The organism is Lactiplantibacillus plantarum (assembly GCF_014131735.1).
Classification (GTDB): domain Bacteria; phylum Bacillota; class Bacilli; order Lactobacillales; family Lactobacillaceae; genus Lactiplantibacillus; species Lactiplantibacillus plantarum.
This window is the reverse complement of sequence record NZ_CP039121.1, coordinates 3,056,585-3,171,927: the sequence shown is the minus strand read 5'-3', so window position 1 is coordinate 3,171,927 and position 115,343 is coordinate 3,056,585. Positions and strand designations below refer to the sequence as shown.

Sequence of the window (115,343 nt, the reverse complement as noted above, 5' to 3'; positions counted from 1 at the left end):
TCACACCAAGCTAATTTACAATATAAAGACATTAATTTAACACTCTTGGATACCCCGGGCCACGTCGATTTTGCGACCCAGACTGAACAAGTACTGTCGGTTTTGGACGTCGCAATTTTAGTCGTTTCAGCGACTGATGGTGTGCAGGGGTACACGCGGACGTTATGGCGATTATTAGCCCGTTATGACGTTCCTACCATTCTGTTTGTAAATAAGATGGATGCGCCGGGGACGGATAGCGACCAATTGATACAACAAATTCAACAGACATTATCGCCTGGTTGTGTGGCGTTTAACACGCCGGGAGCCGGGGACACGTTGGAAGATCGGCCAGTCATACCGACTGCGGCAGTTGAAGATATTGCGATGCAAAATGACGAAGTGTTAACGGATTACTTAGAAACAGGGACGTTAAGTGATGCCACGATTCGGCAGATGATTCAACGGCGGGAAGTTTTTCCGTGTTATTTTGGCGCGGCACTTAAGCTGGACGGGGTTGATGCGCTAATGGCTGGTCTTGATTATTGGACGACGCCACAATTAACGCGTCCTGAATTTGGCGCGCGGGTGTTCAAGATTACGCATGATGATCAAGGTGAACGGCTTACTTGGATTCGGATGACCGGTGGCACCTTACGACCTAAAGATATCGTGTATGATGACCAAAAAGTCAATCAGTTACGGGTTTACAACGGGACTAAGTATGCGACCACGTCCGCGCTGACGGCAGGATCCGTTGGTGCCATTACCGGTCTAACGGGAACGCGGCCGGGGCAAGGATTGGGACAGGCAGCAACTAGTCTACAACCCGTCATGCAGCCCGTACTGACTTACGCACTTGATCCTCAGCGTGAGGAGTTACACACCTGCTTAGCAGTCTTGCGTCAACTTGAAGATGAGGATCCACAATTACACGTGACTTGGTCAGAACCACTTCAGGAATTGCGAGTACAGGTCATGGGAACGATTCAACTGGAAGTTTTGCAACAAATCTTGCAGGATCGTTTTCAACTGACTGTAAAGTTTGGAACGGGGAGTATCTTGTATCAAGAGACGATTACCCAAGCTGTTGAAGGTGTTGGGCATTTTGAACCGTTACGACACTACGCGGAAGTACATTTGTTGCTGACGCCCGCACCGCGGGGAAGTGGGCTTCAATTTACGACCGATTGTTCATTGGAAGTGCTTGGCCGAAATTGGCAACACCAAGTCGTGTCAAACCTACAAGCCAAAACACAAGCGGGTGTCCTGATTGGCGCACCACTAACGGATGTTAAGGTAACACTGGTTAGTGGTCGGGCTAGCAATGTTCATTCGGTTGGTGGTGACTTTCGTGAAGCGACGTGGCGCGCGTTGCGTCAAGGCTTGATGATGTTAAAACAACGTGGTGATTGTCAGTTGTTGGAGCCGTGGTATCGGTTCCGTCTAGAAGTTGGTCAGGAACAAGTTGGCCGGGCGATGACTGATATTCAGCGGATGAATGGTCAGTTTGACGCACCAGTCGCTAATACAAGCGTAGCCACGGACGGGACTGACTTGACGACAATTACGGGAACGGCGCCAGTAGCAGCGATGCAGGACTATTCACAGACGGTTCGAGCTTACACGCATGGGCAGGGGCAATTGGAATGTATCGTGGATGGCTATCGGCCGTGTCATAACGAGATGGCTGTTGTCGATAAGGCCAAATATGTCCCCACAGCAGATTTAGAAAATACACCGGACTCGGTCTTTTGCGCACATGGTGCGGGTTATCCGGTAGCTTGGAATCAAGTGCCAGAGATGGCGCACGTCCCGTACGTTTATTCGAATACGGAATTGGCACATTTTAAGGCGCCATCAAAATAGAAATTGAGGAAAGTCAGATGATGGATGTGACGTTTAATTCGACGTTCGCGGTAACCTTGCAACATGAGTTGCACCAGCCAGTATTGAGTTTGCCATTGTCGTTACAAATCGGTGATTTAACTCGATTGACAACTGATGATCCAGCACAGCTTGCTATCATGTCACACAGTACCGATGCCACGGTTGTCAAGCAAGCGTTGGTAATATTAAAGTCTCAAGTTGAGCAGGGGGGCGTGCTACGAGTATGGTGGTCTACCATGCCCGATGATTCGACTGGTTGTGTCAGCAGTTAGCAGACACAGACGCGCAATTGAGACAAGTGATGGTACCGCTAAGTCAAGTGATAACTCGGCCAGGTCTAGCTTTACAGACTTTGTCGGATTTATCGGAAGTATTGCCAGCGGATATTGCGCATTACTTACAGTTGGCACAAGACGTTTCTGAGGACGAACAGCGTGCTCATAGTTATGAATGGCAAGCGCTCGTGGTAGAAAATGAGCCGTTACGGGTCAATCTTAACGGGCACTTAGTCAGTGCCCCAGAGGACTTTTATGACAGCTTGTTAGAACGCCAAATACAACCGGGACGCCCAATTGTGCAAATTATTGGTGAGATGCTGATGCGCTACTCACTGGGCTTGCCAGACTGGTGGTATCGTGCCCGGCTCCAACATATCTTGTCAACGAGAGGATGATTAATGTGAAGAAAATTGCGCCCCTGTTCGTTGGCTTAGGGGCCATTAGTTTTGGAATTCCGGCGTCACTATTTAAAATTGCGCGTCGGCAGGGGGTTGTCAATGGCCCATTGCTATTCTGGTCCTTTCTGAGTGCGGTTGTGATTTTAGGTGTGATTCAAATTTTACGCCGTGCACGTTTGCGTAATCAGCAAACGAATTGGAAGCAAATCGGACTGGTAATTTCGGCTGGAACGGCTTCGGGATTTACTAACACCTTTTACATACAGGCGTTAAAGCTTATCCCAGTTGCTGTGGCCGCGGTAATGTTGATGCAGGCGGTCTGGTTATCAACATTACTAGGAGCAGTGATTCATCATCGGCGTCCCTCCCGACTGCAAGTGGTTAGCATTATTTTGGTATTGATAGGCACGATTTTAGCTGCTGGTCTGTTTCCAATTACGCAGGCGCTCTCGCCGTGGGGCTTGATATTAAGTTTTTTAGCGGCATGCTCGTATGCTTGCACGATGCAGTTTACGGCTAGCTTAGGCAATAACTTAGACCCGTTATCGAAAACATGGTTACTGTGTTTGGGCGCTTTCATACTCATTGCTATCGTGTGGTCACCGCAATTAGTTACGGCACCCACCACGCCAGCAACAGTCGGCTGGGGAGTACTGATTGCACTATTCTCAATGGTTTTCCCACTGGTTATGTATTCATTGTTTATGCCGTACTTAGAGCTTGGCATTGGCCCAATCCTTTCTTCTTTAGAATTACCAGCCTCGATTGTTGTTGCATTTGTACTGCTTGATGAAACTATTGATTGGGTGCAAATGGTTGGCGTGGTCATTATTATTACGGCCGTAATTCTGCCAAACGTGTTAAATATGCGACGAGTTCGGCCATAGTTCAGGTCAATACCAAACTCAAAATGAACATGTTGTACTGGATTCATTTTTGTACTGTGTTTTTTGTTTCACGTGAAACATTCATCTAATTGATGCTCTTTATGAATAGTTGGTGGGTACCTTATTTATATAAATGATAAAATGTGCCTCACTTAGGGACAACTTGAATTGAAAGGTGGTCAGGCTGATGGCACTAACCTATCGGATCGTCCGCGCTGAAGCAGACAGTGATTTTGGAAAAATTCGACAGTTATATTATGAGACCTGGCAATCAGCATATCGTGATTTGATGCCTGCAAGTTATTTACAGCAATTGACGCCAGCAACTTGGCGGCCGGAACGGCGGTGGCAAAATATGTTGCTGGCAATGACGGCTGATGGTGAAGTTGTGGGTGTTTGCACATTTGGTCCGGCCAGACATGCGAACTATGAGGGGTGGGGCGAACTGTATTCGCTATATGTTCACCCGAACTATCATCATCATGGCATTGGTCAGCAATTAATAATCCAGGCCCACCGTCGCTTAAAGGCGGTCTATCCACAGAATTATCTACTTGTTCTGGCAAATAATGCTGTGGCCCAGCGTTTTTATCAACGTAATGGATTTCACGACACTGGTCAGATTTATGTCGATCATGCGCCGTTTGGTGTTTTGCATGAGCGGATTTTTGAAGATTAACGCAAAAAAACGAGCCTTGTGCTCGTTTTTTTATAGTTTAGCAATCAATTGGCGTGCGACCGCGCGTGCTGAGAACGGATTTTGACCAGTGATCAATTGGCCGTCAGTAATTGCATATTCGCGATAAAATCGATGCTGACTAAAGATAGCACCGTGAGCAGTAGCTCGTTCACGGTTAAGGAACGGGACGATCCGTTTTTTGCCGGCAATCAGCTCTTCAGTTGCGATAAAGCCCGTAATGGTTTTGCCAGCAATCAAGTATTGGCCCGTTTGGTCTTTGATGTTTAGGAGGCCAGCAATTCCGTGACAAACGGAGGTCACATATCCACCATGTTGATAAATGGCCAGTGCGATGGCTTGTAACTCAGGGTTGTCCGGAAAGTCCCACATCACACCGTGGCCCCCGGTATAGTAAATAGCAGTGTAATCATCGGGATCGACCTGACTAGGCTTGAGCGTGTTCTTAAGGGCCCGATTAATGAAGTCAGAATCTTCATACACGGCCATTGTGGCGGCATCGGTATATTTCATACTACGCGGGTCAAGGGGCACGAAGCCACCATTAGGACTAACATAGTCAACGGCAATTTGGGCTTGCTGCATTTCATCGACGAACTCAGCGGCTTCACCTAACCAAAGACCAGTCGGCTCATTAGTTCCTTGGTAACGAGTGATATTGGTTTCGACAATTAAAACTTTTTTCATTGATCATGACTCCTTAAAAAGATTGATTTGAAGTTAGCTAATTAGGTTGAATACTGATAATGATTTTACCGGTAGCATGACCGGAATGCGAGTATTCTAACGCGTCGTTGATGTCGGTGAGGGGGATAATCCGATCAATAACTGGCTTAATAACGTCCTGTTCAATTAGTTGTCGCAGGCGTACAAGTTGCTGGCCACTAGGTTGCATGAACAGAAACGAATAGGTAGCTTGGGCTTGTTGTTCCAGTTGACTCAGTTTCCGCGTTGCTAGACCCAATAACCATTGTTTCCATATTGGCAGTCCGTAATCCTTACCAAAACGCGCGTTTGGCAGTCCGGCAATGCTGACAATCTGACCGCCTGGTTTGATAATCTGAAAAGCGGCCTCGAGGGATTGCCCGCCACGAGTATCTAATACGGCATCGTAATGGGATAATACATCAGTAAAGTCTTGCTGATGATAGTCAATGATTTTATCAGCACCTAGTGATTGAACGAGGTCAAAATGTTTCGCACTGGTAGTGGTTGCGACGTAAGCGCCGAGATATTTGGCCAGTTGAATGGCAATAATCCCAATACCACCCGAACCGCCGGGAATGAAAACCTTCTGTCCCGGCTGGATGTTCATTATATCGTGTAGTGCTTGGTAACTGGTTAAACCTACTAATGGAATTGCAGCGGCTTCTTCAAAATTGAGATTGGCTGGTTTCAGTGCGATGGCTTGATGATCAATGGCGATAAATTCAGCAAAGGTTCCAATTCGATCTTTGGGTGCGCGACCGTAAACAGCATCACCAACTTTAAAGCCCGGTACTTGGTCGCCAACGGCAGTAATTACACCGGCAAAGTCACTGCCCATAATTAGTGGCATGGTGTATTGTAGTAACAATCTTAGATCGCCATCTTTGGTTTTCAAATCGATTGGGTTGACACTGGCGGCAACGATTTTGACGAGAACATCGGTGGGAGCTATTGTCGGAACAGGGACTTCTGTCACCATGGGGGTTATTTGCTTGTATTTAGTAATAATGGCAGCTTTCATAGTGGACTCCTAACATATTGGTTTAAATGTTTAACATCTTGAACAAACCATGCTGTTGATTCTAGTCGCTTACTTACAAAAAGTCAACGATTAATTCTTGACTTTCAATTTTAGCAAGCGTTAAATGGTTTAAGAATACGAACCGTAATTGGAAAGGTGTGATTTTTTGGCAGAACGAACGATGGCAATATTTAAGAAGGGTGTTCCGATTTTTACAATTCTTCAAGACGAAAATCGGCAACGGATTTTGGTGATGCTGTGCCGGACTGATCAGATGACGGTTAACCAAATTACAGCGCAAATCGCCTTATCACGGCCGGCCGTATCGCACCATTTGAAGTTGATGCTGGATGCCGGCATTTTAGCGGTTAGCAAAACAGGTACTGAACGTTATTACCGCGCTAACATGACGGCGACTCTAAAACTATTGAAGGCACTCACTGCGTCATTAGAAGCCGATTTAGCCCATACTCAGTCTGTAGACGAATAAAAAAATGAATCAGAGTGAAAAAAGCTGGTACTTTTGGAATGACGCCTCTCATTCCAAAAGTACCAGCTTTTAGTTCACTTATGCATTTCAGCGCACTGAATCACCAGTACTTGAAATGGATGGCGCCATTTAATGATTATCAGTGAGCTAACGACATGATATCGTTATTATTAATTTGAGGATGGCACTTGAATATCTTTGAAGGTGTGCCGATAAAGTAACCAGCCAAGTAAGCACGTTAAGACATCAGCGACCGCTTGAGCCCAAATAATACCAGTTAGTCCAAAGAACTGTGCCAGAATAACGATGGCGATACCTAGTAAGATTGCTTGCCGCGAAAGAGCCATGGCTAGGGCACTCAAACCCGCACCGACTGATTGAAAGACGGTCGTGAACACGAGGATGAAACCCACTAATGGTGTCGTAATCAACATCGCTCGCAACATCTGTGTACCCATAGTGACAATGGCTGGTTGATTCATAAATAGTTTAATAAGTTGAGGCGCAAAAATCATTAGAATAATCGCACAAATGGTTGCGTAGCCACCCTCGACTTTTAAATCGAAGCGCAACGTTGCCCGTAGTCTTTGCCAATTTTTAGCACCGTACGTGTAACCAACTAAAGGCTGGGCCCCAAAAGCAAAGCCGACCATGACCATCATAACGACCATGTAAACTTTTTGAACGATTCCCATGGCCGCCACGGCTTGGGCGCCGTATGCGGCTAAGTAGCTGTTTAAGATCATCATGCCAAAACTCTGGGTTAGGTTAGTCAGTGAGGCTGGGATTCCAACTGCGACAACGGCTTTAAGGGTCGGTCGCGAGATATGGGCTAACTTTGGTGCTAAGGAAAGCGTTTTGGCTCGGCGCATAAAAAAGACTAACAGACTGGTGTTGACCGCGTACCCCAAAACGTTGGCAAAAGCAACGCCCGAAGCACCCCAGTGAAAGCCAAATAAGAATAAGGGATCGAGAATAATGGTCAGAACCGTCCCACTGATGGTCGCAATCATGGAAAGTTGTGCCAGGCCCTCCGTTCGGATAATGTTACCGGGAACCAGTGAAACGATGATAAAGGTTGATCCTAATACCAATATACGATAGAAGTCCGCAATGTAGGGACGGGTAGCTGCAGTAGCACCTAGCAAGCCTAAAATTGGTTGTTCGAATAGTAATAATAAGGCTGTCAGTACTAAGCTAAGCGCGATCGCAATGTAAAAACAAAAGCTACTGATACGTGCACTTTGGTGATAATCATGACGGCCAAGGACTCTTGAAATAACGGCACTCCCACCGAGGCCAAAAATATCACCAACTGCTAACATAAACGAAAATAGCGGACTGCCGAGGGCAATACCAGCAACTAAATCAGCATTACCAGTTTGAGCAACAAAAAATGTATCTGCTAAGTTATAAATCATGCTGGCAACCATGCCAAGAACCACAGGAAAGGCTAAATGGAAATACGCTTTGGGAATCGGGGCCTTCTCAAATAAATCATTCATAAAAATAAGTCACTCCTTCTCTGAACGGTCGGTCGAAGCGTGACTAGACGAACAGAAAGATAATATAAGTTAATGATACGCTTGACTGTCAAGCTGCTCAATGCACCAAACTGATAAGGACGGTCAGCTAAAGGAACGACAAAAAAAGCATTGCCCAGTGTTTCAGCGGCAATGCTAAAAATTAACGTGAATTTTTAAGAGATTAACGTAAGTCGATTTGGTGAAGGTTAGCCGGCATCTGACCAACATGATGGCCGACCGTTCCTGCGTGCATCGCTTGTGCGCCATTGATAAAGTGCACACCAGTGGCTGCAATTAATCCCATTCCTAATACTGTAATAATACTTAATACCATCATTATTCACCCGTTTCTGATTATTTCTGCACTTCTATTGTAGCGCTTACATCACCATTGTCATTTGAGTTGTATTAGAATGGAATTAAGTTTTTCACTTTTTCAGGTGGACATTAGTATTGGAATGGAATAAGTACGCATTGTGCGAGTTAATTTGTCATCGATTATGATTAAAACGTGCCATTTTTTAAATTCAAAAGCAGCCAGCTTAGGTTCGCTGGGAACAGTTCGAGTTAGCGTAAACTTGCTTAGAGTGCGCGTCCTACACCGACCTCCAGGCATTTCTGCCAATTGCCGGAACGTGGTGGGCACAGATTTGAGCCGAAAACCCACGTCTCAAATACTGGCCTTTCACTAACCAAGCACAGGACGCTTGCTAAGTGAAATTTCACCACTGGGCATTGTCAGAAACGCCTTCCAGTCGGGACAGTATTCGAATGGCAGACAGTAAGGGACCTAACTTTTGTTGGACTCATCATTGTTCTTCATAAACAGCAATTTTGTCGAGCAGCTGTCAGGTAGAAAATGACATTGTGATAGCTCACTATTTCGGAATCGCCATAGTAATAATCGAACGTCTCAACAAAGTGGTTAATGTAACCCTAACGTTTCTTTTAAGGTTCCATCATCAAAATAGTCAGCGACCAATTGTACCAAGTTAAGTGGCTGTTCATCAGCCATTCGAGCGGCTTACCGACTGGAGGAGCTGGGTGACAATGCTCAGTAGCCAAATTATTCTTAGTCGGAAGTGGGTTGCTTCCGGCTTAGAATAAGACTCGTATTTGAGACTGGGCGGGTTGTGCACGGGCTCTAATCGACGTCGGCTTACGTTCCAGCAATTGTCACCCAGCCCCGGAGGTCGGAATCGGACGCGCATTGCTGACGAACAGGAATCCATCTGTTTGGCACGTTTTAATCAAGGCTAATGCTAAATAGCGGCTAGCATAACGCATAACGCATAACGCGTAACAAGTAAAAAATTAGTAACGAAAGTGAGTGATATTTTGGACGTGCAAGAAGGATACATGCCATTTAATGGTTATCAGACGTATTATCGAATCGTAGGGGATCGGCAATCAAATAAGACACCGTTAGTTTTGCTACATGGTGGTCCAGGATCAACGCATAATTACTTTGAAGGATTTGATGACCTGGCCGTTCAAACGGGACGACCAATCGTCATGTATGATCAATTAGGCTGTGGGCGTTCATCGATACCTGATGACGATCAATTATGGCAAGCCGCAACGTGGGTGGCAGAGTTACAGGCGTTACGTACGTATTTAGACTTACCCGAGATTCACTTACTAGGGCAGTCCTGGGGTGGTATGCTAGCTATTATTTATGGTTGTGACTATCGACCACAGGGGATTAAAAGTTTGATTTTAGCCAGTACCTTGTCTTCAGCCCGACTGTGGGCTCAGGAACAGCATCGGATGATTCGGTTAATGTCCCCAGCGGATCAGTCGGCTATTGCGACAGCAGAACGGTTACAGGATTTCACAGGTGCTGCCTACCTGACTGCTAATCAACATTTTATGACGCAACATGCGTCGGGCCCGATTACTGCTGATGATCCTGAATTCCTACGGCGATCAAAACGGGTGGGGACCACGGCTTATAATGTAGCGTGGGGTCCCAATGAATATAATCCGACTGGTACGTTGGCGGATTATGAGTATACCGACCGATTACAGTATTTGCAGATGCCAACTTTAGTCACCAGTGGAACGGATGATTTGTGTACGCCATTAGTCGCTAAGACCATGGTCGACCAGTTACCTCATGCGACTTGGACGTTATTTCCCCGTAGCCGTCACATGGCGTTTATCGATGAAAACACGACCTATATGACGCGATTGCGTCACTGGCTAGCAGCCCATGATTAGAGAAATGAGCGTAATCATTTCCCGGGAAATAATTTGCTGAATAGCTAGATTGAGAAGTTTATCGGCGTGATCTGATTTTGTTTGGCTGTCACTATAATGATTATTAAAAGGTTTAAAGTAGACCAAAGCGCCTGTGGAAGTTAGCCTTCTGCGGGCGCTTTGGTGATTGCTGTGATGATGTTTAATGTTGATAGATAAAGACGAATCGATTGGCCGTCGAGCGCTTCTCGTCAAATTGATAATCGGGATGGTCAAATGTGCGAATGGCCGTCACATCATCGATTTGATGTTCAGCCAAAAAACGGACCATGGCCCCACGTGCCATCTTAGCTAATGTGGCTTTAGTCTTGAGTTTGCCGTCGATAAGGCTTGCAAAGACAATATCAATCATTGATTGATGCGGAGCCAGATAAGGTGCAATGGTCTTAGCATATTCTTGAGAAGCAAGATTGATAATTGGTTCTGGCCGCGGAGTCAGTGCCTGATAGAGGCGGTCGCCCCAAAACGCATAGAGGTTCTTGGCTTGACCAACAGCCAACCGTGCTTGCATTTCTAACCGATAAGGAACGATACCATCAAACGGTCGGAGAATGCCATAAAAACCTGACAAGATTCGTAAGTTTGCCTGAATATAGTCAAGGGCTGGTTGGGTAAAGACGTCCGGGGCCATGTAACGGTACTGAATACCGCTGTAACTGAGAATAGCGGGAGTCAGATTGCGGGTCAGGTCAATTTTTTGAAGCCAATCATAATTAGGTTGGGCTAGTTTGTCACTGCAATGCCATAAGGTCTTGGCCTCAGGATAGGTGAGGTGTTGCAGTTGAGCCAGTAATTGTTGCGTCTGATCAAGATAGATTGGTTCAGTTAGGGCTGGAAAGGCATCTTGGTCGATAATCATTTTTTTCGCAGGTGCAATGATGATTTTCATAAGGTCACTACTTTCGAAGCGTTCAGTTTATAAATAATGTTGATAGCATTTAAAGCAAAAACTAAGCTATAGAAATATGATAGCACATTAGACAAACGTACGTTCCTAAAACTATCAATTGCGGTATAATGAAATTATGATACTAATTGAGTAAAAGGAGTTTGTCGGTATGGATATTTCACTATTAAAACAAGTGGTTCAATCAACTAATAAGATTGCCCTCAGCACGGCCGTCAATAATGAAGCAGATGTTAAAATTGTTAACTTTGTCTGGTACGAAGCACAACCAGATACGCTATACTTCTCATCAGTTAAGACAAGTCCCGCTTTGAAGGTTTATGACCAGAATCCGGATATTGCATTCATTACGATTCCTAATGATGGAACAGCGGGCAATCCATATCTACGAGCCCAACACGTTAAGTTACAACGGTCAACTAAGACGATGACTGACTTGCTACCCCAATATTTAGAAACAGTTCCGAATTATCAACAAGTCTGGGATGCTATTGGATCGACACTCGTTGTTTTTGAATTAAAACTAACTGATCTTTTTGTTGACGCGGGTGTTGGTGGCGAGAAGCAAACACTGACTTTTAATTAACACTGGATTCCTATACTAAAAGCGTTTCAAGGCCGGCTTAGGTTAAGCTACGGTCTTGAAACGCTTTTTGGTCGGGTAATTTTAGGAGCAACATATGAGGTGTTACTTCACATATGCGGTCCGATAATTGGCGGCACCGCTGAAATTATTATAGATGACGCCCTTTAAGTGCGACTTAACGAGCAGATGGGAACGGCCTTCATAGAGTGGGGTCACGGCCTGATCAGTTAGCGCCGTTTTAGCGGCTTGAACTAAGTCTTGATAGCGCTTGGTCGCGTTCAAAGCATCTGGACCATCAGCGGCTTGCATTGCCTGGTCGTAAGCCTTGCTTTGATAGTGGCCCATGTTGGAGTTGCTGTCGCCAGTCAAAATTGTTAATGATTGTGAAGGGTCGGCAAAATCCATACTCCAGCTAGTTAAATTAAGCTGGAAGGCTCCCTTGGACACTTTACCTAGCATTGCGGTAAATGGCATTGCCTTGATTGTTACCTTTAGTCCGGGGAGGTGACTGGTCAATTGTCCCTGGATGAATTCAGCGACCTGATGTGAGTTGTCATCATCACCACAAGTAATCGTTAACGTTAGCGATTTTTTGCCCAATTGTTGTTGTGCTTTATGATAAGCGGCTCGAGCCTGGTTGAGATTATAATTAACAGTACCATCAACGGTCGCATCATTGACAAAATCGGTACCAGTTTTAGGATTCTTAGCCATATTGCGCACACCAAAGCTTTTGGCTGGAAGCGAACCATTTTCTAGAACTTTGTTGGTCAGTTGCGACCGGTTGATTGCTAAGGATAAAGCGGTGCGGAGTTCACGGTTGGCTGCTACATGGTCATGGTGATTGTATTGAATAAAGCTGATTTGACCACCTGCAAGTGTTTTGAGTTCTTGATTATTTTTATTCTGGACACTCTGCTCGCCATTAAGTGTCACACTATCTAACTTATTAGATTGATATAAATTATAGGCAGTCGTATTGGACTTAATAACCTGATAATTGATTTGGTGCAGTTTCACCAGTTTGTGATCGTAATAAGCTGAATTTTTCTTTAAGGTCCACGTATTATTAGTCCCGGTCCAGCCAGTAAGCGTAAATGGCCCGTTGTAGACGGTCGTCGCGGCTGAAGTCCCGTACTTCTTCCCGTATTTGTTAACAGCAGGTTGATTGACCGGATAAAAGGTCGAAACAGCTAAAATCTTTTTAAAGTAGGCGACGGGTTTGCTTAACGTGATTGTTAATTGATAGTCACCATTAGCTTTGACACCAAGGGTTGATGGCTTTTTCTTGCCGGCTGCAATGGCGTCAGCATTTTTAATGTTCGTGAAGACATAGGTGAATTCAGATTTACTTTTTGGATCAAGAGTTCGTCTCCATGAATAGACAAAATCGTGAGCGGTCACCCTGTTACCGTTACTCCAGCGCGCATCGTGGCGTAATTGAATGATATAGGTATGACCACCATTGGTAACAGTTGTCTTAGTAGCCAAAGCGTTGACGGGTTGGCTCTGACTGTTCAGCCGATAGAGCCCCTCGTCAACTTGGGTGACTTGGCTATTAGAAACGCTGTCCGTCATTTTAGCGGGATCTAAGCTCATAATTTCTGAGCCAGCTGATAGGTTGATAACTTGTGATTGTTTAGTCGTAGCTGGGTGTGAGTGGGCGTTGACGGTAAAGCCGATGCCGCCAATAATGACCACGCTGCCGATTGTTAAAATTAATTTGTGTGTTCCGGATAAACTCATAATTAAATCCTCCAAAAGTATAATTGTATTTGGTTAGTTTGATCCATGAGTTTTGCCATCGTTTCGTGACCATTTATTTCACCCCGTTTTTATCGTCAAAAAAACCGTCCTTATCCAGCCAATGCTGTGTTAAGGACGGTTTGATAACCGCGGTGCCACCTTAATTGAGTGTTCGCCAATTTAGTGATTAAATCACGCGTACACTCCTACTCCATAGGAAACTAACATTTCCCTGACAACTGACGTATGTCGCACGTCTTTCCGTACTCTCAACTGACGTTAATTTCGGCAAAGCCCTCGGTGGTCCATTTAATTACCTGCGTTCGGCCATACTCTCAGCAACGATGACTCTCTGTGCGGGCACGATAATCTTGATCTCCACCTCATTGGTTTATAAGGACGATATTTTGTTGAAGTGAGTATACCGCTTTTGAAAATTAGTTGTCAAGAGCTGGGAAAATATTGTTCAACTATAAATTTAGTCAAACAGAAAACGATGTTCGTAAATAAACCGAGGATTAATATAGTGTCGAGTGGCATTGATTGCGTGGTTTTTAATAACGGCTGCAAGCATTAATTACTTTCATTATGCGCGAATAAAAATTATAATGACATCAATAATGTAAACGGATTCAATATTGCGGTGACAAGATTAAGGAGGGCTAAACATGAGCTTTAGAGTTGTAGCCGGTTATTTCGGTGAATTTAGTGATGAAGCGAAGCGGGCCAATCAAGACTTAGGTGTAATCGGCATGTCGTTTCAGTATCAATGTAATCTCGTTTATCCAGAAGGGGCGGGGCCAAACTTTGGTTTTCGAACCGACGCGCAAGCGATTGATGTGTTCGATGCGTTAAAAGTTAGTTACGATGGTTTCAAAGTGCAAGCTGGCCTGATTAAGGCGATGGGACTAGTTGATTATCAATTGGTTGGTGGTCGTTACGAACTAGTCGGCCATGATTTCCGAGAATTACCTTTAGCTGAGATCAATGCGAACTTGGAAACGATGCCCGGACTCTTGGCTCAGGGACCGATGCCAGTTCGATATGTGACTTATCGTCGGACGGATGACCCTATTGACGCGGTTGGCTTTAGTGGCAACTGGGCACTAGGAGATAGCGGTGGCTTTCGACAGTTAAGTGAGACGTTGGCAGAACCAATGCAAGCACCAGTGGCGGCGCTAATTAAGGCAATTGATCAACTTGGTTTAACGTTACAACAAATTAATCTACCCACACCGCAAAGTTCAACGGCTTTGCCGACACATTTGAGTGATGATGTTCATCAAGCGAACGTTGACGTGTGGGTGGTGTTAACACAGCCACAAGGTGACGAGCAGCAAGTTTTGCAGACCATTCATAACGCTCAAGAGTGTAATGAAAAATTGTGCGAAGCGCTGACTCGTGTTTATTTGAAGTAGGATGTTTCACGTGAAACAACTGGCACTTGGCAGTCCGTTATTTTCTTTAGTGCGTTGCATGATATGATACGCACGAACCGTAACACATCTTCACGGGAGAAAATATGTTATTAGAAACTTATCAGCATCGCTCATTTATCAAACAAACTGGCAATATTTCTATCGAACGTGATTGGGAAAAGCTTTTCGATGAAGCGTGGTTGATTAAGCATCTTCGTGGCTATCGCTAAGCTCAAGACTTAGAGGGGAGTGGTTTGATGATGACATCGACACCACGGTTATTACAAGCCATTCAACAAACGACCACCGCAATTTTAAAAACAAACCTTGTTGGTATTTACCTGCATGGATCCTATGTTTTAGGCTCATATAACGAACAGGTGAGCGATTTAGACTATCTGATCGTTGTTCGGCGTTCGTTAACATTAGCTGAAAAACGGCAGTTAATGACAGCTACCATAACGCAATTGTGGCCATTAGCGCCACACAAGGGATTGGAGTTTCACGTGCTGTTACTTAGTGCAACTCAGCATTTTGCGCATCCTTGCCCATTCGATTTTCATTTTTCAAAATACCATTATGAGCATTATCAACAGGCACCGCTGGCCTACCTAAAGACGATGCACGGTACTGATCCTGATCTTGCTGCCCACTTAACAATTCTCCAAGCAGCGGGACAAGTCTTGCTTGGACCAGCCATTACAACGGTCTTTGGCCCCATTCCTGCGGTGGCCTACTGGGACAGTATCAAGTCTGATATCGCGAATGCTGAAACGGCGATCGTTCAGTTACCAATGTATACGGTATTAAACCTTTGTCGAGTTCGCGCTTACCAGCAAGATCAGTTAATTATTTCTAAGCAGGCCGGGGGTGAATGGGGGACAGCTGCCAACACAGTGGCATCCGTTGATCAGGCAGGCGTCAGCAGCCTATGCTGGTCAACAGGACGAACAGGTTATACGATGGTCACGTCCAAACTTAGTGGCGTTTGCACGAATCATGTTAGCCGAGTTGGGCTTAAAATCAGAATAGTTTGTGAGTTTAACAAAAAATGCTTACTGGCGATCATCCACCAATAAGCATTTTTGTCACCACCAACTTAAAGTCGGCTGTTATAAATCAAGAAACTAATGTAGCAGTTATCGCCATCAGGTAAATCATAGCCAGTGTTTTCGTTGCTACCGTCATTTTCGTGTAAAACAACGAATTCACCAGAACCATAATCTTGGTCGTTTAAATACTTTACTAAACGTTCATCACATTCAGCTAAAGTCTTACCGGTCACAACGCGCCGGTTCCAACCACGATGGATCTCAGTATTTGGATTAAGCATCTCTTCTCAACTCCTCTTAATTATAAAGTCATCAATTGCGCTTGCCAAGCGGGTTGCTGATCAAGATCAGCGCGCGTTAGGTCAGCGTTGACTTGGTGGGTACTGTTAAAAATAATGAAACGTTCACCAACGGCTTGGACTTGCTGGTAGTTATGGCTTGCCATGATGATAGTTTTGCCGGCAGCTTGTAGCCGTTGCAGTAGGGTTAGCATTTGCTGCTGAGCGGCAATTGTTAAGCCGTTCAGCGGTTCATCTAACAATAAAATTTCAGGGTTCAAGGCGAGAACGCTGGCTAGTGCCACGCGCTTCTTTTCACCACCTGAAAGTTGGTAAGGGACCCGGTCTGCTAAGTTAGCACAGTCCGTTAATTGTAAGCAGTCGGCGACGCGTTGCGCAACCATGGCTGCTGATAAACCGAGTTGTCGGGGACCGAAAGCGACTTCCTCAGTGACCGACGTGTTGAATAGTTGAACATCAGTATTTTGAAAGACCATGCCGATCCGCTGATGAAGTTGTTGTCGATTTTGGGCATCAGCGAGATAAGTGGTCGTAATCGGCTGATCGTGAAACTGATAAGTGCCACTAGTTGGACTAGCTAATCCACTCAATAGTCGTAAAAGGGTCGATTTACCAGATCCATTGGGCCCCATTAGACAGACAAAGTCGCCTGAGTTGACCGTTAAGCTGAGGTCCTTCAAGCCACACGTATCAGGATAATCATAGCAAATATTCACCAATTTAATCAATACCACGTTAATGCCTCCAAAAAATAAATAATATCCAGACAATAATCGCTGGGCTCAGGGCAAGATAATCGCGCCAATGGGTACGACGCCCGGTTGAGCGCGCGTAATGACCATTGAACCCGCGTGCTTCCATGGCAGCGTATAGTTCTAGCGCATAAGTGTAACTTTTAAGATATAAATTACCAAATAATGCGCCGATTAAACGGTATGGATGAGCCGTTGGGGCGACCGTCCGCAATTCTAGTGCTTCCATCGTCAGCAATAGATGTTGGCCGAGCATTCGTAAGTACGTGATGGCAATGGCCAAAGTCATAATTAATAGATCAGGGCAATGGAGTGCCTTCAAGCCAGCCAATAAATCTTGAAACGGCGTGGTTAGACGGTAATATTGAGCGTTTGCCAGCATTAGACTGGTTTTAAGGCCAAAGAATAATAGCGTGGTGGGACCGGCTAACCAGTAGCTCGGTAATACGAACAGCATGGCCATCCCAACACTGATTAGCCAGCTTCCCATAAAACGGCGCAGTTGGCGTGGAGGTAACCATAATAATTGGCACCCAACTAATAGTGCTAGGCCCCATAACAGAATGAGATTATTACTTAAAGCAATTAAAATGACGAGCAACAGGAGCTGAATTAATTTGAATTGCGGTGCAACGCGCCAATGAGACGTTGCCGTGACTGGCGCTGGCTGTGCTAGTCGACTGAGTAATTGGCGTAGGTGACGCTGATTACGTTGCCAAAATTTCGCTTTAATAGCAGGTGTTGGCGTGGTGGTCGTAGTTTGCAGCCAAGCTGGAATATCAGTGTTGGGACGTGTCGGTTTCATGTTGAAGACCTCGAATCAAAAGTAAGAAAATCAAAACAGCGGTAATGGCCGATAAAATATAACCCACACTGACCGGTAAGCCCGCGATGGCGTAATCACTGAACAGGGCCTGAAAATGGAACCCGTGGACCATTCCTTGAGGCGCGTGAGTACTGATATGTTGTTGCGCTAGCCGTTGCTGTAATTCTTGGGGGCTCCATTCGCCCCAAGCCGTATTGCTAGCCAACAAGCCTAATGGTGATAACACCGCTAATCCGAGTAGCAGTGCGATCCACGGCCGCTGATTGCGCCGAGTGGGTGTCTGATAGAGGTTAGTCGGTGCGACTCGTTTTACAAATTGAAAGACAAGCAGTGTGAAGACGACTTCGACCCAGCCGGCGACTAATAAGTGAGCCGTCAACATTGCGGGTATCGTAATGTTGAGGCCGTATGGGCAGTAGAGCGGCGCACCACTTGCCGTATGAGCCAGTATGGGTTGTAACCCGAGCTCGATACCAGCAACTAGCGCCGCCATATTAATGCCCAAGTAAGCACCAATTGCGAGCCCCAACTTTTCATGGTGCCATTTTTGACCTAGGCGATAGCAGGCGTAGCCGACAAACGGCATAATGACCGCCATATTCAACGCGTTAGCGCCAAAGGCTAGGATACCGCCATCACCGAATAATAAGGCTTGTAGTAGTAACGTCACGGTCAGCGCAAGACACGCCGCCCATGGGCCAATCAAGACAGCTAACAGGGTTCCCCCGACAGCGTGAGCCGTGGTCCCACCTGGAATCGGCAAGTTGAACATCATAATTAAAAAAGCCAATGAAGCGGCGATGCCGAGCATTGGCAGGGTTTCATGATGTTTTTTGATTTGAACTTTAACTTTTAAAACGGCGACGGTCCAGACGGGAGCCATCGCGGTGACCAACGTTCCGCAAGTTGCGGGACTTAAATAATTATCCGGAATATGCACGGATGAGCACCTCACTAATTTGCAATTTGATCTAAGAGGTAACTAACATCTTGAATAATAAATTTGTGATTTTTGACCGTAATGACGCCGTCTGTTCGTAATTCCTTGAGCATCCGGTTGACACTGCTCCGGGAGCTGATACCACAGAAACCGGCAATGTCGTCATTGGTGACCACAAAGTCAATCAGAATCCCTTCGTTAACTTTTCGTCCGAACAAATCAACAAGACTATAGATAAAGGCACAAATGGCCCCTTTTTTACCGTTCATGACCATCCGTTGCAGTCGAAGAATGTTTTCGGACAACTTTTTACGGTAATAATTTTTAACGTAGTTTTGCAGTTCAGGCGTGCTGTTGACGTACTTCCAAAAAGCGACCCGGTTGACCTGATAAAAAGTGGCGTATTCGGACTCAATACGGACGTTAAACGGTTGATCCGTAGAACGAGAAACTTCATCACGCAGCAGGGAGATCACGTCGGGCTTGGCAATATAAGATAAATTATATTCGCGACCGTCTTGTAAAATAATGCTGTTTTTGATGATGCCGTCCTTTAAGACGTACGTATAGTGTTCGGCTAAACCATGATAGGTCAGGTAAGTATGCCGCTTTTTTTTGATTGTCGGCACGTGATGGGCTTCCAAATAACTTAGTAAATATTCAATATCAGTTAATACCATCTTAGTTTTTCAGTTCTTTCGTGAATAATTTTTAAGGTTGAGGTCAGTAAAAATAGCGATTCTCAACAGTAATCACGACGATAACGCTACTTAAGCATAGCGGTTTTCATGATTGTGACAATCGCATTTAAAGTATACATTTGTTAACTATTTTTGAAAACTTAAAATGTAACGGACAAGTTATCCGTCTTCTAGTATAACAAAACGTGCATGTAAAAATTAGTTTTTAGAGAAAGAGGATGGCTAAAAGTCATGGTTGCAATTGATTTACCATATGACAAGCGCACAATTACGGCTCAGATTGATGATGAAAATTACGCCGGTAAGTTAGTGTCGCAAGCTGCAACATATCATAACAAATTATCAGAACAGGAAACGGTCGAGAAGTCGCTGGATAATCCAATCGGCTCCGATAAGCTGGAGGAACTTGCTCGTGGGAAGCATAATATTGTGATTATTAGTTCCGATCACACGCGCCCAGTTCCTTCACATATTATCACCCCGATCCTATTGCGGCGGTTACGGTCAGTGGCGCCCGATGCACGGATTCGGATCCTCGTAGCTACTGGTTTCCATCGGCCATCAACCCACGAAGAATTGGTGAATAAGTATGGTGAAGACATCGTCAATAACGAAGAAATCGTGATGCATGTCTCAACCGATGACAGTAGTATGGTCAAGATTGGCCAATTACCATCTGGCGGCGATTGCATTATTAATAAGGTCGCTGCTGAAGCAGATTTGCTAATCTCCGAAGGCTTTATCGAATCACATTTCTTTGCTGGTTTTTCAGGTGGTCGGAAGTCCGTTTTACCTGGGATTGCTTCATACAAGACGATTATGGCGAACCATTCCGGCGAATTTATTAACTCACCGAAGGCCCGGACCGGTAATTTAATGCATAATCCGATTCATAAGGATATGGTGTACGCTGCTCGGACCGCTAAACTTGCCTTTATTATCAATGTTGTTTTAGACGAAGATAAAAAAATCATTGGGTCATTTGCCGGTGACATGGAAGCCGCCCATAAAGTGGGCTGTGACTTTGTCAAAGAACTTTCTAGTGTACCAGCCATTGATTGTGACATTGCGATTTCGACGAATGGTGGTTATCCGCTTGATCAAAATATTTATCAGGCCGTTAAAGGAATGACCGCTGCTGAAGCAACAAACAAAGAAGGCGGCACGATTATTATGGTTGCCGGTGCTCGTGATGGTCACGGTGGTGAAGGGTTTTATCACAACTTAGCTGACGTTGATGATCCTAAGGAATTCCTGGACCAAGCAATCAACACGCCACGGCTTAAAACTATTCCTGACCAATGGACGGCCCAAATCTTTGCTCGAATCTTAGTTCATCATCACGTGATTTTTGTGTCAGACCTCGTTGATCCTGATTTGATTACGAATATGCATATGGAACTGGCCAAGACGTTAGATGAAGCCATGGAAAAGGCCTATGCGCGCGAGGGTCAAGCCGCTAAAGTGACGGTTATTCCTGATGGTTTAGGCGTTATTGTGAAGTAGTATGGCAACCACAGCAGAAATATTACAACAAGTGGCGGCAGGGCAATTAAGTCCGACGGCGGCTGCCCAACAGTTAGAAGCGGGCAAAACAGCGGCATTAGGTTTTGCCAATGTCGATTTAGATCGTCAACGCCGCAATGGCTTTCCTGAGGTCATCTACGGTGCTGGTAAGACGGCAACCCAAATTGTGGGTATCGTGCAAGCCTTGTCCCAACAGACGTTGCCGATTTTAACGACCCGGTTATCCGCAGAAAAATTCGCGGCACTCCAACCAGCGTTACCAACGGCTGTCTATCATGCCACTGCGCAGTGTATGACGGTCGGGGAACAACCCGCACCGAAAACACCAGGGTACATTGCTGTGGTGACGGCGGGGACCTCCGATCAACCGGTTGCTGAAGAAGCAGCAGTAACCGCGGAAACTTTTGGCAATCGTGTTGAACGAGTCTATGACGTGGGTGTTGCGGGAATCCACCGACTGTTTGCCAAGTTGGATGTGATTCGTGGTGCCCGGGTGGTCATTGTGATTGCGGGCATGGAAGGTGCGCTGGCCAGTGTCGTTGGTGGACTAGTTGATAAGCCCGTGATTGCAGTGCCGACCAGCGTTGGTTATGGTACTAGTTTTCAAGGTATGACCGCGCTATTGACCATGCTCAATAGCTGTGCGTCGGGGATTACCGTTGTCAACATTGATAACGGCTTTGGTGCCGCCTACTCAGCTAGTATGATCAATCAAATGTAAGATTCAGTTAACTGAACAAGGAGAAGATAAATGCAAACACTTTATTTAGACGCTTTTTCGGGGATTAGCGGTGATATGTTTCTGGGCGCGTTACTCGATTTAGGACTTGATTTTGAGCAATTAAAAACCGAATTGGCTAAGTTACACGTGCACGGTTATGAATTAACGCAGCAACGGGAAGCCCAGAGTAGCATCTATGGCACGAGCTTTGATGTTCAGGTTGCGGGTGGTAAGGACCATGGTTTTGTGGAACATCACCATCATCAGCATGAAGCTGGGCATCATCATGATCATGAAGCGCGTCATTTAGCTGATATTGAGGCGTTAATTGACGGCAGTGACTTATCAGATACCGTGAAACACCACGCGAAAGCGATCTTTATGGAAATTGCGCAAGCGGAAGCAGCGGTTCATCACATGCCACTAGCTGAAGTTCATTTCCATGAAGTGGGCGCGTTGGATTCGATTGTTGATATTGTGGGCTGCTGTATTGGGTTGGAATTGATGCAGATTGATACCATCATGGCTTCACCGTTAAGTGATGGTAGTGGTTTTATTAACGTTGCCCATGGTCAGATGCCAGTTCCCGTACCAGCCGTGATGCAGATGCGAGTTGGTAGTGCCATTCCGATTCAACAACGGTTGGATGTGCATACTGAATTGATTACCCCCACTGGGATGGGCTTGGTCAAGACGCTCGTACGTGAATTCGGACCGTTACCGGAAAATGCCGTGCCAACTAGAGTTGGTTATGGGTTTGGTAAACGGGACACGGGTGGTTTCAATGCACTGCGAGCCGTATTATTCGAAAAAAAAAACTAAGTCAGCAAATCGTTAACCGGACGGCTGATGCTGTCTTAATGATTGAAGCTAATCTGGATGATCAGACGGGTGAAGGACTGGGGTACGTGATGAACCAGTTATTAACGGCGGGCGCATACGATGTGTTTTTCACGCCCATTCAGATGAAGAAAGATCGGCCGGCGACAAAGTTAACGGTTTTGGGAAACGTTAACGATAAGGACTTACTGACTAAGTTGATTTTACAAGAAACGACGACGATTGGTGTACGTTACCAGACGTGGCAACGTACTATTATGCAACGGCACTTCCTGACGGTCGCAACGCCGTACGGTGACGTTCAAGTTAAAGTGGCGACATATCAAGATATTGAGAAGAAGATGCCGGAATATGCGGATTGTGCCCAGCTGGCGCAGCAATTTCATATTCCGTTTAGAACGGTCTACCAGGCAGCCTTAGTGGCGGTAGATCAATTAGATGAGGAGGCGTAATTTTTTGGTACATCAGTTGATTGCTGAATTTATGGGCACAGCCCTAATGATTATTTTTGGGGTGGGTGTTCATTGTAGTTCCGTATTAAAGGGAACCAAGTATCGGGGTTCCGGTCATATTTTTGCCATTACAACTTGGGGTTTTGGGATTAGCGTTGCCTTATTCATTTTTGGCAATGTTTGCATTAACCCGGCAATGGTTTTGGCGCAGTGTCTATTAGGAAATATCGCATGGTCTTTATTTATTCCGTATTCCGTTGCGGAAGTGCTTGGTGGGGTCGTGGGCTCAGTGATCGTTTGGATCATGTATGCTGATCATTTTAAAGCCTCAACAGATGAGATTTCACCCATTACAATTCGGAACTTATTCTGTACGGCACCAGCCGTTCGTAACTTACCGCGGAATTTCTTTGTGGAATTATTTGATACATTTATTTTTATTTCGGGTATTTTAGCGATTTCTGAGATTAAAACGCCGGGAATCGTGCCAATTGGCGTTGGCCTACTTGTATGGGCCATTGGGATGGGACTTGGTGGTCCAACTGGGTTCGCAATGAACTTAGCTCGAGATATGGGGCCCCGGATTGCCCACGCCATCTTACCAATTGCCAATAAAGCCGATAGTGATTGGCAATACGGTATCATTGTGCCAGGAATTGCGCCCTTTGTCGGGGCAGCAATTGCCGCTTGGTTTATGCATGGCTTTTTTGGAATTAATTAAATTAAATAGAAGAAGGGTTTTATTATGGCAACATTAGCAACAAAAAAAGCAACGTTAGTAGCAGCATTAAAGGATTTACAACGGGTCACCGTGGCCTTTTCTGGTGGGATCGACAGTACCTTAGTTTTGAAGATGGCCCTCGATGTTTTAGGCCGTGACAATGTGACCGCTGTGGTTGCGAACTCTGAATTATTTACGGATGAAGAATTCGATAAAGCGATGAGCTTAGCCGAAGAACTAGGTGCTAACGTTCAAGGAACTACGCTAGACTACTTGAGCGATGACCACATCAAGAACAACACGCCTGATAGCTGGTACTATGCGAAGAAGATGTTCTACAGCCGGTTGAATGACATTGCGGCTAATAACGGTAGTGCCGCTGTCTTAGACGGTATGATCAAGAATGATGAAAATGATTATCGTCCTGGTTTGAAGGCCCGTAGTGAAGCGGGGGCCCGGAGCTTGTTACAAGAAGCTGATTTCTTCAAGACTGACGTTCGGGCCTTGGCACAAGAACTCGGTTTGACGAACTGGAATAAAGTGGCGTCATGCTCTGTATCTTCACGGTTCCCATACGGGACGACGTTGACACATGACAATATTGCTCAAGTAATGGCCGCCGAAAAATATTTGCGTAGTTTAGGTTTTCCAACGGTCCGGGTTCGTTTCCACAATGATATTGCGCGGATCGAATTACCAGAAGCACGAATTGGTGATTTCTTAGTCTTTAACGACCGCGTTAACCGTCAATTACAATCACTTGGATTCCGCTACGTTACCCTTGATTTAGGTGGCTTCCGTAGTGGTCGGATGAATGATACGTTGACCAAGGCACAATTGGCCACTTTCGCCTAGGCCTAATCAAATTAATGATAGTGGTGTCGGGATTAATCGGAGATGGGCGGCTGAACGGCGGTGATCATGGTTCATTCGCCCACCCGATGATAATCGTAACCCCAGCCGATACGCACATGTTGCGATTATCGCCTGACACCCCAAAAAGCGCAGTTCAAGGCCGCCCTTGAGCTGCGTTTTTCGTATCTTCATTTTTAGATCAACAGGCGTCAAAAGTCACGACGAGTTTACCAACGACTTGACCAGCTTGGAGTTGTTGTAAACCACTTACAAGTTGGTCACGGTGCAAGACCTGAGTAATTAGTGGGTCGACCTTGCCAGTTTGGACCAAAGCTAATAAGGCGGCGGTCATTTGCCCAAGATCGGCAACTTGCGCTGGGTTACCGCTACGGTGGGCACCACCGAGGTCCAATTTACTGATAGTTACAACTTGATTACTTGGAAAGTGGTCCGGAGTTGCTAATACACAGACAAGCTGGCCATTGTAAGCTAAGCGCGGTAAGTCCGCATCAGCATGACCAATGGTATTAATGATCAGATCAACACCGTGCTGCTGCGTTAGGTCTTGAATGCATGTGGTCACATCTTCATGATGGTAATCGATTTGGGCATCGGGATGCAGCGGTGCCACGAAGGCTTGCTTGGCCTGTGAAACGGTCGTGAAGACGGTCTTGCCAGCAGCCTTAGCGAGTTGAATAGCCATACTGCCTACACCGCCCGCACCTGCATGGATCAGCACAGTTTGCGCGGCATTTAAATTGGCTTTGCGCAGGAGGGCCTGATAAGCCGTCAATCCAGCGCAGAGACTAGCGGCGGCTGCTTCAAAGCTCACAGTCGTTGGAATCTTAGCTAGCACGGCTGCTGGTAAACTCACGTATTCGGCAAACGTCCCATTATTGGCGAGATTAGCGTGCCCACAAACTCGTTCGCCAGGCCGAAAATTAGTGACCTCAGCGCCAACCGCTTCCACGATTCCAGCTGTGTCTAGTCCTAGTGTGTGTGGATATTGCCAGGCGGCGTTACCCGCCGTAACTAATTTAAAATCTACCGGATTGAGCCCGACTGCTTGGGTCTTGATCAACACCTCAGTTGGCCCGAGGTTGGGCATGGGCCGTTCTTGCCATTGAAGCTGTTTCATAGTTTGAGCGGATGGATCTGGCACAACAAGTGCTTGCATCTTCAATCACTCTTTTCTTAAAGGCATATTTGCTTTTTATTATAACCGGTCGCGGCGGTGAATTTAAACTTTAATGCCTAATTAATTAAGTAGCAATGAGGGTGATTCGGCTAACGGAAAGATTGACGTTAGCGGTTACAATCGTTAGACTAAGGTTAGTAATTGAATATTTTTAAACACTAGGGGTGTCCAAAAATGGGCTGAGATGGTGCTGTAAGTGCCGATCCCTCTGAACCTGTAAGCTCAAACTTGCGTAGGAAAGTGTCACAGCTAATGTTAGCGGCCACTGGATCAATGCATGTTGATTGGTGGTCGTTTTTGATTGGTGTGACGGTCAATGAGGAGGAGAATTGCTATGGAATTACAATTATTGAATACTTTACGGGATCACAATCCGATTGTTTTTAACATTGCCAATTTTGTTACGGTTCAAGACGTTGCCAATGGGCTAAACGCGTTAGGGGCCTCGCCAATTATGTCAGCTGAAGTCCAAGAAGCAGAGACGATGGTCCAAATTGCCGGGGCAGTTTGCATTAATTTAGGAACCTTGACCACCACCCAGATTGATCAAATGCGAGTGGTTGGTAAGCTTGCTAATCAGTATCATAAGCCAGTCGTTCTTGATCCGGTGGCCGTCGGGGCGGTCCCTTATCGAAAAGAAGTCGCGCTAGCATTACTATCTGATTTTCAAGTCGATGTTATTCGGGGCAATGCTGGTGAAATTGCGGCATTGGCTGGCATGGATTGGCAAGCGAAAGGCATTGATGCGGGGAGCGGTCAGGGCGACCTGGTTGAAATTGCTCAAGCTTGTGCACAGCAATTTCAATGCTGTGTCATATTGTCGGGACCTACTGATGTTATTACGGATGGTCGGCGCGTTGTTAAAGTCGCTAATGGTACCCCGCTTTTCCAACGTCACGTGGGCTCGGGCGATTTACTTTCTAGTATCGTCGCGGCTTTTACAGCCGTTAGTCCAACCGATATTTACCAGGCGGCGCAAATGGCTTGCTTAGTCTTAGCGGGAGCGGGGGAACTTGTCGCCAGTCAGCTGACGGCCGATCGTCCCGCCACATTTGCCATTGATTTGATTGACCGGCTGAGCTTAGTGACAGTGTCAGAAATTCAAACAATTGCTAAAGTTGATTAAATATAATGAAGGGTCGCGAGATTTAATGAATGAATTTCCACAAGTGGCAACGATTGCTGGTACGGACAGTGGTGGCGGTGCCGGTGTCATGGCCGATTTAAAAACGATGCAGGCACGTCACGTTTTTGGTACCGCGGTAGTCGTTGCCGTGACAGCTCAAAATACATTGGGGGTCCAAGATTTTATGGCAATGCCGACGAAGCTCATTGACGAACAATTTGCTTCGTTAGCAGCTGACTTAGACATTCGCGCTTGTAAAACGGGGATGCTTGCAGATGCTGAACATGTCCATGCCGTCGTTGAGAACTTGAAACGAGTTGATTTTGGGCCGCTGACAGTTGATCCAGTCATGATTGCGAAAGGCGGGGCGGCGTTATTAGCCGCGGATGCGATTAAAACGGTTCGCGACGAACTGATCCCGTTAGCGACTGTTGTGACACCGAATTTACCGGAAGCAGAACGATTAACCGGTCAGGCAATCACTAGTAATCAAGCGATGGTTACAGCTGGACATGCGCTACAGGGGTTAGGTGCTGACAATGTCATTATTAAAGGTGGGCATGGTGATAATCCTGATTTAGCTAATGACTTCGTATTGTTGGCTGACGGGACCGCCTTTTGGCTTTCGGCTCCACGGATTGATACGGTGCGGACCCACGGCACGGGAGATACTCTATCGGCATGTATTACCGCCGAATTAGCAAAAGGACGGTCAATGGCTGCGGCCATTAAAACGGCTAAGGCGTACGTTGCTGGGACGATTCAGGATGGTATCCAGGTCGGGCATGGTCATGGCCCGTTGAATCATTGGGCAACCCCAAGTGAGCAGGTGATCGTTCATGACGCTTAAATTTGAACCCACACAATTACGTGCTTATTTTGTGTGCGGGACACAAGACGTGCCGGGACAGGATCTGAATGTGGTCGTCCAAACGGCCTTGGATGCAGGCATCACGGCATTTCAATACCGAGATAAAGGCAATAGCCAGTTGACTACGGCTGAGCGTTTTGCATTGGGGCAGCAGCTGCGGGAACGCTGTGCGCAAGCGCATGTTCCCTTTATCGTCGATGATGATGTCGAGCTGGCACTCGCACTGCAAGCAGATGGGATTCACGTTGGTCAAAAGGACGACCGGGTGACACAAGTTATTCAACGGGTCGCTAATCAAATGTTTGTCGGTTTGTCTTGTTCAACCTTAGCTGAAGTGCAGATTGCTAACCAATTGGAAGGCATTGCCTATCTTGGTAGTGGTCCCATCTTTCCAACGACATCTAAGGCCGATGCGGATCCAGTAGTCGGTCTGACGGGCTTGCGACAATTAGTCGTGACTGCAACCTGTCCCGTTGTCGCCATTGGCGGAATTACTGTCGCGCAATTGCCAGCTATTGCGGCTACTGGTGCGGCTGGCGCTGCGGTGATCTCAATGTTAACGCGTAGTCCCGATATGGCTGCCACGGTCAAGGCGATGCTAACGGCTACGGAGGGTCACTGATGAAACATGACGGGATTTTTCGGAGCCAATTTTTACTGTGGCTCGGTGCGGCTATCTCAATTGCCGAAATCTTAACAGGTACGCTGATGGCACCACTGGGGCTGACACGCGGATTGGCTGCGATTGTATTGGGGCACTTGATCGGCTGTGGCCTGTTCTTGGTTCCAGCCGGCTATTTGGGGGCTAAATTACACCAGTCCGCGTTAGCGTCAGCCCAACTGGCTTTTGGTCGCGGCGGGGTGTTACTAGCGTCAGGACTCAACGCCTTGCAACTCGTTGGCTGGACGGCGGTGATGATCGTCAATGCTCAGTTAGCCATGAACAGTATTAGTGGAAAGCTATTTGGCTTTCGAAGTCCGCTATTAATGGCAACCATCGTGGCGATTTTGATTATTGCGTGGTTGCTCATGGGTAGTCAGTTACTGTTCAAAATCAACAATGCCGTTGTGGGCTTGTTGGTGCTCGGGACGGTGTTAATGCTCGTAATGGTATTTATGGCACCGACAACTAGTCAGTCGGTATCAACGACTAGTATGACGTTTGGGCAAGCAGTGGAATTGAACGTTACGATGGCACTCTCATGGTTGCCACTAATTGGTGATTATACCCAGCGTGTTGATCGTCCTTTACCAGTCGCACTAGTCAGCGCGGGTGGCTATATGTTAGGCAGTTTAGTGATGTTTGTGACGGGGCTATTAGTTGTGTTACGGACAGGGCAAACTGATATCACGGCATTGCTGACGCGGTCCGGTTTAGGATTGGTTGCATTGCTGATTATTGTTTTCTCAACGGTGACGACGACATTTTTAGATACTTATTCGGCCGCCACGAGTTTGGCTAATCTGACCGATAGCCGCTATGTTAATCGATTAGCCGTTGGTGTGACGGTAGTTGGGCTATTGATTGCGCTGACGGTTGCCATGACGTATTATCAGAACTTCCTGTATTTGATTGGTTCGGTCTTCACACCGCTATATGCTATTATCTTCGTCACGTACTTTGTGCGGCACGCTACGTTACCATACTGGTTGAACTTTTGCTGGTGGGTTGTGGGGATTGTCGCCTATTATCAGTTACAGGCCATTGATTTCATTGGTGGCACGACGCTATTAGTATTGGTTGGGCTGAGCATCGCCGTCTGGTTGACGGGAATTATCGTCAAACCAACCGAGCTCGAATATCGCGAGCTTAGTCATTGACAATTAGATGTAAAAAGTAAATGATAATCCCATTGGTAATACGCATGTTACCGTGGGATTTTTTTGAGAGAGGGCGACAGAATGGTTAAACCGATAATTGGAATCGCACCAGGCGTTGTGACAGTGAACAGCCAGATGTTCCCGGGGCGGGTCCGTGATTATGTGAATCGTGATTATTTGAAATCAGTAACGGATAATGGCGGTGTGCCATTGGTATTACCGGTAACGACCGACGCAACGACGATTGAACGATACGTTGGAATGATCGATGGTCTACTACTTTGTGGTGGTGCAGATGTGGCCCCATTGACGTATGGGGAGGAACCCCAGCCTAAATTGGGTGGGGTAGATCCGGAACGGGATCAGTATGAAATTGCGCTGATTCGTGCCACCCACGCCGTTGGTAAACCGGTGCTCGGTATCTGTCGGGGCTTACAAATCTTAAACGTGTGCTATGGTGGCAATCTTTATCAGGATATGAGTGAACTACCAGCTGGTCAGGGTACCTTAAAACATATGCAAGGACAATTGGCCGCTTACGGCATGCATCACGTGAAGGTCGTACCAGGTACGACCTTGGCTGAATATTTAGGCACCACTAGTGACGCAATCACGGTCAATTCATTTCATCATCAGGCCGTGAAACAAGTGGCAACGGGCTTTCAGGTGGTGGCCCAAAGTGCGGATCAGGTTGTTGAAGCAATTGAGGCGACAGCTGGTGGTCTACAGTTGGGTGTCCAGTGGCATCCAGAAATGATGCAACAAGTAAACTCCGTGCAGGCGCGGTTGTTTGCGGCGTTTATGCGGGCTTGTGTGGCGTAGATAGCATTGACTAGCAAATTGATAAAATTGGGCGTGGTTATTCTGAATTGTAGGATAACCACGTTTTTAATGTGCAGCCGCAAAACTAATGAATGTTTCGCGTGAAACATCTGAAATGGTGTTGGCAACTAGATAACTAATCCAAGATATTGTAAGCTGACGTGTAAAACAATTCGTAAAGCTGTTAATACTGGCAACGCTTTCGTATAATGGAATAAAGTTATTGTTAAGGGGGTGACCGCTATGGAACGAATTGAAGCTGGCATGAGCGTAATGACGTTGAAGAAGCAGACCTATCGGGTTATCGCTGTGATTAATCAGGGGCAAGAACTGTTAGTTCGCGCCCACGAACCAGAAACAGCTGACATTGAAATAATTCCAGTGACCACAGTTGTTCAAGTAACTGAACAAAATTCAACAGGCGATGCAGCCGTCTCATTGGATACAGTCACGGTCGTTGGCGAACGGTATGTCGATGATATTGTGGCAACGTTAACGACGCTCAGAGTGGATATGGCGGTGTTGCTCCAGCGAGAAAGTGGCAATCAATACGATGATAATGCCATCTCAGTGTGGACGTTGCAACATGCTAAGTTAGGCTACATTGCCCGGTATCAGAATCAGCCGTACGCGGCACTGATGGATCAGGGACAACGATTGTACGGCATCGTGACGGTATTAGATCAACAAAAACAGCATCTTGAATTGATGCTATGGCGGACTACTGCAGTCCCAAGTCCGATTGAGGCGTTGCAAATCCGCCAACGATTGGCTAAGCCGAGGACAAATTTAGGGGCGGTGCCAACGCATTCGTTACAGACACCGTTAGGAACAATTGTCATGATGTGCAATGGTCACCCGATTAAGTATCAGCAGGTTCCGTTATCGCCATGGTTGACGCCCGCTGATGAATTACACGTCACCAAACGTTATCTATTAACGCCTGATTGGTCACAAGTGCCGCCGGACAGCCTCATTACTTGTCAAGTGACGGCGAAGGCCGACGTGGTTCAGCGGTGGCAAAATGAACACATTTCAGCAGCGGTCTTAACGAACGCTAGTAGCTTTTATGTGGTTGGTATCAGTGCTCAAACCAAGACGGGGCTGAATGATAACTTGGTCGATGATGCTGCGCAACCCGCGGTTATTTACCGAGTTGGCCAGGTTAGTGCACATATGCAGGCCGGCTTCATGGTCAGCTGGGCGCCGTTTGGTGATCCGCGCGTACAACCAGCACTGAAATTAGCATTGCACTTCTCCTCACAACCGCTAGTTCCTTACCATCCAGTAACACCTAGTCGCACCAACGCGACGTTTACGCAGCAAGAGTTGGCAGCCTTGTTAGTCTCCGCATTACCAAATTATCAGGGTGGTCAACGCTTAGAACCAAGTGTGACAGCGATAACGGTAGAAAAATTGCGGCAGACGTTAGGTGATCAGACGTATCATGCGCTGGCGAATTATCAGCGTCATGTTCAGCTAGTTGCGGGTAGTACGGAAGGTGTCAACGAGACCTTGTTACAGGCGTTGATTCATGCAGTCACGTATCATGAGTTGACGACCATGCACTACTACCAGCCGACTGTAGGGATGGTCGACCAGGTTATTTATCCGATTCAATTATTTAGCACCACGACTAAGGATGAGGATGATGCGCAATTAGTGGGTTGCTTAGCGCTTTACAATTACGAAACATTTGAAATCCAACAGGTGCCGCTGACGGCAATTGCTCGTATCGCGATTATTGCCGATCCGGAGCATCCCAAGACAACACCGGAGACGGAAAGTCCGGATTGGTTACGCATATTTTTACATGGGTGGAATGACGATTTTTGAACGAACAGTCAAAAATTAATTTGCTTACGACTTATAAGTATTCGTGATACAAGCCAGATTGAATTCGATAAAAAATCCCGCTGAGGCTTTAAACTCAGTGGGATTTTTGGTTAGGTTATTTGGTTGCCGAATGGGTCTGTAAATATTCCTGGGCGGCGTGAATCATATCTGCATTTTGTTGATTTAACAATGGCGGCAAGTTGTCGAAGTCAAAGTAGTCGAGTTTGAGTGTTTCATCAGTGGCTTGGGTCAGAACGTGGCCGCCAATGGGTTTTACAAGAAAGAGTGCACTGATTGTTTGAGCTACATCGCCGTTAGGATAGGCCGTCTCGCCTTTATCAAAGATGCCGATGCGATCAACAACTTCGACATCAATGCCACTATCTTCCTTATATTCCCGCACGCAGGCCGTGGCATACGTCTCACCGTATTCTAGATAGCCACCGGGTAAACTCCAGTTATGCGTATCGGTACGAAGGTTCAGCAAGACTTGTTGCTGATCGTTGACTAAAATACCAGCAGCCGTATTCAAAATGATTGGTTTGTGACCAACCAAAGCCCGAATTTCTTTAATGTAATTTGCCATGATGAAACCTCGTTTCTAGTTTAATTACCCTTATTATACCGATAATTCTGACTGAAAGCTGTTTGTTGATAAATTTATACGAAGCATGCTCGAACCGCGTTAGAGCAAGTACATACTGACTATGTGTCACTAAATCCGTTTGCGTCGGTGCACTTTTTTAGCTAAGATAAAAGCTATATACTGTCAGCCGTGATAGTGTGAGTTCTTTGATTTTATGAAAAGAGAGTAATTTATGCAGAGAAAATTAAGTACGGGCCAGATGCAAATGATTGCACTGGGCGGCACGATCGGAGTGGGCCTATTTATGGGATCCAGCTCAACGATCAAGTGGACCGGGCCGTCAGTGCTAATTGCGTACATCGTATCAGGGGCCTTTCTATACCTGATTATGCGGGCACTAGGTGAGATGCTGTATGTCGATCCGAATACCGGTTCGTTTGCCAAGTTTGCTTCTGAATATATTCACCCCGTTTTTGGATACTTGACGGCTTGGAGCAACATTTTTCAGTTCGTCGTTGTTGGGATGAGTGAGATGATTGCACTAGGCGGCTACTGCCGGTATTGGTGGCCGAACTTGCCAGATTGGATTCCGGGCCTAATTGCCATTGTATTCTTATGCGCGGCCAACCTTATCTCGGTTAAAATGTTTGGGACGCTGGAAACCTGGTTCTCACTTATTAAAGTGGTGACGATTATTCTGATGATTATTGCCGGTTTAGGTCTGATTATTTTTGGTATTGGTAACGGCGGTCATCCAATTGGAATCAGTAACCTGTGGACCCATGGTGGTTTCTTCACTGGTGGGGTGAAGGGCTTTGTCTTCGCACTAGCAATTGTGTTGGCGTCGTATCAAGGGATTGAATTGATTGGAGTCACAGCTGGTGAAGCTGAAAATCCACAAAGCACGATCGTTAAAGCGATTCGTTCAACGGTTGCCCGGATTTTAATCTTTTACGTGGGGGCCATCTTCGTAATTGTCAGCATTTACCCCTGGGATAAGTTAAGCCAGATTGGTTCACCGTTTGTACAGACATTTGCCAAAATTGGGATTACCGCTGCGGCTTCGATTATCAACTTCGTGGTTATTACGGCTTCCTTATCGGGAACAAATTCTGGAATTTATAGTGCGAGTCGAATGACTTACACGTTGGCGGAAAGTCACCAGTTACCAAGGAAGATGACTTTATTAAATCGTCATGGAGTACCATTTTATTCCGTTATTGCGATTGCGACCGGGATTCTAATTGGAGTCGTCTTGAATGTTGTATTACCAATGTTTTTCAAGGACGCTAGCGAGATTTTCGTGATGGTTTACAGTTCGAGTGTCTTGCCCGGTATGGTACCGTGGTTTGTTATTCTAGTGAGTCAAATTGCGTTCCGTAAGCAAAACGCGGCCAAGATGGCGAACCATCCTTTTAAAATGCCATTATCACCCTATTCAAATTATTTAACGTTGGCCTTCCTCGCGTTAACACTGGTCTTCATGTTTATTAATCCGGAAACGCGCTACTCAATTTTAGTCGGTGTTGTATTTCTGGTCATCATGACATTGATTTATTTCCGTAAATACGCCGGTAACAAGGAAGAAACGTTGTAATCAAGAGTACTTGCCAGTAAATGGTAAGTGCTTTTATTTTGGGCTTTTATTGCGTTAAAATTAGGTGTCAATATAATTATCAGGAAAAGTGGTGGCACGATGGTCAAGCAAGGACATTATGCAAAAGTCAGTAAACAGAAACGGTTACGACAATTAAAGCAACGACGTCAGGCCCAGGAGAAGCGGGCGATTATGCCAGAAATGGTTAGCGAATTTTTGCAAGTGCGTTACCACCTGACGCAAGCGGCAAAACAGCGGCCGGCGATGCGACAGATGATGCAACGTTTTATGGCACAGTGGTTAGCCGCAGGGCAAGCAGAATTGAGCGACAATGGTCAGACAACGTGGTCAGTAGTGGCATTGACGAAGCAAACGTTACAGACCTTTAATCGGCAGTTACCGTGGCAGGGGTATGCCTTAGTTGACCAGGAAATGGCACGCTGGACGGCTTTTCTGAACAAGGAAGTGCCGGCTGTGCCGTTAAGTGAGCGGATTACGTTAACTGAGGCACTGTCCCCAGCGACGTGGCAGGCCTGCCTATCAGAGCAATTAGCAATCAATGCCCTATTAGCATTAACTGGTGATTCACGACAATTGGGCCAAATAACGACTGAGCAAGTACGACAGCTACAAAACAGTATTCAAACAGCAACGGGGATTGATTGGGAAAAGGTTGCTCAGTTGCTTGATTCGACAGTAATTGCCCAGAATACACTTTCCGAAGCTGGGTTGGATGACAAAACGCGCCAATGGCTAGAAAAATTACAGAAGCTAACGCCACAAGATTTTAACAGCCATGTTGAATGAACAGTCAAAAAGGAGGATGGTGAAATGCATTTTATCACGTCAGATCACGTTCAGTTAGATTATACGGATGAAGGCCAGGGGCAGCCAATCGTTATTTTGACGGGATTTGGTGGCGCTAAGGATATTTGGCGCGCTCAAATCCCGGTACTGATTCAGGCGGGCTACCGGGTCATTAATTTAGATGGGCGGTGCCAAGGTTTATCCGAGCACACGGCGAAAGGCTTACGTATGAGTCGTCGCGCGGTGGATGCGCATGAATTGATTGAAAAATTACAACTCGAACAACCAATTTTACTCGGTAATTCGATGGGGGCCGCGACTTGGTTTGCGTACGTGTCATTGTATGGTGATACAGGAATTAAGGCCCTGATCGACGTGGATCAAACGCCGCGGATGATCAATACACCGCACTGGCAATATGGGTTCAAACAGGTTCAATGGCAGGATATTCCGGACTATTTTAGAATGCCGCTGGGACACTCGACGTTTAAGCACATCGATGATGCGACGTATGCGCGCGTCAAGGCAGTAGAAGCGCAGGCACCGTTCGATGCGAAATTAATGTTTCCATTGTTGGTTAACCACGCGGTTCAGGATTGGCGGGATGTGATCCGCCAATTGACCGTACCGTTCTTGATCATTGCGGGCGCCAAGTCACCGTTCTTCAATCCCGACTTTGCGGCAGTGACTGCTCAAATGGCACTACGAGGACAGAGTGTGGTCATTCCGGAAGCTGGTCATATCGTGATGGCGGAACAGTCGGCAGCATTTAATAAGGCGTTGTTGGAATTTTTGGCGACGTGCTAAACGCAAAACACTTTTAACACCTGTATTAAAGGTGATATTACAGTCTTGAATAGTAGTCATATCAAGCAGGTTTAGAATAACATAATGTATTATGTTGTCTTGAATAACGGCCACATCAAAAACAGTTTCACAATACTAAAAAAGGCTCACCAACTAAAACAGGTTGGTGAGCCTTTTCGATTTATTGACTAATTACTAATCAATCACGCCATCTTTTCCCATCCATCGGAACCGAATAAACTTCCCGACCTCGGTCACAATCAAGACGACGATCCCACAGATAATCGGGATGCCCCAACCATACCAGAAGTTGATGCTAGTCGTATGGAAGACGGATTGCATGAATGGTAGGTAAATGATTCCCAGTTGTAAGAGAATCAGAATACCAATGATGTAGAACGCCATCTTATTTTGGAAGAAGTACTTGGAAATGACGGGGTGGTCATTCCGCAAGTTGAAGAGGTAGAAAATCTTACCAAAGATGATGATGTTCAGTGACATGGTACTACCGACGACATTTGGTAATCCAAGTGCGGTCAAGTAGTTGTAGGCGAAGATCCCCAAGCCAGAAATTAGGAAGGAGACATAGCCGATTTCAAAGTAATCTAATTTTGACAACAACCCAGACTTAACATTCCGGGGACCCCGGGCCATGATGCCGGCCTCGGGTGGCTCAAAGATGAACGCAAACTGGATGGTCAGCGCGGACACCATATTGATCCACAGTAATTGCGTCGGGTACAGCGGAAGTTCGTGGCCCATTAAAATACTAATGATGACAACGAGGCCTTCCGCGAAACTAGTTGGGAGTAAGAAGCGAATCGTCTTACGAATGTTATCGAAGACGTGGCGCCCTTCACGAACGGCGGCGACGATATCAGCAAAGTCATCATCGGCCAGGACCATATCGGCGGATTCCTTAGCAACTTCGGTCCCCTTGATTCCCATAGCAACCCCAATATCGGCTTGCTTGAGGGCCGGGGCGTCGTTGACCCCATCGCCAGTCATCGAAACGACGTGATTATTGGCCTGTTGGGCACGAACAATCCGTAATTTGTTATTCGGTGTTGCCCGTGCGAAGACGTTATAATCATCGATGTGTGCTTGTAACTGCTGATCGTCCATCGCGTCGATTTCGGGACCAGTAATCGCTTTGACATTGGCGGCCAAGTTCAACTTGTTGGCAATTGCCATCGCCGTATCAGGGTGGTCCCCCGTAATCATTTTAACTTGCACGCCCGCTTGCCGTAATTCGGCGATCGCGGTAGCCGCTTCTTCACGAGGCGGGTCAATGATTCCGACTAAGCCAGCTAAATGCAGCCCACCAATGGCTTGTGCATCAATGGTAGTCACGTCATCATCGACTTCTTGGTAAGCCAGCGCCACCACGCGCAAACCATCGGCGGTTAAGTCGTCCATGGCGTCATCCCAGTATGCCGTTTGGGTAGCTTGGTCAGTTAAACGCAGGACAGTCGCGGGTGAGCCCTTGACCATTAGTAAGCGTTGACCATCTAAGTCGGCCAGGCGAGCAGAAAAACGGAAGGCGGAATCGAATGGTAGCGAGTCGACTTCTTCAACCTCAGGATCATGACCAGTCATTTTACGATACAGCGTCGTCAAGGCACCATCGGTTGGTTCACCAGTCAGTTCCCAGCGATTATTTTCGAAGTGTAGCTCGGCGTCGGTCGTTTGGCCGGCAATCTTAACGAGCCATTCCATCGCGTTATCTTGGTGCCAGTCGACTTTGTTGCCATTGAGCTTGAGATGGCCATCGAAGTTAACGCCACCATTATCATCATAACCGACCCCCGTCACATCAAACGTATGCTCAGGCGTCACGACCTTAGTGACCGTCATTTCATTTTTCGTCAACGTCCCAGTCTTATCGGTGTTAACGATATCTACGGCACCTAAAGTTTCCACGGCGGGTAGTGACTTGACAATGACGTTTTTCTTCGTCATCTGCCGGGTTCCCATGGCTAAGACCACCGAGGTACTAGCGGGCAGTCCTTCTGGCATAGAACCAACGACCATCGTAATAACCGCAATTAGTAAAGTTGGCAAACTATAGGTATCCATGACCATTCCTAATAGGAATAATAGGACGGCTGCCACCACGATGGCGATGGATAAGCCAACCCCCAGTGAGTTCAGATTACGCATCAGTGGGGTAGTGGTTTGTTTGACGTCGCTAACAGACTGCTGGATATGACCGATTTCGGTATCTTCGGCGGTAGCCGTTACGATTCCGACGGCCGAACCGCTAGTCACCGCGGTTGACGCGTAAACCATATTCTTACGGTCAGCCAAAGCTGGCGTGGTCTCAGTCATCGGTTCTTCTTGTTTCTCCACGGGATTAGTCTCCCCTGTCAGCACGGATTCTTGGACGTTAAAGTTATCCGCTGAAATCAAGCGCATATCGGCAGGAACCGCGTCACCGGCTTCTAAGTTGACTAAGTCACCAACGACTAATTCGCGGGCGTCAATTTCCAGTTTTTTTCCATCACGGATGACGAAATTCTTGGAAATCAGCATTTCACGAATCCGTTCTAGCGCGTTGCCAGCTTGGCGTTCTTGGACATAACCAATGATGGCATTGGCAATAATAACCAGTCCAATAACGATAGAATCGGAATAGTGGTGCATGAAGAACGTTAAGACCGCTGCTGCGGCTAAAATGTAGATAATACTGTTATTAAACTGCTTGATGAATTGAACGAACCGAGACGTACGCTTGGTCTCCAGTTCGTTGCGACCGTTATGTTGTAAACGTTCGGCAGCTTCAGCAGTGCTCAATCCATTCTCAGGATCGGTGGCGTACTTTGCGGCTAAGGCTGATTCATCAAGCTGCCATAAGTTATCCGCATCGGGAGGGTTCTGGGTGTCGTTTTGCTCTTCATTAGAGGTTAACGACTGATTGTCATCTTTTATCATTCAATTCGCTCCTTAAAAATAAAGTTATTACCGGTGAGGTTCTGTAAAATCACGACGTTTATTGCGTGTTAAATAGGCCAATTTCGCCACATCCTTTCTTAATTAGCGTTATTATAAATAATATTATATACGAACAATCTAGGTGAACGCCATTAAAATATTTGACAAATTCATGACAAATTATTGCGTTAGTTGCAATAATATATCAGATTTTGGCTAGTTTGTCGCTGAAAATGACTGGTTTTCCTCGAATTGTTGGGTAAATTGAACTAGAGCACTATGATCCGCAACATTGGGGTGCGGGCGGTGTTCTTGCTGCCATTGGACTAGCTGTGGAAAGTTTGGCCGCATATTAGCGAATAAAAAACGAGCAGTCGATGACTGTTCGTTAATAGTGGCTAATCCTTGATGGGGTCCTTCATTAATAACCAGAGAATCAGGTAAGCGATGATACCAGGGAACATGGGTGTAATTGCTAAAACAACAAATAATAGCCGGGTAACGTTAGTATTCCAGTTAAAATGTTCGGCAATTCCACCAATGACACCGGCAATCACCCGGTCCGTTGCGGAACGATGAATATCGATCTTCATAAGTTAATTCCCCCTTAATAATGCTAACTATAATGTAGCAGGTTTGATTCAATAACGCTACTAATTTAATCGGTTGGAAACGGCGTAGTGGTAAGAACCGTGGTATAGTAGGTGATTTCAGTCAAAGCTTGGTGAAGTGTATGATCGTAGCGTTTGCTCAGGGGCGCGTTATCGATAAAGTGACCGTTACTTTGAAGGGTTTGTGGTACGTTACCAATGGGCGTTGGTTTAGGGAGGACGACTATTCCTAATCGTTGGAGAACTGGAACTAGTGCGGCCGCCCCAAATTGACCGCCGCGCATATTGTCAGAATATGAGATAATCTTAGCCGGTTTACGGGCGCCTTCGAATGCCAAAAAATCGAAGGCGTTTTTCAATCCAGCTGGCATTGCGTGATTGTATTCGGGTGTCAGGATAATGTAACCGTCCGCACTAGCCATATCGGTGAGCCATTGCTGCTGGTTAGCAGGTAGCTCGCGGTGCGGGTTCGCCATCGGTGGCTCGGGTTCGTCGAAAAGGGGAAGTTGATAGTTGGCCAAATCTAAAAATTGGTAGTGAATCGTAGAATGAGTCGGTAATTGGTCAATGATTAATTTTAGATGGTTAAATAAAGCGCGGCCGTTAGCCTGTGACCGGGTACTCCCTAAGATGATTGCAATTTTAAACATAGTGAGGCCTCCAGATATTTTTATTGATTCCAATGAATACAAAATGATAGTATAGACTTAATAATATTAGTATGCAAGTATTTATTCACTTGAATTAAAAAGGAGCTATTTAAATGACAACACCATTAGTTAGTCAGTTGATGACGGAACTAAATCAATTTTTGACGCAGGATAGCGTTGATGATCAAGAAAAACGCTGGGCCATGCAACAAACGACTGATCCGCAATTACAAGCGGCATTAAAACAACTATCGACGACGGATATTAAAATTATGGCGTATCTGGGACAGCACGGGCCAAGTCGAGCTAAGACACTGCCGGTACCAACGGGTCTCTCACAAGCAACGATTTCTCGCGGCTTGACCAAATTAGCCCGGTTAGAATTGGCGACTAAGTATCGTGATTTGACCAATAATAAAGAAGTTCTCGTACGATTGACGGCGCTGGGTGAAGCGGGTGCCGAGCTGCATACTCAGTTGGATGCGGCGATTGCAGCCAAGGCACAAGCGATTGTCGATGACTACTCTGACGCGGAACTGACACGCTTTGTTAGCCTCATGCGCCGGATTCGTGAAATTAAGCTTTAGCACTTGATGTTACCGAGTGCTAAATTGTTGCATTCCCACAAAATGGTGTTAGTATATATATCGAAGGTCAGGAAAGGTCAAACAAGGATTTGAATTACTGACCAGTATTAATAGCCAAGTGAAATTTTGAAAGGGGATTGTTAGTATGGCTAATACTTTAATGAATCGGAACGATTTCGGCATGTTGGATCCGTTTGAACGGATGGCACGCTCCTTCTGGGCACCATTAGAAAACATGGATCAAGTATTGAAGACCGACATTAACGAAACTGATGATCAGTATCAAGTGAAGGTTGATGTCCCTGGTATTGATAAGCAAGATGTGAAGTTGGATTATCGTGACAATGTGTTGTCTATCAAGGTTCAAAAAGATAGCTTTGTGGATCATGAAGATCAAGACCAAAACATTGTGATGAATGAGCGTCATACTGGCACCTTGCAACGGCAGTATATGTTACCAAACGTTGCGGCGGATAAAATTACGGCATCCCAAGCTGACGGTGTCTTAACGATTACGTTACCTAAGACCCAGCCGAGCGCGAATGACGGTCAAATCGAAATTCAATAATTAAATCATTAAATCATCAGTAACAAGTGAGCGGCCCACCGATAATCAAATCGGTGGGCCGTTTTTGACATCAACAATCGGTATGAATTATGACCGGTGGTTGGTAAGCTGTTGGTTTAGCTGGATGACTTTGATGCGGGCGAGTGCCATTTCAATTAACCATAGACCGATATAGACTCCGGTGTAAACCAAGGTATAGAAGCCAAACCAGCGAACGTTTAATGGAAACCAGCCACAGAGAATCGCAAGTGGGGTCATCCCTAGGTAAGAACACAGACAATGAGCAATGGTTTGTTTCGTAATCGACCACGTTTCAATTTCGAATAGCCAGCTACTGAATGCCCAAACTTCACCAATCAGAATCCACAATAATGTCGAAAGCTGGGTGGCGGCTAAGGGCGAGGACCAGTGGCTGACAAAAGTGGGATTAGAAGGAAATAAATAGGTGGTATTAAAGAAGGTTGAGAACCCCAAGGCCATTAAGTAGCCGATAACGATGTCTCCAATGGCGCCAATCAAAAGGGTGTGCCAAAGTCTTTTCATAATTGTGCCGCCTTTCCAATTTGTTGGGTATAGCGTCGTGATGCGTATGTTGTTGTGCCAGTTGTTAGGTTGACTTGAAAGCTACCCCATTTGGTTAAGGTAAAATTTTTAATACAGGCGATTCGCACAATTTCACTACTAGAAATACGTAGAAATTGGTGGGGTGGCAGTTGGTCCATTAAAGTGTGTAAGTGGCTGTGAACGAGGTAAGTACCAGTGGTTGTTTCACAATAAAGTCGTTTATTGACAGTGTAAAAACGTGACACCGATTGAAGTGGCAGCTTAATGAGCGAGCGATCTTGAAAAACATTGATGAATCGTTTCAGAGATGGTTAACTGGACGTGCATCGCTGATTCTCCCCTTAAATAGCGATTTTGATAAGCTTATTGTAGTGAAAAATGCGGCTTGACACTAGTGCTTATTGCTACTTGGTCAACTAAACGGGCTAACTGGTCAGGAAATATGACAAAAAATTTCCCGGGAAATAATTGCCACTGGTGGTCGCTAAATATGATAAGCTAATTAACGGTATAATACTTACTGAAAATTAGTGTCAGTTAGATATGGAGATGACGAGCGTGGATGACGCAGAACGTGAACGCGGACCATGGCATCGTAATTTGATTGTTTTATGGTTTTGTACGTTCGTTGCGGGAATGGCATTTAGCGAAATTATGCCATTTCTTTCATTATTTGTTAGTCAGTTGGGTGATTTCACGAAGGCCCAGATTACATTTTATAGCGGGTTAGCTTTTGCAGCTGATTACGCGATTTCAGCAATTTCGGCACCACTGTGGGGCATCATTGCTGATAAAAAAGGTCGTAAGATCATGCTATTGCGCGCGTCCCTAGGGATGGCAGTTGCGATGGGGTTAATGGGTTTTGTAACGAATGTCTGGCAACTAGTTGCCTTGCGCGCGCTACAAGGTGTGTTTGCGGGCTTTATTTCTAATGCCCAAGCCTTAGTCGCGTCCCAAACGCCACGTAAATATAGTGGACGGGCGTTGAGCACTTTGATCACTGGTGCCGTTAGTGGTCAATTGTTTGGCCCAGTGATTGGGGGCTTGCTAGCCCAATTGTTTTCGATTCGAAACACGTTTTTTATTACGGCCGGATTATTAATGGTGGCGTTTTTGTTGAGTCTGTTCTTTGTACAGGAACACTTCAAACCAGTCGCACATCATCGTGAACCAGGTGACAGTCGCAATCCTTTAGCAGCGTTTCAAAATCCGCGCTTGATTATTGTGATGTTATGTTCGACGGCCATCGTCCAATTTGGAAACGCCTCGATTGCACCAATCATTAGTTTATACGTTCGTGAATTGATGCATTACCGTGGCCCGATTACGGTTGTGGCCGGAATTATCGCAGCTTTACCGGGTATTTCAAACATCTTTTCAGCACCGCGCCTTGGATGTTATGGTGATCAGCACGGTTCTGGTAAGGTATTGTTATTTGGCTATATTTTTGCGGTGATTATGTATTTCCCACAAGGCATTGTTACGAGCGTCGTGGCCCTCGGTATTTTGCGGTTTGCCATTGGGATTTCCGATGGCGCACTATATCCAGAGATTCAAACGGTTTTGACTAAGAATACGCCAGTACATCTTACCTCAACGATTTTTAGCTATAATCAATCTTTTCAAGCTATTGGCAATATGTTCGGCGCCTTGCTCGGTGGTTTGGTGGCTGGTTGGTTCAATTACAACGCGGTATTCATTATGACGGCGTTACTTTTGTTAATTAACCTAGGTTTAATTTTGTGGTTAGTTCCTGATATTTGGAAGAACGGCAAACGGGCAGTTTCCTAGGTGTTTGGTAGTTAGTCTATTAAATTGGCTAGCTGCCTTTTTTGTTACTTGTCCTTGAACATGATGTTAATTCAGTGTATTGTTAGTTTCATGAATATCGAAATAAGCAAACAAGATCAGGCTGATCAGCAACGAGTGGCGATTTTCAAAGCACTGGCCGATGCTAACCGATTACGGATTATCCGGGTGCTCTATCAAGCACAACGGGAAATGACTTGCAGCGAAGTGGGGGCGCAATTAAATATCAGCAAGTCAACCGTCTCTTATCACTTTAAGACCTTGCGGTTAGTGGGTCTCACCAATACGCGACGAAAGGCACAGACGAAGTATCTATCCTTACAATTAGCGACCTTTGACCGGTTTTTACCGGGGTTCTTAGCAACGCTTTAGTTTTTTTGCTTTTTAGTTCGACAATTATCGAACTAAAATCTTGGAAAGAAGATGTCAACTACTTATGACCACAACACATCAACATAGCCGCTATTTAACACTTGGAATGATGTTAGCGGCAACGAATATGCGTTTACCAATTACAATGATGCCGGGATTAATCAGTTCTTTGAAACGGACACTGGGTTTGCCGAGCTCGATGGCGGGATTACTGACCACGATCCCATTATTGACGTTTGCCATTATGTCCCCATTGATTGCACATTGGGGGCGGCGATTTGGCAACGAACTGACAATTTATGTCATGTTGATCTTTCTAGCCGTTGGGAGTTATCTGCGGGTCATCCCAACGATTGCTGCCCTTTTCATTGGGACGTTACTAGTCGGGATTGGCGCGGACGGTGGCAATGTCTTGATTCCAGCGATTATTAAAGATAATTTTCCGACGAAGATTCCAGTCGCAACTAGTCAATACACGCTCTCAATGCTATTAGTCGGTTCACTGGGAACGGGACTTTCGGGAGTGTTGGCGGCACACTGGTCGTTACCACTAACGATGGCGGTGCTATCTGTGATTGGACTAATTAATTTGGTTGTCTGGTTGCCAAACTTGAAATACAATCATCGCGCACCAACAGTTGCGATGACCGCGAGTGATGGGCAGTCAACGGCAACTCACGGGAGTGTTTGGCGGCGGCCGTTAGCGTGGGTCGTTACGGCCTTTTTCGGCTTGCAAGCACTAGTCTACTATTCATTACTGACTTGGTTACCAACGGTATTTGTTGCCCATGGCTTCTCCTTGATTGTGGCTGGCAATTTAGTTACGGTCATGCAATTGAGCGGCCTACCGATGTCATATTTAGTGCCAGCGACTTCTGGTCATCGGCGCGGCGTTTGGGCAATGATTATGGTGGTAGGTGTCGGTTTTATTGCGGGAATTGGTGGTATCTTACTTTCCGGAACGAATTTTTGGGTGGCAGCACTGTCCTGCGTCTTACTAGGATTAGGCTCTGGAGCAGCCTTCAGTTTGGCAGTCGTCTTCTTTACGCAAAAAACGACCAATGGGTTTGAAACGGCTGACTTATCTGGTATGGCCCAATCCGCGGGCTATTTGTTAGCTGCAGTGGGGCCCGTACTATTCGGCTGGTTAGGCGGTCAATTAGGCTGGGGACCAGTACTCTGGTTAGCTATCATTCTTTCCGCGTTACTAGCATTATCCGGCAGCATCATTTTCCAGCATGCAACGATTTATGAGTAATTAATATCACAATAATGCAGAACGAGATTGGCCCAAGTCAATTTCGTTCTTTTTTTGAAACTTTATCTTTGCCTTAGAGTTACTCTAAGGGATTACACTAATCTCTATTCAATTAAGGAGGCCACAGTAATATGGCGGTTATTCAAATTCTAACGGTCGTCGGCGTGGCGATCATCGGGGCAAGCCTTGTAGGTGATCCCACTCAGCAACGACAGTCAAAACCAGTAAAGGAGCAAAAATAAGATGACAGTGTTAACAACGATGTATCAACTAGCAAATGGTGTCAACATTCCCAAAGTCGCATTCGGAACTTGGCAGATACCTGGTGGTGAGGCAACGTATCAAGCCGTTCGTGCGGCCTTAGCAGCGGGATACCGGCATATTGATACTGCACTGGCCTATCAAAATGAAGCTAGCGTTGGCCAGGCAATTCGTGATTCTGGCATTCCACGTGAGCAAAGCTTTGTGACGACTAAATTACCGGCCGAAACGAAGTCATATCAAGGTGCACTAAATGATTTCGATCGCTCACTGAAAAATTTGGGTTTAGACTACGTGGATCTCTATTTGGTACACGCACCTTGGCCATGGGGGCAAGTCGGTCGAGTTTACGATGAAGCTAACCTCGATGTTTGGCAGGCAATGGAAGCTATTTATCAAAGTGGCCGGGCGAAAGCGATTGGTGTCTCTAACTTTGCTGTTCGGGATTTGAAGAATATTCTTAACCAGGCGACGATACCACCAATGGTCAATCAAATTCAATATTACTTGGGCTTCACGGAACCTAAGATCACCAAGTTTTCTGAGGAACATGCCATGCTTGTAGAAGCATACTCGCCGTTAGCGACGGGCGGGGTCCTCGATAATCCGCAAGTACAGGCCTATGCCGATAAATACGGCGTCAGTGTGGCGCAGTTAGCGTTACGCTTCGTTTTGCAAAATGGGGTCTTGCCATTGCCCAAGGCTGTTAATCCGGCCCATATTGAGGCGAATACGCAATTGGACTTCGCAATTAGTGTGGCCGATATGCAAGCCTTAAACGACTTGCCAGATGCGGCTGGTTCATACATGCACAACCCAACCCAAGGTTAACGAACAAAATGTTTGACCGCACTTGGGTCGATAGGAGTAAACTGAACATAATTAATAAACGATAAGGAGCGATTTGATGACAACGATTAATGCAGCTAACGCGGGTACTTACGCGTTTGATGATCAATTCAAAGTTAACCGGATGGGTTATGGCGTCATGCAGTTAACGGGTCCTGGGACATGGGGACCATACGCTGATCCTGAAAATGGGGTCAAGGTAGTTAAGAAAGCACTGGAATATGGCGTTAATTTCTTTGATACGGCTGATTCATACGGTCCATGGTTTGCTGACCGGTACTTAGCGGCGGGCTTGAAGGATGCCGCTAATCGTGATCAGATCTTCATTTCTGATAAGGTCGGTCAAACGCGGCAAGGACCGAATGTGTGGACGCCACTTGGTGAGCCACGGTATCTGCGTCAGCAAGTAGAAGTTTCAATGATGACACTGGGGATTGACCATGAAGACCTAGTATTCTTACATCGAATTGACCCTCATTACTCGATTGCGGATCAAGTCGGTGAACTCAAAAAGCTTCAGGATGAAGGTAAAATCAAGCATATCGGTCTGAGTCAAGTAACTGTTGATCAAATCAAGGAAGCGCAGCAAGTCGCTAAGATTGATGCCATTGAAAATCTCTATAATGTCGCCAATCACGGTGATGATGACGTTGTTGACTACGCGGCCTCACAAAAGATGGCTTTTCTGCCATGGTTCCCATTAGCAACGGGTGAACTGGCTCAGGCTGGGAGTGTCCTCAGCACGATGGCCCAAAAGTATCAGGTGAGCCCAGCGCAAATTGCCTTGGCCTGGCTATTGAAGCGGTTTGATAATATCATACCGATTCCAGGAACAAGTTCTATTGAGCATTTACGGGACAATGTGGCAGCTGCCAACGTTGATTTAACAACGGCCGATTTTAATGGATTAAGTCAATTAAGTGTTAAATGAGTATTTAGGTCGGGAATTCCCGACCTTTTTGTTTGCCTAAAACGAGCTAAACGACGCTTGAAATTCATGGGGTTGACGGTTAAAATGAATAAACATTGAATGAGAAAGAGGATTGAGCAAATGAGTACGCGTTTGATGAGTGATGAGCCAACAATTTATTTAGCAGGACCTTGGTTTACTGAGGGCCAACCAGAACGGCTAGCTAAGATCGAAAAATTAATGGACGAGTTAGAATTGACTTATTACAGTCCACGGCTAGACGGCATCGATTTGACGCCGGATGCGACCGAAGCTGATCGAAACGCGGTATTTACGGACAATGTGGACCATTTAAAACGGGCCAAGTTAGTTGTCGCCGTGGTTGATGGCTTTGACACGGGAACTATTTGGGAAACTGGAACAGCATATGGTTTAGATATCCCCGTTGCTTACTATGGTGAAACGTTAGCTGATGGCACGTTTAATGTGATGCTGGCTAAGTCCGGCAAAGCGGTTATTGAGAACATGACTGATTTGAAGGCTTTTCTACAAGATCCCACTGCCGATGATTTTCAATATACAGGAACTATTCGTTAATTTGAACGGTTAGTCAAAATAAAAAGCGAGCCGTCTGCATTTGTCAAGGCTCGCTTTTTGCATACATAAATGGCAGAACTTGTGGTGGGAATGAGCCGCTTGAAAAAATGTAATATTTGTTAAAGGCAATGTGTTTAATTGGAGAAAAGTCATCAAATGGTGTTACGCTATGGGCAGAAATTGGTTGACTAGCGCAAATATTAAGAAAGCGGCAAGAAAACAAAAAAGTTCAGTTCAAACTAGACAATCACTATCCAAGTTGTATAATGTACTTGTAAGCGTTATCAGAACCTAATTACCTATTTTGGGGGCGTTATTTATGGTTAAAAGTAAAGCAATTATGATTGGTGCCGGGCTATCAAATATGGCTGCGGCGGTCTACTTGATTCAAGATGGTCATTGGGATGGTAAGGACATCACATTCTATGGTGTTGATATGCACGGTGCGAATGATGGTGGTGCCACGACTGATTTTACCAATGAGTATTGGAATAAGAATCATCCGATGGCTAACACGACTGGGTATGTTGCCCGGGGTGGTCGGATGCTGAATTACCGGACGTACGTTGACTTAATGGATTTATTGGACCGGATTCCATCGGTAACTGAACCGGGGATGACGGCGGCCGAAGATACGCGTGATTTTGATGCGAAACATCGGACGTATGATATTGCCCGCTTGATGCAGGGTGGTAAAGGCATTATTAATGCTGGTAAGTTAGGATTCAATAATAAGGATCGGACTTTGCTGACTAAGTTGATCATGATGCCAGATAGTGAAGAAACGAAGCTCGACAACGTTTCGATTGCTGAGTACTTCAAGGATGATCCGCATATGTTCCAAACGAATTTCTGGTATATGTGGGAAACAACCTTTGCCTTTAGAACGCAAAGCTCTGCTCAAGAACTGCGGCGTTACATGCATCAAATGATTTATGAATTTACACAAATTGAACACTTAGTTGGTGTCAACCGGACGCGTTACAATCAATTCGAAAGCATGATTTTGCCATTAATTAAGTACTTGCAAGGGCAAGGTGTGACTTTCATTGATAATAAGATTGTTAAGGATTGGCAATTTAAAGACACGCCAATGCAAGACGAAATTACGGTGACTGGCTTAGTCATTGAGGATGCGCAGACTGGCGAAACGGAAGAAGTTGAAGTTGATGAGGACACAGCGGTGATCTTCACTAACGGTTCAATTACCGATTCTGCAACGATGGGTGATTACAACACGCCTGCTCCTGAAAATATGGATTATGGTGTTAGTGCTAGTTTGTGGAAGAAGGCTACTGAGCGGTTCTATAACTTAGGGACGCCAGATAAGTTCTTCAACGATCGGAATGCTAGCGAATGGGTCAGCTTCACGTTGACGACTAAGAATCATTTATTCTTAAATGAAATCGTTCGGATCACCACCCAGGAACCCGGGAATGCGTTGAACTCCTTCTTATCAACTACGCCAATTACGCCGTTGAACCAAAAGGATGTTAATATGTCGATCGTGGTGCACCACCAACCACACTTTACGACACAGCAACCAAACGAAACAGTTCTGTGGGGCTACTTCTTGTATCCACGGCGTCAAGGTGAGTTTGTTAACAAGCCGTATATCAAGATGACGGGTAAGGAAATGGCTCAAGAATTAATTGGTCAACTTTCCAAAGTAGATCCGGGTCCAGGCAATATTAAGGACAAGGAAAAGGAAATTTTGGACAGTATCGTGAACAATATTCCGGTATACATGCCATATGCTTCCGCACTCTTTAATAACCGGGCTAAGTCTGATCGGCCAGAAGTCTTACCAAAGCACTCAACGAACCTAGCCTTTACGGGTGAATTTGCGGAACAACCATACCAGATGATCTTCACGGAACAGAGTGCGGTCCGCTCTGGTGAGATTGCCGCTTATCACTTTGCTGGGGTCCCAATGGATAACTTGGTCAAGACACCACGGTACGATAAGGATCCAAAGACCTTGCTCAAGGCAACTAAGAAGATGTTTGATTAATTAAATGCTGGCCTGTCAGTGGTTAATGCTGATGATGGCATGATGTAAAAACGCTCCCCATGAAAGATGACTTTCATAGGGAGCGTTTTAGTGTGCATCACGATCAGTAGTAACGGCTCGTTGAGACGCCGTCATTAACAGGATCAGGTTGCTAAGCAATTTAGTGGTTGATCAAATTTTAGCAGCTGCTTTAGGTGTTAATTTAGACGGTGTGTGTTTAGTAGTGGTTTTGACCGTGAGATGCTTTTTGGTTGCAAGTTTGGGTGCCTTTTTAGCGTTTTGCTTGGCGGTCTTTTTGATTAATTGTGGTGCCATCTTCTTAGTTTTCGTTGGTTGGGCTAACGTTTTTTTAGTGGCGAGAGTCGTTACCTTTTTAGTTGGTTTGATACTTGCCTTAGGGTGCTTGATCGTTAGCTTCGTTGATTTTGCCTTGGTGGTCGTCTGCTTTGTCAATTTGATTACCTTTTTAGAGGCTTTGATTTTAGGCGTTGCTTTCTTAGCACTGGTGGCTTTAGGTCCAGCCTGCTTGGTGGTCTTCTTAGTAATTGTCAACTTAGTCTTCGGGGTTTTCTTGGTCGCTTTTAATTTAGCGGTCGGGGCGTTCCCTTTAATCATCGTGGTGGCTTTAGCCCAGCCGAGGGCCTTACCGTGTTCACTAATGAGGTAATATGTGGCCGACGTATGTTTGCCGGTTGCTAAAGTAATCGTCTTAGTTACCGTGTAAGTCTTTTTAGTGCTGAGTTTTGCTTTGGCCGGGCTAACAAAGGCGATTGCCCGATCGGCGGCAAAGTGAATTGTATTCAAAGTCGTGGCGGCCTTCGCGTGCATTGTGATGGCGGGGAAGTGGGTCGCTTTAGTGAGTGCATGGGTAGTGGCTTTTGGGGTTACCGTGGCGGCATTAGCCGTGGTGGTCATGGCAAACGGGCTGGCAGCCAATGGTAATGCCAAAGCAAGTGTTGCAACGACTGATGTTAATTTTTTCATTTCAAAATCCCCCTTAAAGTGAATCTTTTTTGATTCGAAGATAGTTTAGCACCTTGACTGCTTTGCAACAATCGTAATATCAATAAAATTATCAAAAAGTGGGTGAATTTGAATGCAATCAATAAAGGCTTGATAACAAACGAACCGCGGTGGGAGTAACCGTTGGGTTAATGAGAGTGACCGAGATTTTAGAACTAACGTTCGCACTGAATGGGAAAGTTATGGTATGCTAGAACGGTATTTTTACTGAAAGGGGTGGGCGGCATTGCCGGCAGCAACAACTTTAATAACCCCCGCTGAAAATCGTTTCTTTCTGTTAAGTGAACGAGCTCGACGGCGGACCACGCTCCAACAAATTAGTGCGTTATTACGCGCACACGTAACGGTAAAGGCTGACAGTGATTTCTTGAAACCGACTGTCCGTAACTTGATTTTACAAGATCATGCACAGTGGTTGACCGACTGTAGTCATGAGTGGCAACTTTTGGCGAGTCTGCCGTACGTTGTTAACCCGAATGAAAGCCGACAAGCATGGCATCATTGCGAATTGTGTCATAAGCCGGTTCGTTATGAGTACCATGTTCAAAACAAGCATAATCATCGTGAGTTGATTGTCGGTTCTGAATGCGTCAAAAAGTTCATGAACGCCGAAACGCGTTACTTGATGGTGATTACAACAGAAGATAACTTTTATGCGGTGGCCCAGTATCAGACGCTGACTACCGCTGTACCAACAGTGCCAACGATCATGTTTGCTCAGCCGTGGCTACCACAATTACCGGCTGAGCAAGCGCCCCAAGCGCGCAAGTTGCGACAAACAACGACGCAAACCGTCACGACGTACCTAAAACGTCGTACCAAGCAGCTACCATTACAGGAACTAAAGCCCGCTGAACAAACCTATCAGCGGTTAGTCCATGATGAACAAACGGTGATTGAAGCGGCTGAGCGGGCGGCCCGTCAAGCAATTGTGACTAATCAACAACAACGCCAGGCACAAGCGCAGCAAAGTGCTGTGAAGGCCGAGCAAACCTTGCGCCAGAGTCACGCCTATCAATGTTATTTACAGCAGCTGGCGGCCATTATTGTGATGCGTCCGGAACGACCGATGGCGAAGCAACAGTTTGAAAAAATCACGCCACCAGCGACCGAACGCCCTTTGGTGAACTCTTATCAATTCGGGCAAATGGTGACTGAATATCGACAGACTGGGAAGATTCAAGTTCGGCGCCTAGCCATGCTTGATCATCAGTTCGTTGCCGCACTTAATCAGGTGACTCAACAGCTAGATGAACAACAAACGACGCGTTTTTATGACGATGTCTTCAATAGTTGTTGGGGCTGGCAGTATCATCAGCAGGCGACCCAACGTGCGGATTGGGAGCACTTATTGACGACCCGGTGGGGCCAATCATTGTCGCTGGCTTGGTTTGAACAATTAGCCATGCAAACGACAATGCCACAAACTCAACAGTGGCTTGCGGACAATGCGGATGCCGGTATGCAAGCAGCACTACAGCAACGTTTGGCTGCGCATGAAGACCGCCAACCGATTGCCCGTGACCGGATGACTAGATCGGAATTACGACAGTTTTGTTTGCGTGAACAGCCAGCTGCGCCGACATTAGAAGCATTTGAACAGGTCTTTGACCAACAGTATCAATTGCCCGTCGACCGGCAAGCAACGGCCCATGAAACGTTAGCCTATTACTATATTGCGCGTCAATATCAAGGTGACCATCAGCGTGCGTTACAACAACTGAATTGGTTATTGAAAGTCTAAATGTTTCACGTGAAACATAAAAACGCCCACTGATTTTTTCAGTGGACGTTTTTAATTCGGCTGACAGGTTAACTATTAATGACGCTGTGATAGCGCGAGGCTGCAAATTCATACAGCGGCCGGCTAAGTGGTGTGACCTCAACGGCTTCTTCAAATGGTGCCGTAACCATGGTGTTGTCAGCGTTTTTAGCGAGTTTGACGGCCCAAGTTGGATCATAAAGTAATTGTTGGCCTACTGCGACTAGTTCGGCAGTTTGTAACACAGTCTTGACATCGTCGCGGGTCCGGACGCCACCAACACCAACTAGTGGCAATTTACCTTGTAACGCTTCGTGCACGTAGGTCATGATGGATTTATCTTGATACTGCGGGTCTCGTGAAACACGGTCATAGTTGTTGAGTGAGACATGAACGTAATCTAATCGACTTTCCCGTAGTTGTGAGAGTAACCAAAGGGTATCTTCAAGCCGAATACCTGGTTCTTCGAATTCTTCTGGTGAGAAACGATAGCCAACGATGAAGGGCCGGTCCGCATATTGGTCAACAGCTGCAAAGACGGCCTTTAATAATTCATCAATAAAGCGGAACCGTTCTTGCGGCGTGCGACCACCGTATTCATCGGTGCGGCGATTACTATGTGGTGAGAAGAACTGTTGGATCAAATAGGTATTGGCACCGTGTAATTCAATCCCATCAAAGCCGGCTTGAATCGCGCGCCGAGTTGCTTCACCGAATGCTGAAATTGTTGCGTGGATCTCGTCAATCGACATTGCTCGCGGTGTTTCCGCATCGTCACGAAGGGCCGCAACGGCACTGGCAGAGACAATCTGTTCGCCATTTAAGACGGCTCGATGCGTCATTCGACCGGCGTGGAAGATTTGAACGATAGCTTTGGCACCTTGACTTTGAATGCCATGAGCAAGTGCACTTAGACCGGGCAGCATCGTGTCATGTGCGATACTAAGCTCGCCATGCCAACCCTTACCGAGATCTTCGACGTTGGCAGCACCCGTAATCACGGCACCTAAGCCAGTAGCTCGTTGTGTGTAGTAGTCGATTTCGTCATGGGTGATACTACCATTGTAAAAGCTTTGAGTCGTCGTCATGGGCGACATCATTAGGCGGTTGCGTAGTGTAACGCCAGATTTGAATTTGAGTGGTTCGTTAAAACTAGTCACAATAAAACATCCTTTCAAGCTAGTTTTGCTTACTTTTTGTAAGATCTAGTTTCAGTTTAGCGGTTGAAATTTGTTTTTTCAATTTTAAAGTCGCTGGTTTTAGTTAATCTTGGCATAACAGGATGGTGCGTGTGGAATAAGGGGATTGTTGCTGTTGTTAAGTCAGGTGAGGCTTGATAGGTAGATGCAAACAAAAAACTTCATCGATAAGCATGGTCGACGAAGTTTTTTGGAAAATTATGATGCAACGTTATGCCTTAAACGGATTCCAGAAACGGCCACCGTTGACCTTAAAGAGGGCGATGCCGAGGATGATCAGCAGAGCAACTAACGTTAACGCCAGATAGTCGTTACGTTTAAAGCGTTGGGCCATGTACCATGTGCGATGTTTTCCCTTACCGAAGCGCCGCAATTCCATCGCCTGACTAATGGTTTCGATTCGATCTAAGCTTGAAAAAATCAATGGAAGCAGAATTTGAATGCCGCCACGAATACGGGTCATAAAATGCGCTTTTTTCGACATTTCAAACCCCCGAGCCTGTTGTGCCAGACTGATAGTACGGTAATCAGCTTGAACGTCTGGAATGTAACGTAGTGCAATCGCTACGGAATAGCTGATACGATAAGAAATTCCAATCTTATTGAGACTCGCAGCAAATTCGCTGGGATTAGTCGTCATGAGAAAAATCAGGGCGAGTGGCACGGCAAACGTGTACTTTAATAACAAATTAAATTCATAAAAAAGTTGTTCGGCTGTCAAGTTAAAGTAGTGATCAGCAGATCCCAGTAGTAAGTGTTCGGTACCATAAATCGAGACGCCGTAATGAGGCGCAAAGACGTACACCATCACTAAGTTTAAAACGGAAAAACCAATAATAACGTTAAGCACGAACGCGATATCGCGGTAATGAATTTTTGAAAAGCGGAATAGAATCAGTGAAAAAATCATCACCCCGATTAAGTAACGCGTGTCGTAAGTCATCATCCCGATAACTGATAAGCCAACAAAGCAGAGTAGTTTAGTGCTACCGCTAAGTCGGTTTAAAAAAGTATGACGGTCGTTGTACCCGATCAATAATTCATGTTGCATCTTAGCGCGCCTCCCGTTCAGCCTGAACAAATTTTGCGACGAATTCTGTCGGGTTTAAATGGTGCGCTTCTGCCAGGGTGTATAAACTTGTCTTGGCTAAGGAAGCTTGCTGAATAATGGATGCGTTGGTCAACACATCGGCTGGGCGAGCATCCATCAAAATGTTGCCGTGGCCCAACACAATCGTGCGATCCGTGTATTCTAGCATTAGGTGCATATCATGCGTGATCAACATAATCGTCATGTGTTGTTCCTGATTGATCTTAGTTAAGAAGGTCATCATTTCAGTATAGTGTTGCAAGTCTTGGCCCGCAGTAGGCTCATCAAGAATTAGCATGGCCGGTTCTAATACGAGGATGGCCGCAATCGTGACCCGTTTCTTTTGACCGAAACTGAGCGCAGAAATAGGCCAGTGGCGAAACTCATAGAGACCACAGACCTTCAGAACGGCCTGGACACGGCGCTTTACTTCATCGTCAGCGACACCTCGGAGGACCAAACCGGCAGCAACTTCATCAAAAATCATCGTTTTAGAGATCATTTGATTGGGGTCCTGAAGGATATAACCAATTTGGTCGGCACGTTCTTTGACTGATTGGTCAGCTAGGGAATGGCCGTTAAATCGCACTTTGCCGGACTGTGGCATCAAAAACCCAGTAATCAGATTGCTCAATGTTGACTTACCAGTCCCGTTTTGACCCACTAGACTAATCATTTCACCCTGATGAAGCGTGACGGTGATATCGTTGATGATTGGTTTGGCGGGATCGTACCCGAATGTCAGGTGCTCAATTGCGAGTAACGGTTGGTCATGAACGGTGGGCGACTGTAGTTGTACGCCGGCGGTCCAGTTTTGCAACGTCGCGGTGAGGTCGGGTACTTGTAAGGCTTGGAGGTTATCCAAGTGTTGGCAAGTTGCTAGATCAACACCGGCTAGTTTGAGCGCTGAAAGGTATAATGGTTCGCGTAGCCCGAGTTGAGTCATGAGTGATTGCCGCAAAATCGTTTCCGGCCGGTCGTTAGCGACGATCGCGCCGTCTTGCATGACAATCAGCCGGTCGATTGGTTGCTGTAACACGTCCTCAATGCGGTGCTCAATAATGATGACGGTCAGGTCCTGCGTATGAGTCAGCTGATCAATGAGTGCCATCGAGGCTTTACCCGATGCCGGATCAAGACTCGCTAGCGGTTCATCAAATAATAGGATTTTACTATTGTCGATCAGAACACCAGCCATGGCGACCCGTTGCTTTTGCCCACCAGATAATTCCTGCGGGCGGTGAGTCAATAAGTCCTGGAGGTCTAAAGTTTGGGCCCACTGTTCAGTTGCTTGTCGCATGGCCGGTTGGGTCTGCTGATCATTTTCCAATGAGAAAGCCATATCTTCGACGACAGTCAAACCGACGAACTGACTATCAGGATCTTGCAGTACCGTACCGACGTCTTGGGATAATGCAAAAATGGAGCTCTCAGTAATGGTTTGACCAGCAATCCTTGCTTGGCCCGTCACTGTTCCTGGATAGGATTGCGGAATCAAGCCGTTCAAACACCGGCCTAATGTAGATTTACCGGAGCCAGAAGGTCCAGCAATCAACACTTTTTCACCGGGATAAATATCTAGATTAATATCACGTAAAGTTGGTTCCGTTTGGCTATTATATTGAAAAGAGAAATTTTTAAAGCTAATGATGGGTGCGCTCATGTTATTAACGTTCCTTTGTTAAGCTCCCACGTTGGGTCCGCGTCCGGGCGTACAAGACTAGTAGGATGGTCCCAATGATGGCAACTGAGATGGAATCGGCGATCCAAGTAATGACACCTTGAAGGTAAACTTTGTTGGCCGGTTCATGATAAATAATAATATCACCAGTTGGTGCTAAAAGCACCCAACCAATAAAGTTGACGATGATTTGGTAAATGTTAAACCAGACTAATTTTGCCGTTCCTAGTACGCCATTTTCAATCTTGAGCCGATTTTTAGCTAGTCCGAAGGCAACCCCAATCAGACCATCAACGATGACCCAGGTCCACCAAGGCGAACCATAAGTTACGAAGTCGTTTAAGGCGTGACCGATGAACACGGCTAAACCAGCTGCAACGGGACCAAAGATGGCACCTAGTAAGGCTAAAAACCCCATCGCGACGTTAACCTGGGTATTCGGCACACCCGTTGGAATGGCGACAAATTTCATGAGAACAAAAATAACGGCGGCGCCGATCCCGGTAGCCACGACAGTACGAATTGAATTGGATTGCTTGTTTTGCATGGTGTAACACTCCTTAAGTATTGAGAATGAATAAGTTCTAATAACCATTAATAAAAGCGGACAGGCGTTAATTTCAGATCAGTTATGGTCATAAAAAAACGCGCCTAAAAGCGAATGCTTTCTAGGACGCGTTTGCGTGTTACCACCAAGATTTTCCCACAGGGACTTATCATGATCGTAACGGATCGCTCCGACTGAGATGGGCCCCAGTAGCTTCTTCAAGACCATCTTCAACTAACCACGTCATCGTTTTGCACCAAAAATACGACTCTCTAAGCACGAGAATTAGCTTACTCATCTTGTCACAGCTTTTTCTAATCTGAATTTAACTATTAAAGCATACGCCAAAGTCTGTGGGGGTGCAAGTAAAACCGAACGGATGTAGCCGGTTACATCGAGATTGAACGGAAAATCGGGAACAGCTGATTAAATGGTGGTTAAATGCGCTGATTCATTCGGCTATACGGTCAGTGACGGATGCTGATGATTAGTTGGATTGGTCGTTAATTAAACAAAGCCAATAAAAGTATATACAAATGATTTCAATTAGCTACTAAAAGGGGTAAACTAGTTGACAAGACCAAATGATGAAGGGGATGTGAGTAGTTTGGCTTATAAGTATGAAACGATTGCGGATAGTCTGCGACAAGACATTAAATCCGGTAAATATACGCCGGGCGAATTGATGCCTGACCAGAATAAATTAGCTGAAACTTTTGATACGACACGAATTACGATTCACAAAGCCATTCAATTACTGATTATTGAAGGGATGGTTTACTCCAAGCGTGGCGCGGGGACCTTTGTTCGCAAGGACTTTGGCTTGACTGAACGGCGCCAAGAAACGCTGGTAGACAAGCCACTGGGAACAACGCAAACGAATGCCGGTAAAAAGGTGACGAGTAAAGTGTTGGAATTACAAGCTCGCTTGCCTACTAAGCGGGAAGCGGAACAGTTGTTAATCGATGAGATGGATCCGGTGTACGTTATTCGGCGGACCCGCTACGTTGATGGCAAGGTGTGGGCGTATGAGCATACGATTATGCCAACGAGTATCGTGACGTTGACGAAGCAAGTCCTCGAAGGCTCGGTCTACGGTTATTTAGAGCAACATAGTGGCAAGAAAATCGCGGGTTCACACCGTATTATCTCGGCAGCCCGAGTGACGGCTGATGACGTTGCCGCAATGGGCGCGACTCTGAATGATCCCGTGTTGGTAATTAATCAGATTAGTTACATGGATGATGGTCAACCCTTTGAAGTCTCCGAATCACATTTCCCATATGAGACAAGTACGGTCGTAGCGGATGTTCAAATTCATTAAAGCAATCGGTAACCGCGTTAATCAGTGGCTACCGATTTTTTGTGGGAATTATTCTGGGGAGTTGCATTCAAGAAAACGGTGGCCCATAATTAAATTGATTGAAAAAGAAAGCGCTTCAATAATCTGATTAAGGGGGATGAAAATATGCCAGCTAACTTTTATCAACGATTAATTGATAAGTATGAACCAATGACGGAAGCAGCGTTCTTAGTGTTAGTCAGTGTTCGCCAGCCGATTACCAGTGAAGCGATTCCGGCAAAGATCGCTGAAATGACCAATAATCAACTACAGCTAGGATTAGGAACCTTATTTACGAATTTGCATGCCATGACGAAGGATTATTTAATGACGGAACGAGTCGACGAAAATGACGTGCATACCTATGAAATCACGGGGAGTGGTGAATCGGTTTTGGCGGCTGAACGAAAACGACTGCAATTATTGAATCAGATTTGTGAGCAGGCGGGATTGTAACGGGTTAATTTAACGGGGAAGTGAGTATATGTGGCGTTATCAAATGGCGGTCAAAGGCTCAGAGCAGGAATTACGGTGGCTCAATCAGCAGGCACAACGCGGGCAATTACTGCGGCGTATCAGGGGGAACTGGTATCAATTTCAAAAAACGGCGACGCGGTATCAAGTCTTTAGTGAATATGTGAGCGGTAATGTTGCAACTGAAATCGACGACCAGCACACACCGTTCAAATTGTTAGCACGGCTACAATTGACGAAACCAGCCGTACAGGTGATTTATACGGGCACGGCTCAGACTGAGTTGCAGGGGGCGCGAGTGGATCGTCAGGACGCACCGTTGCAGTTGAAAATTGCACTGGCGCAACGGGGACACTTGTTAAATGTTATGAATATTAGGTTAGTGGTTGGTCTGATACTGGCCGTGATCGTGATTAGCCTGAATGTGAGTGATAACGTGGCCAGTTGGGGAATGCTAGCATGGTTGCTATTTACCTTCTATCCTGCATGGCAAGCAAGTCGGCTGCATAAACAGGCGAATACGCTGCGAGTCATTACGCAACAATATGATGATGCTTGGCGGCCAACGATGCACGTTTTCTTGAAAAACATGTCCACCGAGCTGGATACAGAAAAAGTGGCAGGTCTAGGGGCGTGGGCTTACGTCGGTCAAGATCATCACGGGATGTACTGGTACGACTTGAAGACGCTGGCAAGTGCCACGGAAATCAAGCAATCGCTACAGCCAATTGTGGGAGATAGCGTTTCTGTATCGATTGTAAGTTGGTTGGGATTGGCACCAATTGGATTTGTTTAAACTTTTAAAATGGAAGTGGTAGGTATGTGGCGGCATCGATTTTTGATCAAAGGTTCTGAACAGGAGTTGGCATGGCTGAATGCGCAAGCGCAGCGACGCTATTTATTGATGGCCATTCATGGAAATTGGTATCAGTTTAAAAAAGTGCCGACGATTTATCGGGTCTTTAGTGAGTATGTGCCACAAGCAGTCGCGGCTGACATGAGCAACAGTAACAGCGCGTTTCAAGTTCTTGCCCAAGTGCAAGTACAGCAACCAGATGTTCAGATTGTGTATACCGGCAGCGACCAACCAGCATTACAGCAAACGACAATGGCGCCAACTGATCCTAAGGTTCGTTTGCAAGTAGCTTTGCAGTTACGTGATCGGGCGATGAATACGATCAACCTCAGTCTTTATGCAGGGGTTGTGGTATGGGGATTGTTTTTGATACTGATCCTTCATCGGGGTGATACAGATTTAATAGGCGTCTGGATGCTAATGCTATTAGTAGGACTTCTCGCGGTATTAGGACTGTATCGGACGGCACATCGTTTGCAGAATCAAATCAGCCAGTTACGGCGTGACACTGAACAGTACGACGGGGCCTGGATGCCGACGATGCACGTTTTTGTGAGCGCATTGACTGCTGATCTTGACACCGAGGAACCGGCATTAAAGTCGTTAGGTCGGTGGACCTTAGTTGGTCATAGTAAAAAGGGCCAGTATTGGTATGATCTACAAACGCTAGCCAACGCGGCAGAAATCAAACAGACTTTACGACCGTTCATTGCGACTGACACTAACGTCAACGTTCTGAGCTGGTTAGGGCTCGCGCCACTGGGCTGGTTTGTGTGATTGGCAATAATTGTTTGTACAATTAACATATAAAACGTTAGACTATTCTGAGACTAACGTTTTTTTTGTGTTTACCGGTCTGATGATAATATAAATGATAAAAAGTGACATATAATCATAATAGTAGTATTCTAAATAAAAGACAAAGCTGGAATAGGTTGAGTGTTAGTTAATCAGCTGGAAATTAATGGATATTGTGCGAATTTTACTATAAAAGTTTTTTTATTCGTCACAAATATTTCATATAATCGGGTTAACTTAAATAGTACAAGCTCGATTGTGTTGAAGACAATTGAGCTGATTACACAGAAAGCTTAGTGAGGTGATTTTGATGCGACTTAAGGATTTAACTGGTGAGACTTTCAGCCGTTTGACCGTTATCGAACGGGCTGAAAGTGCGCCGAATGGTAATGCACGGTGGTTGTGTCAGTGTTCATGTGGACGACAAGTAGTTGTCGATAGTTATCGGTTACGGAAAGGGATTACGAAGAGCTGCGGCTGTTTACGGGCAGATGTTAGTCGAAAGAATATTTTTGAAAATCCGCAAACCCGTAAAAATATGGGACGTAGTGATAACTTACCGCTTTATCAGGGAACTTCGGTCGATCGATTGAAACCGAATAGCCGGAATCGGAGCGGGGTCATTGGTGTTTCCTTTGATCGGTGCTCACAGAAGTGGGTCGCACGGTTAATGTATCGGGGCCGCTTAGTTTTGAATCAGCAGTTTGCTGATATGGATGATGCCATCATGGCACGTAAGCAAGCAGAACAACGCTACGTTATGCCAGTGTTAGAAGAATATGCGAAATCAAGCGCGGATTAAGATGCGTACATAATTAGCATGCCAGGAGACTGGTGTGCTTTTTTTGCGATTATTACCCGGGAAATAAACGAGTTAGATTAATACCCGTGAGGACCGATTATTTGTGTTTATTGATCGAACTAGCTAAAATTAACAGGCAATTTAAATTAGAACGGAGGAACTTTGAGCATGGAAATGGGATTGGCAGGAAAACGGGTCTTGGTCACTGGTTCGACTAAGGGAATCGGACGGGCAATTGCGGTAGCATTTGCCAAGGAAGGCGCGGATGTGGTCATTAATGGTCGCCGCGCAGATACGGTGGCAGCGGTTGTGGATGAACTCGCAGCGGCATACCCAACAACTCATCCAGTGGCGGCACCGTATGATATTAGTGATCCGCAGCAAGCTGACAAAATGTTTCAACAAATTCCAACGGTTGACGTACTGGTCAACAATATGGGAATTTTTGGGCCAATGGCTTACGATGAGATTGACGATGCAACCTGGGAACGCTTCTTTAAAGTGAACGTGTTGTCTGGCAATCGGTTGGCAAAACATTATTTACCTGCAATGTTAGCCCAAGATTTTGGACGCATTATCTTTATTGCGAGTGAAGAAGCAGTTATGCCTTCGGGGGAAATGCCCCAATATTCGATGACTAAATCGATGAACCTTTCTTTAGCGAAGAGTCTGTCGAAGTTAACAGTTGGCAGCCACGTAACGGTTAACACGGTTATGCCCGGCTCGACATTAACAGAAGGTGTTCAGAAAATGTTAGATGATATGTATGCTGATTCAGATTTGCCAAAGGATCAGTGGGAGCATGACTTTATGATTAATCATCGACCACTATCACAAATTCAGCGTTTGATTCGGCCGGAAGAAATTGGTCGGTTAGCAGTGTTTGTCGCTAGTCCGTTTGCTAGCAGTTTTTCGGGTGAAGCATTGCGGGCGGATGGTGGGTTAGTCCCAACTATCTTCTAGTGGCTAATGAAGACGATATATCTTTCTGGTTCTGCCATAGAAATTCAGATGTCAAAAAACTGTTTTAGCGAGTAAAGTTTATCGCCAAAACAGTTTTTTTGTTGACTTGACTATCCTCAGAAGCCAGTTTCAAGCGGATTAGATGTTTAAAATAAAATTTTTAACTGATTGACTGGCTAGTCATTGACTTATTAGTCAACGGCGCCTATGATTGCAGCATCAACAATAAGATGCTCGAATTTGAAGGATGGGAGTGAGTCATATGGATAAAGAACCGTTATTAAGGATTAGTCACTTGCAAAAGCATTTCGGGAAGTTTCAGGCTCTCAAGGATATTAATTTTGAAATCAACGCGGGGGAAGTTTTTGGCTTTATCGGTCCGAATGGTGCTGGTAAATCAACCACCATTCGGGTACTACTTGGAATTTTAAAAGCTAGTGGTGGGCAGGCGACGATTTTTGGTCGCGATGTCTGGCGGGATAGTGTGGCGATTCATAAGCGAATTGCTTATGTGCCAGGCGATGTTTATTTATGGCCTAATCTAAGTGGTGGGGAAATTATTGACTTGTTTCTTAAACTAAACGGTGGTCAGCATACGGCTAAGACGGACGCGCTAATTAAACAATTCGAACTGGATCCGCGTAAAAAAGCGCGCACTTATTCTAAAGGTAATCGGCAAAAGGTGGCCTTGATTGCGGCACTCTCAACGGATGCTGATCTATATATTTTTGACGAACCAACGTCCGGACTGGATCCGCTAAATGAGCAGACGTTTCAAAATGAAGTATTGGCTTTAAAACGGCGAGAGAAGAGCGTCCTGTTATCTAGCCATATTCTGTCAGAAGTGGAAAAAATGTGTGATCGCATCGGTATTATCCGTGAGGGACAGATTGTTGAAACGGGGTCGTTAGCTGAGATGCGGCACTTGACCCGAACCACGGTCGATGTGCAAACACGACTGCCTTTGACTGACTTGACCACCCTAGCTGGTGTTCACGGGGTCACAGCGCGCCACGGAGATAACCACGTCAGTCTAGCCGTCGATGCTGACCAGTTGACGCCGGTAGTGCAGTACTTGGCGAGTCGGAAACTGATCAGCTTAACAACGACCCCACCAACGTTAGAAGATTTATTCATGCGCTATTACACGACCGAACAACAACCGGTGAAGGGGAAGTGATGCTGATGGCAACACAACTATTTGCTCGTACCGGATTACTGATACGGTTCAACTTACGACGAGATTGGAAAAAGTTGCTCATTTGGGTCGTCGTGTTGACGGGGCTATTCACGGCCATCGCCGCGAAGTTTGATGGTATTTATGGCACTCAGATGGCACTGAATGAAATTGTCAAAACGCTTAAAACGCCCGCGATGATTTCCTTATTTGGTGCGTTTTCGGCCAAATCGCCATATACGACGGCCAAGGTGTTTGCAACTGAAATGGTGGTTTTTATGGCCATCGTCATGATTGTGATGAATATCATGGTGGCCGTGGTTACGACGCGCGGGGATGAAGATGATGGCCTGCTAGAGCTAGTGCGTGCCCACGCGGTCGGTCGGTTAGCACCACTATTCGCCGGGGCAGCTGAGTTAACGGCGCTAAATGGTTTGATTGGTTTTCTTTTTGCCCTCGGGCTGACCGTCGCCAAGCTTCCGGGAGCGACGACGCCAGGTAATTGGTTAATTGGTCTGGGCTTAGGGGGCTTAGGCTGGGCTTTTGGAATGTTGACGCTGTTACTTGCACAGGTAATGACTAGTGCGAGTGGTACGACGATGCTGAGCTATTTGCTACTGGGCGTCATGTACGTTGCACGAATGGGCACGGATGTTAACCGTCCAGACCTGACTTGGTGGATCCCCTTTGGTTGGATTGAAAAATTAGATGCGTATCAAACCAATGATTGGTTACCAATCGGCCTGTATGTATTACTGGGTCTTGGTTGTTCAAGTTTGGCTGCAGCTCTTAATGCTTATCGGGACTTGGGCGCGGGCTTAGTCGAACCACGGCGCGGTCGGCGACAGGCTAGTGGTTTATTGCGGGGTCCCGTGACCCTATTATGGCGGCAGGCACATGGTCTGATTATTGCATGGCTACTAGGGAACTTTATCTTAGGTGCCGCGTATGCGTCCGTCTTTAATACGATTGGCGATCTGGCAAAGAGCAATCCAATGATCAAACAACTGCTAGGTGCGTCAGCTTTAGCAGCAGCGAATCGCTTGATCGTCAAAAATTTCATTGCTGTGTTGGCTATCGTCATGGTGATCGTTGCACTGGTTCCAGCAGTACAGTTAATGCTCAAACTGGTCAATGATGAACAAAAAGGCTATCTACATCAAGTTTATGCGACGGCCACATCACGTTGGCACGTGTGGGCAAGCTATACCGGCTGGGCAATCGTAACGGGACTGCTCGTTTTACTTGCCGGTCTAAGTGGTATGTATTTGATGGGCCTGACGAGTATGGTCAAGCCCATCAGTTGGGTGACCTATTGGCACGTGTTTGCGGCCTATGCACCGGCGATGTTAGTGATGGTAGCGGTGACGAGTGCCTTAGCGGGCTGGCGACCTAAATGGCGGTATGCTGCGTGGATCTGGGTATTTTACGCCTTCTTCTCATTGTATCTTGGTAATTTGATTGATTTGCCAAAATGGGCACGCCGTTTAACGCCCCTTGGCTTTGTTAACAAGGTACCAATCAAGCCCTTAGATGGAACGACAAGTAGCTGGTGCCTATTATTAACTGTGCTAATATTAGTAGTAGCAGCACTAAGTTATCGGCGGCGTGATCTAGCTCAGTAAACGAAAGGAGTGCGTGACATGGCAGTAAAACAACCTGTTCCTAAAGACCCGGCGAAGGTCGAGCGTATTATGCACGCGGCCATGCACACCTTTGCCGTCAGTGGCTATCGAGATGCTAAAACGGATGTGATTGCGTCCGCGGCAACGGTGTCTAAGGGCCTATTATTTCATTATTACGGTAGCAAACAGCGCTTGTATTTGGCCACTGTTCAGCTTGCTACTGACACGATTATTGCCACCATTAATCAACAAGTTTTTGATGTTCCAGATGACCTAGTCACGTTGATGGTGCGGAGTGCGCGTTACAAGGCGGCGTTTGGTAAAGACCACCCGGATGAAATGAAGGTCTTGATTGACGCCTATGGCGCGCTGGAGCGCTTGCCGGTAAAGATACAGGCACAAATGAAGATCCTGTATACTAAGTCGATGACTATTTCCCGGGAAATGATCAGTCAGGTGCTGGATAAAATGACGCTGCGTGCGGATGTTGATCGTGATGCAACGATTGCTTTGATTATGGGTGTTTACAATCAGATTTTTATGGAATTTCAGACCTATATGCGTGAGAATCATCAAGTTGAATCGATGGCCGATATCGAATGGGTGGTCAGTCGCGCAAAAACCTACATGGGGATTTTAGAACATGGGTTTATGGCGGCGGATTTAGATGACCAGCAGTAATAATACGTATCTTAGACAGCCGACGGATGTTTAATCCGGACGACTGTTTTTCGACCGGTGGATTCGGCAGCGTTTAATAGTGATAATGTTTATTCGCTTTTTTCGTTAGCAGGCTAAAAATGTGGTAAGTTAGACTTAATAGATGACGGATGAAGTGAGGGATCGGAATGGAATTACATTTAACGGCACGACAGACGGGATTGTGGCAACGGTTGATGGCACTGGCACGTGAGCAATTGATGGGACTCGCCATGCAGATGGAGTCGACTGGGAAAGTCGATCGACCGACACTGACAACGCTTGCCCAGCAATTGGCTTTGGACGATCCACTACCAGATGACCGCCTGAGCCAACGGGTTTTGAGTACATTAGCGCTGGCGCAAAGTTCAGCTGGGCTCGCTATGAGTTTTGCCAGTAGTTGGCAAGTTGAGGATGCAATATTAACGTTTGGAACCCCGCAACAACGCCAACGGTATTGTGCACAATCAGGTGTTTTTGGACTCGCGGCATTACCGGAACAAGTCATGGCTAGTAGTACCGTCAAAGCAACGCCGGTAACAGCTGGCTGGCAACTGTCCGGTGCGGTTAAAACGGTATTGAATGTTACACAGGCAACTGAGTATTTAGTTCTCGCACAGACACCACCGAATGCTACAGGGGCCTTTGTTATTAGTGCTGATCAGCCAGGCGTCACGGTCAGCCAACCAATAACCCCTTTAGGGTTACACGGATTGACCATCGCGGATGTTCAACTCACCGATGTCCCGGTTACGGCCGCTGATCAAATCGGTCAATTGGGACAAGGACAACGAGTGATGCAACGGGCGCAAAGCTTGGGGCAATTATTTGCCGGGGCGATTACAGCGGGAATATGGCAACATGCCACAGACCAGGCACGACAGTTAGCGCTGACAGAACAGCCGCCGTTAACTGCCTTGGCGCCAGCAATGGCGATTACGGCCGCCTTACAGACTAGTGTCTACAATGCGGCCCAACAGGCCGATGATGAGCGCCCATTTACAGACGCAGCGCAATTGGCGGCAATGTTTGCCAGCCAAAATGCCTTGGCGCCGTTTAAAATTTTGATGCCATTGATCGGTGATCTAGCCTATACGCAACACTCGCCGTTAAGTGCCTTGCAAAATGACGTGGCGACACTACCGTTGATTGTTGGCACGGATACGCAATTGGCGTTGACTTTTGCCACGACGAGCCTGAATGACGAAGTGGCCGATGTCCCGACAACGGGACCCCACACAGCTCCTGAGCACCTAGTCGTGGCCGACCTACATCGGGTCGTAAAACGCTTGAATTTGACTAGGGATGTGCCAGTCAATGTCGGCAGTATTGCTACGGCGAAACGCGTCGTGGCATTAGGTCGAGGCGCGATGGAACCGGCAGTATTGCTTCAAGCCCAACAATTGGCCAAGTGGATTGGTGCAGCATTGGCTGTTACCCAGCCGCTAACGGCTATGGAACAATTTAGCATTGAGCAACAAATTGGTGCCTCAGCAGTGACGGTTGCACCAGAAGTCTTGATCAACATTGGCGTCGCTGGTGATGATGATTACTTGGCTGGCATGGCTGGTGCGCAACACGTTCTTTCTGTGAATACGGATGAACAAGCGCCAATCTTCAAGCATTCACAACAAATTTTCGTGGGCGGTGCCGCTGAATTTTTGGCCGGAATGGTGGCAGCATTAAATTAATACGAAGTCGAGTTCGGCACTGTTGGTAGGTCTGACGGGGTCGTATGACAATCAATTGTTTGCACAAAAACTAAGGGTCACAGCAATGTACTGTGGCCCTTGGTTTTTTACTTAGCTTTAAATTAAGTACCACCAGTCATTACTTAATTAACGAAATAATTAATGACCACCGTCACTTAAAACGTGCGGTGAGCTGGTTCAGAATCGGAATCTTAAATAGGGCAATCAAGATAACTGAGTAGCAGACGTAGGTTATGACTTCTTGTATCATGCGCGTTGTTAGCAAAACTGACCATGGTGTTAAGTACATGAGATGAAGCCAGAGGCTGTTTAAAAACAAATTGAGAATAAAGACGACGATAAAGTTAGCGACGAGAACGCGCGTCAGTGAAGTTTGATGTTGAAAGGCGTATCCAAAGACTAACCCAGTCAGAAAAGCGGTTAGGATAAAACCAGGAAAAAAGGTGAACTTTGGGAAGAGCAGCATTCCGAGTAGGGAGGAAATCGCGCTACTGCCGGCTGTAACTAGTGGTGAAAATAAACGGGCCGTTAAACCAATAATAATAAACGCGAAGGATATCTTGGTTAGCAATAGTTGAATTGACAGTAAACTCCCTAAGATAAGTTGCATGGCAATTAAAGCACCGAGTAACGGGATACGCCGAACCGTGAGTGATGATGTCATAATAATTGAAGCCCCCTAAGTGTGTTGAATGTATTTTAGGGGAATTTGTTGAGAATTACTAGACCTGAAATTATTGGTTATAAGTAATATAAAAATATCGCTAGGAGAAACGCTATGACGTTATGTAGCGTTTCTCCTAGCGATCAATTAATCCGGAATATGGCTCCCGTTGGACATGGGTTGCAGTTATCGCTACAATGTTGATAAAAGGCAGTATGGAGGCGTTTGAATGGCATACATTACAAAAAAGAAAATTGCACAAGCCTTTCATGACGTCGTCCTAGTGAGGGGCTTTAGCCGAACTTCCGTGACGGCAATTATGAGCACCGCCGATTTTAGACGGCAAACATTTTATGATTATTTTCAAGATAAATATGAATTATTAACCTGGTTTATTGATGACACCCTGACTGAAACGGTTGAACATAATCTGAATTATTTGCCTTGGATCGACATTATTAAACTAGTTTGTTACGAGTTAGATGCGAATCGTCAATTTTATGCAGAATGTATTAACACGCAGCATGAAATTGACGTGACGGCACTTGTCGGTAACCACTTAGCCACGTTATTGACTGAACTAACGCACGCCAATACAACAGAAACGGCGGCCCTAATCTGGTTGCTGTGCTTGGGAATCGCACAATCGTTAACGCATAATATCGTTGCGAATCATCCTGAAGATTATGAGGTGCTTTCTCAGCACGCTATTGCGGCCATCGAAATGACACTCGAAATTTTGAACTAGTTAGGCCAAGCAGCAGTTTTGACGGGTCGGTTTAGAGCAGTTAACCAGTCAGGGTCGGCTAGGCTGAGTAAGGTTAATGACAACCCATGCATCCCGTTAGCAGTTAAAAAAGTTCCCACTTTGTTGAAGTCGATTGTTAGTGCGGCTAAGGTGAGTAATTCGTGAACATCATTATTGAACACCATGAGTTCCATGGGCGTTGTCCCACCGAGGGAGTTAACGAAAACGGCGTAATGGTCGTCAGCATGCCACTTAAAGTTGAGACGTAATTTACTAATTAATTCCTGTGCGAGTCGTTCTGACGATTGAAAAGGTTCACGCCGATAACCGGGTTCCCCGTGAATACCGATACCGTAATAAATTTCACCAGGATTCAAGTTAAACGATGCCGTTGACTGTCCTGGAATGCGGGCGCCGCTAGCAGCAACCCCAATCGTGTGAATGTTTGGCACTAGGGCGGCAGCGATGTGGGTCAATTCAGCGATAGAGGCCCCCTGAGCTGCAGCGGCACCAAGAATTTTATGCACTAAAATCGTGCCAGCAACTCCTCGTCGGCGCTGTTTTAAAGATTCATGATCCACGGAAATATCGTCTGCCACAATACATAGACCAGTTTGCCAATGTTCCTTTTGCAGTTGTTGTTGAGCAGCCGTAAACGCACTAACATCTGCTGGAAAATTTTTAACAATGAAAAAAACGCGACGCTGGCGTGTCACCTGTTTTGTGACTTTAACGATTTCTTGAGATGTAGGGGGTTGAAAAACCGTTCCCATGATTGCGGCAGTTAACATACCAGGCCCAACATAACCCCAGTGTGCCGGATCGTGACCGCTGCCCCCACCAGCAATTAACGGAATCTGATCATCTTGAAAGTTGCTGTCGTAACATCCGAATGTATTTGGTACCCATGTTAAATTTGGATAGGCCCATTGAATGCCCTGAGTTGCTTGACTCAGGGCATTTTGAGGTTCATTAATGATTTGCATGGGAACACCTTCTTATATTGTTAATTTGATTTTATTATAACGCATTCGAATGACCATGCTTGTCAGAAGCTGGCGGACAAAATAACGAAACTGTCCATTATTTTTGAAATCGGATTCATTTACAATTAACGTGTTAATTCGAGAAAGGAAGGACAACAAAAATGAAAAAAATAATTAATGATCCCAAGAATGTCGTCGACGAAATGGTTGATGGGTTAGTACGTGCCTATCCTCAGTATTTAACTAAATTACCGGATACCGAAGCAATGGTTCGTAGTGATCAAGATTCAATGCAGGGAAAAGTTGGAATTGTTAGTGGTGGCGGGAGTGGTCATGAGCCCGCCCACGCCGGCTTTGTTGGCCCTGGCATGCTCAGCGCTGCCGTGGCAGGACAGGTTTTCACCTCACCGACGCCAGACCAAATTTATGCGGCAATTAAGGCTGTCGATCAAGGTAAGGGCGTTTTCTTAGTCGTGAAGAATTATTCTGGTGATGTCATGAATTTCGATATGGCGAAAGATATGGCTGAATTAGATGATATTCAAGTTAAATCGATTGTCGTTGATGATGACATTGCTGTTAAGGATAGTTTATATACTCAGGGTCGTCGCGGGGTTGCCGGCACTATCTTTATGCATAAGATACTTGGGGCGGCCGCGGATCAAGGCGTTGATTTGGATGATTTAGAAAGTTTAGCAACGCATGTTTTACCACGGATTAAAACGATTGCGGTCGCATTATCCGCAGCGACGGTTCCGGAAGTCGGCAAACCTGGCTTTGAATTGGCAGATGATGAAATCGAGTTTGGCGTCGGAATCCATAGCGAACCAGGTTATCGGCGCGAAAAAATCAAGCCATCCAAACAACTTGTTCAGGAATTGCTAGGTAAATTAGATGATGAATTACACCTACAGTCAGATCATCAGTATGCGTTCTTGGTTAATGGTATGGGAGCGACGCCATTGATGGATCAGTATGTCTTTTGCCATGACTTGTTGGATGAACTGGCAACACGGCACATTCAACCGGCCTTTATGAAGGTTGGTAATTATATGACTTCGATTGATATGGCCGGTATTTCACTGACGATATTCGATGTTGCTGAATCTCAATGGCTAGATTACTTACAGTACCCGGTCAAAACAATCGCGTGGTCATAAGGAGGAATTGAGAATGTTAACAGTTGAGAACACAACAGTATGGCTGAATAAGTTTGCTGATCAGATTGAACAACACCAAAGTTACCTAAGTGAATTAGATACGCCGATTGGCGATGGTGACCATGGGGGTAATATGGCTCGGGGCCTAGCAGCAGTTAAGGCAGCACTTGCCACGCAACCAGCAGACATAACTAAACTATTTCAAGCAACGGCGATGGCATTGATTAGCAAAGTCGGTGGTGCTTCTGGACCATTGTACGGAACAGCTTTCTTAGAAATGGCAAAGCAAAGTAAGATTGATAGCGATTTAGGTGGATTGTTGGCCGCTGCATTAGCTGGGATTGAAAAGCGGGGTGGCGCGACAACCGGCGATAAGACGCTGATTGATGTGTGGGCGCCGGTTGTTCAGGCGGTCCAAGCGGGCGAATTGACGCAGGATGTTATCGATGATGCAGTTGCTAGCACCGAACCGATGGTGGCTAAAAAAGGGCGAGCATCCTATCTAGGTGAACGTTCAGTGGGACACCTTGATCCAGGTGCTGTCTCGAGTGGTTATTTATTTACAACGTTACTGGATACGGAGGGAATCTTATGAGTTTAGGAATTGTAGTTGTTTCACACGTCCCAGAAATTGCCGCAGGTATTCAGCGTTTGTTAGGGCAAGTTGCCCAGGACGTTTCGATTACGATTGCTGGTGGTACGGATGACAATCAAGTCGGAACCAGCCTGACCAAAATTACACAAGCGTTTGATGCAAATCATGCGGATGAACTCTTGGCCTTTTATGATCTTGGTAGTGCCAAAATGAATCTGGAAATGGCCATTGAAATGAGTGATAAAACGGTCCATTTATATGATACGGCACTCATTGAGAGTGCCTACACGGCCGCATCGCTATTACAGGCGGCTGTGCCACTTGCGGATGTCGAAGCTCAATTAGCGCCATTAAAAATCAAGTAGGATGGTGACGAAACATGCACGGTTTTTTAGGTGAATTTTTAGGTACCATGGTGTTAATTGTATTTGGGGTTGGTAGTGGTGCCGCCATGAATTTAAAGGGTAATTATGCACGCCATCAGAATTGGACGTTTATTTGCTTGGCGTGGGGCCTAGCCGTTACGTTTGGGGTCTATGTTGCCGGACAATTTGGTTCGGATGGTCATCTAAATCCAGCGGTGACAGTTGGTTTTGCGTTATTCGGTTATTTGCCAATGGCTAACGTTTGGCCGTACTTATTAGGCCAGTTCTTAGGGGCCTTTATCGGCGCGGTAATCGTTATTATTCAGTACTACCCACACTTTCAAGCTGCCAAAACGGCGGCAGATGGCAATCAAGTTGGCATTTTTGCAACTGGTCCAGCCATCAGTAACCCGGTATTTAATTTTCTAAGCGAAACGATTGCGACCTTCTTCTTTATCTTCGTGTTGTTGAATCTCGGTAACTTTACCCAGGGATTAAAGCCATTGATGGTGGGGCTGCTCATTGTTGTCGTTGGTCAGACCTTGGGTGGAACCACAGGCTTTGCGATTAATCCGGCGCGTGATTGGGCACCACGATTAGCCTACACGATTCTCCCGGTTCCTAATAAAGGGTTGGCTAATTGGGGTTATGCCTGGGTTCCAATGTTTGGTCCATTGCTTGGTGGTATTTTGGCAGCTGGTCTGGAAACAATTATTAGTTAAATACTCACAACTGTGCCGATTTTGTTGGGCGCAGTTTTTTGTTATAAAGTATAATTAAATAAATAATGCAAGTTTATGCAATCGCTTGCAATAACGATGAAAACGTTTTATATTTAATGAGATGGATTCAAATAGATCGGGGGGATCATGATGGCAACGATCAAAGATGTTGCCCAGCGCGCAGGTGTTTCGCCTTCAACAGCGTCACGTGCAATGCATGGTAGCAAGATTATCAGTAAGCCAACACGTGACAAGGTCATTAAAGCGGCGCGGGAGTTAAATTACGCGCCGGATTTTAATGCGCAGAATTTAGCAACTAAGGCTAGTAATACAATCGGGGTGGTACTACCAGTAGATCATCACGAAATCTTTTCTAACCCATTTTTCTTAGAGATGATTCGGGGTATCAATGAAGTTTGTAGTAAGAATGGCGCAATGACAACGCTAGCAACGGGGATTTCAAGTGATGAACTGGTGCATAATATTGATGTCATGATTGCACAAGGCCATATCAAAACTTTTATTTTACTGTATTCTGAAAAAAATGACCCAGTTGTTGAGCGCTTGAAGCAATTTGATGTCCAATACGTTGTGATTGGTAAACCTTACCAAGACGTCAATAAAACATCGTATGTTGATAATGATAATATCCAAGCCGGAACGGATGCAGCCCAATATCTAATTGATCATGGACACCGGCGCATTGGGTTTTTGTATTCGGATTTATCACGGATGGTGCAAAGTGATCGGATGCTTGGCTATCAACGTGTAATGATGCAAAATCAGTTACCAAATATTATGTTGGAAGAACGGTTTGAGACTCATGCGGCGGGTGTTAAAACACTACATAAGTTTTTTGAACAGTATCCAGATGTTACCGGGTTTGTGGCCGTAGATGATATGTTGGCGTTGAAATTACAACAGGTTCTCCATAATGATCCGAACTGGAAAGTTAAACAATTCTCACTGATTGGTTTTAATAACTCCATTTTTTCTGATTTAGCGCACCCGATGCTGACATCGATTGCGGTCTTTCCACAGCGTTTAGGTGAAGAAGCGGCCAAGATTGCGATGGCTGACCATCCTGCTGATGAATTATCAACGGCAGTAATTGTGCCTCATCAAATTGTTAAACGCCATTCCGTCCACCAAATCAAGTCCTTACAGTAGTAAGTTAGGGGGGTATTTTGATTATGATAACGCTAAACGATGTCGCGAAAAAAGCTAATGTCTCAAAAATGACAGTTTCACGAGTCATTAATCATCCGGAACAGGTTCGTCCTGAGCTTCGAGAGATGATTTTAAATGTGATGACACAGCTAGACTATCATCCGAATGCGGCAGCGCGAGCGCTAGTAGGGCGGAGAACCCGGGTTGTAAAATTAACGATTTTTGAAGACATGGACACGACGGAACCCTATTACATGATGTTGCTCGCGGGGATTGCGAATGAATTGAATCAACATCAATACGCCTTGCAGATTGCGACGCGCAATAGCTATGAGGTTGGCGAATGTGATGGCTATATTTTGACTGGTATTCGGCAAGCCGATTACGCATGGGTCGAACGTCTTAATCAGCCAGTCGTCTTTGTTGGTAGCAATCGTCAGGGATACGACTACGTTGATACTAATAATTATCAGGCGGTCTGGGAAAGTACACGTTATGCCGCGGAACAGGGCTATACGCATCTTGTCTTTATTGGTATCGCTATTGCCGAACCGTTTGAGCTAGATCGTGAACGAGGTTTTCGAGAGTACGTCACGACACATCATATTAGCGCTCAGATTATTCGATTAGCCAATCATTCACACGTTGCAACTGCGTATGTGAAGAGCCATTGGTCTGGTTTTCCACGTAATACGGCGTTTATTTGTGCAAGTGATCGGTTGGCGATCGGCGTTGAAACGGCAATTATTAATCAAGGTGGTCGCGTTCCCATAGAATATGGCATTATCGGTTTTGATGGCGTGTTATTAAATCAGATTGCAGCCAAACGGTTGACAACGATGAAGCAACCGCTTGAAGCAATGGGACGAGCTGCTGCACGGCTATTATTGGCTAATATCAACCATACTGATCGTTCTCGCGGGCGGCATGATCAAGAAAAAATCATCATTAATTCACGGTTGTCGGTGGCTGAATCGACCCGTTAAAGAGGAGTCTGGATAGATGAGCAAGCATTGGTATGATCAACAAACGATTTATCAAATATATCCTAAGAGTTTTAACGATAGTAATCACGATGGCATTGGTGATATTCCGGGAATTACCGCGAAGATTCCCTATTTGAAGCAACTTGGGATTACCACGATATGGTTAAACCCAATTTATCAATCACCCCAGGTTGATAATGGCTACGATGTTTCGGATTACTACCAAGTTGATTCGAGCTTAGGGACCATGACGGACGTTGAGACGCTCATTAAAACGGTCCATGAGCACGGCATGTATCTTATCTTTGACTTTGTCTTGAATCATACTTCAGATCAGCATCCATGGTTCAAGCAAGCTCTCGCTGATCCACAGAGTAAGTATCGGGACTACTATTTATGGCAAGATCCCGCAGCCGATGGTGGGCGCCCAAACAACTGGGGCTCATTTTTCGGTGGCAGTGTTTGGGCGAAGGATCCGGCAGGCGGCTCACAGTATTATTTCCACTTGTTTGATAAACGGATGCCGGACCTCAATTGGAAGAATCCGGCAGTGCAACAGGCGATGCGTGATGTTGCTGAGTTTTGGGTTGAAAAGGGGATTGATGGTCTCCGGTTAGATGCGTTTATTCATCTGGCTAAAGCAGATTTTCGCCAAACTTATCCAAATCGGACTGGTGATTCGACACCCATCATTAGCGATATGTTTTATGCCCACTTACCGAAAGTGCATCAGTACTTACACGACTTTGTCGCCGTAATCAAAGCTAAGCACCCGGATACGTACGTCGTCGGTGAAGCGTCATCCGCTGACCCCCATTTGATGGTCGACTATACGACACCAGGTACGGATGAGTGTGATCAAGTGATTACGTTCAGAACTTTTGCGGACGACAATACCCAGGATGATCCGAGCTTCTCCGACACATTTCAGCCCCGACCGATGGATGTGACGGCCTATAAGCAAAATACGGTCGGTATTCAAGCGGCTTTAGCAGACACCAGTCTACCAACACTTTACTGGAATAATCATGATATGGCTCGGGTCGCCACGCGTTACGGTGATCCTGATTATCCGCAAGCAAGTGCCAAGGCGTTAGCGACGGCCCTGTATTTGCAGCGTGGCATTCCCATTATTTATTATGGGGAAGAATTAGGATTAACAAATATCCGTTATCATGATATTGCGGACTTTGAAGACCAGACGGTACCCACCTTTGTTGCGAGCGCTCAAGCCGCTGGTAAGTCTAAGGTGGAAATCATGCGGATGTTGAATCAAACTCATAAAATGGCGGGGCGCGGCCCCATGCAATGGGACAATACGGTTTATCATGGTTTCTCTGACCACTTACCATGGAAACATGGTGATACTGATGACATGAATGCGCAAGCAGAAATCGCTGACCCCGACAGTATTTATCACTATTATCAACAGTTGCTGCAGCTAAAGCAGTGCGCACCCTTTACTAATGGTCAGTTCATTATGCTCGGAAGTGCTGAACAACTCTTTACCTACCTCATTGATGATGGTCAAAAACAAGCAGCGATAGTTTGTAATTTAAGTGCGCAAGCGCAAACGTATCTGTTGCCGTTTGTTGGTGGTAAAGTGTTGCTTGTACAGGGTGGTGCAACATATAGGGGACGCCAAGTGACGTTACCAGCTTGGAGTAGCTTAGTCGTTAAATCGGCATAAGCAATGTGAGTGCATGATTATCCTAAAATTGGTATATATAAATCATGTGATGTATTTTAATTAACTTATCAATCTTTATATAAATTGGTATAAAGGTTGATGGACCAATAAATCCTAACGTTTTTAAGCGTTAGGATTTATTTTTGGTATGATTCTGTTAACGTTAACATTACGAAAACGCTTGCGAAAGCGTTTGCACAGTTGCATAATAAATTATGGTAAATGAATTAAGATACTTCGCAAGGAGGAAGCACTATGAGTACTTGGAAAAAGTTGGGGATGGGTGCCCTAGCCACTGGTTTAGCACTCACGCTCGTAGGTTGTGGTAATAGTAAATCTTCATCTAGTAGTTCAAAGATGGACAAGACGTTAAAGGTTTCAGCGGATCCTTCATATAAGTCATACATGAAATCGGTGATTCCAAAGTTTGAAAAGAAGTACAACGTTAAGGTTAAGGTTTCATACAAGGCCATGCTTGATGAAGACGATGCTTTGAAGCTGGATGGTCCTTCCGGCAAGGGTCCTGATGTTTTAATGGCACCATACGACCGGGTTGGTCAAATGGCGTCACAAGGTCAACTATCAACAGTCAAGTTGACCAGTGGTCGTTACAACGCAACGGGGAAGAAATCTGTTACTTATAAGAATAAGGTTTATGCAGCGCCTGTAACGATCGAATCTGACGTTCTGTACTACAACAAGAAGCTAATCAAGACTGCACCTAAGAACTTCAAGGAACTTGAAAAGTTAGCTTCTGACAAGAAGTATGCTTACGCTAATGATAAGACTAAGTCAGTTGCCTTCTTGACTCAATGGACAAACTTCTACAATGCCTTTGGTGTCATCAAAGGTTATGGTGGTTACGTCTTTGCTGATGGCAATACGAACGCCAAGAAGATGGGCTTGAACAATTCTGGCGCCGTTGAAGGTTTAACTTACATGACGAAGTGGTTTACGAAGTACTGGCCAAGTGGGATGCAAAATGTCACTTCTAACGAAAACTTTGTGACCTCACAATTTACGTCTAATAAGACTGCTGCTGTTATTGATGGCCCTTGGATGGCTGCAACTTACAAGAAGTCTAATATCGATTATGGTGTTGCTGTTTTACCTAAGTTGAATAACGGCAAAGATTATCAAGCGTTTGCCGGTGGTAAAGCTTGGGCAATCTCAAACTACTCTAAGCATAAGACTGCTGCACAAGCTTGGTTAGACTTCATCTCTAACAAGACTAACCAAAACAAGCTTTACAAGTCTGCTAGTGAAATTCCAGCAAACACAGCTGCTCGTAAGGAAGCTGTAAGTACTGGCGATGACATGGCTACGGCCGTTTCAAAGCAATACGACAAGGATGTTCCTTTGATCAACTTACCACAAATGTCAGAAGTTTGGACACCAGCACAAACGATGGTTACCAATGCTGCTAGCGGCAAGATGACACCAAAGCAAGCTGCTAATAAAGCGCAAAAGACGATCTTAACTAATATCTCACAAAAGTATGATAAGTAATTAAAATTGTAATTTAAGGGGGCTGAAACAAAATTCGTTTTGTCTCAGCCTTTTTAAAAGGAAAAATGCACGATATTTAGAATTTATTTAGGAAAGGGGTGCGGGCGACATGCAAGTCAAGGATGTAAAGAAAGCGCAACGCCTGTCAATTATTCCCGGGCTCGGTCAGCTGTATAACGGTCAGACCATAAAAGGTGTTGGCTTCATTATTATTCTATTGGCATTTATTGCTGAGTTCATCTTCGGGGGCTTTAGCGCATTTGCCAATTTAGTCACATTGGGTTCAGTCTCAATGGAAGACAACTCTTTGTTCATGATGATCTATGGGACGTTGCAGATTCTATTGACAATTGTGTTTATCGTATTTTATATTGCAAACCTTTACGATGCGAAACACGTTGCACAGTTAATTAATAATGGTAAAAAGGTCTCCCATACGTTTAAAGAGTTAGGTGCGAGTTTAGTAGATGGTGGCTTTGCTTATTTATTAACCACACCGGCCTATATTTTAATGGTTTTTACGATTGTGTTCCCAGTATTGGTTACACTACTGATGGCTTTTACGAACTATGATTTTGCGCATATTCCACCAGCTATGTTATTGGATTGGATTGGGTTCAAAAACTTCACATCAATGTTCTTCTTGAGTAGTTACCGGGCAACCTTCAACGCTGTTTTTGGTTGGACCGTTATTTGGACCGTATGTGCAACCACGTTACAAATTATTATTGGGATTGCCACCGCAGTAATTGCTAATCAAAACTTCATCAAAGGTAAGCGCTTCTTCGGAGTGATTTTCTTGCTTCCTTGGGCGATTCCAGCGTTTGTATCAATTATGAGTTTTTCAAACATTTTTAATGATTCAGCTGGTGCGATCAATGTGCAGGTCATCGGCTTATGGAATACGTTAGTTCCATTTGCTCACATTGCGCCGATCCACTGGATGACGGATACGTTCTGGACTAAAGTTGCTATTATTATGATTCAAGGTTGGTTAGGATTCCCGTACATTTACGTTATGATTACTGGTATACTGCAAGCGATTCCAGAAGATCTCTACGAAGCCGCAACGCTAGATGGTGCGACAGTAATGCAAAAGTTCAACAAGATTACGTTGCCAACGATTTTTGCTATTGCAGCGCCAATCTTTGTGACGCAGTATACGTTTAACTTCAATAACTTCTCGATGATCTATCTGTTTAACCAAGGTGGCCCTGGTGATGTCGGTGCTAACGCCGGTGGGACGGATATCCTGATCTCATGGATCTACAAGTTAACAACGGGGACGTCACCACAGTATTCATTGGCCGCGGCCGTTACGTTGATTATTTCCGTCTTAGTTATCGGGATCTCATTGATTGTCTTCAAGAAGACCCACGCGTTTGAAATGGGGGACTAGTGTTATGGATAATGCACAAGCAGTGGCACCTAAGAATGCCAATTCAAAGCAAAATAGCGCGCGTCGGCACCGTTTCTGGAAAGAATTCTTTACGTATCTGTATATGGTCATTCTCGGAATTATTATTATTTATCCCGTTTTGATCACATTCATCACGGCGTTTAAGGATGCTAACGTGCAAGCCTTCGTCCTTGATTTTGGTGGTAAGTGGACGTTGGTTAACTTTAAGAACTTATTTACGCAAACCCTGTATGGTAGCTGGTATTTGAATACCATGATTATTTCAGTCTCATGTATGGTCATTCAAGTCATCGTTGTGACGTTAGCCGGCTATGTTTATAGTCGTTACCGTTTTGCTGGTAAAAAGTTCAGTCTAACGTTTTTCATCGTAATTCAAATGGTACCAACCATGGCCGCTTTGACTGCTTACTACGTCTTAGCTAACATGTTGAACGCTTTGGACCATTACTGGTTCTTGACCGCAATTTACATTGGTGGTGGGATCCCACAGAACACTTGGCTGATGAAAGGTTACTTTGACAATGTTCCGTATGATTTGGATGAATCAGCTAAGTTGGATGGTGCTGGTAATTTCAAGATTTTCTGGTCAATTGTCTTACCATTAGTTAAACCAATGATTGCGGTTCAAGCGTTATGGGCCTTCATGTCACCAGTTCAAGATTACCTGATGGCGAAGTTCTTATTGACGTCTGAATCACATTATACGGTTGCCGTAGGGCTCCAGACATTCATTAATAACGCTCAAAATCAACAAGTTGTGCTCTTCTCAGCGGGGGCAATCTTAGTCGCGTTACCAATTGCTGCCTTGTTCTTCTACTTACAGCGGTTCTTCGTTTCAGGATTGCTCGCTGGTGGCAGCAAGGGTTAACTCAAATATTAGTAGGGGTGAAATTAGATGCAGAGTACGAAAAACAAAACAACCGCCTTTCCGGTCCGGTTTTTTGGCAGCCTCTTCTCACCTCGAAGAATGTTTGCCAACCGTGATCAGTTTAATTGGTTACAGATTATTGTTTTATTTATCTTTTTGACCGCGGTAATGGTCATGCCGATTCCGTTTTACTATAATCACCAAACGAATTTTAATCTGTCACCATTTTTACCACACATTGATAAAATGATGGTCAGTGATCAGATGCAAACGGCAATGAAAACTGCGAACTACCGTGATCAGCGGTTCAAGGATGTCAAACATCAAATCATTATTAAAACTAAGGATAATGTTGCAGGCTTCGATCTCACGAACGATGATATGGCAGGACGCAAGAATGTCATTAATTTACATGCTAGTACGTTTCAAGTGAAATCGGTCGGTAGTGAATTTAAAGCCAAGTATGTGCCAGGCCATAACTTAAAGACAAACGCTCATGCGTTTCTGGTTAATTCTTGGTATCAAAGCAATAAAGTGATGATTGGTCTATTTATGCTCATGGCACTTGGATTAATTATTGTGGGGGTCAACCTGATCCTCGTAAATGGGGCGGCGTTCTTCTTATTCTTGTCACGACATAATAAGATCACGCATATTCGGAATTTCCGCGAAGGCGTTAACTTAACGTTGATGATGATGGGGATTGGGAGTCTGTTAGCGATGGTGATTGGCTTAATTCATTTTGATGTCACTATCGAATTGACCGTGCAGTCCCTCAGCTTGGCCTTCGTTGTGTTGTGGGTATATCTGAAAACAAAATTCAAAGATCCGGAAGTTGACCAAACCATGTTGCTTTAGGTCAATTAGTAAGCATAGAAATGAGGAAGATTAATGGCACGCGATACGCAAACGCAATTACGCAATGAGATGATTTACTCAGTCTTTGTTAGAAACTACTCAGAAGCTGGTAATTTTGCTGGCGTAACTGCTGACTTACAACGAATTAAGGATTTAGGAACCGATATTTTGTGGCTACTGCCAATCAATCCGATCGGTGAGGTCAACCGTAAGGGGACACTTGGTTCGCCATATGCAATCAAGGACTACCGTGGGATCAATCCGGAATACGGGACTTTAGCTGACTTTAAAGCACTCACGGATAGGGCGCATGAATTAGGAATGAAAGTGATGTTAGACATTGTCTATAATCACACTTCGCCTGATTCAGTCTTAGCAACCGAACATCCAGAGTGGTTTTATCACGACGCGGATGGTCAGTTGACGAATAAGGTCGGCGACTGGAGTGACGTTAAAGACTTAGACTATGGTCACCATGAGTTGTGGCAGTATCAAATCGACACACTCTTGTATTGGAGCCAGTTTGTGGACGGTTACCGTTGTGATGTTGCGCCATTAGTGCCACTTGATTTCTGGCTTGAAGCGCGGAAACAGGTTAATGCGAAGTACCCGGAAACGTTATGGTTAGCGGAGTCAGCCGGCAGTGGTTTTATTGAGGAACTGCGGTCACAAGGCTACACGGGTCTGTCTGACAGTGAACTTTATCAAGCTTTTGATATGACATACGATTACGACGTCTTCGGTGATTTTAAAGATTACTGGCAAGGACGCAGTACGGTCGAACGGTATGTTGACTTGTTACAACGCCAAGATGCCACTTTCCCTGGTAATTATGTCAAGATGCGCTTCTTGGAAAATCATGATAATGCACGCATGATGAGCTTGATGCACAGCAAAGCTGAAGCCGTTAATAACTTGACCTGGATCTTCATGCAACGTGGTATTCCGTTAATCTATAACGGGCAAGAATTTTTGGCCGAACACCAACCATCATTGTTCGATCGGGATACCATGGTTGCAGATCGTCATGGGGACGTGACACCACTGATTCAAAAGCTAGTGACTATTAAGCAACTACCATTACTGCGTGCTGCGGACTACCAATTGGCAGTCGTAGAAGAAGGTATCGTTAAGATTACTTACCGTGCGGCTGGCGAAGCGTTAACAGCCTGGATTCCGTTAAAAGGTCAGGTCACAGCAGTTGCGACTAAGCTAGCAGCTGGTAGCTATCAAAATCTGTTAACAGATGGTCCTACTGAAGTTGTGGATGGCAAGCTGACAGTTGATGGTCAACCAGTATTAATTAAATATGTCACCAATACGGCGGTGACTAAAGTTGCTGACCAGTCCAATTAGCTGATTAATAGCTTTGAATAATCGATCAAAAAGCAACCGTTTGCGGGCGATTGCACGTGTAATAGTAGTTTAGAAGTGAGAAAACAAGGGAGTGGATTTCGATGGTTGAAATGAATCTCGATCACATTTACAAAAAATATGAGGGTAACGATAAATATTCAGTTACCGATATGAATCTTGATATTAAAGATGGGGAGTTCATCTTCTTCATTGGCCCATCTGGCTGTGGTAAGTCAACGACATTACGGATGATTGCTGGCTTGGAAGACATCACTAAGGGTGACTTCAAGATGAACGGTCAAGTTATGAATGACGTGGAACCAAAAAACCGTGATATCGCGATGGTTTTTCAAACTTATGCACTATACCCGAACATGTCAGTCTTTGACAATATGGCCTTTGGATTGAAGATTCGGAAAACTTACAGTAATACTGAAATCAAAAAGCGAGTGGATAACGCTGCTGAGCAATTGGGCTTAACCGATTATCTACAACGGAAACCAGCCAATTTATCTGGTGGTCAACGGCAACGGGTTGCTTTAGGACGGGCCATCGTCCGGGACGCGGGGACGTTCCTATTGGACGAACCGTTATCTAACTTGGATGCTAAGCTACGGGTCGATATGCGGACTACGATTGCTCAAATGCATCAACGCTTGAAGACCAACATGATCTATGTCACCCATGATCAAATTGAAGCGATGACGATGGCTGATCGGATCGTCATTATGAATGACGGTAAGATCATGCAAGTTGGGACACCGCACGAATTGTATAACGAACCGGTTAATCAATTTGTGGCTGGCTTCATGGGATCACCTTCAATGAACTTCTTCAATGCCACCTTACATGATGGTCGGGTAACTGATGGTGAGGGACTCGACGTAGCTGTCCCGGAAGGTCAATTGAAAGTTTTAAAGGCTCAAGGCTATGACCAGAAAAAGATGATTGTGGGTATCCGACCAGAGGACATTCATGCTGAGCAAATTGCGCTTGAAGCGATGTCAGATTCAATTGTTAAGACGAAGGTCGTCGTTTCTGAATTCTTAGGTGCCGAAAGCATGTTATATTGTACAGCTGGCAAATCTAAATTTACTGCCCAAGTGGATGCACGTGATTATCATAACCCGGGTGAGAATGTGGAAGTTGCTTTTGAAATGTCGAAGGCCCACTTCTTTGATTCTGAAACTAAAGATGTTATTCGGTAATTTCGAACGACGGAGGAGCAACAACAATGAAACGTATTTTTGAAGTAGATCCGTGGCACGTCATTAGTCATGAACTCGTACCGACGGATAAGCGATTGCAGGAAAGCATGACCAGTATTGGTAACGGCTACATGGGTATGCGGGGAATGTTTGAAGAGCACTATTCTAACGATACCCTCAAAGGGATTTATATCGGTGGGGTCTGGTATCCCGATAAAACCCGGGTCGGCTGGTGGAAGAACGGTTATCCCGATTATTTCGGTAAGGTGATCAATTCGGTCAATTTCATCAAAGTCAATATCACGATTGATGGTGATCAAGTTGATTTGGCGAAGGACACAGTCAGTGACTTTACGTTGGATCTTGATATGCATACGGGAATTTTACGGCGTTCATTTATTATTACCAAGGGTGAAAAACGCGTCCAATTCATGATTGATCGGTTCGTCAGCGTTGCACAAAAAGAGTTATTTGATGTGCACTATAGTGTTCACAATTTGGGTGCGGAACCGGTCCAAATTGGATTTATTTCGCAAATTGATGCGGACGTCTTCAATGAAGATGCGAACTATGATGAGCAGTTCTGGCAAGTGCTAGACAAGAGTCATGCGATTACTGGTGGCAGCATGTTTGCAGAAACGAAGCCGAATAACTTCGGAACACCGCGCTTTACGCTCGGCATGCAGATGCTTCATGAAACGGCTTTTCGAGGTATTAACGCCCCAGAAACCGAAAAGGCAGTTACAAATATCTTCCGGGGAACGTTAGCACCGGATGAAACCAAGAATTTTGAAAAACGAGTCCTCGTGGTGACTTCACGGGATTACGCGGATATGGCGGCGATGCGGACTGGCTTAGCCGAATTAAGTGAAACGGTCAGCACACAGTCATATGAGGACTTACGGCAGGCCCATGTTGATGGTTGGGCTAAACGCTGGCAGTTATCTGACGTGTTGATTGACGGTGACGATGCGGCACAACAAGGCATTCGCTTCAACTTATTCCAGTTATTCTCGACCTACTATGGCGAAGATAAGCGCCTGAACCTGGGGCCAAAAGGCTTTACTGGTGAAAAGTATGGTGGTGCGACGTATTGGGATACCGAAGCGTTCGGAGTACCGTTCTACCTTTCATTGGCGAAACCAGAAGTAACGGAGAACTTACTGGAATACCGGTATAATCAGCTTGCTGGAGCTTTCCATAATGCTAAAATGCAGGGCTTGGCTGGTGCCTTGTACCCGATGGTGACCTTCAACGGAATTGAGTGCCATAACGAATGGGAGATTACGTTCGAAGAGATTCATCGAAATGGGTCTATTGCGTATGCCATCTTCAATTACACACGTTATACCGGTGATGAGATCTACTTGAAGACTAAAGGAATCGACGTTTTGACGGGGATTTCACGTTTTTGGGCTGATCGGGTCCACTTCTCAGAACGGAAACAACAGTATATGATTCACGGTGTCACTGGTCCTAATGAGTATGAAAACAACGTGAATAACAATTGGTATACGAACTTTATGGCGCGCTGGACGTTAGAATACACGTTAGCGAGTTTGAAGAAAGTGGATGCCGCTAAGCGTGCAGCACTTCAAATCACGGATGCTGAGCTTGCAAAGTGGCAAGATATTGTTGACCGGATGTACTTCCCGTATGATGAAAAATTAGGAATCTTCGTTCAACAAGATGGCTTCCTTGATAAGGACGTCAAGCCAGTTTCAAGTATTCCTGCTGATCAACGGCCAATCAATCAACACTGGTCATGGGATCATATTCTACGGTCACCGTATATCAAGCAGGCGGATGTCTTGCAAGGAATCTATTACTTCATGGATAAATTCACGGCGGAACAGAAGAAACGTAACTTTGATTTCTATGAACCGTTGACCGTCCATGAATCTAGTCTTTCACCAGCCGTCCATGCCATTCTAGCAGCGGACTTGCATTATGAGGATAAGGCCGTGGAAATGTATGAACGGACAGCCCGTCTTGATCTTGATAATTATAATAATGATACGGTCGACGGCTTGCATATTACGTCGATGACCGGTTCATGGCTCGCAATCGTTCAAGGCTTTGCTGGTATGCGAGTTAAGGATGATACCTTAGCCTTTGCACCGTTTGTGCCTAAAGCGTGGACCCATTATCAATTCCACGTTAACTTCCGCGGTCGCTTGATTAAAGTGGATGTCGATCAACAGGGTACGACCGTTGAACTGGTTAGTGGGGAACCACTGACTATCGAACTTAATGGGCAAGCTATCGAGGTCGCTAGCACCGTAACAACTAAGTAAATATGAACGCTTGATTGTGGTCTGACCGTAACTGGCCACAATCAAGTTTCCAACCTAAGAATGAGCTCAATTCATTCCAACCTAACTTCTAAATCGGTCCGTATCAGCTGATACGGGCCTTTTTAGTGTCTGGACATAAAAGAGTCCCTCACTTGGAAATATCGATTTCCAAGTGAGGGGCTCGGCTGTTCTATTCAAATAGCATCGGTAGGGTTATTTGAGTGTTTGCGTCAATCCTAGCACGTCCATTTCGTAAATCCGAACGGCGGTGTCAGCAACTTGGGTTGGTTTATCGACGACTAACCGGACGTAGCGCGCCGAAGTAGCCGCGAAAGTATTGAGACTAGTGGCTTGCGTGTTATTGTAGGTCCGGGCAACGTCCGTGTAGCGTTTGCCATCAGTGCTGACCTGAATGGTCCAAGCGCGGGTGTTCATATCAGCACCTTCGCCACCAGCTTTGGCATGCGCTAATTTAACCGCACTCACAGTCGTTTGACGGCCTAAATCCAGCGTCAAGGTATGCGGTGCCTTACCGGTTGCACACCATTTAGTATCGAGTTTCCCATCCACCGCCATTTTAGGTGCTTCACTACTATTCGTGTATCCGGAGGCACTGGTCTTGGCGTTCTTGGATAGTAAGGTTAAAGCGCCTTGAGCTTTCGGTGTAATCGTAATGAGCTTTTTCATTGTAACGTGCCGTTGGCCATCCTTATTTTTAGCGGTTAATGTGACGTTATAAGTGCCAGCCTTACGGTAAGTGACCGTGGGGTTTTTGGCGGTGCTGGTCGTCTTTGTGGCACCGTCAAATTCCCATTTATAGCTGGTTGCGTTTTTGGATGAGGCATTTGTAAACTTGATCGTGTTACCGGGAGCTGCCAGGGTGCGGTTAACCGTAAATGCCGCTTTAGGTTTACGATTATCCGGCCATTTTAAGGTAACTTGGTCAGAAGCATCGCCACGTTGGTTCCAAATATCAACTGGAACGACCATCAGATTGGTCTCGTTGTGCTGCCCATTCCGTTTCAACGCGTTTAAATAGAAATTAGTCGTGTTAGTGGCCCCCAGAAATGAGCGAGAACCGTCATTGTTAACCTGATAAATTTCGTAATGATCCAGCTTATTTTTAGTGGTGGCTTGCCAACTCAGGTTGACACCGGCGTACTTGCCTTCTTCGTCGAAGGTCCGATTATCAATGGTGACCTGGTTGACCTTTTTCGGCGCGGCCTGCTGCTTGCCGGTAATTGCGAGGCGACCTAATTGAACGCTGTAGCTAGCATCAGTCTCGGCGGCACTGATTTTGAGGCTAAGGCCTTTGATTGTTTTTTTTGTTAACTGACTAACGTCATAGCTAACGGTCGTCCAGTGCTTGCTGAGTGTCCGGTCACCCGCGATGGTCTTAGTGCGGCCGTCCTTTAAGGTCACCACTAGTTTAGCTGTAGATTTACCAGATGCCTTAGCGGTTAAACTAACCTGGGTATCGGCAGTGACGTCTAGGTCCGTGGTGTAGAGTTTGATTGTGCTAGCGGTGTCCTTACGCATTTTGCCGGCTAACTTGATATCATTGCCACCTTCGTAGGCGTCAGTGTAGTCAAAGCTGGCCTTTAACGCATTACCATTGCCATTATTGATTAACCAGCGGTAAGTCGGATTGACTGCTTGCAGTGAGCGATTGTTCCAATCACGTAGCGAAACATTTTTCCCCTTAATGAAGTAGTTATAGCCATTGCCTAAGCTGAAATTAGTGACAAAGGGCTGTTTCGTAATGGCACTTTATTCAACCGCGTATGTTGAAACACCCGGCCAATGTGTTGAAGTAGTTGACGGAATGCTACGGGACGGATCATTTTGATCATTGACCCACAGAGCACCTTCTTTGGCTTGAAATTCGTCAACCGTATCGGAAGAAGCGTGTGTCCAGTCCGGTGCGTACAATCCTAGCGACGTGTATGGCACATGTTGTTTATTAGCGAATAGATTCCAACGAACAGGGGTAGCGGTTCCGTCAGCTTGAACATCGATTCCTGCAAAGAGGTTGTAAGGACTAATCCCAAGCTTTTCGGCGCGTTCGTGTGACTTTTTGAGTAATTCTTGACTGGCGAGACGCTTCTTCGTCCACCAGAAGTTAAGAAACATCGAGTCAGCAACTGGTTTCATATTGGCATCGACTAGATAAGATTGGTTTTCTTTGGTCAATGCGTTTTGCCAATCCATTTTACCATCCTTCGTCATCGAGTCATACCACATCAGGTCTAGCTTGGAGCCGGCCTTTTGTTTGTATTCTTTGATTAACTGTTGCATTAGTTGGGCGTGCTTTTTGCTCAGCCCATTACTAGTTGAGCTGGTTGCGGTCTTTCCGGTGGAAGCCGAATCAAAACTTTTAACTTCGGGGTCGGTCTCTTGGTTGATGAACCAGCCGTCAAACCCGTAAGCTTTCGCAACCGCGACTAGTTTATCAGCCATCGGAAAATGTCCGTCAGCATCTTGTTTTAAGAAGTCATTGAGCCACTTTAACTTCCCGCCACTAACCACTTGTGGAAAGAAAACGGTTCCAAGAACGGGCACGCCGTTTTTATGAGCAGAATCGATGACATCTGCGGTCGGTGGCACAATCAAACCTTCGCCTGCCGAACCGCCCCAGTAGACGAGTTGGTCAATATACTGCCAGTTGGAGAAGACATTCGCATCGAACGTATTAATCCCGCGAGGCGCGTTGCCACTAGTTGAACTATTCATAATGGATAACGCGACGACCTTCATCTTTGGGTCCTGGGTCTTGTTAACCGTCGGCAGTTGCCATTTATCGATCCGTTTGGCTAGTGGAACCGAGGCGGTGTTGTACTTGGCTGCTTTATCCTTGCTCAACTGCCATTTCAGCAGTTGTTTTGGAAACCAGTACGGTGCTTCGGGTTGATTATCCATCCCCTTATCAAGGGTGGCCTCAGCCGTTTGACGGTAACTGATCTGCTGATTAGCTGACTGTTTCGAACAAGCTACTAAACCTACAGCAGTCGTTATCAAAGCTAGTGTGCCAACAATGTAGCGATATTGTCCATGTCTCATAGCGATATCCTCCTGTGAACTAAGCAAAATTGACATATCCGCGTTATGTGAGCGCTGATTGCATGAATCGTAATTAAAACGTGGCCTCGACTTAGATTTTTGACCACCGCGCTCTGGCAATTGGCAGAAATGCCTGGAGGTCGGTGTAGGGTGAACTAAGCATATTTACGCTAACCTGAACTCTTTCCAGCGAGCCTAAGCCGACTGCTTTTGACGTTAATTATTTTGCCTACTTTAATCATGACTCATGACAAATTAGCTAGCACAACGCGTGAAATACAAATCTCTATATATTGCTGGTATGTATGATATCGGTTTCGGTGACAGATGAGTATAGCTAAATTAAGGGAATTCTTCCACAAATTAAACTAATTGATAGGGTCAATCAATTTTGATGTAAGGAGAATGCTGGGTTTCAACTTGCGCGCAATGTGTGAATAATTGAGGATTGTTGCGGTGCCGATACAATTTAACGAACGCGAATTTTTGCGTGATGAATGGTATGTAGTATAATAACTAGCTAGGAAGGTGATTATTTATTAAGTATAAAGTTGATAATGGTGAATATCCCAGTGGTAAGGACGCTGTGGATCCCAAGCGAGTTAAATATCTGAAATTGATTAGTAAGTTAGCGACATTTACGTGTATTGCGATGTACGTGTCATATATTCCGCAAATCATTTCGAATTTCTCAGGTGACCCAGTATCGCCGCTACAACCACTCGTGGCAATGATTAATGGGATACTATGGACTGGTTACGGCTGGTTCAAGACTTATAAGGATTGGCCCGTTATTATTTCAAATGTTCCCGGGGTGATTTTTGGATTTATCACTGTTTTAACCGTATATATTCATTAACCGAATGACAAATTGACTGTAAACTAAAAGTCCGCTGATACGTTTAAACGCGTATCGGCGGACTTTTTTGCAAGGTGTTAAGCGTTCTTTAAAGCAGCCTGAGCTAACAATAGGCCACCGGCAATGCCAGAATTGTTACCCAGTCCAGCGGGAACGATATAGTCATCCAGTGGTGGGACTTCTTCGTAGCCATTTAGATAGGCGGCAAACTTTTCACGAATCATGGGAAAGAGCTGCCGTTGATTCATAACACCACCGTTAAGAATAATTTTATCAGGTGCGAAGGCGACGGTGAGGTTGACACATGCCTGTGCGATGTAGTCAGCGATGATTGGCCAGACCGGATCGTCGACGGGAATATCTTTCCCAGCTTTCCCCGTTCGTTTTCCCACTGCTGGCCCAGCAGCTAAACCTTCTAAACAGATGTCATGGTAGGGGCAGTTGGACTTGAAATCGTCCCCAGGTAACCGGTTGAGTCGCATGTGACCAAGTTCAGTATGAGTGCGACCATTAAAAATGTGGTTCTGACTAATGACGCCAGCGCCAACACCGGTACCAATCGTCATGTAGATGCTGTTAGGGACGTCCTTAGCGATTCCAATCATTGATTCGCCATAAGCGGCTTCGTTAACATCAGTGGTCCAGTAGAGTGGGATGTTGAAGCGACTTTTAAGATGGCCTAAAAAATCGAAGTCACCCCAGCCGGGTTTGGGAGTCGTGGTAATGTAACCATATTTCGGATCATCGGGATTAACGCCGATGGGGCCAAATGAACCGATACCAATCGCGTCAACGGGATGAGTCGTAAAATAGTCGTCTACCGCAGTCATGGTTTCAGCGGGGGTTGTCGTGGGGATCGAAATTCGGTCGCTAACTTGCCCGTTTTCAGCGCCCGTGGCACAAACAAATTTTGTACCACCAGCTTCAATTGCACCTAAAAGCATAGTGTGCCTCCTGTAGTTAAAAATGTAGTCTTATTTATTAATAGTATACTCTTAATTAGAAATTTTGTTAACGATTACATTAACTTTGACGTAAATGTTGCGTGCTAGGCCTGATTAAACCTGTCAGATCGTTTTATATCGCTGTAGCAGCAACTGAGCTAGCTGTCGGTTCAGTCAACGCAACGAGCTGTTCACCAGCTTGGACATTTGTGACTTTGAGTCGTTCAACATTAGCGTAGTTGGCCGTATTTGTGACGACTAGCATGACGGTTGGATCATAGTTAGCGGCTTTTAAGGCAGCGACGTCAAACGTTCCGAGTAGATCACCTTGATGAACGGTATCGCCCTTCTGAACGTTAGTAGTGAAGTGTTCACCATTTAAATTGACCGTATCTAATCCTAAGTGAATCAGAATTTCGGCACCAGCAGTTGTTTTGATGCCATAAGCATGATGGCTATCATAAGTGACAGTGATGACCCCGTCAGCTGGTGCGACGACCTGATCAGCGCTTGGCACGATTGCGGCGCCTTTACCCATGATTTCGGCTGAGAAAACTTGGTCGTTAACTTGTTTGAGACTTTCGCTAGTCCCCGTTACTGGTGCACTGATAATCTCATCATTAACATTGATGACGGTACTCGTTGGTGCTGGTGATTTTACTTGATCACGATCGTCACCGAGTGTTCGTTTGGCATAGATAAAAGTTGGAATAAATGCGACGACGAACGAGATGACAGCACTGAGCATGAATGCTGGAATCGACTTTGAAGCAATCGAAATGAACCCGATGACTGATGCGGGACCCATCGCCACGGACAGAACGTGGAATAGTCCTAAGAAAGCTGAAGCAATTCCTGAGGCAATCGCTGCAAAGACAAATGGAAATTTCATCTTGAGGTTGACCCCGAAAATAGCAGGTTCCGTAATTCCGAGTAACGCTGAGACCCCGGCTGAAGAAGTCAGGGCTTTTTGCTTTTGGCTCTTAGTGGCAAAGAAAATAGCTAAAGTGGCGGCACCTTGCCCAATGTTGGCCATCGAGGCGACTGGGAAGATAAAAGAACCTCCCGTTTTGGCGACGTTAGCCAATAACTGGGTTTCAATAGCCGGGAAGGTTTGGTGGAGCCCAGTAATGACAATGGCCGAGTAGAGAAGGCCAAAGATGCCCATGCCAATCCAACCAGTCGTGTTATATAAGCCTACTAAACCGTTAGTTAATGCGTCGCTCACCGTTCGTAAGACAGGACCGACGATTGTGAAAGTTAGAAAGCCAGTGATGACAATTGCAAACATTGGCGTGAACGTAAAGTCAAATGCACCCTTGATATGTTTGTGGAAGAACTTCTCCAAAGTAGCCAAAATATAAGCAACGGCCAAAACAGGGAGCACTTGGCCTTGATAGCCTGCTTGTGCAACGTGTAAACCAAAGACGTTCCAGTAAACCATCTTGCCAGCAGCCATGGTCGTTGCAACGCTATAGCCGTTAACTAGTGATGGTAAGACCATGATCATGCCCATCGTAGCACCCAGATAGGGGTTGCCACCGAAGCGCTTCGTTGCTGAAAATCCTAAGAGGATTGGCAAGAAAGTAAACGGCGCACTAGCCATCGCGTTAATCATTTCGGCGATACCTTTGAGGCCAGGGTAAACTTCAACAACTGACTTCGCCATAAAAAGATGCTCGGCAGTCAAAACGTTGTTTAGTGCCATTAATAGACCCCCAGCAACTAGTGCAGGGACGATTGGAATAAAAATATCAGATAAGACTTTGAGGAAGTCCATTAATGGATTTTTCTTTTGACCCGCAGCGGCAACTGCCTTGATGTCATCGGGGGTCGCTTCTTTAAGACCTGTTTTGGCGATTAAGGCGTCATAGACTTTATCGACATCGCCAGGGCCAATAATGATTTGGTATTGGCCGTTAGTTTCGAAGGTCCCCTTAACGTCCGCGTCGTCATCTAAGGCTTGTTGATCAATCTTGGATTCATCCTTGATGACCAAACGAAGGCGTGTCGCACAGTGGGCGGCGGCTTGAATGTTGTTTTTACCAATTGCATTAAGTACGCGGTCGGCAACTTCTTGATGATTCATAATAATTCACTCCCTGAGTCTAAAATTATTTTTAATTTAATAATGCAAGCGCTTTACAGACCCAATAATAACAAGTTTGGAAAATATGTCAAGCGTTTGATACAAAATTGAATTGCTTGATAATCTTGTTAAAAAGCCGAATTTGAAACGCTGACATGAAAATATAATATAAAAATGTCAAACGATTGACATATCAGTGTAAGCGGTTTTATAATAGTGACAATTAAGTCGAACGTTAAAAAGGAGCTCATCGTCATGATATGGAATCGTAAAACCCGTTATACCCCTTATGAACAGTGGCCAGCAACTAAGCTACCACAGCTCGTTGCCCAGGCACGCCAGTCTAAGTGGCGGATGCAACATCATATTCAGCCTACATCAGGTTTGTTAAATGACCCCAATGGCTTTTCATACTTTGATGGTCAGTGGCACCTGTTCTACCAAGTCTTTCCGTTCGGTCCGGTACACGGACTGAAGTCATGGCAACACGTGACCTCTAAGAACTTGGTGGATTGGCATGATGAGGGCTTAGCGATTCGACCAGATACGCCGTACGACTCACACGGCGCGTACACGGGTACAGCACTACCAATTGATGATCAGTTATTTATTATGTATACGGGTAATGTCCGTACTGCCGACTGGCAACGTGAATCGTATCAATTAGGTGCCTGGATGGACACGGATAATCACATTAAAAAGCTGTCCCGGCCACTAATTGCGCATGCTCCGGCTGGGTATACGAGTTCGTTTCGTGATCCGGACTTGATCCGGACTGACCACGGCTACTACGCGCTAATCGGTGCGCAGACGACTACTGAGATCGGTGCTATCTTGGTTTATTTCTCAAAGGATCTGACCACCTGGACGTGTCAAGGCGAGTTGAACGTTCCCGCAAATGCGCGGGGTTATATGATTGAGTGTCCAAATCTGGTCTGGATCGATCAACAGCCCGTCTTATTGTTCTGTCCCCAAGGGTTATCACAAACAACGACCCCGTATCAGAATATTTATCCGAACATGTACCTAGTTGCCGATCAATTGGATCTGGCTCAGGCACAATTCACTGAACCCCACGCCCTGACGCAATTGGATGACGGCTTTGACGTGTATGCCACGCAGGCAATCAATGCGCCGGATGGCCGCGCGTTAGCCGTCAGCTGGATTGGGTTACCTGAAATTTCCTATCCAACTGATCGTGAAAATTGGGCCCATTGTTTGAGCTTAGTTAAGGAACTAACGCTTAAAGATGGGCACCTCTATCAAAATCCAGTGGCAGCGGTGGATGATTTGCGGACGACGGCGCATGACCTAGTCTTTGAGCAACAACGGGCGACGGTGGCCGCTTTGAATGGCAGCTTTGAACTCTTACTGACGGTTCCCGCTGATAAAACGGTCACGGTTAACATTGCTGATCAGCAGGAAAGTGGCCAGCTGCAGGTGACTGTTGATGCCAACCATGGTCAGGTTATGATTGATCGGCGGCATACGGGGAATTCGTTTGCTGAAGATTATGGTCAGACTCGTCAAGTTGAGTTAACGGCCCATAAGACGATAAAAATCCGGCTAATCATAGATGTGTCAGTCTTTGAATGCTATATTGATAATGGCTATTCCGTGATGACCGGCCGTTTCTTCTTAAACGCTACCCCGAGTCGCCTTAACGTTCAAGGTGACACTACGGCAGTTACCGGTAAAGTCTGGGAATGGCGCCAATCAGAGCATACTGGAGTCGATAACAATGAAACCAAAATTAAATGATGTTGCGAAGCTAGCGGGGGTCTCAGCGACAACCGTTTCTCGGGTTATTAATAACCATGGCTACCTGAGTAGTCAGACTAAAGAAAAAGTTTTCGCGGCGATGCGAGAACTGCATTATCAGCCGAATAATATGGCACGCTCACTGCAAGGAAAGAATACGCGCTTAATTGGCGTCATCTTTTCAGATATTAGTAATCCGTTCTTTGGTGAACTGGTGTCCCGGATTGAAAAAATCTTATTTGCTAAAAATTATAAGGTGATTTTATGTAATAGTGCGGATGATCCGCAAAAAGAACGCGACTACCTACAAATGTTGATGGCTAATCAGGTCGATGGGATTATTGCTGGTGCCCACAATTTAGGTATTGAAGAATATCAACAATACGGTCTTCCGATTATTTCATTTGACCGGTACTTATCCGACAATATTCCCATCGTTAGTTCGGATAATTACCAGGGGGGCTGGCTAGCAACCCAGACATTGCATCAGGCGGGGGCGACTAACGTGGCTATTTTTACTGGTAAGTCACACGCTGGTTCGCCAACGAATGGTCGCCGTGAAGGATATGAAGCCTACTTGACTGCCCAACAGCTAACACCCCATGTCCATGAATTACCGTTTGAATTGACCCCCGCGCTGAAGATGATGGAAATTAAGACGATTATGACACAACATCAGTATGATGGTATTTTTTGTAGTGATGATTTGACCGCTTTACTAGTGCTCAACGTCGCGCGACAACTGTCATTAACGGTTCCTGAGCAATTACGCGTTGTTGGTTATGATGGCACGGCGCTCATACGTGATTATCATTCTGAATTAACAACAGTAGAACAACCGTTAGCGGATATTAGCACGTTACTGGTTTCTCTACTATTGCAGCGGATTGAGGATGCGAATTGTACACTGGAATCAAAATATACGTTACCAGTTAAGCTCATCAAGGGCCTTACCGCGTAACTAAGGAGTTAATCGTAATTATGGCAGCAACAATCAAGTGGTGGCAACAAGCCGTTGTCTATCAGGTCTATCCACGGAGTTTTCAAGATACCAATCATGATGGTATTGGTGACTTAAAGGGGATCACGGCCCACCTAGACTACTTAAAGCAATTAGGAATCGACGTCATTTGGCTCAATCCCATTTATCGTTCACCCAACGATGATAATGGTTATGATATTAGTGATTATCAACAAATTGCGGCCGACTTTGGCACTATGGCTGATTTTGATGAATTATTGCAAGCCGCCCATGACCGGGGCTTAAAGATCATCATGGACTTGGTTGTTAACCATACCTCTGATGAGCATCCATGGTTCAAACGCAGTCGCCAGGACCGCACCAATCAATATCGTGATTTCTACTTTTGGCGCTCAGGTAACGGCAAAAAGGCGCCCAATAATTGGGATGCGGCTTTTGGTGGTTCAGCATGGCAATATGATGAGCAGACCCAGCAGTATTATTTACACACGTTTTCAACAAAACAACCTGATTTAAACTGGGAGAATCCGACCTTACGAGAGTCAGTTTATACGATGATGACCTGGTGGCTGAACAAGGGTGTTGACGGTTTTCGAATGGACGTCATTAACCAAATCTCTAAGTTACCCGGGTTACCAGATGGTCCACTGAAACCGCACAGTCAGTTTGGCGATGCTCGAGTAACGAACGGACCGCGAGTTCATGAATTCTTGCAAGAAATGAACCAAGAAGTGTTGTCACAGTTTGATATCATGACGGTTGGTGAGACCCACGGGGTGACACCAGCGGATGCGCTGAAGTATGCGGGCGCTGATCGGCACGAATTAGATATGGTCTTTGAATTTCAACATCTGCGACTTGATAATAGTCAGCATGGTCTTGGTAAGTGGAGTACGCGTAAGACACCGTTAGTGGCGCTAAAGAAAGTCATTAGTGACTGGCAAGTCGGACTTGAAGGGCGGGCTTGGAACAGCCTGTTTTGGAACAATCATGATACGCCACGAGCGGTCTCACGTTTTGGTGATGACCGACCAGCATATCGGGTACGTTCGGCTAAAATGCTCGCAACGTGTTTACACATCTTGCAGGGAACCCCGTATATTTATCAAGGTGAAGAACTGGGGATGACTGACGCTCATTTTACTGAATTAACCAGTTACCGGGATATTGAATCGCTCAATGCCTATCGTGATTTAGTGACTGAGCGCCAACTACTATCACCGGCAGATATGATGGCCCGATTAGCGGCGCGTTCTCGGGACAACTCGCGAACGCCGATGCAATGGGACACGGAGGTTAACGCGGGTTTTAGTGACGCGGCGCCATGGCTCACGGTCAATCCCAACTATCGTCAAATCAATGCTGCCGCAGCTTTGGCTGATCCGGATTCAGTGTGGTACTATTACCAGCACTTGATTCAATTACGACATCAATACCCCTTAGTGACGTTAGGTTCGTTTGAGCTCTTGTGGGCTGATGATCCGCAGGTATTCTTATATGCACGGCAATGGGAAGGGCGAACCTGGCTAGTTTGTTGCAATTTCACAGCCGAGACACTGTCCCGACCACTGGATCAATATCTGACGCCCACGGCCAAATGCTTGATTAGTAATTATGGCGAGCAGCAGCCAAATAAATTACGGCCTTATGAGGCTTGGGTCTACCAACTCGCATAGGTATCCAGGACTTGGCTAATTGAGGCGGTCTTTGAAATATACCCAATCGTTACGATTAGTGTGAATTGGGTTGCTTAAAATTCTGCGATGGTCTTAATAAGCGACCACCTGACTAAAAAACTGCTTTCAAAAGGATAACTTTTGAAAGCAGTTTTTTTAGCGCGCGACGACCACTTGACCCACGTGAGGCTCATCTAGTCGTTGGTGACCTTGAATGAAGCCCGTGAGGTTAAACGGTAGTTGTTCATTGATCGTCGTGGTCAATTGACCAGTATCTAGCAACTTGAATAGCAATTGTAAGGCGGCCTGATCAGAAATCACTTCGGTCGGTTGGATTGCTTGGAAACGAATTGATTTACTGGTGGCTGGCAAGTGACGGGCAAACGAAGCGATGGTCGCATCAAATTTGGCCATTGCTAAGTCATCTTTGCCACCAACGCCATCGATAGCGACATTGATTACGACGTCACCGCGGTCGGCTAACACGTGAACTGGATTTTGATGCTGATAGTCGACGAATTGGTCGACTCCCAGTGTCGCAATCAAGTTAGCATAACGGTCACTAGCAATCGCGATAACGTGGGCACCTAATCGTTTGGCTAACTGAATAATTAACAAGCCGACTGGGCTGCCAGCGCCTTTGACAATCACCGTTTGGTCGGCTTGGATGTCCGCAAAGTAGCGCACCGTTTTGTAAGCGACAATCCCTGGAGTGACTAAGCTGACGGCGGTGACCGGATCAAGATTAGTTGGCATGGTCACCGCTAGATCGCTATCTAAACAAACCTGGTCCGCGTAAGTATGGTTCGTGCGGGCAGCCACCACTGTCCCAACGTCCAAGTCAGTGACAGCGGCGCCAACTTGAATGATTTTCCCAATGACATCATGCCCAGGAATATGCGGTAGTGCGACGCTTTGGATAGTACCTAGCCGTTCTAAGCGGTCTTCCTCGGTTAGGTTAACGGCTAAAGTTTTGATTAATAATTGATTATCTGTTGGAATCAGCTGTGATTGTGGTAGTTCTTCAAATACGGTAGGTCCCCCAAATTTTTGATACCCGTATGCAAGCATTGTAATCCCCCTCCTCATATCTAAGTTCGTTAGTTGACGTGGTGCCGGGATGTGACTTATTAGTAAATAAATCATGCAGTATCAATTGACGAATTGTTAGATTGATCCAAAACATGCTCTTGTCTAATTGTAGCCAGCAGTGGGGGCGAATCACAAGCAGTAACAATTATATTCCGGGATTGGTTCGGTCACCGATTAAATTAAACAACCTAGTTTTAAATTAACCGGCTTCGTTGGCTGGCTGATGCTTCAGGCCCCAGCCAGTGAAACCACTGATAATTGAGAATACCGGTGATAGTAAGCTGAAGAAACAAAATGGCAGGTAAGCTAAGGTTGATACCCCGAGCGTGTTAGCGGCAAAGGCCCCGGCAACGCCCCACGGAATCAGGTAATTGATGACAGTTCCACCGTCTTCAAGGACTCGACTGAGGGCTAAGTTAGCCAATCCTCGCTGATTGAAGGTCGTTTTGAACGCTTTACCAGGCAAGATAACGGAAAGGTACTGTTCACCTACAAAGATGTTGACACCGATTCCCGCTAAAATCGCAGCCGTAACAGTTGCCCCGGCACCTTTCAATCGCTTAGTTAGCGGCACCATTGCTGTCTGAATGAGGTTGAATTTCATTAGTAAACCGCCTAACGACAGGGTTAATAGGATTAAGGAGACCGTGCTCATCATGGCACTGATACCGCCACGTGAGAGTAAGGCGTCCACCCCGGCGTTGCCAGTTTTGGCTACAAAGCCGGTTTCGATCATCGTGGCGATCTTAGTTAAGGCAATATGAGGTTGCTCGATAAAAATCATGACGATGGCAAGACCGATATTCATCAACAAGGTTGCAATGGCTGGAATTTTAAGTAGGGCACAGGCAAACATGACGACGAGTGGCAAGGCCGCCCACCAGCTGATGGTAAAGTTATTATTGAGGACGGTCAACGTCGTTTGAATCTTGCCCAAATGGCTTTGTGTTGCGGCTCCGGCACCTAAAACGGCGTAGAGTACTAGTGATACGACAAAAGCAGGAATCGTAGACCACATCAGATTACGAATGTGGTCGAATAAATCTGCTTCGGCAATGGCTGCGGCCAGGTTGGTCGAATCTGACAACGGTGAAGTCTTATCTCCAAAAATGGCTCCTGAGATGATAGCTCCGGCAATCAAAGCTGGGTTGATGCCCATCGTTGTCCCGATTCCAAAGAGGGCAATCCCAATCGTTGAGATAATCGTGAAGGCACTCCCGATGGAAGTTCCAATAATTGCACAAACGAGAAAAACGGATGGAACGAACCACTGCGCAGAGATCAGATGAAACCCAAAGACCATCATTGAAGGAATGATGCCAGCTGCAATCCAAACGCTGATGAGTGCCCCGATGAGTAGAAAAATAAAAATTGGGATAATCCCAGTTTTAATACCATCGATGATGCCACCATGAATGTCATCCCAGTGGGCACCGCGAATTCGGGCCCATAAAATGATGAGGGCGATAACGAGAATAACGGGGGTCTGTGGTGACAGGCCGAACTTAATAACGCCAAGTCCCATAATTGCAAGCATAATGAGTAAAACGAGTAGGGCTTCTGGTAACTGAACTGAACGCCATTTTTTTGAATTAGGCATAATAATTAACTCCTTTGAGGTCGTTAAACCAGCAGTGAATAGCCCGACACGGACTGCTTCAACAACGGTTGTACGCCGATAATAGTGGGTGAATATAAAAAATCGTCCCTGTTGCATTATTATGCAACAGGGACGATTGATTAGACCGTGGTACCACCCAGCTTGAGCCACAATATGACTCCACTCACTAGCAGTTAACGGCTCTAGTTGTTATCCGCCGGGCGTACCCGGACCTCTCCTACCGTATTTCATCGAGATTAACCTGATCGGTTCGCAGCACCCACCGACTTCCTGACGCACAGTTAATTCGCTACTTGAAAGTAAGATTATCGTTCGTTATTTGAATATAAGCGATAATAGCATGGCGTTTTTGATTCGTCAACTAAGATATGGCTAGAAACGTGTTAGGCTAACAAATAAATAGCGATAAGTGGGTACGCTCAAATGACCGACAATGGTAGAATGGTTAGTGTTGTAAGCGGTACCTTTTATGGTTGACCGTGACAAGTTTTTTAAAGCAAACTTTTTTAGGGGGATAATCATATATGGCTAATCAATGGTGGCAATCAGCGGTTGTTTATCAGGTTTATCCACGGTCGTTTCAGGATTCAAATGGTGATGGAATCGGTGATTTGCCAGGAATTACACAACGGTTAGATTATATTAAACAGCTCGGCGCGGATGTGATTTGGCTCAACCCAATTTACCGTTCACCCGGTGTCGATAATGGCTATGATATTAGTGATTATTACGATATTAATCCAGAATTCGGGACGATGGCTGATTTTGATCAATTATTAACAACGGCCCATGCGAAAGGGTTAAAAATCATGATGGACATTGTTGTCAACCATTCATCTGATCAAAATAAGTGGTTTACGACGAGTGCGCAAAGTAAGGATAATCCGTACGCGGACTATTATATTTGGCGTGATCCTGTTGATGGGCATGAACCTAACAACTGGGGTGGCTTTTTCGGTGGCTCTGCTTGGAAATATGTTGCCAGCCGTGATCAGTATTACTTACATTCATTTGCGGTTGAACAGCCAGATTTGAACTGGGATAATCCGCAACTACGGCAAGCAGTCTATGACATGATGAATTTCTGGGTCAATAAGGGCGTGGACGGTTTCCGCTTGGATGTCATTAACTTGATTTCCAAGCCTGATAGCTTTGCAGACGGGCAGCCAGAAGCTGGGGAACCATACGCGGCAATCGGTGGAATTATTGCCAATGGTCCGCATCTCCATGAATACTTACAAGAAATGAATCAGCAAGTGTTTGCAGGCCATCAACTGATGACGGTCGGCGAAACGCCTGGGGCTACGGTTGCTGATGCTAAGCAACTGGCAAGCGGCCAAGGTCAGGAATTAAACATGGTGTTTGAATTTGAACACATGGGCCTGGATGGTAATCCAGATCCGGCGCTAGGTAAGTGGAATGACCAGCCCGTCCGACTGGTTGACCTAAAGCAGAGCTTGTCTAAGTGGCAAATGGGCTTACAAGGGACAGCCTGGAATAGTCTCTATTGGAATAATCATGACCAACCGCGAATTGTGTCACGATTCGGGGATGAACGGCCAGCTTATCGGGAACGTTCAGCCAAAATGCTAGCGACCCTATTGCACTTTCTTCAAGGGACACCCTACATCTACGAAGGTGAGGAGCTAGGCATGACGAATGCCCATTTTACCAAGTTAACCGACTATCAAGACTTGGAATCACTGAATGCGTATCATCACTTTGTTGATGACGAACAGGTCGTTCAACCTGAACAGATGTTAGGTTATCTCGCCCATATGTCGCGGGATAATGCGCGTACACCGATGCAGTGGGATGATAGTCAGAATGCTGGGTTTTCAACGGCAACACCGTGGCTAGCGGTTAATGCCAATTATCCGCGGATCAACGCGCAACTCGCGCAACGAACGCCCGGTTCAGTTCTGAGCTATTATCAGCGGCTGATTAAGCTCCGGCACCATTTACCAGTCATAACGACGGGAACTTATCACCTATTATCACCTGATGATGCGGCCGTTTATGCCTATGTGCGGCATATGGGGTCGCAGCACCTGCTAGTAATTTGTAACTTTACTGCGGCAACCCAGACGCGACACTTTGCAGAATTACCCGCTGATGCGCATCTGTTGATCAGTAACTACGATGAAGATCATCAAGACGTATTACGAGCGTACGAAGCGAAAGTTTACCAGTTTTAGGTCACAATTAGCTTCGCTGCTGGAGTCGTGAATGTGATTTTTAACGGCGGTTGTGTGATTACGAGCACGAGTTGGTCGTGTAAATTTAATCGTGATGACTTAACCAAAAATGCGCCCCAATAAGAACGCCCAACCTATCATTCTAGATAAGTTGGGTATTTTTATTGGAGCGCATGTATGATTATGATCAAGTTTGTGGTTAAGATTTTTGTTCGGCATTGTCAGCCGCAAATGTTTTTTCAATAATGTCGATAACTTGTTTGACCAAGCCAATTGGAAATTGGTGGGCCCGACGAATCAAGTTGATATGCACGCTAGGAACCTGAACGTCGTCGAACGGAATCTCAACGAGACCATCGTCTTCACCATCGTTGGGGGTCGTGATGTCGGAAATGAAGCCTAGTGCCAGGTTCTCTTTAACTAATCCCTTGATCAAGGTGCTGCTATCAGATTCGAAGAGAACTTGGGGTTCAATCGAAAGTTGTTCAGCAAGTTGCCGGAAGACTAGTTTATTTAAGTAAGTTGCATTAAGCAGTACAAAAGGCGATTTTAGCGCTTCTGCAAAAGTCGGGTGCTCAGCCTTTGCTAAGGGGTGCGCAACATTAGCGAGAATGCGAAATTTAAAAGGCCGTAATGGCGTTACTGCTAGCCGTTCATCCAATGTTTGATCCAAGTTACCACTGATGGCTAAGTCGAGTTGGCCGGCTAAAACCTGTTTGACGAGTTGATTAGCCCCCATTTCAACCGTGTGGACGCTACTAAGCAAATCTTGCTCGATGATTGGTTTTGTTAATGCCGGTAAATAATGTTCACTGACGGATGGTTCGATACCAAACCGCAGTGTATGTTGACGCAAATGACTGATTGATTCATTGACATGCTGCCAGTTGTTGATAATGTCGTTGGCTGCGAGCAATAGTTGCTGGCCACTAGGTGTTAACACCAGCGCCTTGGTCTTTGCTTGGCGAAAGAACAGTGTCACTTGAAAATGACGTTCTAGTCGTTTAATTGCTTGGGAGATTGTGGGTTGGCTAACGTGAAAATCAGCAGCCGTTTGCGTATAACTCTGAGTGCTGATTAAGCGTTGGAAGTAATACAAGTCTTTAATGTTCATGAAAAATGTAGCCTCCATAAAATATTAATGTTGGTTGCGCAATTAATAGTCGCAGGTAAGCAGGCTCCGACTGATTGATTAAAGCTGGTTATTATACGTCATGTTAATCATACCATTGTTATAACGAATAGTGTCAGGATAATTAGTGAAAATTAATTTACAAAATAGTTAACGCGCTTAAACTATAATGATTATTAATAAGAATGTTAGTGCTGATTGGTACAGATGTAGTGTTGCTGGTAAATTAAGTTTTGAGTCATTATATAATTTTATCAGTTAAAGGGCTGCCACATCGTTTTGATTATCATGACGTGTCGGTTGGTCTGATTAATCACCGGAAAAAAAAGTTGCATTGCTTAAGTGGGAGTCGTTAGAAATAAAGGTTAAAGTGTTAAAGCGATAAGTAAACATTATGCAGATTAAAAAGCATACAAGTTAATGACAAACTATTAGTAATAAAGCTATAAAAAATACTTATCAGTTAAGGTGCTGTTATATATCGCTCGATAAATCAATAATTGGTCTACGTGTCATCGGTAGCGCCAGTCTGCCCCGTTTCTCGACGTAATTAGTTGACAAGCAACTAAAGCAGTTAATGGGTTTAAATTATAAATGAAACGAATGACATCATTTTTACTGATTGCAATTAGTTAAATCTATATTAATCAGCATAAATTATTTTAATTAGCTAACAACTGTCACGAACTCGTCAAAATTGATGGCATACAACTTTTGTATAAAATATTATAATACTAATTATGATTCATGTCTTTAAAATGTTGATATATCGGTAAATTAATTAAGTGTACATAAATAAAAATTATATAGGTGTAATGAGCCTTTTGAACAAATATTGCTGGTATGTAACTGCTATCTGTGAGCGACGAATTTTGACAAAAAGTGTCTTCAAATTTGCGGAATGTGGTTTATAATTAAGGCGTGTAATCGGTTTAAAAGTTTTAACTTATATAAGAAAGGGGGGATATCATGCGATTAATCGATTTCAAAACTTGGATAATGGGAACGGCCGCCATGTTGACATTGATTGTGACAAATCAAACAGTGAGTGCGGCGGACACAGCTACCACTGCCACTGAAACGACGCAGACTTCTGGCTCGAGTACACTTGCTAATCAAGTGGTGTTGCGACAAACTACTAGCAGTAGCAGTAGCAGTAGCAGTAGCAGTAGCAGTAGCAGTAGCACGAAAGCATCGGCAACTGGTGCGGCGACTGAAACGGCGACTAGCAAAGCGGTCACCACGTCTGAGTCATCAACCCAATCATCTAGCACAACGGCTACTAGCCAAACGACTTCAGGTGTGACAGCCGCTCAAGCAACAACGGACAGTACTGATACGACAGCGATGTCCCGGGCGACGGCTAATGCCAAAGCGGATCAACGAGCGGCTAGTGCGAAGGCGAACAACGAGCAAGCAACGACCCAGAATCAGCAACAAACGACTAATATGTACAGTGGTGTTGTTACCAGTCAAAAAGACTCGGCGAGAACGGCAACTACGACGGATCAAGCAACTGCGTCTGTCGCGACACTGTCCAGAATGAGCCGGGCCAGTCTTCGCAGTTTAGCACAACGGGCAACGGTTGCGGTTCAGGGGCTCGATGCTACTGACGCAACGGTGACTGACGATGATGGTGTTACGTATAGCGCTACGGATGTATTGAGTCTGTATGCGAACTATATCGCGAAGTATCATTGGTCAATAGCCGATGATGTTAGCGTAACTGCTGGCAGTACAGCAACGGTGACCTTACCCGAGAATGTTGTCTTTACCAATGGTACGCAGCATATTGATGTCCAAAAATCAGATGGAACGGTCGTCGGGACTTTTACGGCCGAGACCGGTAGTCAAACCGGAACACTAACTTTTAATGATTATTATGCGACTAGTGATCGTTATAATCGTCAAGGAGACTTAACGTTTTATGTTACTGGGACTAGCGCAACCACTGGCAGTAGTACGACTGGGATTAATAAGGTTGGCTGGGCCGATAGTAATAGTTTAGATGCTGATGGTAATCCCACCAAAATGATCTGGCAAGTTGTCGCAAACATTAATAGTGAAAAGTGGCAGCAAGTTGCGATTGTTGATCAGCTGGGCCTTTATCAAACGCACGAAGGTACCATGACGTTGGAAACTGGTCATTATACTGACGGTGCCTTTGTTAAAGACGCGGCACTGGGCACTTATGATTTTGCAACGCAGCAGTTTACCTACGCTGATGGGGTATCAACACCACAAGTAACCGTGACGGTTGTGGGTCAGCAGATGACAATTAATATTGACCAATTAGATGTAGCGGTCAATATATTTTATGAAGTTGGTCTGACAGTAGGACATACGTACACCAATAATGCGGGTGTAACGTATGCACCTGTCATTGGAGATGCGACTGATCCAAATGAGGGCAGTTCGACAGGCGAACCAAAGAGTGAACAATCGAACGTGGCCGTTAGATTTGGTGGTTCCGGAACCGCTAGTGATGACATTCAGAGTTACAGTTTGTTCATTAATAAAACTGATGGTGACGGCCAGTCAGTTGCTGGTGCCACTTATCAGTTAGAGGATAGTACGGGTACGGTACTTCGGACCGATTTGGTGACTGATTCAGTTGGACAGTTACGCATCGGTAACTTGTCGGCTGGGACGTACATGCTGGGTGAGACGGCGGCTCCGAGTGGCTACCAAATCGACACGGCCAAGCACGTCTTCGCGGTATCCGCAGCGCAAGCAACGGCTAACGTGGTCACAGGTAGTGTGGTTGACAAACGAATTGCTAAGACGGCGCTGACTGTTAACAAAGTTTGGGCTGACGTGCCAGCTGGAGTGCAAACGTCGACCGTTGAAGTGACGTTGCAACGCAATGGTCAAGCTTATCAGACCTTGCAATTAACGTCAGCAAATGGCTATACGGGCACTTTCAGTGATTTGGATGTGACGGATGTTTATGGCAATGCGTACACTTATACGGTGATTGAAACGGCCATTGCTGGCTATATCAGTAGTCAAACAACTAGTGGTGAGACGGTGACATTAACGAATACGTATCAAACCGGGAAATTGACGGTGATTAAGACGGATTCGAGTGGCGCCAATCGCTTGGCCGGGGCGGTTTTTGCCGTGAAAAATGCTGCCGGAACGCTGGTTGCTCAGTTGACAACTGATGCGACTGGTCAAGCACAGCTTACAGGTCTAACGCAAGGCGCTTATACGGTTAGCGAAATTCAAGCACCGGACGGTTACTTGATCAATACACAGGCGCAAGTGCTTGTGTTGAATGAGCAAAGCGCTTATCAAGGCCAATTAGTTTTTGCCGATGAGGTCGAACCAAGTGAACCGAGCGAACCAAGCGAACCGAGTGAACCAAGTGAGCCGAGCGAACCGAGCGAACCAAGTGAACCGAGCGAACCAAGTGAACCAAGCGAACCAAGCGAACCGAGCGAACCGAGCGAACCAAGCGAACCGAGTGAACCAAGTGAACCAAGTGAGCCGAGCGAACCAAGTGAACCGAGTGAACCGAGTGAACCGAGTGAACCGAGTGAACCAAGTGAACCAACTGAACCAAGCGAACCAAGTGAGCCGAGCGAACCGAGCGAACCAAGTGAACCGAGTGAACCAAGTGAACCGGTGCTACCAGGACACGCTGACGAGGATAGTGATTCAGATCAGGTTGTCACAACGAAGACTGAGACAGCTAAGTTAGTCAAGCAAACTAATTTAGTAACCACGACTCGGCCAACGAAATTGTTAGGACAGCCAATAAAATTAGTAGCAACTTCTAAACCAGTTGTTAAAGTTACAAAAGCAACTAATCGCAAGTCGGCGCAACAATTGCCACAGACTAGTGAACAATCAATGGATTGGCTAATGATTTTGGGCTGGTTCTTGCTAGGGCTAACAGTTGTTAGTCGTCAACGGCGATTTAATTAAACAAAAAGGCTACTGGAATTTCGCTTCCAGTAGCCTTTATTTATATCATAGATAAGTGTCGCCACATTATCGACGATTTTGAGATGTGCGTTGGTCATGCTTAATTCTGACTGGTTGGGCAGCGGGAACACGGGCGCCAGCCACGACGCCGGCAACGGCAGCTAGTCCGGCTGCGGCCAATAAACCTGCTAATAACATGGGCAAGACCTCCTCAATAGTTGTAAAAACTCGTCTTTTAATACTTGCAGTTTAGGCGACTTATTAACAAAAATCAATTATTTAACCGTAAATTAGTGAGAATCTGAATAACTTGAAATATTCTTAAGTAATTGCCGGTTATTGTTCATTCTGGCAAGGGCGGCCGCATCATTTAAATATTCATGAATTTGATCCGGTTCATCGGATAATTGAGCCTGTAAGAATTTGATCCGCGCTGCGTAATAGGTAACGTGGAATCGCGCACAAATCTCAATCCCGTAGTTTAATAACTGCAAACTCCGCGGTGTATCATTAATGTTAGCGTAAAAAGCCCCCGTGTAATAAGCTAAGTTAATCACGCGCCAAACACTAGCGGTCGTTTCTAGCGGTAGGTTCGGTAGGGCGTGGCGTACTTTTTCAAAATAGTACTGGGCTTTATCGTTATCCTGGTTCTGCTGATAAGCAATCCCGATACCACAGTAGGCCAGCTGTGTATAGATTGTGATGTGAGCCTCGTCCAAATCGGTGATGATTTGGTCAAAATTAAAGATGACATCACTGATCGGGTGGTGGTTAAGGGCAGCAACATAGCCTTTTAGATAACAATATTGTAATTTGGTTTCGCGGTCATGTCGCGGCATATCCGCAGCCTTTTCAAGTTGTACTTCGGCATCTTGATATTCAGTTGTAATGAGGTCGAACTCGACCTGTTCCAAAATCTTCAAAACAGCGGCATCAGCGACGCGTTCGGTTGGAAAGACATCTTCCAATTGTAGGTTGAGTCGCTGACAAAGTTGGGCAACGATTCGTATGGCAGGTGCTTTGCCATTGTTCTCGAACTTACTTAGTGTCGCCTGAGTACAAATACCATCTGCTAGGGCCTTTTGTGAAAGTCCTAGGGCTTTGCGGCGGGCGATGAAAAGCTCAATGTTCATACCATCAACGCTTCCTTTACATATTTAAGTCATAATTGAAACAGCTTTCATTTACCCTAATTAAAAACTTTTTATATAATTTTGTCAATATTTAAACATAATCGTGCATATTCTAAAAATATATCTTGACTATATAAAAAACGCTCGCTAGTCTTTGCTAGTGAGCGTCTGTGAGTTAGCTGATGGTTTATTTTGCCATATAGGCGTCTTTGAAGTTATAGTTGGTACCAGAAGTGTTATAAATCAGGCCCTTTAACTTAGGGTTGACCATCTGTGCCAGCGTTGTTTGAGTTAATGGTGCAACGCCTTCATCCGTCCCAATAATTTTTTCAGCTTTGCCTAGAGCAGTCCAGCGTACTGTCGGATCAGTTGCTTGCTCGGCCTGCTTGACAGCAGCGTCATAATCAGCATTTTTCCACTTACCAAAGTTGTAATCATTCGTGGAAGTGAGAATGCCTAGGTCAGAGATGGGGTCGGCGAAGTCAGCTTGCCAGCCAGAAATAGCGAGTTGGAAATTACCCGATGTTTCACGTGCAAGTCGGTTTTTGAATGGCAAGGTAATATCGGTAATCTTCAAACCGGGTAGTTCCTTTTCTAGCTGTCCCTGAACATATTCGGCCGTCTCTTTGGTTTGGTCAATATTATCGTGCGTAAGCGTTAAGGTTAATGACTTTTTGCCGGTTTCTTTTAATCCTTCTGCCCACAGTTTCTTGGCCTTAGCGGTGTCTTGAGTTGTCGCCGCACTAACTGCATTTTCAGTAGCGAAATCTTCACCAGTCGTTGGATCGGTTGCGAGCCCGGTGGTGACAAAGCCCTTTGGAACTGCTGAGCCATCCGCTAGTACGTCCGTGACAAGTTGGTGCCGGTCAATAGTTAAGGACATCGCTTGCCGGAGCTTGGCATTAGCTAGCGCGGGCACCTTTTTCTGATTAAACTCGAGGTAGTTCAGACGGGATGTCTTACGGAGCACTAACTTGGGATTATTCTTTTCGTTTTTGACTTGTTCGCCGCTCAGGGTGGCCATGTCGAGTTTGTTGCTCTGGAATAAGTTGAATCCGGTCGTGGTTGACTTAACGACTTGGTCATTGATCTTTTCTAAGTAAACGTGTTTTTTATCCCAATATTTAGGATTGCGGTTCAGGGACCATGTCGTATTAGTGCCTTTCCAGCCCTTCATGGTAAACGGCCCATCGTAGACCATCTTGGTGGCCGTTGTCCCATAGTCCTTGCCGTATTTCTGTACGGCGTGTTGGTTCTGCGGGAAGAAGATGGCAAAGCCCATTAGGAGTTTAAAATAAGCCATGGGTTTATCAAGTGTCACGGTTAGCTTGTATTTACCGTCAGCTTTAATTCCTAAACTATTGGCTTTAGCTTTACCATTGGTGATTTGGTCGGCATTCTTGATACCAGAATAAAGATAAGCATATTGCGAAGCGGTCTTGGGATCGATGGTTCGCCGCCAACTATAAACGAAATCTTGAGCGGTTACGGGATCGCCGTTGCTCCACTTGGCGTCTTTGCGCAATGTGAACGTATAAGTTTTTTTATCTTTGGAAATGACAGTATGGGTCGCAATGCCCGGTGTGATTTTATTATTATTGCCAATACGGTAGAGGCCCTCCATCGTGTTATTGATCATATTGGCACTGATCGAATCGGTGACTAGCGAAGTATCCAAAGTCGTTAGTTCGGAGCCATTTTCTGACCAGTTCAAGACTTGCTTTTGTGCCATTCCCGCGCGTAAGTTCCCCGCATTATCTGACTTGGACTGACCTTGACTACAGGCAGCTAACAAAAGGCCGGTCGATGCGGCCGCAGTAGCAGTTGTCAACATTACTTTCCATTTCATAGTAAAACTTCCCCCCAACTTGAATGGTCACGAGAATACATTAAAGCAAGATTAAAATCAATGCTTTGATTCTAATAATTAAAGTAATTAACAGCCGCAAAATGTGTCAAGGAACACAAAAAAAGTACCGTAGTTTGTTGCTACGATACCTTTTATTGTGCGATTTAAGGGTAGTTTGACGTGAGGCGATGCTAGTTAGGTCACCTTATTTGGCCATATAGGCACTCTTGAAGTTATAGTTAATGCCCGCCGTGTTGTAGACTAGGCCTTTCAGCTTAGGGTTGACCATTTGTGCGATGACGTTTTGTGAGAGCGGTGCGACCCCTTGATCCGTCGCCATCGTCTTTTCAGCGGTTGCGAGAGCTTGCCAACGCTTCGTTGTACTGGTTGTACTATTTGCTGTGTTGATAGCACTATCGAAAGTCTTGTTGGTCCACTTACCAAAGTTGTAATCGTTAGTTGATGTCATGATACCGAGGTCTGAAACTGGATCAGCAAAGTCGGCTTGCCATGCGGAGATGACCAGCTGGAAATTACCCGCAATTTCTCGGGAAATTCTCGTCTTATAAGGAACGGTGACACTTTGCACTTTAAGTCCCGGTAACTCCTTTTCCAATTGTCCCTGAACATATTCAGCGAGGGCCTTCATCTGATCTGTATCGTCATGAGTTAACGTTAAGGTAACCGACTTCTTGCCGGTTTCTTTTAGTCCTTGTTTCCAGAGCTTTTTAGCTTTGGTGGTGTCCTGAGTAACAGCTGATTTAACCGTATTTTCGGTGGCAAAGTCCTTACCAGTCGTTGGATCAGTAGCAAGTCCGGTCGTAACAAAGCCCTTTGGAGTGACGGAACCATCGCCGAGGACATCGTTGACCAACTGCTTACGATTCAAAGTCAGTGACATTGCTTGACGAATCTTCTTATTGGCGAGTAACTGCACCTTCTTTTGATTGAATTCCAAGTAATTTAGACGTGAAGACTTACGGATGACCAGTTTGTTATTATTCTTTTCGTTCTTGACTTGTTGTCCAGATAACGTTGCCATGTCGAGCTTATTACTCTGGAAGAGGTTAAAGGCTGTCGTCGTCGACTTCACGACTTGGTCTTTGATCTTAGTTAAGTAAACGTGTTTTTTATCCCAGTAATTAGGATTGCGCTTAAGTGTCCAGGTTGAGTTGGTCCCTTTCCAACCAGTCATCTTGAATGGCCCGTTGTAAACCATCTTGCTGGAACTGGTCCCGTAGTCCTTTCCGTATTTTTCCACCGCGTGCTGGTTTTGCGGGAAGAAGACCACGAAACCCATCAATAATTTGAAATACTGCATGGGCTTTTCAAGTTTGACGGTCAGCTTATACTTACCATCGGCCTTGATGCCCAAGGTACTAGTCTTGGCTTTGCCGCTGACGATTTTGTCAGCATTTTTGATACCGGAATATAAGTAGGCGTATTGGGAAGCCGTCTTCGGATTAACTGTACGACGCCAGCCATACACAAAGTCTTGTGCGGTCACTTGATCGCCATTACTCCATTTGGCATTTTTACGCAGGGTAAAAGTATAAGTCTTTTTATCTTTGGACACGGTCGTTTTAGTGGCAATACCTGGTGTGACCTTACTGTTTTTACCTAATCGATACAAACCTTCTTGCGAATTACTGATCATCGTCCCACTGATAACATCAGTGGCTAAGGACGGGTCAAGGGTGGTCAAATCCTGGCCGTTTTCCGACCAATTGAGGACTTGAGTCTTGGCCATTTTGGCCGTTGTGTTGCCGGCATTGCTTGAACTGGATGAGGACTGACCACAGCCGACGAGTAAAACGCCGGTCGTTGCCGTTAACGTGGCAACTGTGGCAAATAATTTCCATTGCATATATGTACCCCCTGCTTCAAATGATTATGATATGTAGATGAGAATACATTAAAATTAGATTAAATACAATATTATTTTTTTAATCATTAATATTATTAAGCAAATAAAGCCAGTACGACTCGTTAAGAATCGTACTGGCTTAATTAAGAAAACTAACGTTGCCATTGCATCGTATATTCTGGTTGCTGGGTTGCTTGGTCACTAGCCTGATCAATGACACGGAAACCGTGATAGTGATAAAAGGCAATGGCTGGGCGATTAGCAACATAGACGTTTAATTGTAATTGATGATGGTCAGCTTGGGCAGTCGCCAATAGCGCCGTCCCCAGACCTTGATGTTGAGCATCATTGCAAATGAAAATTCCGGCAATGTAATCGTTTTGTAAGCCTATAAAGCCCAGAATATAAGCTTCAGGTCCGTCGGTCAGTCCGACGATGAGTTCGGCTGATTGTAATGCTTCACGTACTAAGGGGGCTTGTTGACGCCAGTAGTCGGCACTGACAAAGTCATGGGCCGTTAAATTACCACTTAACCAGATTGTCATTAACTGATCGAGTTGGTGAGTTGTCGGGTGTTGTAAGTGTTCAATCTTCATTCGACGCTACCCCGTTTTAATAGTCGAACGCGACTCACTGCCGGAATTTTAGACAGTTCAGCTATTAGGTCGGCTTGTTGTGGCTGCTGTAGGTCGTCGACGTCAATGATGGTGTAAGCAATCTGGTGCTTAGCGGCGTTAGCCATGGTAGTGATGTTGAGGTTGGCCGCTGCTAGTTTGGCCGTGATTTGACTCACCATGTTAGGCACATTTTCGTGAATGACTGTAAAGCGGTAAGCCGCGTTGAACGGGACGTTTAAGTCTGGCAGATTGATGGCTGCATGAACGTTACCGGTTTCCAAATAAGTCATGATAGTGCGCGCAGCTTGTGTGGCACCGTTGATTTCAGCCTCGATAGTCGAGCCGCCAATATGGGGTGTCACGGTAACCGCGGATTGGTTGGCAAGCTGGGGTTCGCCAAAATCGGTGTAGTAGTGGGCAACTTGTCCCGTGGCTAACGCATTCATGACGGCAGTATTGTCAACGATGCCCAGCCGTGAATAATTAAATAATTGAACGCCTGTTGGCATGGCGGCTAACGCATCTTTATTAATCAGATGAAGTGTGTCGGCATTTTTAGGAACGTGGACGGTGACAAAATCAGCTTGTTTGACTGCATCTGGCAGCGTGGCCGCTCGCTGGACTTGTTTGGCAATGTTCCAAGCGGCATCTGCAGATAGATAGGGGTCGTAACCAATTACATTCATGCCTAGACTCAATGCTGCATTGGCAACGAGAGCGCCAACATGGCCGAGTCCGATGACGGCCAAGGTCTTACCCGTTAATTCAATACCATTAAATTGCGTCTTGTCGTGTTCTGTGCGTTGAGAAATATCAGCTTCGGTATGCTGGGCCGAATAGGTCGTTGCAGCTATTAGATTACGGGATGCCATAATGAGCAGGCCGATGATGAGTTCCTTAACGGCATTAGCGTTACTTCCCGGGGTGTTGAAAACTGCAGTCCCGTTGGCGGTTGCCTGATCGATAGGAATGTTGTTAACGCCGGCACCAGCGCGCACAATGACTTTCAACGATGACGGTAATGTCTCGGTATGTAGGTTGACCGAGCGAATTAAGTAAGCATCCGGATGCTCAGATTGATTGAGCGTGTAATCAGCAGTAAACGTGTTGAGGCCGGCTGGGGCGATGGCGTTATAGGTTTTAACTTGATACATAAATATCCTCCTTGATTAACGATGGTGTGCTTCAAAAGCGGCTAGATAGTCAACTAATGCCTGAACACCGGCTAACGGCATGGCGTTATAGAGGCTGGCACGCATACCGCCAACTAAGCGGTGACCCTTTAGGTTTAATAACCCGTGCTCACGGGCGCCTTGAATGACTGCGGCATCGAGGTCGGCCTGACCTGTGACGAATGGAACGTTCATGGTCGAACGGTCGCTGGTCTTGACTGGATTAGTAAATAGTTGTGACTGGTCTAAGAAATCATAGAGTAAGGCGGCTTTAGCGTGATTGCGAGCAGTCATTGTGCTGAGCCCGCCTTGGGCCTTTAGCCACTTGAGTACGAGACCCGCGGCGTAAATAGCAAAAACAGGCGGCGTGTTGAACATCGAATCTTTAGCCGCGAATAGCTGGTAATCCAGCATGCTTGGCAGGTTGGCGACTTGACCAATTAAATCATCACGGACAATGACGATTGTCAAACCAGCGGGACCCAGATTCTTCTGAGCACCAGCAAAGATGAGCCCAAAATCGCTGACTTGGTAAGGTTCACCTAAAAAGTTTGATGACATGTCGGCTACCAGTGGTACTTGACCCGTAACTGGCAGGCGCGTCATCATGGTTCCTTCAATAGTATTATTAGTTGTAAGATGAATATAATCGAGGGATTGATCGATGGGCTGGACGACCGTTGGCAGTTGGTTAAAATGGTTGGCAGCGCTACTCCCCAGTATCGTGACTTTAGTACCGACCCGTTTAGCTTCATCGGCGGCGCGTTGTGCCCAGTGACCGCTATCAAGCAACCCGATACGATGATGAGGCGCCAGATTTAGTGGCGCAGCTGTGAACTGTAGCGTGCCCCCGCCTTGAAAGAAGAGCACGTGATAGTTGTCAGGAATGGCCATTAAATCGCGAAGATCTTGTTCGGCATCTTGAAGGACTTGCGCAAATAAATCGGAGCGATGGGAGATCTCTAAAATGCTCATGCCGGAGTCTCGAAATGATGGTAGCTCCGCTTGAATTTGAGTGATGACTGGTTGTGGTAGAACGGCTGGCCCAGCAGAAAAATTATAAATTGGCATG

104 protein-coding genes, 2 pseudogenes and 1 riboswitch (1 of these 107 cut by a window edge) are annotated in these 115,343 nt (G+C 45.6%); of the genes and pseudogenes, 67 read left to right on the top strand and 39 right to left on the bottom strand.

Annotation, left to right across the window (positions count from 1 at the left end):
• The 5 genes from E5260_RS14970 to E5260_RS14950 all read left to right on the top strand — a co-directional run.
• Positions 1-1,848, top strand: partial view of an elongation factor G gene (locus tag E5260_RS14970; RefSeq protein ID WP_003641688.1) — the 3' portion only. Its footprint begins 171 nt before the window's first position; the window shows 1,848 of its 2,019 coding nt (coding positions 172-2,019); the start codon falls outside the window, past its left edge; the stop codon is at positions 1,846-1,848.
• Between the two features lie 17 nt (positions 1,849-1,865).
• Positions 1,866-2,141 (top strand): hypothetical protein, encoded by a 276-nt coding sequence (locus E5260_RS14965; RefSeq protein WP_003641689.1) that lies wholly within the window; start codon positions 1,866-1,868, stop codon positions 2,139-2,141.
• A 29-nt stretch (positions 2,142-2,170) separates the two neighbouring features.
• Positions 2,171-2,542: a DUF3658 domain-containing protein gene (locus E5260_RS14960; protein ID WP_003641690.1), complete on the top strand. Its 372-nt coding sequence runs from the start codon at positions 2,171-2,173 to the stop codon at positions 2,540-2,542.
• 5 nt (positions 2,543-2,547) lie between these two features.
• A complete protein-coding gene (locus E5260_RS14955; RefSeq protein ID WP_003643649.1) occupies positions 2,548-3,432 on the top strand; it encodes an EamA family transporter in 885 nt (294 codons plus the stop codon).
• A gap of 187 nt (positions 3,433-3,619) precedes the next feature.
• Complete coding sequence (locus tag E5260_RS14950) at positions 3,620-4,111, top strand: GNAT family N-acetyltransferase (protein WP_003641692.1); 492 nt, start codon at positions 3,620-3,622, stop codon at positions 4,109-4,111.
• 30 nt (positions 4,112-4,141) lie between these two features.
• Here the strand turns inward: E5260_RS14950 and E5260_RS14945 are convergent, their stop codons facing one another.
• Entirely contained in the window at positions 4,142-4,816 is a 675-nt protein-coding gene (locus E5260_RS14945) for a type 1 glutamine amidotransferase domain-containing protein (RefSeq protein ID WP_003641693.1), read from the bottom strand.
• Between the two features lie 37 nt (positions 4,817-4,853).
• Positions 4,854-5,858: an NADP-dependent oxidoreductase gene (locus E5260_RS14940; RefSeq protein ID WP_003641694.1), complete on the bottom strand. Its 1,005-nt coding sequence runs from the start codon at positions 5,856-5,858 to the stop codon at positions 4,854-4,856.
• A 166-nt stretch (positions 5,859-6,024) separates the two neighbouring features.
• On the opposite strand from E5260_RS14940, the gene E5260_RS14935 reads away from it, so the two are divergent.
• The gene (locus tag E5260_RS14935) at positions 6,025-6,348 is read left to right on the top strand and encodes an ArsR/SmtB family transcription factor (RefSeq protein WP_003641695.1); all 324 of its coding nucleotides are present in this window, start codon (positions 6,025-6,027) and stop codon (positions 6,346-6,348) included.
• Between the two features lie 170 nt (positions 6,349-6,518).
• Here E5260_RS14935 and E5260_RS14930 read toward each other — a convergent pair whose 3' ends face one another.
• Positions 6,519-7,853: an MATE family efflux transporter gene (locus E5260_RS14930; protein ID WP_003641696.1), complete on the bottom strand. Its 1,335-nt coding sequence runs from the start codon at positions 7,851-7,853 to the stop codon at positions 6,519-6,521.
• A 202-nt stretch (positions 7,854-8,055) separates the two neighbouring features.
• A complete protein-coding gene (locus E5260_RS14925; protein ID WP_003646152.1) occupies positions 8,056-8,208 on the bottom strand; it encodes a hypothetical protein in 153 nt (50 codons plus the stop codon).
• 1,025 nt (positions 8,209-9,233) lie between these two features.
• Between E5260_RS14925 and pepI the strand changes: the two genes are divergently transcribed.
• Positions 9,234-10,097 carry a proline iminopeptidase gene (gene pepI / locus E5260_RS14920; protein WP_003643651.1) on the top strand — a complete coding sequence of 288 codons (864 nt, stop codon included), beginning with the start codon at positions 9,234-9,236 and terminating at the stop codon, positions 10,095-10,097.
• Between the two features lie 181 nt (positions 10,098-10,278).
• Here the strand turns inward: pepI and yaaA are convergent, their stop codons facing one another.
• On the bottom strand, positions 10,279-11,025 hold the full coding sequence (gene yaaA / locus E5260_RS14915; protein WP_003641700.1) for a peroxide stress protein YaaA: 747 nt from the start codon (positions 11,023-11,025) through the stop codon (positions 10,279-10,281).
• Between the two features lie 169 nt (positions 11,026-11,194).
• Between yaaA and E5260_RS14910 the strand changes: the two genes are divergently transcribed.
• Positions 11,195-11,629 (top strand): pyridoxamine 5'-phosphate oxidase, encoded by a 435-nt coding sequence (locus tag E5260_RS14910; protein WP_003641701.1) that lies wholly within the window; start codon positions 11,195-11,197, stop codon positions 11,627-11,629.
• Between the two features lie 102 nt (positions 11,630-11,731).
• Here E5260_RS14910 and E5260_RS14905 read toward each other — a convergent pair whose 3' ends face one another.
• The gene (locus tag E5260_RS14905) at positions 11,732-13,375 is read right to left on the bottom strand and encodes a peptide ABC transporter substrate-binding protein (protein ID WP_003641702.1); all 1,644 of its coding nucleotides are present in this window, start codon (positions 13,373-13,375) and stop codon (positions 11,732-11,734) included.
• Positions 13,376-14,043: 668 nt separating this feature from the next.
• Between E5260_RS14905 and E5260_RS14900 the strand changes: the two genes are divergently transcribed.
• The 3 genes and pseudogenes from E5260_RS14900 (at position 14,044) to E5260_RS14890 (ending at position 15,825) form a co-directional block, all read left to right on the top strand.
• On the top strand, positions 14,044-14,793 hold the full coding sequence (locus E5260_RS14900; RefSeq protein ID WP_003641703.1) for a hypothetical protein: 750 nt from the start codon (positions 14,044-14,046) through the stop codon (positions 14,791-14,793).
• A gap of 104 nt (positions 14,794-14,897) precedes the next feature.
• A complete protein-coding gene (locus E5260_RS14895; protein ID WP_003641704.1) occupies positions 14,898-15,023 on the top strand; it encodes a hypothetical protein in 126 nt (41 codons plus the stop codon).
• A 27-nt stretch (positions 15,024-15,050) separates the two neighbouring features.
• Positions 15,051-15,825, top strand: a pseudogene (locus E5260_RS14890) (aminoglycoside adenylyltransferase domain-containing protein).
• A gap of 67 nt (positions 15,826-15,892) precedes the next feature.
• On the opposite strand, the gene E5260_RS14885 reads toward E5260_RS14890, so the two are convergent.
• The 5 genes from E5260_RS14885 to E5260_RS14865 are packed head-to-tail and all read right to left on the bottom strand — an operon-like array spanning position 15,893 to position 19,342.
• A complete protein-coding gene (locus tag E5260_RS14885) occupies positions 15,893-16,126 on the bottom strand; it encodes a hypothetical protein (protein WP_003641706.1) in 234 nt (77 codons plus the stop codon).
• A gap of 20 nt (positions 16,127-16,146) precedes the next feature.
• The gene (locus tag E5260_RS14880; RefSeq protein ID WP_003641707.1) at positions 16,147-16,878 is read right to left on the bottom strand and encodes an energy-coupling factor ABC transporter ATP-binding protein; all 732 of its coding nucleotides are present in this window, start codon (positions 16,876-16,878) and stop codon (positions 16,147-16,149) included.
• Position 16,879: 1 nt separating this feature from the next.
• Complete coding sequence (locus E5260_RS14875) at positions 16,880-17,701, bottom strand: energy-coupling factor transporter transmembrane component T (RefSeq protein WP_003641708.1); 822 nt, start codon at positions 17,699-17,701, stop codon at positions 16,880-16,882.
• Complete coding sequence (cbiM, locus tag E5260_RS14870; protein WP_003641709.1) at positions 17,676-18,662, bottom strand: cobalt transporter CbiM; 987 nt, start codon at positions 18,660-18,662, stop codon at positions 17,676-17,678. Before cbiM ends, E5260_RS14875 begins: the two co-directional genes overlap by 26 nt.
• Positions 18,663-18,676: 14 nt before the next feature.
• Positions 18,677-19,342 (bottom strand): Crp/Fnr family transcriptional regulator, encoded by a 666-nt coding sequence (locus tag E5260_RS14865; RefSeq protein WP_003641710.1) that lies wholly within the window; start codon positions 19,340-19,342, stop codon positions 18,677-18,679.
• A 252-nt stretch (positions 19,343-19,594) separates the two neighbouring features.
• On the opposite strand from E5260_RS14865, the gene larA reads away from it, so the two are divergent.
• The 6 genes from larA to larE are packed head-to-tail and all read left to right on the top strand — an operon-like array spanning position 19,595 to position 24,479.
• Positions 19,595-20,869, top strand: a complete 1,275-nt coding sequence (gene larA / locus E5260_RS14860) for a nickel-dependent lactate racemase (RefSeq protein WP_003641711.1) — start codon at positions 19,595-19,597, stop codon at positions 20,867-20,869.
• A 1-nt stretch (position 20,870) separates the two neighbouring features.
• Complete coding sequence (larB, locus tag E5260_RS14855; protein WP_003641712.1) at positions 20,871-21,611, top strand: nickel pincer cofactor biosynthesis protein LarB; 741 nt, start codon at positions 20,871-20,873, stop codon at positions 21,609-21,611.
• Positions 21,612-21,641: 30 nt separating this feature from the next.
• Positions 21,642-22,433 (top strand): nickel pincer cofactor biosynthesis protein LarC, encoded by a 792-nt coding sequence (gene larC, locus E5260_RS14850; RefSeq protein WP_003641713.1) that lies wholly within the window; start codon positions 21,642-21,644, stop codon positions 22,431-22,433.
• A 38-nt stretch (positions 22,434-22,471) separates the two neighbouring features.
• Complete coding sequence (larC2, locus tag E5260_RS14845) at positions 22,472-22,903, top strand: nickel pincer cofactor biosynthesis protein LarC2 (RefSeq protein ID WP_003641714.1); 432 nt, start codon at positions 22,472-22,474, stop codon at positions 22,901-22,903.
• 4 nt (positions 22,904-22,907) lie between these two features.
• Positions 22,908-23,624 (top strand): D/L-lactic acid transporter LarD, encoded by a 717-nt coding sequence (larD, locus tag E5260_RS14840; RefSeq protein WP_003643656.1) that lies wholly within the window; start codon positions 22,908-22,910, stop codon positions 23,622-23,624.
• Between the two features lie 24 nt (positions 23,625-23,648).
• Positions 23,649-24,479, top strand: a complete 831-nt coding sequence (gene larE, locus E5260_RS14835; RefSeq protein ID WP_003641716.1) for an ATP-dependent sacrificial sulfur transferase LarE — start codon at positions 23,649-23,651, stop codon at positions 24,477-24,479.
• A gap of 199 nt (positions 24,480-24,678) precedes the next feature.
• Here the strand turns inward: larE and E5260_RS14830 are convergent, their stop codons facing one another.
• Positions 24,679-25,656, bottom strand: a complete 978-nt coding sequence (locus tag E5260_RS14830) for a zinc-binding dehydrogenase (protein ID WP_003641717.1) — start codon at positions 25,654-25,656, stop codon at positions 24,679-24,681.
• Between the two features lie 171 nt (positions 25,657-25,827).
• Positions 25,828-25,933: riboswitch (TPP riboswitch) on the top strand.
• Between the two features lie 78 nt (positions 25,934-26,011).
• Between E5260_RS14830 and thiM the strand changes: the two genes are divergently transcribed.
• The 6 genes from thiM to E5260_RS14800 all read left to right on the top strand — a co-directional run bounded on the left by thiM (position 26,012) and on the right by E5260_RS14800 (position 32,153).
• On the top strand, positions 26,012-26,803 hold the full coding sequence (thiM, locus tag E5260_RS14825) for a hydroxyethylthiazole kinase (RefSeq protein WP_003643659.1): 792 nt from the start codon (positions 26,012-26,014) through the stop codon (positions 26,801-26,803).
• Positions 26,804-26,828: 25 nt separating this feature from the next.
• Positions 26,829-27,653, top strand: coding sequence for a bifunctional hydroxymethylpyrimidine kinase/phosphomethylpyrimidine kinase (gene thiD / locus E5260_RS14820; RefSeq protein ID WP_003643660.1), 825 nt, complete (start codon positions 26,829-26,831; stop codon positions 27,651-27,653).
• Positions 27,643-28,296: a thiamine phosphate synthase gene (gene thiE / locus E5260_RS14815; RefSeq protein WP_003641720.1), complete on the top strand. Its 654-nt coding sequence runs from the start codon at positions 27,643-27,645 to the stop codon at positions 28,294-28,296. Before thiD ends, thiE begins: the two co-directional genes overlap by 11 nt.
• Positions 28,296-29,495, top strand: coding sequence for a putative hydroxymethylpyrimidine transporter CytX (gene cytX, locus E5260_RS14810; RefSeq protein ID WP_003641721.1), 1,200 nt, complete (start codon positions 28,296-28,298; stop codon positions 29,493-29,495). Before thiE ends, cytX begins: the two co-directional genes overlap by 1 nt.
• A gap of 81 nt (positions 29,496-29,576) precedes the next feature.
• Positions 29,577-30,317: a gamma-glutamyl-gamma-aminobutyrate hydrolase family protein gene (locus E5260_RS14805; RefSeq protein ID WP_003641722.1), complete on the top strand. Its 741-nt coding sequence runs from the start codon at positions 29,577-29,579 to the stop codon at positions 30,315-30,317.
• 243 nt (positions 30,318-30,560) lie between these two features.
• Complete coding sequence (locus tag E5260_RS14800; RefSeq protein ID WP_003641723.1) at positions 30,561-32,153, top strand: HIRAN domain-containing protein; 1,593 nt, start codon at positions 30,561-30,563, stop codon at positions 32,151-32,153.
• A gap of 115 nt (positions 32,154-32,268) precedes the next feature.
• On the opposite strand, the gene E5260_RS14795 is transcribed toward E5260_RS14800, so the two are convergent.
• Positions 32,269-32,739, bottom strand: coding sequence for an NUDIX hydrolase (locus E5260_RS14795; RefSeq protein WP_003641724.1), 471 nt, complete (start codon positions 32,737-32,739; stop codon positions 32,269-32,271).
• Between the two features lie 232 nt (positions 32,740-32,971).
• On the opposite strand from E5260_RS14795, the gene E5260_RS14790 reads away from it, so the two are divergent.
• The 3 genes from E5260_RS14790 to E5260_RS14780 all read left to right on the top strand — a co-directional run bounded on the left by E5260_RS14790 (position 32,972) and on the right by E5260_RS14780 (position 35,950).
• Positions 32,972-34,336 carry an amino acid permease gene (locus E5260_RS14790; protein WP_003641725.1) on the top strand — a complete coding sequence of 455 codons (1,365 nt, stop codon included), beginning with the start codon at positions 32,972-32,974 and terminating at the stop codon, positions 34,334-34,336.
• Positions 34,337-34,435: 99 nt separating this feature from the next.
• The gene (locus E5260_RS14785) at positions 34,436-35,143 is read left to right on the top strand and encodes a hypothetical protein (RefSeq protein WP_016511533.1); all 708 of its coding nucleotides are present in this window, start codon (positions 34,436-34,438) and stop codon (positions 35,141-35,143) included.
• Between the two features lie 24 nt (positions 35,144-35,167).
• Positions 35,168-35,950: an alpha/beta fold hydrolase gene (locus tag E5260_RS14780; protein WP_003641727.1), complete on the top strand. Its 783-nt coding sequence runs from the start codon at positions 35,168-35,170 to the stop codon at positions 35,948-35,950.
• A gap of 195 nt (positions 35,951-36,145) precedes the next feature.
• Here the strand turns inward: E5260_RS14780 and E5260_RS14775 are convergent, their stop codons facing one another.
• The 3 genes from E5260_RS14775 to E5260_RS14765 all read right to left on the bottom strand — a co-directional run bounded on the left by E5260_RS14775 (position 36,146) and on the right by E5260_RS14765 (position 40,145).
• On the bottom strand, positions 36,146-38,884 hold the full coding sequence (locus E5260_RS14775; protein ID WP_003641728.1) for a cation-transporting P-type ATPase: 2,739 nt from the start codon (positions 38,882-38,884) through the stop codon (positions 36,146-36,148).
• Between the two features lie 398 nt (positions 38,885-39,282).
• Entirely contained in the window at positions 39,283-39,477 is a 195-nt protein-coding gene (locus tag E5260_RS14770; RefSeq protein WP_003641730.1) for a PspC domain-containing protein, read from the bottom strand.
• Between the two features lie 65 nt (positions 39,478-39,542).
• A complete protein-coding gene (locus tag E5260_RS14765; protein ID WP_003641731.1) occupies positions 39,543-40,145 on the bottom strand; it encodes an NADPH-dependent FMN reductase in 603 nt (200 codons plus the stop codon).
• A 113-nt stretch (positions 40,146-40,258) separates the two neighbouring features.
• Here E5260_RS14765 and E5260_RS14760 point away from each other — a divergent pair, with 113 nt between their 5' ends.
• The gene (locus tag E5260_RS14760; protein WP_003641732.1) at positions 40,259-40,732 is read left to right on the top strand and encodes a MarR family winged helix-turn-helix transcriptional regulator; all 474 of its coding nucleotides are present in this window, start codon (positions 40,259-40,261) and stop codon (positions 40,730-40,732) included.
• Between the two features lie 145 nt (positions 40,733-40,877).
• Complete coding sequence (locus E5260_RS14755; RefSeq protein ID WP_003641733.1) at positions 40,878-41,300, top strand: Hsp20/alpha crystallin family protein; 423 nt, start codon at positions 40,878-40,880, stop codon at positions 41,298-41,300.
• Between the two features lie 87 nt (positions 41,301-41,387).
• Here E5260_RS14755 and E5260_RS14750 read toward each other — a convergent pair whose 3' ends face one another.
• A complete protein-coding gene (locus E5260_RS14750) occupies positions 41,388-41,843 on the bottom strand; it encodes a DUF3021 domain-containing protein (RefSeq protein WP_003641734.1) in 456 nt (151 codons plus the stop codon).
• Positions 41,840-42,109 (bottom strand): LytTR family DNA-binding domain-containing protein, encoded by a 270-nt coding sequence (locus tag E5260_RS14745; protein WP_233206516.1) that lies wholly within the window; start codon positions 42,107-42,109, stop codon positions 41,840-41,842. The genes E5260_RS14750 and E5260_RS14745 overlap by 4 nt, the downstream gene beginning before the upstream one ends.
• Positions 42,110-42,422: 313 nt before the next feature.
• Here E5260_RS14745 and E5260_RS14740 point away from each other — a divergent pair, with 313 nt between their 5' ends.
• The 7 genes from E5260_RS14740 (at position 42,423) to E5260_RS14710 (ending at position 49,934) form a co-directional block, all read left to right on the top strand.
• The gene (locus E5260_RS14740) at positions 42,423-43,655 is read left to right on the top strand and encodes an MFS transporter (protein ID WP_025015645.1); all 1,233 of its coding nucleotides are present in this window, start codon (positions 42,423-42,425) and stop codon (positions 43,653-43,655) included.
• Positions 43,656-43,745: 90 nt separating this feature from the next.
• Positions 43,746-44,045, top strand: coding sequence for an ArsR/SmtB family transcription factor (locus E5260_RS14735; protein ID WP_015379645.1), 300 nt, complete (start codon positions 43,746-43,748; stop codon positions 44,043-44,045).
• A 64-nt stretch (positions 44,046-44,109) separates the two neighbouring features.
• On the top strand, positions 44,110-45,303 hold the full coding sequence (locus E5260_RS14730; protein WP_003641738.1) for a CynX/NimT family MFS transporter: 1,194 nt from the start codon (positions 44,110-44,112) through the stop codon (positions 45,301-45,303).
• A 243-nt stretch (positions 45,304-45,546) separates the two neighbouring features.
• Positions 45,547-46,395 (top strand): aldo/keto reductase, encoded by an 849-nt coding sequence (locus tag E5260_RS14725; protein ID WP_003641739.1) that lies wholly within the window; start codon positions 45,547-45,549, stop codon positions 46,393-46,395.
• A 76-nt stretch (positions 46,396-46,471) separates the two neighbouring features.
• A complete protein-coding gene (locus tag E5260_RS14720) occupies positions 46,472-47,344 on the top strand; it encodes an aldo/keto reductase (RefSeq protein WP_003641740.1) in 873 nt (290 codons plus the stop codon).
• 120 nt (positions 47,345-47,464) lie between these two features.
• Positions 47,465-47,920 (top strand): nucleoside 2-deoxyribosyltransferase, encoded by a 456-nt coding sequence (locus E5260_RS14715; protein ID WP_016511540.1) that lies wholly within the window; start codon positions 47,465-47,467, stop codon positions 47,918-47,920.
• A gap of 319 nt (positions 47,921-48,239) precedes the next feature.
• Complete coding sequence (locus E5260_RS14710; protein ID WP_003641742.1) at positions 48,240-49,934, top strand: oleate hydratase; 1,695 nt, start codon at positions 48,240-48,242, stop codon at positions 49,932-49,934.
• A 171-nt stretch (positions 49,935-50,105) separates the two neighbouring features.
• Here E5260_RS14710 and E5260_RS14705 read toward each other — a convergent pair whose 3' ends face one another.
• The gene (locus E5260_RS14705; RefSeq protein ID WP_003641743.1) at positions 50,106-50,918 is read right to left on the bottom strand and encodes a hypothetical protein; all 813 of its coding nucleotides are present in this window, start codon (positions 50,916-50,918) and stop codon (positions 50,106-50,108) included.
• Between the two features lie 265 nt (positions 50,919-51,183).
• Between E5260_RS14705 and E5260_RS14700 the strand changes: the two genes are divergently transcribed.
• Positions 51,184-52,701, top strand: a complete 1,518-nt coding sequence (locus tag E5260_RS14700; RefSeq protein WP_003641744.1) for a hypothetical protein — start codon at positions 51,184-51,186, stop codon at positions 52,699-52,701.
• A 68-nt stretch (positions 52,702-52,769) separates the two neighbouring features.
• Here E5260_RS14700 and E5260_RS14695 read toward each other — a convergent pair whose 3' ends face one another.
• From E5260_RS14695 to E5260_RS15580, 5 genes are all read right to left on the bottom strand, one after another.
• Positions 52,770-53,879, bottom strand: coding sequence for an NADH-dependent flavin oxidoreductase (locus E5260_RS14695; protein ID WP_003641745.1), 1,110 nt, complete (start codon positions 53,877-53,879; stop codon positions 52,770-52,772).
• Between the two features lie 250 nt (positions 53,880-54,129).
• A complete protein-coding gene (locus tag E5260_RS14690) occupies positions 54,130-54,969 on the bottom strand; it encodes an energy-coupling factor transporter transmembrane component T family protein (RefSeq protein ID WP_003641746.1) in 840 nt (279 codons plus the stop codon).
• 1 nt (position 54,970) lies between these two features.
• Positions 54,971-56,671 carry an ABC transporter ATP-binding protein gene (locus E5260_RS14685; protein WP_003641747.1) on the bottom strand — a complete coding sequence of 567 codons (1,701 nt, stop codon included), beginning with the start codon at positions 56,669-56,671 and terminating at the stop codon, positions 54,971-54,973.
• Positions 56,672-56,675: 4 nt separating this feature from the next.
• Positions 56,676-57,236: an ECF-type riboflavin transporter substrate-binding protein gene (locus tag E5260_RS14680; protein WP_003641748.1), complete on the bottom strand. Its 561-nt coding sequence runs from the start codon at positions 57,234-57,236 to the stop codon at positions 56,676-56,678.
• 169 nt (positions 57,237-57,405) lie between these two features.
• The gene (locus tag E5260_RS15580; protein WP_022638079.1) at positions 57,406-57,534 is read right to left on the bottom strand and encodes a hypothetical protein; all 129 of its coding nucleotides are present in this window, start codon (positions 57,532-57,534) and stop codon (positions 57,406-57,408) included.
• 273 nt (positions 57,535-57,807) lie between these two features.
• Here E5260_RS15580 and E5260_RS14670 point away from each other — a divergent pair, with 273 nt between their 5' ends.
• The 10 genes from E5260_RS14670 to E5260_RS14625 all read left to right on the top strand — a co-directional run bounded on the left by E5260_RS14670 (position 57,808) and on the right by E5260_RS14625 (position 67,663).
• Entirely contained in the window at positions 57,808-58,560 is a 753-nt protein-coding gene (locus tag E5260_RS14670) for a GntR family transcriptional regulator (RefSeq protein WP_003641749.1), read from the top strand.
• Positions 58,561-58,704: 144 nt separating this feature from the next.
• The gene (locus tag E5260_RS14665) at positions 58,705-59,034 is read left to right on the top strand and encodes a helix-turn-helix transcriptional regulator (protein ID WP_003641750.1); all 330 of its coding nucleotides are present in this window, start codon (positions 58,705-58,707) and stop codon (positions 59,032-59,034) included.
• 28 nt (positions 59,035-59,062) lie between these two features.
• Positions 59,063-59,848 carry a hypothetical protein gene (locus tag E5260_RS14660; RefSeq protein WP_003641751.1) on the top strand — a complete coding sequence of 262 codons (786 nt, stop codon included), beginning with the start codon at positions 59,063-59,065 and terminating at the stop codon, positions 59,846-59,848.
• Positions 59,849-59,872: 24 nt separating this feature from the next.
• Complete coding sequence (locus E5260_RS14655) at positions 59,873-60,685, top strand: hypothetical protein (protein WP_022638080.1); 813 nt, start codon at positions 59,873-59,875, stop codon at positions 60,683-60,685.
• A gap of 331 nt (positions 60,686-61,016) precedes the next feature.
• Positions 61,017-61,508: a hypothetical protein gene (locus E5260_RS14650; RefSeq protein ID WP_003641754.1), complete on the top strand. Its 492-nt coding sequence runs from the start codon at positions 61,017-61,019 to the stop codon at positions 61,506-61,508.
• Between the two features lie 168 nt (positions 61,509-61,676).
• Entirely contained in the window at positions 61,677-62,471 is a 795-nt protein-coding gene (locus E5260_RS14645; RefSeq protein ID WP_003641755.1) for an SDR family NAD(P)-dependent oxidoreductase, read from the top strand.
• Positions 62,472-62,733: 262 nt separating this feature from the next.
• The gene (locus E5260_RS14640) at positions 62,734-63,651 is read left to right on the top strand and encodes an ABC transporter ATP-binding protein (RefSeq protein ID WP_011100907.1); all 918 of its coding nucleotides are present in this window, start codon (positions 62,734-62,736) and stop codon (positions 63,649-63,651) included.
• A gap of 5 nt (positions 63,652-63,656) precedes the next feature.
• Positions 63,657-65,273 carry an ABC transporter permease gene (locus tag E5260_RS14635; protein WP_011100908.1) on the top strand — a complete coding sequence of 539 codons (1,617 nt, stop codon included), beginning with the start codon at positions 63,657-63,659 and terminating at the stop codon, positions 65,271-65,273.
• Positions 65,274-65,291: 18 nt separating this feature from the next.
• Entirely contained in the window at positions 65,292-65,954 is a 663-nt protein-coding gene (locus E5260_RS14630; RefSeq protein WP_003641758.1) for a TetR/AcrR family transcriptional regulator, read from the top strand.
• A gap of 167 nt (positions 65,955-66,121) precedes the next feature.
• Positions 66,122-67,663, top strand: a complete 1,542-nt coding sequence (locus tag E5260_RS14625; RefSeq protein WP_003641759.1) for an FAD-binding protein — start codon at positions 66,122-66,124, stop codon at positions 67,661-67,663.
• A gap of 172 nt (positions 67,664-67,835) precedes the next feature.
• Here E5260_RS14625 and E5260_RS14620 read toward each other — a convergent pair whose 3' ends face one another.
• The gene (locus E5260_RS14620; protein ID WP_003641760.1) at positions 67,836-68,348 is read right to left on the bottom strand and encodes a folate family ECF transporter S component; all 513 of its coding nucleotides are present in this window, start codon (positions 68,346-68,348) and stop codon (positions 67,836-67,838) included.
• Between the two features lie 229 nt (positions 68,349-68,577).
• Here E5260_RS14620 and dhaS point away from each other — a divergent pair, with 229 nt between their 5' ends.
• Positions 68,578-69,096, top strand: a complete 519-nt coding sequence (gene dhaS / locus E5260_RS14615; protein WP_003641761.1) for a dihydroxyacetone kinase transcriptional activator DhaS — start codon at positions 68,578-68,580, stop codon at positions 69,094-69,096.
• Here the strand turns inward: dhaS and dhaQ are convergent.
• Positions 69,093-70,082, bottom strand: coding sequence for a DhaKLM operon coactivator DhaQ (gene dhaQ / locus E5260_RS14610; RefSeq protein WP_003641762.1), 990 nt, complete (start codon positions 70,080-70,082; stop codon positions 69,093-69,095). The genes dhaS and dhaQ overlap by 4 nt on opposite strands.
• Before the next feature lie 161 nt (positions 70,083-70,243).
• On the opposite strand from dhaQ, the gene dhaK reads away from it, so the two are divergent.
• The 14 genes from dhaK to E5260_RS14540 all read left to right on the top strand — a co-directional run bounded on the left by dhaK (position 70,244) and on the right by E5260_RS14540 (position 86,286).
• Positions 70,244-71,242 carry a dihydroxyacetone kinase subunit DhaK gene (dhaK, locus tag E5260_RS14605; RefSeq protein WP_003641763.1) on the top strand — a complete coding sequence of 333 codons (999 nt, stop codon included), beginning with the start codon at positions 70,244-70,246 and terminating at the stop codon, positions 71,240-71,242.
• A 13-nt stretch (positions 71,243-71,255) separates the two neighbouring features.
• Positions 71,256-71,837 (top strand): dihydroxyacetone kinase subunit DhaL, encoded by a 582-nt coding sequence (gene dhaL / locus E5260_RS14600; RefSeq protein ID WP_003641764.1) that lies wholly within the window; start codon positions 71,256-71,258, stop codon positions 71,835-71,837.
• On the top strand, positions 71,834-72,202 hold the full coding sequence (dhaM, locus tag E5260_RS14595; RefSeq protein WP_003641765.1) for a dihydroxyacetone kinase phosphoryl donor subunit DhaM: 369 nt from the start codon (positions 71,834-71,836) through the stop codon (positions 72,200-72,202). The genes dhaL and dhaM overlap by 4 nt, the downstream gene beginning before the upstream one ends.
• Before the next feature lie 14 nt (positions 72,203-72,216).
• The gene (locus E5260_RS14590) at positions 72,217-72,924 is read left to right on the top strand and encodes an MIP/aquaporin family protein (protein ID WP_003641766.1); all 708 of its coding nucleotides are present in this window, start codon (positions 72,217-72,219) and stop codon (positions 72,922-72,924) included.
• A 150-nt stretch (positions 72,925-73,074) separates the two neighbouring features.
• Entirely contained in the window at positions 73,075-74,094 is a 1,020-nt protein-coding gene (locus tag E5260_RS14585) for a LacI family DNA-binding transcriptional regulator (RefSeq protein ID WP_003643677.1), read from the top strand.
• 23 nt (positions 74,095-74,117) lie between these two features.
• Complete coding sequence (locus E5260_RS14580; protein ID WP_003641768.1) at positions 74,118-75,080, top strand: LacI family DNA-binding transcriptional regulator; 963 nt, start codon at positions 74,118-74,120, stop codon at positions 75,078-75,080.
• 16 nt (positions 75,081-75,096) lie between these two features.
• Complete coding sequence (locus E5260_RS14575; protein ID WP_003641769.1) at positions 75,097-76,770, top strand: alpha-glucosidase; 1,674 nt, start codon at positions 75,097-75,099, stop codon at positions 76,768-76,770.
• A gap of 255 nt (positions 76,771-77,025) precedes the next feature.
• Entirely contained in the window at positions 77,026-78,279 is a 1,254-nt protein-coding gene (locus E5260_RS14570; protein ID WP_003641770.1) for an extracellular solute-binding protein, read from the top strand.
• A 109-nt stretch (positions 78,280-78,388) separates the two neighbouring features.
• The gene (locus E5260_RS14565; protein ID WP_003641771.1) at positions 78,389-79,678 is read left to right on the top strand and encodes a carbohydrate ABC transporter permease; all 1,290 of its coding nucleotides are present in this window, start codon (positions 78,389-78,391) and stop codon (positions 79,676-79,678) included.
• A 4-nt stretch (positions 79,679-79,682) separates the two neighbouring features.
• Positions 79,683-80,567 (top strand): sugar ABC transporter permease, encoded by an 885-nt coding sequence (locus E5260_RS14560; RefSeq protein WP_003641772.1) that lies wholly within the window; start codon positions 79,683-79,685, stop codon positions 80,565-80,567.
• A gap of 27 nt (positions 80,568-80,594) precedes the next feature.
• Positions 80,595-81,425 carry a DUF1189 domain-containing protein gene (locus E5260_RS14555; RefSeq protein ID WP_003641773.1) on the top strand — a complete coding sequence of 277 codons (831 nt, stop codon included), beginning with the start codon at positions 80,595-80,597 and terminating at the stop codon, positions 81,423-81,425.
• Positions 81,426-81,458: 33 nt separating this feature from the next.
• The gene (locus E5260_RS14550) at positions 81,459-82,781 is read left to right on the top strand and encodes an alpha-amylase family glycosyl hydrolase (protein ID WP_003641774.1); all 1,323 of its coding nucleotides are present in this window, start codon (positions 81,459-81,461) and stop codon (positions 82,779-82,781) included.
• Between the two features lie 101 nt (positions 82,782-82,882).
• Complete coding sequence (locus tag E5260_RS14545) at positions 82,883-83,989, top strand: ABC transporter ATP-binding protein (RefSeq protein ID WP_003641775.1); 1,107 nt, start codon at positions 82,883-82,885, stop codon at positions 83,987-83,989.
• Between the two features lie 26 nt (positions 83,990-84,015).
• Positions 84,016-86,286: a glycoside hydrolase family 65 protein gene (locus tag E5260_RS14540; RefSeq protein ID WP_003641776.1), complete on the top strand. Its 2,271-nt coding sequence runs from the start codon at positions 84,016-84,018 to the stop codon at positions 86,284-86,286.
• A 213-nt stretch (positions 86,287-86,499) separates the two neighbouring features.
• Here the strand turns inward: E5260_RS14540 and E5260_RS15625 are convergent.
• Positions 86,500-89,346 (bottom strand): annotated as a pseudogene (locus E5260_RS15625) (endo-beta-N-acetylglucosaminidase).
• Between the two features lie 586 nt (positions 89,347-89,932).
• Between E5260_RS15625 and E5260_RS14530 the strand changes: the two are divergent.
• Positions 89,933-90,205 carry a SemiSWEET family transporter gene (locus tag E5260_RS14530; RefSeq protein WP_003641779.1) on the top strand — a complete coding sequence of 91 codons (273 nt, stop codon included), beginning with the start codon at positions 89,933-89,935 and terminating at the stop codon, positions 90,203-90,205.
• Positions 90,206-90,282: 77 nt separating this feature from the next.
• Here E5260_RS14530 and E5260_RS14525 read toward each other — a convergent pair whose 3' ends face one another.
• Together E5260_RS14525 and E5260_RS14520 are read right to left on the bottom strand one after the other, a co-directional pair.
• Positions 90,283-91,149, bottom strand: a complete 867-nt coding sequence (locus E5260_RS14525) for a fructokinase (RefSeq protein ID WP_003641780.1) — start codon at positions 91,147-91,149, stop codon at positions 90,283-90,285.
• Between the two features lie 133 nt (positions 91,150-91,282).
• Entirely contained in the window at positions 91,283-93,238 is a 1,956-nt protein-coding gene (locus E5260_RS14520; RefSeq protein WP_003641781.1) for a sucrose-specific PTS transporter subunit IIBC, read from the bottom strand.
• A 255-nt stretch (positions 93,239-93,493) separates the two neighbouring features.
• Here E5260_RS14520 and E5260_RS14515 point away from each other — a divergent pair, with 255 nt between their 5' ends.
• Genes E5260_RS14515 through E5260_RS14505 form a run of 3 tightly spaced genes read left to right on the top strand, consistent with a single transcriptional unit; the run spans position 93,494 to position 97,657 of the window.
• A complete protein-coding gene (locus tag E5260_RS14515; protein WP_003643684.1) occupies positions 93,494-94,999 on the top strand; it encodes a sucrose-6-phosphate hydrolase in 1,506 nt (501 codons plus the stop codon).
• Positions 94,980-95,960 (top strand): LacI family DNA-binding transcriptional regulator, encoded by a 981-nt coding sequence (locus tag E5260_RS14510; RefSeq protein WP_003641783.1) that lies wholly within the window; start codon positions 94,980-94,982, stop codon positions 95,958-95,960. The genes E5260_RS14515 and E5260_RS14510 overlap by 20 nt, the downstream gene beginning before the upstream one ends.
• Before the next feature lie 20 nt (positions 95,961-95,980).
• A complete protein-coding gene (locus E5260_RS14505; RefSeq protein ID WP_003641784.1) occupies positions 95,981-97,657 on the top strand; it encodes a glycoside hydrolase family 13 protein in 1,677 nt (558 codons plus the stop codon).
• Positions 97,658-97,813: 156 nt separating this feature from the next.
• Here E5260_RS14505 and E5260_RS14500 read toward each other — a convergent pair whose 3' ends face one another.
• On the bottom strand, positions 97,814-98,728 hold the full coding sequence (locus E5260_RS14500; protein WP_003643686.1) for an NADP-dependent oxidoreductase: 915 nt from the start codon (positions 98,726-98,728) through the stop codon (positions 97,814-97,816).
• Positions 98,729-98,948: 220 nt separating this feature from the next.
• A complete protein-coding gene (gene nhaC / locus E5260_RS14495; RefSeq protein WP_003643687.1) occupies positions 98,949-100,349 on the bottom strand; it encodes a Na+/H+ antiporter NhaC in 1,401 nt (466 codons plus the stop codon).
• A 545-nt stretch (positions 100,350-100,894) separates the two neighbouring features.
• Between nhaC and E5260_RS14490 the strand changes: the two genes are divergently transcribed.
• On the top strand, positions 100,895-102,568 hold the full coding sequence (locus E5260_RS14490) for a glycoside hydrolase family 13 protein (protein ID WP_003641787.1): 1,674 nt from the start codon (positions 100,895-100,897) through the stop codon (positions 102,566-102,568).
• Positions 102,569-102,767: 199 nt separating this feature from the next.
• Here E5260_RS14490 and E5260_RS14485 read toward each other — a convergent pair whose 3' ends face one another.
• Entirely contained in the window at positions 102,768-103,682 is a 915-nt protein-coding gene (locus tag E5260_RS14485; protein WP_003643688.1) for a LysR family transcriptional regulator, read from the bottom strand.
• A 987-nt stretch (positions 103,683-104,669) separates the two neighbouring features.
• On the opposite strand from E5260_RS14485, the gene E5260_RS14480 reads away from it, so the two are divergent.
• On the top strand, positions 104,670-107,633 hold the full coding sequence (locus E5260_RS14480; protein WP_054605152.1) for a SpaA isopeptide-forming pilin-related protein: 2,964 nt from the start codon (positions 104,670-104,672) through the stop codon (positions 107,631-107,633).
• 66 nt (positions 107,634-107,699) lie between these two features.
• Here the strand turns inward: E5260_RS14480 and E5260_RS15565 are convergent, their stop codons facing one another.
• From E5260_RS15565 to serC, 7 genes are all read right to left on the bottom strand, one after another.
• A complete protein-coding gene (locus E5260_RS15565; protein ID WP_003641790.1) occupies positions 107,700-107,831 on the bottom strand; it encodes a hypothetical protein in 132 nt (43 codons plus the stop codon).
• A 92-nt stretch (positions 107,832-107,923) separates the two neighbouring features.
• The gene (locus tag E5260_RS14475) at positions 107,924-108,766 is read right to left on the bottom strand and encodes a helix-turn-helix transcriptional regulator (RefSeq protein WP_003641791.1); all 843 of its coding nucleotides are present in this window, start codon (positions 108,764-108,766) and stop codon (positions 107,924-107,926) included.
• A 187-nt stretch (positions 108,767-108,953) separates the two neighbouring features.
• The gene (locus E5260_RS14470; protein WP_003641792.1) at positions 108,954-110,615 is read right to left on the bottom strand and encodes a peptide ABC transporter substrate-binding protein; all 1,662 of its coding nucleotides are present in this window, start codon (positions 110,613-110,615) and stop codon (positions 108,954-108,956) included.
• Positions 110,616-110,820: 205 nt separating this feature from the next.
• Positions 110,821-112,482: a peptide ABC transporter substrate-binding protein gene (locus E5260_RS14465; RefSeq protein WP_003641793.1), complete on the bottom strand. Its 1,662-nt coding sequence runs from the start codon at positions 112,480-112,482 to the stop codon at positions 110,821-110,823.
• Between the two features lie 152 nt (positions 112,483-112,634).
• Entirely contained in the window at positions 112,635-113,078 is a 444-nt protein-coding gene (locus E5260_RS14460; protein ID WP_003641794.1) for a GNAT family N-acetyltransferase, read from the bottom strand.
• Positions 113,075-114,253 carry a phosphoglycerate dehydrogenase gene (locus E5260_RS14455; RefSeq protein WP_003641795.1) on the bottom strand — a complete coding sequence of 393 codons (1,179 nt, stop codon included), beginning with the start codon at positions 114,251-114,253 and terminating at the stop codon, positions 113,075-113,077. The genes E5260_RS14460 and E5260_RS14455 overlap by 4 nt, the downstream gene beginning before the upstream one ends.
• 15 nt (positions 114,254-114,268) lie before the next feature.
• On the bottom strand, positions 114,269-115,342 hold the full coding sequence (gene serC / locus E5260_RS14450) for a 3-phosphoserine/phosphohydroxythreonine transaminase (protein WP_003641796.1): 1,074 nt from the start codon (positions 115,340-115,342) through the stop codon (positions 114,269-114,271).
• Position 115,343: the final 1 nt, after the last annotated feature.

Coding starts and splice junctions, on each gene's coding strand:
- E5260_RS14925 (WP_003646152.1), bottom strand. CDS start 8,208: ATGGTATTAAGTATTATTACAGTATTAGGAATGGGATTAATTGCAGCC.
- E5260_RS14550 (WP_003641774.1), top strand. CDS start 81,459: ATGGCACGCGATACGCAAACGCAATTACGCAATGAGATGATTTACTCA.
- E5260_RS14660 (WP_003641751.1), top strand. CDS start 59,063: ATGTGGCGTTATCAAATGGCGGTCAAAGGCTCAGAGCAGGAATTACGG.
- E5260_RS14665 (WP_003641750.1), top strand. CDS start 58,705: ATGCCAGCTAACTTTTATCAACGATTAATTGATAAGTATGAACCAATG.
- E5260_RS14720 (WP_003641740.1), top strand. CDS start 46,472: ATGACAACGATTAATGCAGCTAACGCGGGTACTTACGCGTTTGATGAT.
- E5260_RS14865 (WP_003641710.1), bottom strand. CDS start 19,342: ATGGTATTAACTGATATTGAATATTTACTAAGTTATTTGGAAGCCCAT.
- E5260_RS14580 (WP_003641768.1), top strand. CDS start 74,118: ATGATAACGCTAAACGATGTCGCGAAAAAAGCTAATGTCTCAAAAATG.
- larE (WP_003641716.1), top strand. CDS start 23,649: ATGGCAACATTAGCAACAAAAAAAGCAACGTTAGTAGCAGCATTAAAG.
- E5260_RS14555 (WP_003641773.1), top strand. CDS start 80,595: ATGCAGAGTACGAAAAACAAAACAACCGCCTTTCCGGTCCGGTTTTTT.
- cytX (WP_003641721.1), top strand. CDS start 28,296: ATGAAACATGACGGGATTTTTCGGAGCCAATTTTTACTGTGGCTCGGT.
- E5260_RS14905 (WP_003641702.1), bottom strand. CDS start 13,375: ATGAGTTTATCCGGAACACACAAATTAATTTTAACAATCGGCAGCGTG.
- dhaK (WP_003641763.1), top strand. CDS start 70,244: ATGAAAAAAATAATTAATGATCCCAAGAATGTCGTCGACGAAATGGTT.
- E5260_RS14475 (WP_003641791.1), bottom strand. CDS start 108,766: ATGAACATTGAGCTTTTCATCGCCCGCCGCAAAGCCCTAGGACTTTCA.
- E5260_RS14760 (WP_003641732.1), top strand. CDS start 40,259: ATGACAACACCATTAGTTAGTCAGTTGATGACGGAACTAAATCAATTT.
- E5260_RS14540 (WP_003641776.1), top strand. CDS start 84,016: ATGAAACGTATTTTTGAAGTAGATCCGTGGCACGTCATTAGTCATGAA.
- E5260_RS14560 (WP_003641772.1), top strand. CDS start 79,683: ATGGATAATGCACAAGCAGTGGCACCTAAGAATGCCAATTCAAAGCAA.
- E5260_RS14735 (WP_015379645.1), top strand. CDS start 43,746: ATGAATATCGAAATAAGCAAACAAGATCAGGCTGATCAGCAACGAGTG.
- E5260_RS14715 (WP_016511540.1), top strand. CDS start 47,465: ATGAGTACGCGTTTGATGAGTGATGAGCCAACAATTTATTTAGCAGGA.
- thiE (WP_003641720.1), top strand. CDS start 27,643: ATGACGCTTAAATTTGAACCCACACAATTACGTGCTTATTTTGTGTGC.
- E5260_RS14545 (WP_003641775.1), top strand. CDS start 82,883: ATGGTTGAAATGAATCTCGATCACATTTACAAAAAATATGAGGGTAAC.
- E5260_RS14585 (WP_003643677.1), top strand. CDS start 73,075: ATGGCAACGATCAAAGATGTTGCCCAGCGCGCAGGTGTTTCGCCTTCA.
- E5260_RS14930 (WP_003641696.1), bottom strand. CDS start 7,853: ATGAATGATTTATTTGAGAAGGCCCCGATTCCCAAAGCGTATTTCCAT.
- E5260_RS14895 (WP_003641704.1), top strand. CDS start 14,898: ATGTTATTAGAAACTTATCAGCATCGCTCATTTATCAAACAAACTGGC.
- dhaQ (WP_003641762.1), bottom strand. CDS start 70,082: ATGCAAATCATTAATGAACCTCAAAATGCCCTGAGTCAAGCAACTCAG.
- E5260_RS14565 (WP_003641771.1), top strand. CDS start 78,389: ATGCAAGTCAAGGATGTAAAGAAAGCGCAACGCCTGTCAATTATTCCC.
- E5260_RS15580 (WP_022638079.1), bottom strand. CDS start 57,534: ATGAGTAAGCTAATTCTCGTGCTTAGAGAGTCGTATTTTTGGTGCAAA.
- E5260_RS14900 (WP_003641703.1), top strand. CDS start 14,044: ATGAGCTTTAGAGTTGTAGCCGGTTATTTCGGTGAATTTAGTGATGAA.
- thiD (WP_003643660.1), top strand. CDS start 26,829: ATGAATGAATTTCCACAAGTGGCAACGATTGCTGGTACGGACAGTGGT.
- E5260_RS14650 (WP_003641754.1), top strand. CDS start 61,017: ATGCGACTTAAGGATTTAACTGGTGAGACTTTCAGCCGTTTGACCGTT.
- E5260_RS14470 (WP_003641792.1), bottom strand. CDS start 110,615: ATGAAATGGAAAGTAATGTTGACAACTGCTACTGCGGCCGCATCGACC.
- dhaM (WP_003641765.1), top strand. CDS start 71,834: ATGAGTTTAGGAATTGTAGTTGTTTCACACGTCCCAGAAATTGCCGCA.
- E5260_RS14620 (WP_003641760.1), bottom strand. CDS start 68,348: ATGACATCATCACTCACGGTTCGGCGTATCCCGTTACTCGGTGCTTTA.
- E5260_RS14755 (WP_003641733.1), top strand. CDS start 40,878: ATGGCTAATACTTTAATGAATCGGAACGATTTCGGCATGTTGGATCCG.
- dhaS (WP_003641761.1), top strand. CDS start 68,578: ATGGCATACATTACAAAAAAGAAAATTGCACAAGCCTTTCATGACGTC.
- E5260_RS14945 (WP_003641693.1), bottom strand. CDS start 4,816: ATGAAAAAAGTTTTAATTGTCGAAACCAATATCACTCGTTACCAAGGA.
- E5260_RS14765 (WP_003641731.1), bottom strand. CDS start 40,145: ATGTTTAAAATTGCAATCATCTTAGGGAGTACCCGGTCACAGGCTAAC.
- E5260_RS14570 (WP_003641770.1), top strand. CDS start 77,026: ATGAGTACTTGGAAAAAGTTGGGGATGGGTGCCCTAGCCACTGGTTTA.
- E5260_RS14655 (WP_022638080.1), top strand. CDS start 59,873: ATGTGGCGGCATCGATTTTTGATCAAAGGTTCTGAACAGGAGTTGGCA.
- E5260_RS14575 (WP_003641769.1), top strand. CDS start 75,097: ATGAGCAAGCATTGGTATGATCAACAAACGATTTATCAAATATATCCT.
- E5260_RS14465 (WP_003641793.1), bottom strand. CDS start 112,482: ATGCAATGGAAATTATTTGCCACAGTTGCCACGTTAACGGCAACGACC.
- E5260_RS14910 (WP_003641701.1), top strand. CDS start 11,195: ATGGATATTTCACTATTAAAACAAGTGGTTCAATCAACTAATAAGATT.
- E5260_RS14515 (WP_003643684.1), top strand. CDS start 93,494: ATGATATGGAATCGTAAAACCCGTTATACCCCTTATGAACAGTGGCCA.
- E5260_RS14885 (WP_003641706.1), bottom strand. CDS start 16,126: ATGCTTAATCCAAATACTGAGATCCATCGTGGTTGGAACCGGCGCGTT.
- E5260_RS14680 (WP_003641748.1), bottom strand. CDS start 57,236: ATGCAAAACAAGCAATCCAATTCAATTCGTACTGTCGTGGCTACCGGG.
- E5260_RS14750 (WP_003641734.1), bottom strand. CDS start 41,843: ATGAAAAGACTTTGGCACACCCTTTTGATTGGCGCCATTGGAGACATC.
- E5260_RS14965 (WP_003641689.1), top strand. CDS start 1,866: ATGATGGATGTGACGTTTAATTCGACGTTCGCGGTAACCTTGCAACAT.
- E5260_RS14705 (WP_003641743.1), bottom strand. CDS start 50,918: ATGAAAAAATTAACATCAGTCGTTGCAACACTTGCTTTGGCATTACCA.
- E5260_RS14800 (WP_003641723.1), top strand. CDS start 30,561: ATGGAACGAATTGAAGCTGGCATGAGCGTAATGACGTTGAAGAAGCAG.
- larB (WP_003641712.1), top strand. CDS start 20,871: ATGGCAACCACAGCAGAAATATTACAACAAGTGGCGGCAGGGCAATTA.
- serC (WP_003641796.1), bottom strand. CDS start 115,342: ATGCCAATTTATAATTTTTCTGCTGGGCCAGCCGTTCTACCACAACCA.
- E5260_RS14940 (WP_003641694.1), bottom strand. CDS start 5,858: ATGAAAGCTGCCATTATTACTAAATACAAGCAAATAACCCCCATGGTG.
- E5260_RS14590 (WP_003641766.1), top strand. CDS start 72,217: ATGCACGGTTTTTTAGGTGAATTTTTAGGTACCATGGTGTTAATTGTA.
- yaaA (WP_003641700.1), bottom strand. CDS start 11,025: ATGAAAATCATCATTGCACCTGCGAAAAAAATGATTATCGACCAAGAT.
- E5260_RS14525 (WP_003641780.1), bottom strand. CDS start 91,149: ATGCTTTTAGGTGCAATTGAAGCTGGTGGTACAAAATTTGTTTGTGCC.
- E5260_RS14710 (WP_003641742.1), top strand. CDS start 48,240: ATGGTTAAAAGTAAAGCAATTATGATTGGTGCCGGGCTATCAAATATG.
- E5260_RS14875 (WP_003641708.1), bottom strand. CDS start 17,701: ATGAAACCGACACGTCCCAACACTGATATTCCAGCTTGGCTGCAAACT.
- E5260_RS14520 (WP_003641781.1), bottom strand. CDS start 93,238: ATGAATCATCAAGAAGTTGCCGACCGCGTACTTAATGCAATTGGTAAA.
- E5260_RS14805 (WP_003641722.1), top strand. CDS start 29,577: ATGGTTAAACCGATAATTGGAATCGCACCAGGCGTTGTGACAGTGAAC.
- E5260_RS14770 (WP_003641730.1), bottom strand. CDS start 39,477: ATGAAGATCGATATTCATCGTTCCGCAACGGACCGGGTGATTGCCGGT.
- larA (WP_003641711.1), top strand. CDS start 19,595: ATGGTTGCAATTGATTTACCATATGACAAGCGCACAATTACGGCTCAG.
- E5260_RS14685 (WP_003641747.1), bottom strand. CDS start 56,671: ATGAGCGCACCCATCATTAGCTTTAAAAATTTCTCTTTTCAATATAAT.
- thiM (WP_003643659.1), top strand. CDS start 26,012: ATGGAATTACAATTATTGAATACTTTACGGGATCACAATCCGATTGTT.
- E5260_RS14455 (WP_003641795.1), bottom strand. CDS start 114,253: ATGTATCAAGTTAAAACCTATAACGCCATCGCCCCAGCCGGCCTCAAC.
- E5260_RS14485 (WP_003643688.1), bottom strand. CDS start 103,682: ATGAACATTAAAGACTTGTATTACTTCCAACGCTTAATCAGCACTCAG.
- E5260_RS14635 (WP_011100908.1), top strand. CDS start 63,657: ATGGCAACACAACTATTTGCTCGTACCGGATTACTGATACGGTTCAAC.
- E5260_RS14460 (WP_003641794.1), bottom strand. CDS start 113,078: ATGAAGATTGAACACTTACAACACCCGACAACTCACCAACTCGATCAG.
- E5260_RS14510 (WP_003641783.1), top strand. CDS start 94,980: ATGAAACCAAAATTAAATGATGTTGCGAAGCTAGCGGGGGTCTCAGCG.
- E5260_RS14480 (WP_054605152.1), top strand. CDS start 104,670: ATGCGATTAATCGATTTCAAAACTTGGATAATGGGAACGGCCGCCATG.
- nhaC (WP_003643687.1), bottom strand. CDS start 100,349: ATGCCTAATTCAAAAAAATGGCGTTCAGTTCAGTTACCAGAAGCCCTA.
- E5260_RS14785 (WP_016511533.1), top strand. CDS start 34,436: ATGGTCAAGCAAGGACATTATGCAAAAGTCAGTAAACAGAAACGGTTA.
- E5260_RS14500 (WP_003643686.1), bottom strand. CDS start 98,728: ATGCTTGCATACGGGTATCAAAAATTTGGGGGACCTACCGTATTTGAA.
- larC2 (WP_003641714.1), top strand. CDS start 22,472: ATGATTGAAGCTAATCTGGATGATCAGACGGGTGAAGGACTGGGGTAC.
- larC (WP_003641713.1), top strand. CDS start 21,642: ATGCAAACACTTTATTTAGACGCTTTTTCGGGGATTAGCGGTGATATG.
- E5260_RS14950 (WP_003641692.1), top strand. CDS start 3,620: ATGGCACTAACCTATCGGATCGTCCGCGCTGAAGCAGACAGTGATTTT.
- E5260_RS14505 (WP_003641784.1), top strand. CDS start 95,981: ATGGCAGCAACAATCAAGTGGTGGCAACAAGCCGTTGTCTATCAGGTC.
- E5260_RS14795 (WP_003641724.1), bottom strand. CDS start 32,739: ATGGCAAATTACATTAAAGAAATTCGGGCTTTGGTTGGTCACAAACCA.
- dhaL (WP_003641764.1), top strand. CDS start 71,256: ATGTTAACAGTTGAGAACACAACAGTATGGCTGAATAAGTTTGCTGAT.
- E5260_RS14625 (WP_003641759.1), top strand. CDS start 66,122: ATGGAATTACATTTAACGGCACGACAGACGGGATTGTGGCAACGGTTG.
- E5260_RS14960 (WP_003641690.1), top strand. CDS start 2,171: ATGGTACCGCTAAGTCAAGTGATAACTCGGCCAGGTCTAGCTTTACAG.
- E5260_RS14645 (WP_003641755.1), top strand. CDS start 61,677: ATGGAAATGGGATTGGCAGGAAAACGGGTCTTGGTCACTGGTTCGACT.
- E5260_RS15565 (WP_003641790.1), bottom strand. CDS start 107,831: ATGTTATTAGCAGGTTTATTGGCCGCAGCCGGACTAGCTGCCGTTGCC.
- E5260_RS14830 (WP_003641717.1), bottom strand. CDS start 25,656: ATGCAAGCACTTGTTGTGCCAGATCCATCCGCTCAAACTATGAAACAG.
- E5260_RS14780 (WP_003641727.1), top strand. CDS start 35,168: ATGCATTTTATCACGTCAGATCACGTTCAGTTAGATTATACGGATGAA.
- E5260_RS14730 (WP_003641738.1), top strand. CDS start 44,110: ATGACCACAACACATCAACATAGCCGCTATTTAACACTTGGAATGATG.
- pepI (WP_003643651.1), top strand. CDS start 9,234: ATGCCATTTAATGGTTATCAGACGTATTATCGAATCGTAGGGGATCGG.
- E5260_RS14630 (WP_003641758.1), top strand. CDS start 65,292: ATGGCAGTAAAACAACCTGTTCCTAAAGACCCGGCGAAGGTCGAGCGT.
- E5260_RS14775 (WP_003641728.1), bottom strand. CDS start 38,884: ATGATAAAAGATGACAATCAGTCGTTAACCTCTAATGAAGAGCAAAAC.
- E5260_RS14790 (WP_003641725.1), top strand. CDS start 32,972: ATGCAGAGAAAATTAAGTACGGGCCAGATGCAAATGATTGCACTGGGC.
- E5260_RS14640 (WP_011100907.1), top strand. CDS start 62,734: ATGGATAAAGAACCGTTATTAAGGATTAGTCACTTGCAAAAGCATTTC.
- E5260_RS14690 (WP_003641746.1), bottom strand. CDS start 54,969: ATGCAACATGAATTATTGATCGGGTACAACGACCGTCATACTTTTTTA.
- E5260_RS14725 (WP_003641739.1), top strand. CDS start 45,547: ATGACAGTGTTAACAACGATGTATCAACTAGCAAATGGTGTCAACATT.
- E5260_RS14490 (WP_003641787.1), top strand. CDS start 100,895: ATGGCTAATCAATGGTGGCAATCAGCGGTTGTTTATCAGGTTTATCCA.